Origin of the sequence: Mesorhizobium zhangyense, assembly GCF_011045115.1 — a bacterium.
Lineage (GTDB): Bacteria > Pseudomonadota > Alphaproteobacteria > Rhizobiales > Rhizobiaceae > Mesorhizobium_M > Mesorhizobium_M zhangyense.
Window position 1 is genome coordinate 1 of sequence record NZ_JAAKZG010000015.1, and the last position, 112,442, is coordinate 112,442.

Sequence of the window (112,442 nt, forward strand, 5' to 3'; positions counted from 1 at the left end):
CGGTAGCGTTGCGTTCGACATCATCAGAATTTGCTGCCTTCATGATCTGCCCGACCGACGGCACGATCTCGCGGGCCATCTCGGCGTCATAATCATATTCCTCCTCATCGGCGCCTTCCGGCTTTGAATTGTCATTGGCTGCGACCAGCGACCAATTTGAGTTCAACGACTCTTCTTCTGTTTGATCGCGCCACGCCCGCAGTGGCTCAAACTGCTTGGCCTTCTGATTGCGACGCGGCTTTGCGGGAGACGGCTTGCGCTGGAGGTATGCTGAAAGACCATCGAGGAAGGAGCGGTATTTTGTTTCGTGGTCAGGATGCATCGTTATCCTCCTCCAAGCTGTTGTCGTTCGCAGCCACATGCGGCCGCGGTGTCGATACGTGAACGCCAGAAGCGGCTGCGTTAAACCGGTCCAATCCGGTGACGCCATCTGACGGTAAGTGAAAGTCCTTGGTCATTGCTGGAGCCGGGCCGCGCCAGGCGGGCGCTCCCTGTTGGCGGTGTGTGCGGAGGGGTGGCATTCGTTTTCCTGTTTCCTAGGTGGCTGCCGCGCGCACGAGTGCGTGGATGGTTTCTGGGCTTCAAAAACACTTGTGGGGGTGCATCCCGTCTCTAAAAGCACCCACTCTTACCTATATATATGATTTTATTATATTTTTTACATGTAAGAGTGGGGTAAAGGCTGGGTGCAAGGGTGGGTGCAAGACCGCCGGAAGGGTGGGGGCAAAATTACTGTGCAGCGCGCCGGATTCGTTTTTTGTACCCAGCCTTCACCCAGTCTTGCGGCGGGCTTTACCCCGGTCTTGCACCCAGTCTATTTCCGCACCGGCTCAGATTCTTTCGGAAGATGTTCCGCCGCCCAATATCTAATCCGCGTCTGACCGCTGTCGGTCATAAGCCGTGCATGAATGACTTCGCCCGCCTGCATCAGCATCGAAATGATGTCCTCGAGCCGCCGCTTATCGAGCGCGCCACGAATGTTCTTAACGATCTCGCGCATGGTAATACCGCGCTCGGCTCGCCTCACTATCTGAGCACGCACCCGAAGATATTCAGCGGCTTTTTCGTTGTCAGCAATGTTGTCCGTTGCACCACTGATAATCACGCGTAGGGAATGCTCGGCGACGGCGTTAGCCCACTCCTGGATTTCCCGCGTTATTATCGGCTCCTTAGGATTGGTACCGACGGCAACGATAAGCGCAAGCCGTGCGGCATTCTCTCCGACACGGTTTAGAATTGGCCGATACTGCGGATCAACAGACGTCTTCATTGAACGAATACGGTCATCGAACGCCTCGAAGACGTCGTCGACGCCCTCAGCCCATGCCGCTGTCATAATCGGATAAGGTTTCTCGTCCGACTTGGCGTTCAGAGCGAAAAACGGCCCGGTGAATCTGCCAGATGACAGCCCCAACAATGCTGCAACCTTTTCGGAAAGTTCGGCCGGAATATCCTCGATAGAACCGGCCGGCCGGCGCACCTTAACGGGCTCTGAATCGCCAACGTCGATCAACACCAGGCGACCTAAAAGGCCCTCAGAGATGTTACCCGATGACAATGCCGCCCAGAATGTCGACGGCGTAGATATTCCGTGCAAGGAGAAGCACGGCGCCACGATTCTGGCGATGTTGCCGCCAGCCTTTTCTTGCCCGCCCCAAAAGCCCTGGGGGGCACCTGTAAGCTCCATCAACGCTGTGGCTATCTCTGCCCGATGCGTTGCGACATTGCGTCCGGCGTGATCGCCCAGCCAACGGCCGAATTCGTCCTGAATGCAGATGGAACTTGGCGACTTCCGCAGCTTGTTGGTCAGTCCTGGAAGGCTGCGGATCTGGTCCATGAATAGCCATTCGGACACCTTGTCACCCCAAGACGTACTGTCGGCCAGAGCCGCTGAAGCACGAATCGTGACGTCCTTTCCAAACCCAGACTCGGCCAAGCCCACTATGTACAGATTGCTCCGCAGTCCTGTCGGACCTTTGTATCGACGTCCGATGAGTCCCGCCGTGAAGGCAAGCGAAGCTACGAGCGCAAGGTGTGGAGACGGGAACCGAGCGCACGAGACGATGAAGCGAGCGAAATCGCCGACTGCGCCGGGTGGAAAGCACAGGTGCTCCGGCAATCCCTTTGAACGGGCAATTGTAGAAGCAGGCTCTGGCGCAGAGTTATCGGATTCGTCGTCATTGTCCGCAATCGGAGCGGCAGTGGACGCACCGAAGCGCACCGAGACCGGCGCAATATTCCACCCTAAGTCCACAGGGGCCACGCCAAGCTGCTCGCACAGCCAATGCGCAGCTTCCCTCGCGTTCGATGCCGATCCGTATTGCTGAACCAAACCTATAGGGGTTTCCGGTCGCTCGAGACCGAAATCCTGAACACCTGTCGAATGGATCGAGATATCTTCCTCGAGCCCTCTCCCGAGAGACGAGCTCGTGACACGCCAAGCGCCCGTGCCGGCCTCTTTGTGCGCAGAGGGAAACAGGTCACGGACCCACGCATCGGGAGTGTCGAGCGCTGCCGTGTTGACACGCTGCCAGAATGTCTGGTTGCCTGTGGTTCGCACGCTTTTCATTGCCGACGCGCGCAAAGGCGTCCCGGTCTTTGTAAGGATGGCTTCCGCGTCCTGTAGAAAGGAGTCGATTTGGTAGGGCGTAATTTCGGGAAGATCGGAGAACGGAACGGAAAGCAGGTCGCCGCCGCTCCATGTGTACGGCTGGCTAGTGTCGGGATGGATGCCGAAGGCGACAAATTGCTGTCCGATGCCGAGAACCTCGACCTGGCATTTCTTACCCGATACCGAATATTCGCCTGTCTTCAGCTTCTCGCGCGGTTCGACTGCACGGAACACGAACAGGCATTTCGGTGCCATACCAGTTCTGCAAGGGGCCAATCCAGCGTCAGGGATGTCGAGCAGTCTGTCGATGAGCTTCTCGCAGGTTGCCGGATCCATCGCGTCGATATCGATCGCGACGACATCCCCCGTCAAAACACCTGTGTTCTGATGATCGGCATGACCGCGCTCCCATGCGGTGACGGACGCAGGCGTAGCCTTGATTGAGGACCATCCCGCAATGCGAGGGCGCTTTCCGTCGACAGGAATCGGGAGGTAGCCGTTTTCGATCAGGGAGAGGCGAATTTCGGTTGGAGTTGGATCAAGCCGTTCGGCGGTATTCGGCATGCTGGCCCTCAAGTTCGCGCGACGCTGCGGAAGTAATTTCTGCGGCGATACAAGGTAGAAATGTCACGAAATGACGCCCATCGGATTGGGGGCCGACGATACGACGTGTGCCGTCCGGGAATTCACGCAATAGCAGGCCATAGAGCCGGATATTCCCGCCCAGTTCCACGTCGAAACGAGCGATCGTCCGGCCGGCACCCGAAGGCACCGGCCGGATTGAGAGGATTTTTGGGCTCATGCGGCAGTCCTACCCGCCGCCGCATCGTTCTCGATTTTCTCAATAACAGCCTGCCACACAAATTCGGCGACACGCGGATCGACGAAGAACACGTCACCGACGGAACGGACTAGCCCAATGGGTGGCGGAGTTCCTTCACCTGCGTATTCAACGAAGGCAAACCGTCGATGTCCATTATCTTCGAAGCCGCTACGCAGCACACGTTCTGGAAACAACGAGTGATCGAGTTGTCTGGCGTCGTGGGGCCAACCGTCCAGAAAATCGATGGCGACCCCAAAACCTTTGATACGCGGCACACGTTCCAAACGGTTACCGCGTCCGTCACTGTTGATGGTGCGATTAAACATGTGTTCTCCCTTCCCGCTCATGGCGGGTTGCTGGCAGTTTTCGAAATTTGGAAGAATTGATGTCACCGTCCTCGCGGGATGCGGTGGATCGGCTATTCGCCCGATCGGCGGCCGCGCGGGACGGCTCACAATGTTGCGCGAACAATATATGGATCGGCGTCTAAAATCCCAACCCCGCTGCGTGGTCAAGCCGCCTTTGCTGCGATGCGGTTATCGTTGTCTGACTGCCGGTTGGCGGCGAGCCAGGCGTCTAAGTCGTCAGTCGAGTAGATTACCGTCGCGCCAAGCTTGATATGGACCGGACCGCCACCATAGCAGCGCGTCTTGTCGAGAAAGGATTTCGACAAGCCTACGTACTCTGCGGCCTGCCTCACTCGTAGATTTGCCATCGATTTACCTCCGTTGCTGGCGTTGCATGGAAGTAAATAGGCGTTTTCGAGCGCAATAATTACGCGAACAAATCCAATTTATTCGCGGGACGCCTCGTCATGTGCCTCCTTCGCATCTTCATACTCGGCGATCGCTTTGCGGACATGCGTCTCGGAGTAACCGAACTTATCTGCCACCTTGCACAACGCATCCTCATATTTTGTGCCCTCGCGACGCAACCGGTGGAACTGCTCACCAATCTCAAGCCAGTACTGCGTTAGGGCCTTCTGTCGTCCGCGCTTTCTTTTCGGAGGCTTGAGCATCTCTGCAGCAAGCCGCTGCACGACACCGTCAGCTTCGCCGGTGAGTAGACTATCGACAATTAAAGTCCTAGCGTCATTAGTTCGGCCCTCACTCAACGCTGCTTCAATGGGAAGTGCCTTCGAGCTGAAATTTTTCGGGAGCGGTGCCATCTATTTGGCTTTCATCGCAGCAGCAATCTGGTTCGCAATGACGTCTGCAGCGCGCCTCGATGCATCATCCGCAATGTGCGCATAGCGCTGGGTCGTCGCTGAATCGGCGTGACCGAGCAACTTGCCAATCACCGGCAAGCCCATACCCGACCAAGCACCAACCGACGCAAACGAATGGCGTAGATCGTGGATGCGTAAACCGTCCAATCCGGCTCGCTTGCATATCGCAGCCCACGGACGTTTGAGGTCAGCGCGGGGTTTCTCATCAGGCATCCCGGCACTTTCGCCAGCGATAACGTACTGGCCGATCCGCGGTAGACTTGCGAGTACGTCACGCGCAGCGGTTGAAAGAACTACGGTCTTGCGACCAGTCTTCGAGTCCGGGAGAAATAGAAATCCCCTCTCGGTGTCGACCTCAGACCATCGGAGATGCAGGATTTCGCGTAGTCTGGATCCCGTTAACATGATCAGTCTGATCGCGCCTGTCACTGAAGGGTGCATCTTGGTCCGCTGGCCCTTCGGGGCGTGCTTTGCGTCCCCTGCCTTGACTTCCAAGCCGACGGTCTCAGCCTCCCGCATGGCGTCACCTAGCCGCGCCATTTCATCAGCACTCAGGAATCTTTCGCGGCCTTGTTCCTTGTTGCGTTCGACCCCAGACGCCGGATTAAAGCTTTCCGGGACATAGCCGTTTTTGGCGCCCCAGCCATATGCTGCAGAGAGTAGAGCAACCGCACGATTGGCCGAGTATTTACCGCGCTTTGTTATTGTGGCATGCGCTCGCTGCACGTCGACGCGAGTGAGGACAGTCGCTTTCGTTGTACCAATTTGTGGCTCGATGTGCTTGGCAAGCGTGATTTCATAGAACGATCTCGTCGTCGCCTTCATTTCCTTCTGAGCGATATAGTCAGCGACTAGCACTTTGACCGTGACGCTTGCCCGTTCGTCCGTTCGGTCTTTCGCAAGATCTTTGCCGAGAGCTGCGTTGGCGATTGCTTTGCGCGCTGCCTCACGAGCTTCGTTAGCCTTGAGCGTTCCGACTCGGCCAAGCTTGATCCGCTTCTTGCTGCCGCCCGCGATAGGACGGAATTCGGCGAAGAACGTACCCGTGCCGCCTGCCGTTCGATAGAAGCCAAAACCGGCCAGGTCCTCGTCGAAATAGAATTTGGTCTTATTTGGCTGGGCGGATTTCATAACCTCCACCACCGAATCCGCCGTGATCTTGATTTTAGCCACCCTTGCCTCTTTTGTAGCCACTATGTAGCCAGCATTTTCATTGACTTAAGGGATAAGTCAAGCGGGCATTGGTTTCTTTCTGTTGCATTTATGGGATTTACCGGAGCGTCAGGCAACGGCAGGAATGGCTATAAAACACGTCCATTAAGACTGGGGGTCAAGGGGTCGTCGGTTCGAATCCGGCCACTCCGACCAATCTTCCCTTGAAATTTCCCCAGTAAATCATCAGCAAAATCCTCGGCGACATATTCGCCGGGCGACAGAGACAAAGAATCCTGCTCCGGGGATGCCGAAGCAGGATCTGCATTCAATTTGCCGGTGAAAAGCTCTTCGGCCTATTTCCGCCAGGCCGAAGCGACCTGTTCCTGGCTTGGAACCTGCCCGCCAGGCGTCAGCTTGTCGACGAGGCCCGGCAGCGCCGTCGACAGTTGTTTGAGCAGCTCCTGTTCGCTGATGCCGGTTCTCTCGGCAATCATCTTGATCGTCTGCGCGCCGAGCGCCTTGCCGAGATCGTTTGCCGCAATCGGCTTGTTCTCGCCGGTTCCGACCCAGGAATCGGCAGCGGTGCCGTGGCCGGCCTCCTTCAGCTTGTCGAGCAGCCCGCCAAGGCCGCCGAGAAGACCGCCATCAGCTTCTGCAGTGGTGTCTGCAGGCTCCGGCTCCTGCGGAGCCTGCGGTGCTGCTGGCTGGCTGCTTTTGCCGCTCAGCATCTTGCCGACCAAGAGCGCGCCGAGCGCAATAACCAAGGGTTTAGCGATATTGCCGCCAGGTACGGCGTCGTCGAAAAGTCCCATATTGGCCTCCATGTGCCAGGATTGTCGCCCCCGCACCTACAATAGTGGCACTGTGCGACGACTTTTCAAGCCCACAACCGAACAGTTGTGTTTATTTCGTTCCTGTGGAACTCTCCGCCGTCTGACGTTGGAGGAGAATTCTGTATGTCGGTCATCGCTTGGATCATTCTCGGCCTGATTGCGGGCTTCCTGGGCAGCAAAATCGTCAACAAAAGCGGACAGGGCATGCTGATGGACATCGTCCTCGGCATTGTCGGTGCGGTTGTCGGCGGTGTTATCTTCAACTTCTTCGGTGCGGCCGGCGTAACCGGCCTCAATATCTACAGCCTTATCGTCTCGGTTATCGGCGCCGTCGTTGTGCTTTGGCTCTATCATACGCTGGCCGGGCGCAGCAGCGTCTAGCCGACGATCAAAAGCGCTCGCTTCACAGTGAAGCGGGCGTGCAGTGCCAATATCGGGGGTTTGCCGCGCGTCTCGGCGCGGATATGTTTTGTTTATCCGCAGCCCGCGTGTTCGGTCGGGAACAACGGACAGCCGCATTCGTTCATCCGCTCAGACAGGAGCATGACGATGACAAAAGTGACCTATCAGATCGTGGAACATGACGGCGGCTGGGCCTACAAGCTCGGCGACGTGTTTTCGGAAACCTTTCGATCCCACGATGAGGCTTTGAACGCGGCCAAGGCAGCGGCCTCCGAGCAGCAACTGGCCGGCAAGACCGAAGGCATTTCCTATCAGGATGCCGACGGCAGATGGCACGAGGAGATCGCGCAAGGCAGCGACCGCCCTGAAGCCGACGTCACCGACAGCGGCAGGAAAGAAGACCGCGGCTAGCGCCCTCCCCAACCGGAACGATCAGGCGAGCACAACCTCGTCGCCGACGCGCAGGGCGCCGGGTGTCGTCACGTTGACCTGTATGCCGAAGCCGCCATCGCCATGACGGGCGATGGTGTGGAGCACCGGCGGTGCGAAGGGCAAACCTCCCTGCGCCAGCGCGACGAAACTGCAACGTTCGCAAGGTTCGACAACCACCGTCCTCGCTGAACCGATGGCAAGGCTGCGTTTCAGCCACTCCTTCTCGATGAAGCCTTCGAGTTCGGGCTCGGTCTCGATCACCATATTGGCGCGAAACCGCCTCACATCCACCTGAACGTCGGCAGGCGCCAGCGACGCCAATCTTGCCAGCGAAGCGGTCGTCAGCACATGCAGGTGGGCGCGATCGTATCGCGGCGCAGATGCAGCAGTCTCGCCTTTCGGGAATGGGTCTTCGTAGCGCCGGAATTCCACCGGAAATCCGAGAACGTCCGTTGCCGCCGACGCCGCTTCCGGCGTGCCGACGGCCCGCCATACTCCATCACCGGCCAGCACCTCGACAGTGTCGTCCACCAGACGCGACTGCATTTCCGGTGCGACGCGCCAGCGTTTTTCCTTTTCCGGAGCAGCCACCTTGCCGGCCTCGACATCGAAGAGGCCCCAGCGCCGGTCTCCGACAATACCATGCGCATCGAGCGCCGCTTCCTCCAGCCGCTCACCACGCAGTGAACTGACCGGATATCGCCATAACTCGATGATCTTGCCGACTTTTGTCATGGCCGCAGCGTAGCGGTTTCATCGCCGAGCGAAAGCCGACGACGGAAAAAACGCCGTCACAGCAGGCAGATTTCCGTTGTGCCACCGCAGGCGAGCTATGGCGAATTCAACGCACCTGGTCGAGCAGCCGCTTGCATTCGAGGAGATCAAACAGCGCTTCCTGGAGCAGCGCGCGGTTGTCACGGGACAGTTTTCCGCTGTCGGGCTGCACCGGGCCTTCGTCGTCAGCCTTGCCTAGTCCGAAGAAACGACGGTTCGGCTTGGCCTTGGGCTCGCCGACCAGCATCTCGTCGTCGGTACGTGGTTGAGCGCCGGCGGTCATGGGTGCTGCCTCGGCCTGCTTGCGCTGGGAAATGGCCTCGACCGCAGCAACGTCGCCATTGCCGATGGCGACCAAAAACTGGTTGCCGTTCTCGCGCAGCAGCTTCTGCACGCCCTTGATGGTGTATCCCTGATCGTAGAGCATGTGGCGGATGCCCTTGATCAATTCGACATCCTGAGGCCGGTAGTAGCGGCGGCCGCCGCCACGCTTCATCGGCTTGATCTGGTTGAAGCGCGTTTCCCAGAAACGCAGGACATGCTGGGGGAGATCGAGGTCTTCAGCGACCTCGCTGATGGTACGGAAGGCGTCGGGGCTCTTGTCCATGGGGCGCAACTCTCGCTCGGAACGCCTGCCCGTCGCGAGGATTTCGCAACGCGGCTCTTTCCAACAGTTCGAGCGCAATCCTTTCCGACTTCGGTCCCGCCACTCAGGATCACGCCCGGAAACCGATTCGTACACTATTTCAGCGCTTTGCGCGCTAACATTCAAGCCCGGCCTGAATCAGACCGAGGTTTGTCAACCGTAATCAGGATGATTGATCGCAGAGACAAGGCAGAAGGCGCCGGCAAAACTACTTTGCGGCCTTGTCCTTGCTGTTCTGATGGGTGCGCAGGATGCGGCTCTTCAGGACGTTGGACGCCTTGAAGGTCATGACGCGGCGCGGCAGGATCGGCACTTCCTCACCTGTCTTGGGATTGCGGCCGATGCGCTCGTTCTTGTCGCGGACGTGGAATGTTGCGAAGGACGACAGCTTCACCGTCTCGCCGCGCACGATCGCTTCGCAGATTTCGTCAAGAACGGCTTCGACAAGTTCGGCGGATTCGGTTCGGGAAAGCCCTACCTTGCGATAGACGGCTTCGGCTAGATCGGCGCGCGTAAGCGTTTTTCCCCCCATGCGACCGTCAACCATCCTCAAACAACAGATTTCGTTACTAACGCCGAGACGTTAGAAAATTGACCCGTCTAGGTCAAGGCCCTGAATGCTTTGACTTTTCCGAAACAGACGAATCTGATTCATGCTGCGTCGCGGCAATGCGAGCCGGTCTAAGATTCCCCGGCAAATCGACCGCTGATTGCAGCCGTAAACCCCTGCTACCAGCGCAAAAGCACCGCGCCCCAGGTGAAACCGCCGCCCATGGCCTCAAGCAGCACGAGGTCGCCTTTTTTAATGCGTCCGTCGGCAACTGCCACCGAAAGCGCCAGTGGAACGGACGCAGCCGACGTATTGCCGTGCAGATTGACCGTCACGACGACCTTTTCCTCGGCAATGCCGAGTTTCTTGGCGGATGCGTCGATGATGCGCTTGTTGGCCTGATGCGGCACGAACCAGTCGAGATCGTCGGAGGTGATCCCGGTCTCGGAATAGGTGGCTTCGATCACGTCAGTTATCATGCCGACAGCATGTTTGAACACTTCGCGGCCTTCCATGCGCAGCATGCCGACCGTTCCGGTGGTCGATGGGCCGCCATCGACATAGAGCTTGTCCTTGTGGACGCCGTCCGAACGGAGGCTGGCCGCCAGGATGCCGCGATCGGCGATCGTGCCCTCGCCTTCCGCCGCCTCGATCACCAGCGCGCCGGCGCCGTCGCCGAAAAGCACGCAGGTCGAACGGTCGTTCCAGTCGAGAATGCGCGAAAACGTTTCGGCGCCGATGACGAGAACGCGCTTTGCGAGGCCGCCGCGAATGTAAAGATCAGCCGTCGTGATCGCGTAGACGAAGCCCGAGCACACCGCCTGCATGTCGAAGGCGAAGCCATGATGCATGCCGAGGCGGTTCTGGATTTCCACGGCGGTTGCCGGGAACGTATTGTTGGGCGTCGAGGTGGCGAGCACGATCAGGTCGATATCGGCCGGCGTCAGGCCGGCATTGTCGAGGGCTGCGCGCGCGGCTGCCTCGCCCAGCGATGCCGTCGTCTCGTCGTCCGCCGCAATGTGGCGCTGGCGAATGCCGGTGCGCTGGGCGATCCACTCGTCGGAGGTCTCGACCATGCCTTCGAAGTCGGCATTCTTCATGATGCGGCGCGGCAGCGCAGACCCGATGCCACGCACAATCGATCTGATCATAGAATATCCTGTTCCTAATTCTCGTCCGCGAGTTCCGACGATCTCGTGGCCTGCGGGTGGCGGGCATGGAAAAGATCGAGATCGGCCTCTATGCGGTCGAGAAGCCCGTTCCTGACCATGTCATAGCCGAGTTCGATTGCCGCTGCGAAACCTTCCGCGTCGGCGCCGCCGTGACTTTTTACCACAATGCCGTTGAGGCCGAGGAAGACGCCGCCATTGGCGCGGCGCACATCCATCTTCTCGCGCAGCGTGTCGAACGCGCCCTTGGCGAAGAGGTAGCCGATCTTGGCCATCAGCGTCCGGCTCATCGCGGCGCGCAGGTAGCCGCCGATCTGGCGCGCCGTGCCTTCGGCCGTCTTCAGCGCGATGTTGCCGGCAAAGCCTTCGGTGACGACCACATCGACGGTGCCCTTGCCGATATCGTCGCCCTCGACGAAGCCATGATAATCCATCGCCATCTTGCCGGCTTCACGCAGCAGGCGTCCGGCTTCCTTGACCTCTTCCTGGCCCTTGATCTCCTCGACGCCTACATTGAGCAGGCCGACGGTCGGGCGCTCCATGCCGAACAGCGCGCGCGCCATGCCGGTGCCGAGAATGGCGAAATCGACCAGCTGGTGGGCGTCCGCGCCGATCGTCGCGCCGACGTCCAGAACCACGCTTTCGCCGCGTGCCGTCGGCCAGATGGCGGCGATCGCCGGGCGGTCGATGGTTGCCATTGTGCGCAGGCAGAATTTCGACATGGCCATCAGCGCGCCGGTGTTGCCGGCGGAGATGCAGGCTTCCGCCTCGCCGTTCTTGACGGCCTCGATCGCTTTCCACATGGAGGATTTCCAGCGGCCATGGCGCAACGCCTGACTCGGCTTGTCATCCATTCTCACCGCAATGTCGCAGTGGAAGAATTCGGTGACTGCCGCCAGCTTCGGATATTTGTTGAGTTCGGGACGTACGGCGTCCTCGCGCCCATAGACCAGGAAGCGCACGTCGGTACGGCGCTGGGCGACCGTCAGAAGTGCGGGAATGAGGACTCCCGGCCCGTGGTCGCCGCCCATGGCGTCGATGGAAATTCTGATCACGCGGTATTCATCTCACGTTTATCGAACGGCGGGCCTTGATTAGGCTTCGCGAAAATAGCGGTTTTAAGCCGCCGCACAACCGACATTTCGTGCGAAACGCACGCCATTCAGCGTTTTTGCGTCAACGCGCGGAGCTTTCGTTGCAATTCGTTCTCGACCGGCTCTTCGGCTAAGTTATGGCTCGGTTGGCGTAATTCAGCGCCCTTCTTGCGCGGATATGGATCGATCGCAAGGCCAAAAAATTCCTCGGCGAGTGCGCCGACATCTATGGTCTCGCCGGAAAAGAGTTCCGGGCTGTCAGGACCGTCGGCATCGAGCATTATCTCACCGCCCTCGCCGAAACCGTGCCGTGCGAGTTTCGAGTCTTCCGGCAGGAAAAGCCCGGAAACCTCTTCACTGACATGCGTCTCGATCGGCTCCAGCGTGACCACGCAAGCCTGCACGATATCGGCCTCGACGGTTCCCGAAACCTTGATGCCGTTGCGCTTCCAGGCGGTGATCAGCAGTTCGGCGCGGTAGCGCTCGACCGATTCCAGCCCATGCTCTTCGGCAAGAGCCGCGCGCTGCTTCTCATCCGCCTCGATCACCACCGGCAGGCCCTTCTGGGGCAGCCGCGCGACATTGGCGTCGAAGGAAACCGGACTTACTGGCATTTCATGTTTCATGACGGTCTCCTTTCCGTGTTTCATCAGGCGGCACCCGCGACCGGAAAGCGGATCGCCCCCGAAAGGATCGTTTCCGATGCCTGCTCGCGCAGCATATTGTCCGCCTCTATCACATAGGCCGCAAGGGCGTCTGCCTGCGGCCAGGTCTCGCTGTCGGGCCTGATGTTTCGGGCCAGTGCTGCGGTAAGCGCTTCCCTGTCGCCGCGCTCGAGCGCGTCGGCATAAGCGGCGGTGCGCCCATAAAACATGCGTCCGAGCTTCTTCATCCGCTTCGGCACGCCCATATCGCCTATTCCGAGATCACGCAGGGAGTGTTCGACTTCGGCAAAGAAATCGTCGGTCAGGATCTGCGCGACCTCGCGTGCCGCCCCGGCCTCGCCATGCAGGCGCTGCTGAAACAGGAACATATGCAGTGAAAGCATCTCGAAACGGCCAAGCGGCGTGTCGGGTGCATCCCAATCAGAATAAAATACCGGTTGCCGCGCCGCCGCCACGATTTCGGCGTAGAGCGCGTCCGTTATCGTACGATTGCTGCGTTCGCGGCCGAAAAGGCGTTTGAACATGACGGGCGGGTCTCCTCGGGGAACCGTTTCGCGGGGTGGCGTTGTTGCATCGGCGCGCAAGCTGGTTTACCGGTTTTGCGGCTCCGTGCAAGGTGGGGGCGGCAAGACATATTGCCAAGATCGATTTGAAGGAGTTGTTGTTGGGCTCGCTGAATTTCAAGACCATTTATTCGCCTGCCGCCGTCGGAGCGGCTTGCATGCTTGCCGCGGTGGGGCTTTCCGGCTGCAACTCGTCAAAGGTTCTGGGCGGCCTGACACCGGGCGAGACACTGACGCAGGGCTATGTCATCGACCAGCAGCAGATCGATCTCGTGCCGGTTGGCTCCAGCCGCGAACAGGTTATTCTCGCGCTCGGCAGCCCGTCGACCACCGCGACCTTCGACAACGAGGTGTTCTACTACATTTCGCAGACGCGCCGGCGCTCGGTCGCCTTCCTGAACCCGACGCTGGTCGACCAGCGCGTTCTGGCCGTCTATTTCGGCCCTGACGGCCGCGTCACGCAAATCGCCAACTACGGCAAGCAGGACGGCAAGGTCTTCGACTTCATCGCGCGCACCACGCCGACAGGCGGCAAAGACCAGAACTTCATCGGCCAGCTCATCTCCGGTGCCGGCGGCAAGCCGACCCTGCCGATCGGAACGACGCAGTAAGCACTGCCACTTCCATTACCCGATCAAAAACCCGCGGGATCGCTCCCGCGGGTTTTTTCGATTCGAACTGGCCGTTAGGCCGGTTCAGTGCGCCAGCACTGCCAGCAGCAGCAGCGCAACGATGTTGGTGATCTTGATCGCCGGGTTGACGGCCGGACCCGCGGTATCCTTGTAGGGATCGCCGACCGTGTCGCCCGTAACCGAAGCCTTGTGCGCTTCGGAACCCTTGAGATGCTTGACGCCATCCTTGTCGGTGAAACCGTCTTCGAACGACTTCTTGGCATTGTCCCAGGCGCCACCGCCCGAGGTCATCGAGATGGCGACGAACAGACCGTTGACGATGACGCCGAGCAGCGAGGCGCCGAGCGCGGCGAACGCCGAAGCCTTGGAGCCGGAGATCAGCAGCACGCCGAAATAGACGACGAGCGGCGCCAGCACCGGCAGCAGCGACGGGATGATCATCTCCTTGATCGCCGCCTTGGTCAGAAGATCGGCGGCGCGGGCGTAATCGGGCTTGGACGTGCCCTTCATGATGCCCGGATCTTCGCGGAACTGACGGCGAACCTCTTCGACGATCGCTCCTGCCGCACGGCCGACGGCCGTCATGGCGATGCCGCCGAAGAGATAGGGAATCAGGCCGCCGAAGATGAGGCCGGCGACGACGTAAGGATTGGAGAGGTCGAACGAGACTTCACCCATGCCCTGGAAGTAGGGATACTTGTCGCCATTGGCGGCAAAGAATTTCAGGTCGTTAGCATAGGCGGCAAACAGCACCAGCGCGCCGAGACCGGCAGAACCGATGGCGTAGCCCTTGGTGACCGCCTTGGTGGTGTTGCCGACCGCGTCTAGCGCATCGGTGGAGTGACGAACCTCCTTGGGCAGGCCGGCCATCTCGGCAATACCACCGGCATTATCCGTGACCGGGCCGAAGGCGTCGAGTGCCACGATCATGCCGGCCAGGCCGAGCATGGTGGTCACCGCGATCGCCGTACCGAACAGGCCGCCGAGCTGGTAGGTCGAAATGATGCCGCCGACGATGACGATTGCCGGAAGTGCGGTCGATTCGAGCGAAACCGCCAGACCCTGGATGACGTTGGTGCCGTGGCCGGTCACAGACGCCTGGGCGATGGAATTGACCGGGCGCTTGTTAGTGCCGGTGTAGTATTCGGTGATGACGACGATCAGCCCCGTTACCAGAAGGCCGACGAGGCCGCAGACGAACAGGTTCTGCCCGGTGACGATAACGCCGCCGCCTGTTCCGATCTCGCCCCAGCCGACGGTGAGCGACGTTGCTGCGCCCAGGCCGATGATGGAGAGCAGGCCGGTGACGATCAGGCCCTTGTAAAGCGCGCCCATGATCGAACCATTGGAGCCGAGCTTTACGAAGAATGTGCCGATGATCGAGGTGATGATGCAGGCGCCACAGATTGCCAGCGGGTAGAGCATGACGCTGCCGAGAACGGCAGTCCCGCCGAAGAAGATCGCAGCCAGAACCATGGTGGCGACGACCGTCACCGCATAGGTCTCGAACAGGTCGGCTGCCATGCCGGCGCAGTCGCCGACATTGTCGCCGACGTTGTCTGCAATGGTCGCCGGGTTGCGTGGGTCGTCTTCCGGGATACCGGCTTCGACCTTGCCGACGAGATCGCCGCCGACATCTGCGCCCTTTGTGAAGATGCCGCCGCCGAGACGCGCGAAGATCGAGATCAGCGATGCGCCGAAACCGAGCGAGACGAGCGCGTCGATGACCGTGCGGTCATCCGGCGCCAGACCCATCGGGCCGATGAGTACCCAGTAATAAACCGACACGCCGAGCAGCGCGAGGCCCGCCACCAGCATGCCGGTGATGGCGCCCGACTTGAAGGCGATGTCGAGGCCGGCGGCAAGGCTGTTGGAGGCCGCCTGCGCCGTGCGCACATTGGCCCGCACCGACACGTGCATGCCGATGAAGCCGGCAAGGCCCGAAAGCACTGCGCCGATGAGGAAACCGATTGCTGCGGTCGCCGATAAAAGCCACCAGGCCAGAAGGAGGACCACCACGCCGACGATGGCGATGGTCGTATACTGACGCGCAAGATAAGCCTGTGCCCCCTCCCGGATGGCGGCTGATATTTCCTGCATGCGTGCATTGCCCTGGTCGGCTGCAAGAACCGACTGTGTCGCCCAGATGGCGTAAAGGACAGAAAGCAGGCCGCAGGCAATGACGACGTAAAGCATGGTCATTATGCCGATCTTCCCTGATTGTGAGCCCGGTAGAACCCCTCCCCGGGCGCTGCGATGAAGACCGGTTGGCCAATAGCCGGAATCCGGTCTGCGACTATTTGTCTGAAACGGATCGGCCAACGTCAAGTCAGTGTTGAGTTTTTGCCGGATTTTTGCCGTTTTTGATTAGGCCAAGCGACCACCGTCGCTAAAGCCTCGCGGCAGGCAGGGAGAATCCAGGCCCTTAGGGACGCCGCACCGCCGACGTGTCTGGCACGTGCCTGCGCGCTACGAACAGCCATACCAGCGCCACGAGGCAAATCGCCGTCACCGGGAACACCACCCAGTTCAGCATGTCCCAGCCATAGGCGTTGTAGACCTTGCCGGACATCAGCGAGGAGAAGGCAACGCTGCCGAACAGGACGAAATCGTGAAAACCCTGCGCCCTGCCCTTTTCGGACGGGTGATAGGTTTCCGACACAAGCGCGGTGGCGCCGATGAAGGCAAAATTCCAGCCGAGGCCGAGCAGGATCAATGCCGTCCAGAACTGCCACAGATGGATGCCGGACAGTGCCACCATCGCACAGCCGATCAGCAGGACGAAGCCCGTCGCCACGATCGTATTCGTGCCGAACCGATGGATCAGCCGGCCGGTGAAGAAGCTCGGCGCAAACATCGCCATGACATGCCAGGAAATGCCAAGCGTCGCCTCATCCGGCGAAAAACCGCAGCCGACCATGGCCAGCGGCGCACCGGTCATGACGAAGGTCATCAGCGTGTAAGAGCCCACACCGCAAAGCAGCGCCACGATGAAGCGCGGTTGCGAGACGATCTCACTGAGCGGGCGGGCAGTTCCATGATCGACCGCTTTCTTGTGCGTATCCGGGCTGGTGCGCAGGAATGACAGAACGATCGCGCCGACCGCCGAAAGCACGAGGATCGCAGCGAAGGAGCCGGCAAACATCACCGGCGCAAACAGTTCGCGCGTGAAGATGACGATCTGCGGCCCGAGGATTGCCGTGATTACCCCGCCCGCCAGCACGAAGGAAATGGCGCGCGCCTTGAATTCGCGCGGTGCGTTGTCGGCAGCCGCAAAACGGAATTGCTGGACGAAGGCTCCGCCGATGCCGACGATCATCATGCCGACGGCAAACAGCCAGAAATTGGATTGAAAGAGCGCCATTGTGGCAACCAGCCCGCCCAGCGCCGTCGCCAGCGTGCCGGCCATAAAGCCATTGCGCTGGCCGAGCCATCTCAAGATTGCCGCTGCCGGCAGCGAGCCGAGCGCCACGCCGAGATTGAAGCCTGTCACTGGGGCTGTCGCGAGCGACTTGTCGGCGCCGAGCAGATAATGACCGGCGAGCGCGCCGAGCGAAATACAGATGGGAGCGGCCGAGCCGACAATTGCCTGCGAAGCCGCCAGGATGATCGCCGTTCGCCGTGCGTTGCTTTGCGCGGCGTCGCTCATCAGGCGTCTTTGCCGCGTCCTTCGCCGCGCACGCGGCGCGATACCCGGTCCAGCACGGCGTTCACCAGCTTCGGCTCGTCTTCGACATAGAACGCCTTGGCGATGTCGACATATTCCGAAACGATGACGGCCACCGGCACGTCCGGACGCTGCATCAACTCGTAGACGCCGGAACGCAGGATGGCGCGCAGCGTCGAATCGAGACGCGACAGCGGCCAGTCCTCGGTCAAAGCCTGACGGATGACCGGGTCGACCGTCTTCTGATTCTCGACGACACCGGCAAGAATGGCACGGAACCACTGCGCGTCTGCCTCGCGGTAGAGCGCGCCGTCGACCTCCTTGCCGAGCCTGAACGCCTCGTATTCGGCAGTGATTTCGAGCAGGCCGGCACCCGCCACATCCATCTGATAAAGCGCCTGCACGGCGGCAAGGCGGGCAGCGCCACGCTTGTTGGCCTGGCGGATGGGGGGCTGACCGTTTTCGGCTGGCTCAGTCACTTTTTCAGGCTCCAAGGCGTTCGCGCAGGGCGATCATGGTGAGTGCGGCGCGCGCTGCGAATCCGCCCTTGTCGCCTTCATGACGCTTGGCGCGCGCCCAGGCCTGGTCGTCGTTCTCGATCGTCAGGATGCCGTTGCCGATCGCAAGCGATTCCTTGACCGCGAGGTCCATCAGCGCACGGCTCGATTCGTTGGCGACGATATCGAAATGATAGGTCTCGCCGCGAATGACGGTGCCAAGGGCAACGAAGCCGTCATATTCCGTACCGCCTTCTTCCGCGCCATCGAGCGCAAAGGAGATCACGGCAGGCACTTCCAGCGCGCCGGGAACCGTCACGACGTCATAAGTCGCACCCGCATCTTCGAGTGCAGCCTTGGCGCCTTCGAGAAGCGCGTCGGCGAGGTCGTCGTAAAAACGAGCTTCGATTATGAGCAAATGCGGTTTTGTGGAACTGGCCATGAACGTCTCCGGGATCGTCGGTGACTTAGGCCGAAGCCGGTAAGTTCGCAAGCGGAAGATTGCCGGACGACCGTTCGAGACACGCCATCCGCACTGCCTTTGACTGCGATGAAGGGCAGGCTCTGAAACCGCGAGATCCGAGCAGCTTATGAAATGAGAAACAAATTCCGTCATCATGGATGTCGGAAACAGCTTTTTCCATTCGTCCTATGTGGGCCAAACGACACCGTGGAGGACCAATCAAATGAGCAAGACCGTTGCAATTCTCATCGCAAGACTGATCTTCGGCGGCGTTTTCGTCATGGCCGCCAGCTTCAAGTTTCTCGGCATGGAAGCGACAGCCGGCTACATCGCCGCGGCAGGTTTTCCGTTTCCGCTGTTTCTCGCCTGGGTCGCCGCCTTCTTCGAGGTCGCGCTCGCTCTCGCCTTGCTGACGGGCGCGTTCTTCTCGGAAGCCGCACTTCTTGCGGCGGCTTACGTCCTGTTCCTCGCCTTCGCCTTTCACGGCCCGTCGCACTGGGAAGGCAATCAGGCGGAATTCGGATTCTTCATCGATCACTTCACCTTCATCGCCGGCCTGCTGTTCGCCGCGGTTCATGGACCGGGCGAGAAGCTGGCGATCAGGAAGAGCTTGATCTGAATCTCAAAGCCCTTCTTCCGCCGCCTGCGCGAGTCGGGCGGCATAGCGCGCCATGGTGTCGATCTCGAGATTGACGCGGTCGCCGACCTGTCGCTCGCCCCAGGTGGTGACGGTCAGCGAATGGTGGATCAGGAGCACGTCGAAGCGGGTACGCTCGACCTTGTTGACGGTGAGCGAGGTGCCGTCGAGCGCGACCGAGCCTTTGGGCGCGATGAATTTTGCCAATTCGCCCGGCGCTTCGAGCGTGAAGCGCACGGCGTCGCCCTCGTCCTGCCGCGCCACGATTTCGGCCATGCCATCGACATGGCCGGAAACGATGTGACCGCCGAGTTCATCGCCGATCTTCAAGGCGCGCTCGAGATTGATGCAACTCCCGGTACTCCAGCCGGCCGCAGTCGTCAGACGCAGCGCTTCTTCCCAGGCCTCGACCTCGAACCAGCGTCCATTCGCGCCGGCTTCCGGCAAGGTGACCACGGTCAGGCAGACGCCGCCGCAGGAGATCGATGCGCCGATCTCGATGGTTTGTGGATCATAGGCCGTGTCGATGCGCAGCCTGACGCCCTCACGCAGCGGCGAGACGGAGGCGACTGAACCAACATCGGTGACAATTCCGGTAAACATCAGAAATTCCTTGTCCATTCGGCATAGCTGTCGTCGCCGAAGCGCGCCTGGCGTGTAAGGCGAAACCCTGCCGGCATATGGTTCTCGTCGACGGGGGCTGCAATGCCGCCCGCGCCGAGTTCGACTGGGCCACGGAAAATCACGATGCGGTCGACCATGTCGTCGGCGAGAAAATTGCGCGCCGTCTCCGCCCCGCCCTCGACCATGACGTTCATCATGCCAAGTGCTGCGAGATCTTCCAGCAGTTCTGGCAGCGCGATGCGGCCGTCATAGGTGTCGGTTGCGAGCGATTTTACGCCAAACGCTTCGAGTTCGGCTTTGCGCGCAGCATCCGCTTCCGGTCCCACGGCCACGAATACGGGAACCTCTTCCGCCGTCCGCGCCAGCTTCGACGCCGGATCGAGCCGCGCCAATCGATCAAGCACGATGCGCACCGGCGAGCGGGCTTCCAGGCCCGGCAGACGAACCGTCAGTTCCGGGTCGTCGGCGAGCGCCGTGTTAATGCCGACCACAATCGCATCGGCCTCGGCGCGCATCAGATGCACCTGCCGGCGCGAGATCGCGCCGGTGATGGCGATCTGCCCCTCACCCGGTCGACCGATCATGCCGTCGGCGGAAAGCGCAAGTTTCAGAGTCACTTGCGGACGTTTTTTCAGAGATCTGACCAGATAGCCGGCGAGCTGATCTGCGGCTTCGTCGGCCATCACCCGCTCGACCACCTCGATGCCCGCTTCGCGCAGAATCGCATAGCCCTTGCCCGAAACGCGCGGGTCGGGGTCACTCGCGGCACCCACCACGCGGGCCACCCCGGCCGAAACCAGCGCATTGGCGCAAGGCGGCGTGCGGCCGTGATGGGCACAGGGTTCGAGCGTCACATAGGCGGTCGCGCCACGCGCCTTTTCACCGGCCTCGGCCAGCGCTTCGGCTTCGGCGTGCGGTCTGCCACCGATTGCGGTGACACCGCGCCCGACGATGACCGGGCCGTTGCCGTCGTCGCTAACGAGGAGCGTGCCGACAGCAGGGTTTGTCGCCGTCAGGCCGGCGTGTTTTCGCGACATGCGAAGGGCGGCCGCCATGAAGCGGCGGTCGGTCGCCTGCTGTTCTTCATACCGGGTGGACATGGCTCAACCCGGTTCCTCTTCGTCCTCGCCCTTGAGCTCGCCGAGAACGTCATGGAAGTCCTTGGCCTCGCGGAAATTGCGGTAGACCGAGGCGAAGCGGACATAGGCGACATCGTCGAGCGCTTTCAGCGCTTCCATGACCAGACGTCCGATCTCGCCGGTCGTCACTTCGGTCTCGCCTGAGCTTTCGAGCTGGCGCACGATGCCGGTTACCGCGCGGTCGATGCGTTCGGGATCGACATTGCGCTTGCGCACTGCGGTTTCCATCGAGCGCAGCAGCTTGTCCCGGCTGAACGGGACTTTCCGGCCCGACTTCTTGACCACGATGAGGTCGCGCAGTTGCACGCGTTCGAAGGTGGTGAAGCGCCCGCCGCAATCAGGACAGACGCGCCGCCGCCTGATCGCCGCGCCGTCTTCGGCGGGGCGGGAATCCTTTACCTGGGTGTCTTCCGACTGGCAGTAGGGGCAGCGCATGTCTCGGCTTCGTCCTTCGCGATTCCTCTCGCGAAAGGCTTAGAGCATGATTGCGAAAAGTGGAAACCGCTTTTCCGTACCGACTGCATCGCAAGCGAAGACAGAGCGTTTCGTTTTTCCGCCGCAAATGAAAAAGGGCGGGAAAACCCGCCCCTTTCAAGCATTCACCCCAGATAGGGATAAAGCGGGAAACGGTCGGTCAGTTCGACCACCTTCTTCTTCACTGCAGCCTCAACCGCCGCATTGCCTTCATCCGAATTCGCGACCTTCAGCCCATCGAGCGTTTCAGCAATGAGATTGCCGATCTCGCGGAACTCGGCCTCGCCGAAACCGCGCGTCGTGCCGGCCGGCGTGCCGAGGCGCACGCCCGAGGTGACGAAGGGCTTTTCCGGGTCGAAGGGAATGCCGTTCTTGTTGCAGGTGATGTTGGCGCGGCCAAGGGCTGCCTCGGCGCGCTTGCCGGTGGCATTCTTGGGGCGCAGGTCGACCAGCATCAGGTGATTGTCGGTGCCGCCCGAAACGATGTCGAGACCCGTTCCCTTCAGGCTGTCGGCCAGCGCCTTGGCGTTGGCGACGATGTTGGCGGCGTAGGTCTGGAATTCTGGCTTCAGCGCTTCGCCGAAGGCGACCGCCTTGGCGGCAATGACGTGCATCAGCGGGCCGCCCTGCAGGCCGGGGAACACCGCCGAATTCATCTTCTTGGCGATTTCCTCGTCATTGGTGAGGATCATGCCGCCTCGCGGGCCGCGCAGGGACTTGTGCGTGGTCGTGGTCACGACATGGGCATGCGGCAGCGGCGACGGGTGCTGGCCGCCGGCAACAAGACCGGCAATATGGGCCATGTCGACCATCAGATAAGCGCCGACTTCATCGGCGATCTCGCGAAAACGCTTCCAGTCCCAGATGCGCGAATAGGCGGTACCGCCAGCCAGGATCAGCTTCGGCTTGTTCTCGCGGGCAAGGCGCGCAACCTCGTCCATGTCGAGCAGGTGGTCGTCCTGGCGCACGCCGTAGGAGACGACCTTGAACCATTTTCCCGACATGTTGACCGGCGAGCCGTGGGTCAGGTGACCGCCCGAATTCAGGTCGAGGCCCATGAAGGTATCGCCCGGCTGTAGCAGCGCCAGGAACACCGCCTGGTTCATCTGGCTGCCGGAATTCGGCTGGACGTTGGCGAAATTGCATCCGAACAGCTTCTTGGCGCGTTCGATGGCGAGCGTCTCGGCGACATCGACGAACTGGCAGCCTCCATAGTAGCGCTTGCCCGGGTAACCTTCGGCATATTTGTTGGTCATGATCGAGCCTTGCGCTTCAAGCACGGCGCGGCTGACGATGTTTTCCGAAGCGATCAGCTCGATCTCATGGCGCTGACGGCCAAGCTCATTGCGGATAGAGCCAAAAATCTCCGGATCGGCATCGGCGAGCGTCGTGCCGAAGAAGGATTCGAAATGTTGCGAGGCGGCCGAGTCTCTTGCCATGTCAGGTAAATCCTTAGCTGGGGCGGTGCTCTGTTGCGTGGACATCATCCCTTGGGGAAGGAGATCATGTTCCATGCGGCGCGCCATTAGCACACTTGCATGGGCCTCGCCACGTTCGCGGCGCGAAATTTGGTGGTCGCTTTGCGGCAGAACGGCGCGGCGCACCTGAAAAGAGCGCCCTGCCCGCCTCCACGCTGGTTGCATATTGCCTTCGGCACGGTTATTTCTGGACCGTTGCTCGTCAAGATCAGGAAAGGAGGGCCGCGTGAATACGTTCTTTCGTCATCATCGTCAGCGTGGCCCAGTCAACGCCCTGCAAATGCGTTTGCAGGGCTGACCAGAACGATCGCCGACAAAGCATCTCTCCCGGTCTGCCCTTCGTGGTGACGCAGTTCTGAGCTTTCAGCTTAGCGCCTGCGTATCGTGAATTTCACCGAGTTTTGACTACCAGAATCCGCTTTTTCAGTGCTCACCTTCAGTGCTCACCGCGGATACGGCACGTCACTCGGCACAGACCAGAGAACGACAATGGCTTTGATCAATCTGCGCAATCTCGCCGTCACGCTTGGCGCTCCGCTCTTTTCCAATCTCAATCTTTCCATCGAGGCCGGCGACCGCCTTGGCATCGTCGCTGCCAATGGCAGAGGCAAATCCACGCTTCTGAGATGCATATCCGGCAGTTTCGAGCCGACAGCCGGTGACATCACGCGTTCGCGCGGCCTGCACATCGGCCATGTCGAGCAGGATGTCCCCGCCAGGCTGCTCGACGTTCCCTTTTACGCGGCCGTCCAGGAAGTTCTGTCCCCGGAACAGGCCCATTCGGAGAGCTGGCGCGTCGATGTCGTGCTGGATTCCCTCGATGTCCCGGAAGCGATGCGCGAAAAACCCCTCGCCCAGCTCAGCGGCGGCTGGCAGAGGCTTGCGATGCTCGCCCGCGTCTGGGTGACCGACCCCGATGCCCTGCTTCTCGACGAGCCGACCAACCATCTCGACCTCGCCCGTATCCGGCAACTGGAAGACTGGCTGAACGCGCTTCCGCGCGACGTTCCGGTGATCATCTCCAGCCACGACCGGGCATTTCTCGATGCGACGACCAATCGCACCCTGTTCCTGCGCGCCGAGCGCTCGCAGGTGTTTTCGCTGCCCTATTCGCGGGCGCGCGCCGCTTTGGACGAGGTCGATGCCTCCGAAGAGCGCCGCTACCAGAAGGACATGAAGGTCGCCCAGCAGTTGCGCCGTCAGGCCGCCAAGCTCAACAATATCGGCATCAATTCGGGCAGCGACCTGCTGACGGTAAAGACCAAGCAGCTCAAGCAACGGGCGGAGCGCATGGAGGACGCCGCTCGGCCCGGCTATCAGGAACGCTCGTCGGGCGCGATCAAGCTCGCCAATCGCGGCACGCATGTAAAGATCCTGATCACGCTAGACGATGCGTCCGTTGAGACGCCGGACAGCACGCTGCTGTTCAAGACCGGCAGGAAGTGGCTCTGCCAGGGCGACCGCGTCGTCCTGCTCGGGCGCAACGGCGCCGGCAAATCGCGCCTCGTCAACCTGATCAGGAAGGCGATAACGGAACCGACCGCGTCAGTGGAAACGGTCAAGGCCACGCCCTCCCTCGTGCTCGGCTATGGCGATCAGGGGCTGTCCGACCTTGCGGACGACGATACGCCGTTGGCAACGCTCAGCCGCCGGTTCGAAGTCGGCGACCAGCGCGCCCGTACTTTACTGGCGGGTGCAGGGCTGACGGTCGAAATGCAGGCCAGCGCGATTGGCCGGCTTTCGGGCGGGCAGAAGGCGCGGCTGGCGATGCTGGTGCTGCGGCTGACCAATCCAAACTTCTATCTCCTCGACGAGCCGACCAACCATCTCGATATCGACGGGCAGGAAGCGCTGGAAACCGAGCTGATGGCACATGAGGCAAGCTGTCTACTGGTTTCGCATGACCGCAGCTTCGTCAGGGCCGTCGGTAATCGCTTCTGGCTGATCGAGAAACGGCGGCTGGTCGAGGTCGAAAGCCCGGAAGAGTTTTTCGCAACGGTTGTCGAAACGGACGGCTGAATGGACGCCGGGCAGCACTCAATGCCCGGTGCTGCCCTTCTTCTTTGCGATCAGGGCTAATGTAAGCGTCACTTCACTCATGATCGCGCGCATCGTGGTGTCGTTGATCTTGTGCGACCGCAGGAGTCCGACAAGGGCCGCACGTTCGGCGTCCAGTGCTGCCTCCGTCATGGCGCCGATCACCGGCAAAAGGTCCTGCGCTGCCGGATCGTCCGCGTCGCCAAGGACGATCCGCTGCCGGTAGAAGGGGATCAGCTGCTGCGACGCAGCCATTCGCGTCTCGTAGACAGCGGGGTCGTCGCGACTTTCCTCCACCATCTCCTCGATGCGGGCGATCGCTGCCTCCGCCGCGGTCACCCGCGCCAGGCGCTCCTCGTTGGCGATTACATCCTCTTCCTCCAGCGGTATGCCGCGCGCGACCGCCGGCAGAGCGACGCTGGCCACCACCAGCGAGCATATGATCACGCCGGCTGCGATGAAAATGACCAGATCACGAGCGGGAAAAGGCGAACCGTCCGGCAAGACGAGCGGCAGCGACAGGATGCCGGCCAGCGTGATTGCACCGCGAACGCCCGCAAGCGTCATCACCACTTTCAGCCGGCCGGTCAGCCGTTGCGCTTCGCGGCCGCGCCAACGATTAATGGCGCCGCGCACTGCCGAACCGAAGACGATCCAGGCGAAGCGGATCGCCAGGAGGATTAGCGTCAGCGTCAACACCGCCAGCACCGGCTCCCAGACCGTGCCATAGAGCGACAGCTCCGACGGAACCGTGCGGATGATGCCGGGCAGTTGCAGCCCGAGCATGAGGAAGATTGCGCCGTTAAAGGTGAAGGACAGGACATCGACCAAAGCCGCGTTCTGCATGCGCGCCGGAATGCTCAGCGCGCCAAACAGACCCGTGCGGCTGGTGTAAAGTCCTGCGGTCACCGCCGCCAGAATGCCCGAAGCGTGTATCTCCTCGGCCAGAAGGTAAGCGGCAAAGGGCAGGAGGATCAGGATCATCACCTGCACCTCGGGCCTGATATCGCCAATCTTGGCGACGATGCGCAGCGCCTTCGACGTCGCCCATAGCGTCACCAGTCCCGCAGCGACGCCGCCGAGCGCAACCAGCCAGAACGTGATCGCCGTTTCGCCGAGCGAGAAATGCCCGGTGAGTGCGGCGGCTACTGCAAAACGCAGAACCACCAGGCCGGACGCATCGTTCAGCAGGGATTCGCCCTCGAGGATATGGCGGATGCGGGCCGGCACGATGTCGCGGCCGACGATAGAGGAAACCGCGAGCGCGTCCGTCGGCGACAGAACGGCGGCGAGCGCAAAGGCCACCGGCAGCGGCACCACCGGCAACAGCCAGTGCAGCGCATAGCCGAAGACGACGACCGTGAAGAAGACCAGCCCGAAGGCCAGGCCGAATATCTGCGGCGCAAGTTCCCTGAACTCCCGCTTCGGCAGCAGAAGGCCCTCTATGAACAGCAAGGGCGGCACGAAAACGAGCAGGAACAGCGCCGGCTCCATCTCCACATGCAGCCCGTCGATCGGCCACGCGAGAAGGATTCCGAGCACGATCTGGATGATCGGCAGAGGCAGCGGCAGAAAGCGCACCAGCACGCCGGAAACAGCCACCAGAACCAGAAGCAGCAGGATCAAAGTTGCGACGGCCAAGCTATGCTCCAATAAATCGGGCGGCCTTGCCGCGGAAACCGATCCAGCAGAAATGAAAAAAGCCGCCTTGTCAGGCGGCTTTTCTCATTTGTTCGTAAGCGCTTACAGCGCCGAGGAAATCTTCAGCTCATCGACGCCGTCGCGGCCATAGATATCGTCGCGGAAGTGCACCACGGCGTCACCGGTCGACCACGCGGAAATGTAGGTGAAGTAGACAGGAACCGGGTTGGTGACCTGCACCGGCGTCGTCGTGCCGGTCTTGATCGTCTGCTCGAAATGCTGGCGGCTCCAGCCGGGCGTGTCGCGCAGGATCCAGGTGACGAGGTCGCGCACGTTCTGCACGCGCACGCAGCCCGACGAATCGAAGCGCATCAGCTTGCCGAACAAGCTCTGCTGCGGCGTGTCATGCATGTAGACGCCATCCGGGCTCGGGAAGTTGATCTTCACCGAAGCCATGGCGTTGCCGGCGCCCGGGTCCTGACGGAAGCGGTATTTTGCTGCTTCCTCGGTCGACCAGTCGACATTGATCGGATCGACTTCGCTGCCGTCCGGCGCGAACAGGCGAATGTGGCTGTCGGCCAGATATTTGGGGTTCTTGCGCATCAGCGGAATGATGTCCTTGCGGACGATCGAAACCGGTGCGTTCCAATAAGGGTTGACGATGATCTCGTTGATCTTGGAGTTGAGGATCGGCGTCTGGCGGTCGATCTTGCCGACGATCGCGGCATGGCGCAGCACGACGCGACCATTTTCGACAGCCTCGATCTGCGCGGCGGGAACGTTGACCATCACATAGCGCTGGCCGAGATCGCCCGACATGGAGCGCAGGCGCACGAGGTTCGTCTCGAGCTGTCCGAGACGCACCGGCGCGGAAATGTTCATCGCGGCATAGGAATACTTTCCAAGGACGCCGTCCGCCGGCAGGCCGTGGCGGGCCTGGAAGCGCTTCACGGCGCTGTCGACATAGGTATCGAACACCGGCGAAATACCTGCCTGAGCCGAAAGATCGCCGGAAACCATCAGGCGCTGGCGCAGCGCCTTGACGTCCGCGTCTTCCACGCCGAGCTGCAGTTTCTTGGTCGACGGCACTTCCGGCCAGCCGCCCTGCGAAACGATACCCTGGTACTGGCCGATCGCCTGTTCGACATAGGACACGGTCTGCGGCGAGAAGATCGGCTGGTTGGAGGCGACCTTGCCGCCCTGGCTGGCGCGCGCATCGAACGTGTCGTCCCAGTTGCCGCGACGCGAGGAGCTGAGAATTTCACCGATCGCGTCCTGCGCGAAGGCTTTTCCGGCGAGAGCAGTTCCCGCAAGCGCTGCGGCTGTGGTCAGAAAGGAACGGCGGGTGGTGTTCATGGACATTCCAGACATCTATCCTGCGTTGCATCGATCGGATGAATTCATCCGTAGCTTATGGCGACTATGCTTAACAATTAGCCAACCATAACTCCGCGTCGGAAGCGCTTTTCAACGCACGTCGTCGTCCGGAGTTCCCCCTTCAGGCAATCCCTCGATGCCTGACGGTCCATTTCACCCTTCCGCATAGTCATCGGAATATGGCGTTTGCGTGGCCATAAGGGACGTGAAGCGTCGATGCCAGAAAAAAGATGAGCCGGCGCCCCTCGGCACCGGCCCTGACTGGAGAATTTATCCTTGCCGTGGTTCTTTCGCCACGGTCCATATTGTTCGCCGACAGAGCCGGTTCTTACATACGGTAAGCGATCGTATCGTTCCAGAAGCGATCCAGGCGCTGGAGAGCCCGGTTCATCTGCTTGAACTCTTCGGTGTTGATGCCGCCGACCTGCTCGATCGAGCCGACATGGCGTTCATAAAGGCCTGCAACCACCTCTGCCACTTCCGAACCCTTGTCGGTAAGGCTGACGCGGACCGAACGGCGGTCGATGCGCGAGCGCTGGTGGTTGATGAAACCAAGCTCGACCAGCTTCTTGAGATTGTAGGAAACGTTCGAGCCGAGATAGTAGCCGCGGGAGCGCAGTTCGCCCGCCGTCAGCTCCGAATTGCCGATGTTGAACAGCAGCAGCGCCTGGATCGCATTGATGTCGCTGCGTGCATTGCGGTCGAACTCATCCTTGATAACATCAAGAAGACGGCGGTGCAGTCTTTCAACAAGCTGCAGGGATTCCATGTAAAGCGAGCGGATTGCTTCGCGACGGTCATCGGATACGCTAGTGGTCTTCGCCACTGGACGGGAAGTGTTCATTGTCTTTGCCTCTCGTTTGTCGCCCGGTGATTGTTTTGTTTTTCTCACCTTGATCGCGACACTATCGAATACGTATAAAATTCGACTTAAACGTCAGGCTTAACAAGGGCTTACCCTTGGGTGGTTTCGCAAGAAGGTTAACAAACGGCCAGCCGAGGAGCGAAAATTAACCTAAACATTTAGGTAACGCCTGAGATCTCTGGGCAATGGCTGAAAACGGCTCAGATCTTGGCCTGCCGTTTCTGGAAGAAGATCACCACGCGAAAGGCGATGTAGAGCAAGGCCACGAAGGCGTGCGAAACCACGATGGCAAAGCGGTGACCAAACAGATCGGGAAAGCCGGCATACATTGTCACTTCGGTCGCCGCGCAGATGAACCAGATCACCGGCCCCCACGACGCCAGCATCCAAAGGCCAATGCCGGCGAAGGGATAGAAGACGGCGAGGATCACCGCCGTCACCTGCCAATAGACCGGCATGGTATCGAACCGCCACAGCGGCTCGTCGTAGAGCCCGATCAGCCTTATCCAGTAGAGCACGCCGAACAGCAGGCAATAGGTCGCGATGATGCGCAGGAACCAGGCGAACGTCGACTCCGCCACCGTGGGCCCTATCGCCGGCGACCTGACAGCGCGTTCGCTCACAGCGCGAGGTCTCCATTCGGCAATGGCGCGAAATAGGCATCGATGGCGGCGGGATCCACTTCTTCCAGCGTCGAGGGCGTCCAGACCGGCGTCGAGCCTTTGTCGACGATCGCCGCGCGTATGCCTTCGTAGAAATCCCGGCCGTCCAGCATCCGGTTGAGGATGCGGAACTCCATGCGCATGCAATCGTCCATCGACATAGTCGATCCCGCCGTGATCTGGCGGAAGGCAACGTTGAGGCTGGTCGGTGAGCGCAGGCGCATCGTCGCCAGCGTCTTGGCTGCGAACTCATCGTCGGCTGCCGCCTTTTCGAGGCTTTCCAGCACAGCATCCAGCGACGGCAATGAAAAATGATGCGCGATCTTCTCCAGCGTTTCCCGGTCAGTCTCGCGCCTGGCCGCCATGAAGGTCTCGCGCAGCGTCAGGTCGGTCTCGCCCGGCTCGAACAGTTCCTCGAGCAAGGCGCCGATATACTGCGCCTGTATCGTATGCGTCGCCAGGCCCGACCAGAGCGCGTCGCCATAGCGGATGCGGTTGCCGGTGAGGCCGAGATACATGCCGAAGCTGCCGCCGAGGTCCGGCAGCAGATGGCTGCCGCCGACGTCGGGGAAAAAGCCGATGCCGACTTCCGGCATGGCGAATTGCGCGTTCTCGGTCATGACACGGTGCGAGCCATGGAAGGATACGCCGACCCCGCCGCCCATGACGATGCCGTCGATCAAGGTGATGTATGGTTTTGGAAAGCGGGCGATCTGCGCGTTGAGCCGGTACTCGTCGGCGAAGAATTCAACCGCGGGCCTTCCGGCACGTCCGGCTTCATAAACATCCATAATGTCGCCGCCGGCCGAAAACGCCTTGCCCTCGGCCTTGACCACGACGCGCATCACCTGCGCGTCCGTCTTCCACGCGTCCAGAGCCCGCGACAGCGCCCTGACCATATTGTGCGTGATGGCGTTCAGCGCCTTGGGCCGCGTCAGCGTGACGACGCCGGCCATGCCGATGTGCTCGAACCGTATTTCGTCGCCGCCGCCAAAGTCCATGCACAGAATCCCTTCCCTATCGACCGGGACTGCAAGTGCTAAGGAATGCGGCAAGGTGCGTCAATCTTGCTGGCCTCATTCGCATGGCTTGGTGAACTGCAAAGCCGCATGTTAAAAAACGCGCAACTGGAGATCATGCGATGAACAGACAGACCCGCCTGAAGCCCGCCGGCGCGCGCACCGTTGACGAGATCACCGGCAGCAGACGGCTGAGGCGCATGCGCAAGGCCGACTGGTCGCGCCGCCTCGTGCAAGAAAACCACCTGACAGTGGACGACCTGATCTGGCCGATCTTCGTCATCGACGGCAAGAATGTGCGCGAGCCCATCCCCGCCATGCCCGGCGTGTTCCGGCTTTCGGTGGATCTCGCCGTCAAGGAGGCCGAACGCGCGGCCAAGCTCGGCATTCCGGCCATCGCCACCTTTCCCAATGTCGATATGAGCCTGCGCGACCAGACCGGCTCGCATATCCTCGACCCGCAAAACATCATCAACCGCACCACCAGCGCGATCAAGGCTGCCGTGCCGGAGATCGGCGTCATCACCGACGCCGCCCTCGATCCGTTCACCAGCCACGGCCATGACGGCATCCTGCGCGACGGCATCATCGTCAATGACGAGACGGTGGAGCAGGTCACGGCCGCTGCTGTCCTCCAGGCAGCCGCCGGCGCCGACATCATCGCGCCTTCCGACATGATGGACGGTCGCATCGGCGCCATTCGCGACGCGCTCGACGCCAACGGCTTTCAGGACGTGGCGATCATGTCCTATGCGACGAAGTTTGCGTCGGCCTTCTACGGTCCCTATCGCGAGGCGATCGGCACGCAGGGCCTGCTCAAGGGCGACAAGAAGACCTATTACCTTGACCACGCCAACAGCGACGAGGCGATCCGCGAGGCCGAGCAGGACCTGGCCGAGGGCGCAGACATGTTGATGGTCAAGCCCGGCCTGCCCTATCTCGACATCATCCGCCGCTTGAAGGACGAGTTCCAGGTACCGACCTTTGCCTACCAGGTGTCGGGCGAATATTCGATGATCAAGGCGGCAAGCGCCAATGGCTGGATCGACGGCGAGAAAGCCATGCTGGAAAGCCTGCTCGCCTTCAAGCGCGCCGGCTGCGATGGCATCCTGACCTATTTCGCGCCGGAAGTGGCGCAGATGTTGAAGGGGTAAAGCTCAAAAAGCGGCGTGCTACTTCCCCGTCTTCGCTTCGCTCAATAGGCCCGGCATGAACCGCATCGACTACATTTCCAGCCTTTTCACAGGCGCCAGCCAGCGCGACAATTTTCAGCGATTGGACAGCATCTTTCCCGTCGCAACGATGACGGCAGCACCAGCGCCGTTCCGGTTCGCCGAAGGTCGCCCGCTGCAACTTCCCGACCAATATTCTCATGACGGAACCCCGAGAAGCGTCGAGGATTTCCTGTCGCTCACGGAAACGATGGCGCTACTCATCATCGAGGATGGCGCGATCCGCTTCGAGCGTTACGCGCCCTGGGGCGGGCGCGTAACGAAATGGGTTTCGATGTCGGTCGCCAAGAGTTTCGTGTCGGCAGCGATCGGGATAGCGGTGCAAGACGGGTTCATCGACAATGTCGGCGAGCCGATAACCGCCTACCTGCCCGCCCTCTCCGGCTCCGCCTACGACGGCGTGCCGATCAGGGACATCCTGCAGATGTCCTCCGGTGCAAGGTGGAACGAAGATTACAGCGACCCCGAATCCGACATCAACCGCTTCGCCGCCATCTTCGCGCAGGGCGGGTCATTCGATGCCTTCCCGGCCACACTCTCGCGTGAACGCGCATCCGGCTCATTCAACCTCTACAACAGTACCGACACGCAGGTTCTCGGCATGTTGCTGGTGGCGGCTACCGGTCGAACAATTGCCGACTACATGCAGGAAAAGCTCTGGCACCCGCTCGGCATGGAGGCGGATGGGCAATGGCTGCTCGATTCGGCCGGGATGGAAATGGCATTTGCCGGATTGAATGCCGTTGCGCGCGACTACGCCAAGCTTGGCGAGTTGTTCCGCAATGACGGCCTCTGGCAAGGGCGGCAGGTCGTGCCGGCTGGCTGGGTAAAAGCGTCCTTGACGGCAGACGGTCCGCATCTCCAGCCCGGCGATACCGGACTATCCGACTCGCTGTTCGGTTACGGCTACCAATGGTGGCTGACGGACGGAGAGGAAGGCGAATTCGCCGCGATCGGCGTCTACAACCAGTTCATTTACGTCAACCCGGCGAAGAAACTGGTCATCGTCAAGCTCTCATCCAGCCCGGACTATGGCACGGTCAACGACGAGAGCACCTATCGCGAGTACGAGACGATTTCCCTGTTCCGCGCCATCGGCGAGGAATTGGAGGGCTGACGCTCTCATATGGTTAGCCCTGATGAAAACTGCCCAGCCAACCCGGAATCCGATCGATGAAAGACCGCTTTCTGATATGGACCGCTTTGGCTGCGGTCGTTCTTTACGTCGTAGCGGCGACTATCAATAATAATCGCTTCGTTCCACCACCTCCCATAGTTCCGGTCGAAAGCGATCCCGTCGTTGAGCGTGTTTTCCGCGATAAATCCGGGCATGAGATCAGGTTCAAGACGCCGCTGCTCGACGCGTTCCATTACGAGGGCGATGCCGGTTTCTGCGCCGAGCTGAAAAAATTGTCGCCGCCCGCTGACGCTTTTGCGGAGACCTCCGAAGCATCCTGCGCGGCGCTTTCCAGCGCCAAACCGGAAGATCGCCCCCGGCAGTTGGTCGAACTGGCCAAGACGACTGCGGCGGCGACTTCCGCCTCGGACAGCGACAACGCCAGCAAAGACAAACGCGTGACGCTGGCTTTGTCGGCTCTGCGGGCAGCACTCGATGAAGTCCCGGCGGACGCGCCGGATCAGGTTTCTGAAATTCTCGATAAGTTCTGGGTCGCGCAGTTCGCCAGCGACACCTTTCCCGGCTACCAGCCCTCATTTCTGTTCGGTGCGGCCTTGGAGGTCGAAAGCGGCGAGGCAGAGATCGCCTTGTGCCCCATCACCGGCAAAACGGATTGCAATCTCTACGTTCCCGACAAACTGATTCAGGCTTTGACCGACCTTGGACGGTGGAAATCCGACGAGGCGCTGCTGTTGCGCGCCGCCGAAATGCTGGAACGCACCTACCGCCGCATAGAAAATCCAAACAAGAATGATGAGCTCGACTTCGCCAAGGACTACATCCGCACACTGGGATACGCCGGTGAAATCAGCGCTGAAAGAGGCGCCGACCACGTCAGGAAAGGTGCCGCGCCGCTCGAGGCGTGGCTGAAGAAATACGAGAAGGACACGCTGGGCTACGAGCTCGAGCCGATCTACGGCCACCTCGGCGCCGCCTATGGCCGGATCGCCGACAAGACCAAGGCGCTGGACGACGCGAAAAAGGCCATGCAGTTCGACACCCAGGCCTATCAACTGAGCATGAAGTACCGCAGCGGCGAGGCCAGTTGGGAAGACATGGCCAATCTCGGCGATTCGACCCTGCTGGTTGGCGAACTCGAGCGCAACGGAGACCAGATAAAGCGGGCGCTCGAACTTCATCGCGAAGCCTTCAAGATCACCCACAAATCCAACGACGTCGAGGAAACCAGCTACATGGAAATGAAGCTGGCGCGTACACTTCAGCATTATGCGGCAGCCGATCTGTCTTCCGTTTCTGACGCCGAAAGAATCCCGTTGATCGAGGAGAGCGTGTCCCTGGCGAACGGCGTCATTCCATTCTTCGAAAGCGCAGGCTCCCGAATCTATCTCAACATCACGCGCCATGTTCTGGACCAGGCGCAGATCCAGCTTGCGAAACTCAAGGAAGCGCAGGCAGCATCACCGCAGTAGACAGCGCGCTTCTTGAATTCAGACCGGCAATTACCATGTTTTGGGAAACGGGTTTTCCCGAAACGGAGCTTTTTGGAAAAACATGAACACACGTGTTCTCGACGGCGAAATCATTGCGACGCGGCTTGACGACGTTCGCGCTTATGAAGGCGTGCTGTCGCGCCGGGTTTTTGCCTTCTGCATCGACTATCTGATCATCGGCCTGCTGATGATCCCGTTTGCTATCCTGGTAGCGATTCTCGGCGTCATCACGCTCGGCATCGGCTGGGCTCTGTTCGGCATCCTGTTTCCGATGGTCGCCATCATTTACGTGTGGAACACGCTCGGCGGCCGGAACCAGGCCACGGTCGGCATGCGCATGATGGGCATCCGGCTCGACCGCCTCGACGGCAAGCCCATCGATGGCATGCTCGCAGTCGTCCACACCGTGCTGTTCTGGGCCGGCAATGTCGTCTTGACGCCGCTCATCCTGCTCGCCTCGCTCTTCACCGAGCGCAAGCGCACCGTGCACGACCTGCTGCTTGGCACGGTCGTGACGCGCGACGACCGTTAAGTTTTCAGCTTTTGGGCGCATGCGATTACGCCCTTGCGCGGATTTGTGACTGTGCGGTGACTGGTGGTATCAATATCCAGTTGAATTTTTCGCGGCTGCCGCCAAGGTAGAGCGATTCGTGGGAATTGAATCGACGTGCCATGACGCACCATACTACCCAGTCGCCGCAATTCTTTCTGACCGCGCCGTCACCGTGCCCCTATATCGACGGCCAGTTCGAACGAAAGGTGTTCACACACCTTGTCGGCGACAAAGCTCCGGAGATGAACGACCTGCTTACCCAGGGCGGCTTTCGACGGTCGCAGAACATCGCCTATCGGCCGGCGTGCGAAACCTGCCGGGCCTGCGTGTCGGTGCGCATCCTGGTCAACGAGTTCAAACCGACGAAGAACATGAAGCGCGTCACGCAGCACAATTCCGACCTTGTCGGCGCCATGCACGACGCCGAGCCCTCGACCGAGCAGTATTCCCTCTTCCGCAAATATCTCGACGCCCGCCACCGCAAGGGCGGCATGTCGGACATGACAGTGCTCGATTACGCGATGATGGTCGAGGATACGCACGTCAACACCAAGATCATCGAATACCGCCGGCGCGGGCCGGACAGCTTCATCACGGGCCATGGTCACGGCGAACTGATCGCGGTTGCCCTGTCGGACCAGATGGCCGACGGCCTGTCGATGGTTTACTCCTATTTCGACCCGGAGATGGACGAGCGCTCGCTCGGCACCTTCATGATCCTCGATCATATTGCGCGGGCGCGCGCCGCGGGCCTGCCCCATGTCTATCTCGGCTACTGGGTCAACGGCTCGCGCAAGATGAATTATAAGGTCCGTTTCACGCCGCAGGAACATCTGGGGTCGAAAGGCTGGGAGCGCTACGCGCACGAAGCCGTCTAATCGGCTTCTTGGACGCAACCGCGCAACAGTTCCCGTCCTTTCCGGAGTAGTTCCCCGTGTCCGCAAAATTTTCCGACCATGCGAAGGGTCTTGCCCTGACCGCTTTCGGCGGCCTCACGCTCACCGTCGACATTCCCCTGATCCGGCTCGCCAACGGCGACCACTGGTCCATCCTGTTCATGCGCACCGGCACGACGCTGATCGCAGCCCTTGTCATCTGGGCAATATGGCGCTTCTTCAGCCCGAAAGCGCCGCAGCTCATTCCGGGCCGTGCCGGGCTTGCTGTGGCAGCCCTCTACGGCCTTGGGTCGATCGTCTTCATAACGGCCGTCTACAACACCTCGACCGCCAATCTCGTCTTCATCCTCGCCTTCAACACGATGTTTGCAGCACTCCTGTCGTGGGTTTTCCTGAAGGAGCGCCCGCGGCCGGCAACGCTCATCGCCATGCTGTTCATGGTATTCGGGGTGCTGATCATCGTCGGCGACTCGGTCGGCACCGGGCAGATGTTCGGCAACGTCATGGCGTTGCTGTCGACGCTCTGCATCGCCGGCGCCATCACGATCACCCGCGCCAGCGGCAAGGATATGGGCTTCACCTCGCTCGTTGGCGTGGTGTTTCCGTTCGCGGTCGCCGTGCTGATGGTATCGAAGACCGGTGTCAATGTCGCCGCACCCTGGTGGATCATCCTCAACGGCGCGGTGGTCATGCCGATCGCGTTCTTCTGCCTCGCCAACGGCCCGAAATACATCTCCGGCCCGGAGGTGGCGATGTTCTACCTGCTGGAGACCATCCTGGCGCCTGTCTGGATCTGGATGATCTTTGCCGAGGCCCCGAGCCGAAACAGCATGATCGGCGGCACGATCCTCATCGTCACGCTGGTGGTGCATTCGCTCTGGCAGCTTAGGGATGGGCGCAGGCGCCGAGCCGCTTTGGCGGTTCGGCACCCGGCGTAGTTTGATCGTCAGGCGGCAGGCGCCTCGCAATTGACCATCCACGGCGTGCCGAACTGGTCTATCAGCATGCCGAAACCCTCGGCCCAGAAGGTCTTTTCGAAGGGCTGCTTGACTTCGCCCTTCTCCGCGAGGGCGTCGAAAACCCGCTTGGCCTCCGCCTTGTCGGTGAATTGCAGCGAGATCGAAAACCCGTCCATCTTGGTCTTGTATTGGGGCGGCGCGTCCGAACCCATCAGCACCTGGTCGTCGCCGAAGGTCAGGCGCGCATGCATGATCTTGTCGCGCCATTCCGCCGGAACATAGCCTTCCGCCGGCGTTCCGGCATGAGGCATCATCATCACGATCTTGCCGCCCAGCACCTTCTCGTAGAATTTGAACGCGGCCTCGCAGGTTCCGTTGAAGGCGAGATACGTATTGGATTTCATGGTCTTCTCCCTGTGATTTCCACTGATTGATTGCCGGCGGTTCTAATGTCCCTCACCCTGCATATTCCGGGCATGATGGACCGGCCGGGTGACATTCCTATGGCCGGCCCACCGATTTCGCCTCAACGCCCCAGCGGTATCAATGCGCGCAGGCGTTCGTCGCGCAGATAAAGCCCGCCCCAGGCCATGACGCCGAGATAGACGCCGAACAGCGTGTGGGAAAACAGCGGATTGCCGATGCGCACATGGGTTGCGATCGCGCCGCCGAGATAGGCCGTGAGCAGGATCGCGCCGAGCACGGCGGTGCGCGGGACTGCGTAAAGTATGGTGCAGGCCAGCGTCAGCACGCCAAGCGTGCGGGCCATGGATGCGGTCGTGGGCCAGCCGAGTTCGCCCATGGTCTGGGTGACGATGTCGAGCGGCACCAGTTTGATCGCCCCGTCGAAAGCCAGAAACAGGATGAGCAGGCCGCTGATCGCCCACCCTGCCCGATAGGCACTTTTCGAGACCGATGTTTCTGCAGTGTGGATCGCGGATTGCATGTTCATTCCTCCAGATGTCGTCAGCCTCTCAGGGCCCGATCCAAGGACGAACGAGAATTGCGGCTCCCGACAGGGCCCCGGAAATTTTCTGACGTCTGGAGGCCCAGCCCGTGCGCGACCGGGAACTCGATTGCAATCATTTCCTCTTCAGTTGCTGCAGATAGGCGCTCAGTCGATCGAGGCTATCGTCCCAGAAACGCCGGCAGTCGCGCAGGTGTCCGGCGAGTTCGTCCATCTGCGTAGTCTTGAGCCGCTGAAGCCCGACGCTTGCCTTGCGCGCGGCCAGAAAGCGTTCCCAGGGCGAAGTCCTGTCCTTGCTCATCCTGGCCGGCCCTCCCGCGGCGACGGCCGCCTTCCGGGGCGCTGGGCAGCATATCGCTGTCCAGTCGAAACTACATTTAACCTATTAGTTAATAATAGAATGTCAAGCACTTGCCGCACCCCGTAACCGCAGCGCCACAGCGTCCTCCATCACGACACCGTGCCACCGGCAGCCATAAATTCAACAAAACGTCAGAAGAGACAGGCAGCTGCAATCAATCTCGGGCTTCCTTTTCTCTGGGCGAATACCCATCTTCCGCGCTTGCGCCAGCCGATAGAATGAAAAATCCGGACCTGATGAAAAATCAAAACAATGGAACGGCAGGCGAAAACGCCTGCGACGGCGACCTGCCTTACCTGCCCTTTCTCGAAGCCATGCGGCCTTTGACCGGCAAATGGAAAATCGAGATCATGTGGGCGCTGGCCCAAAAAACCCACCGTTTCGGCGAATTGCGCCGGGCGCTCCCCGGTATCACCCAGCATATGCTGGCCCAGCAGCTACGCGATCTGGAAGCGGACGGTCTGGTCAAGCGCACCGCCCACGCCGTAGTCCCTCCGCGCGTGGAATACGAGATCACCGAAGCGGCCTACGGCCTGAAACCGGTGTTCAAGGCGTTCATAGCGTGGTCGGAGCAATATGGCCCGATCGCGCGCCGGCAAAAGGCATGGGCAGAAAAGACGATGCCGGAAAGCTGGCAAGCCGCGCCGCCTGCTTAGATCGCCGTGCGCCTGTTTCGGCACTCCAGGGTATGTTGAGATTCGGGTCAGGGCGAGCCGAGAATGGCGGTTTTCGAGAACCGGAACGGAGCGTACATTTGAGTACGTGAGTACCGGAAGCGCAGAAAACTGCCGTTCGCAGGCCGCCATCACCCGAAGATCAATATACCCTATCCGAATTTTCCGGTCCGCGGGAACCCCTTCGGCACCATTCGGCCGGCGGCGGCGCGGTTGCCCAGCCATTCGGTCAGTTCCTCACGCGTCCGCACGAAGGTGCGGTCGGCCGAATCCTGCCAGGACAATCCGCTTTCCATCGCAAACAGCTTGATGTCGAGGACGCCACCATCCTTGTAGCGCTGCAGGCGAACGCCCTTGCCGCGCGTCATTTCGGGGATTTCGGAAAGCGGGAATACCAGCATCTTGCGGTTCTCGCCGACGACCGCGACGTGGTCGCCCGCCACCGGCACGCAACGCTTGGCCTCGTCGGGCGACTTGACGTTCATCACCTGCTTGCCCTTGCGGGTGTTGGCAACGACTTCTGCCTCCGGCACCACGAAACCATTGCCGTCGTGCGAGACGAGCAGAAGCCTGCGCTTGGGATCGTGGACGAAGGCGGTGACGATGTCCTGGTCATTGTCCATGTCGACGATGATGCGGATCGGTTCGCCATGGCCGCGCCCGCCCGGCAGCCTGTCGGCGCCGATGGTGTAGAACTTGCCGCCGGTGGTGAAGACCAGGATCTTGTCGGTGGTCTGGGCATGGAAGGCGAGCTTCAGCCCGTCGCCTTCCTTGAAAGTGAACAGCGAATGGTCGTTGAGATGACCCTTCATTGCCCTGAGCCAGCCCTTGTCCGAGACGACGACCGTCACCGGCTCCTTCTCGATCATGGCGTGGTGGATGTCGCTCAGATCGTGGTCCGGCGCTTCCGCAAAGGTCGTGCGGCGCTTGCCGAGCGCTTCGTTTTCTTCGGGGCCAAAATCGCGGCGAACCTTGTGCACCTGCCAGGCGATCGTCTTCCACTGCTTGGCGTCGGATGCCAGCAGCGACTCGATCTCCGATTTCTCGGCGCTGAGCCCGTCGAATTCCTTGCGGATCTCGATTTCTTCCAGCTTGCGCAAGGCGCGCAAGCGCATGTTGAGGATCGCTTCGGCCTGCACGTCGGTGAGCGCCCAGCGGGCCATCATCACCTGCTTGGGCTCGTCCTCCTCGCGGATGATGCGGATCACCTCGTCGAGGTTGAGATAGGCGATCAGATAGCCAGCGAGGATTTCCAGCCGGCGTTCGATCTCGGCCAGACGGTGCTTAGACCGACGAACCAGAACTTCCTTGCGGTGTTCCAGCCATTCGCGAAGAATGGTTTTCAGCGACAGCACGTTCGGCACCTTGCCGCGCGACAGCACGTTCATGTTGAGCGGGAAGCGGCTTTCAAGCTCGGTCAGCTTGAACAGCGATTCCATCAGCAGCGCCGGATCGACGGCACGGCTCTTCGGCACCAGCACGAGGCGGATGTCTTCCGCGCTTTCGTCGCGCACGTCTTCGAGCAGCGGCAGTTTGCGGGCGATCAGCAGTTCGGCGATCTTCTCGATCAGCCGCGCCTTCTGCACCTGATAGGGAATCTCGGTGACGACGATGTTCCAGGTGCCGCGGCCCTGATCCTCGACCGAATAGCGTGCGCGAACGCGGAAGCCGCCACGGCCCGTCTCATAGGCATCGAGGATCGATGCGCGGTCGTCGATGATGATGCCGCCGGTCGGGAAATCCGGCCCCTGCACCAGCCCGTCGCCGGGCTCCTTGCTCATCAGGTCCTCGACCGAGGCGTCGGGATTGTCGATCAGCAGCAGGGCCGCCGTGCAAAGCTCGGCCGCATTGTGCGGCGGAATCGAGGTCGCCATGCCGACGGCGATGCCCGACGAGCCATTGGCGAGCAGATTCGGGAAGGCGCCCGGCAGAACGACCGGCTCCTCGTCTTCCTCATTGTAGGTCGGGCGATAATCGACGGCATCTTCGGTGATGCCTTCCAGCAGCGCTGTCGACACCTCGGTCATGCGCGCTTCGGTGTAGCGCATGGCAGCGGCGTTATCGCCATCGATATTGCCGAAATTGCCCTGCCCGTCGACCAGCGGATAACGAACGGCAAAGTCCTGCGCGAGGCGCACCAGCGCGTCATAGATCGACTGGTCGCCATGCGGGTGGAACTTGCCCATCACCTCGCCGACGATGCGGGCGCATTTGGCAAAACCCTGGTCAGGATTGAGCCGCAGCAGCCGCATTGCATGCATGATGCGGCGATGAACGGGCTTCAGCCCGTCGCGCACATCCGGCAAGGCACGGTTCATGATGGTCGACAGCGCGTATGAAAGATATCGGTCTTCCAGCGCCTTCTTCAGATCAACCGGTTCTATGTTGTCGCCGCCGCCGGCACCTGGCGGTAAGAGCCCTTTTCCCATGGCTTTCGACTATCCGAAGGGGTGATTCGCGGCAAGAGCCTGATGGTCAAGCCCCGAACTTTCGAAATCGCACGCCTATTAGCTGATACTAACCTTCAATTGCGCAGCGATCTTCCAATTGCCTTTTGCACGCATTTTTGAGCATGGTGTGCCGAAGTCGCCATTTTCCGGTCGGGTTCTTCGCAGACAGGAATGGCGGCACGGAATCATTCCAGTTTTAGGAAACATACAATGACGATCCACCGTCCGCTTTTTTACAAACTCGCTTTTTCCACCATTCTGTTCACCCTGCCCCTGCACGGCGCCTACGCACAGGACGCCAATGCCGTTGCCGAGCGTTTCAAGGAATTGCTGGCCGCGCAGAGCGTTGACCTGAACTGGTCCTCGGTCAGCGGCGACGCCTCCAAAATGGTGTTCGATGGCGTAACCTTCAGCGCTCCGGGCGAAAAGGAGCCGTTCCCGATCGGCAAGCTGACTTTCGAAGGCGTGACCGAGGAAAACGGCGGCTACAAGGTCGATACGGTGAGCACCGAGCCCTACCACATCACCGAAGACAAGGCGGTCATCGACGTCAGCACCATGACGTTCTCGGGCGTGAAGCTTCCGGCTGCCAATGCGGCCGACCCGCTGGCATCGTTGCTGATGTATGATTCCGCCCAGATCGCCAGCGTCGGCGTCAAGGTTGCCGACAAGCAGGTCTTTTCGCTGTCCAACATGAACATCGAAGTGACCCCACCGGTCGACGACAAGCCGATGGAATTCACCGGCTCCGCTGAAAAGTTCACGGCCGACCTTACGGCCGTCGAGGATCCCCAGTCGAAAGTCATCATCGACGGCCTCGGTTACCAGAACATCAGCGGTAACCTGGAAATGGCCGGTTCCTGGCAACCCTCCGATGGCCGCATGGCGCTGTCCCAGTACGATATCACGGTCGATAATGCCGGCACGCTCGGCATGAAGTTCGACTTCGGCGGATACACGCTGGCCTTCGTAAAATCGCTTCAGGACATGCAGAAGAAGATGGCCGATCAGCCGGCCGGCGCCGACAATTCCACGCAGGGCCTCGCCATGCTCGGCCTGATGCAGCAGCTCACCTTCCACGGCGCCAACATCCGCTTCGACGACGATTCTCTGACCGGCAAGGTTCTCGCCTATGTCGCCAAGCAGCAGAGCATGCAGCCGAAGGACATCGCCAACCAGGCCAAGGCGATCGTGCCCTTCCTGACCGCCCAGCTCAACAACCCCGAGCTGTCCGGCCAGATCACGGCTGCGGTCAACAAGTTCCTCGACGATCCGAAGAGCCTGGCGATCACTGCTACACCCGCCTCGCCTGTGCCGTTCGCAATGATCGCCGCCGGCGCAATGTCGGCGCCGACGGAACTGCCCAAGACGCTCGGCGTCACCGTGACGGCCAACGAATAGTTCGCCGTTTCAAATCAATCGGAAACGAAAAAGCCCGGCAGCGATGCCGGGCTTTTTATTGAGTCGTACGAGTGTGTTAGGCCCGGCGCTTAAGCTTCCTTCTTAGGCGCAGCCGCACGCAGTTCAAGCTCGCGCAGCTGCTGCGGCGTTGCCGGAGACGGCGCACCCATCAACAGGTCGAAGGCCTGCTGATTCATCGGGAACATCGTCACCTCGCGCAGGTTCTTCGCACCGACCAGCAGCATGACCACGCGGTCGATGCCGGCCGCCATGCCGCCATGCGGCGGCGCGCCATACTGGAAGGCACGGTAGAGGCCGCCGAAGCGGTCTTCGACCGTCTGGCGATCGAGACCCACCATCTCGAAGGCTTTCACCATCGTTTCCGGCAGGTGGTTGCGGATGCCGCCCGAGGCGATCTCGAAGCCGTTGCAGACCATGTCATACTGGAACGCCTTGATGCCGAGCGGCTCCGCACCGTTCAGGGCGTCGATACCGCCCTGCGGCATGGAGAACGGGTTGTGCGCGAAGTCGACGCGCTTCTCGTCCTCGTTCCATTCGAAGAACGGGAAGTCGACGATCCAGCACAGCTCGAACCGGTCGCGGTCGACGAGGTTCAATTCCTCACCGGCGCGCGTGCGGGCAGCACCTGCGAAGGAAACGAACTTCTTCGGATCGCCGGCAACGAAGAACGCCGCATCGCCGTCCTCAAGGCCAAGCTGCTGGCGGATTGCTTCGGTGCGCTCCTCGCCGATGTTTTTTGCCAGCGGGCCAGCACCTTCGAGCTTGTCGCCTTCCTTGCGCCAGAAAATGTAGCCGAGGCCCGGCTGACCCTCTCCCTGCGCCCAGCTGTTCATGCGGTCGCAGAAAGCGCGGGAGCCGCCTGTTTTGGCCGGAATACCCCAGACTTCGGCCTTCGCGTCATTCGCCAGAATACCGGCGAACACCTTGAAGCCAGACCCCCGGAAATGCTCGGAAACATTGTCCATGACGATCGGGTTGCGCAGGTCCGGCTTATCCGAGCCGTATTTGCGCATCGCGACATCGTAAGGAATGCGCGGGAACTCCTGCGTCACCGGCTTGCCGTTCGCAAAAGTCTCGAACACGCCGCGCATCACCGGTTCCATCGTCGCCAGAACATCGTCCTGCTCGACAAAGCTCATTTCGAGGTCGAGCTGGTAGAATTCGCCCGGCAGGCGGTCGGCGCGCGGGTCTTCGTCGCGGAAGCAGGGCGCGATCTGGAAATAGCGGTCGAAGCCCGACACCATGATCAGCTGCTTGTACTGCTGCGGCGCCTGCGGCAGCGCGTAGAAATTGCCGGGATGGATGCGGCTCGGCACCAGGAAGTCGCGCGCGCCTTCCGGGCTCGAAGCCGTCAGGATCGGAGTCGAATATTCGGTGAAGCCCGATTCGTCCATGCGCTTGCGCATTTCGGCGATGATCTTGGTGCGCTGGACGATGTTTTTGTGCAGCGTATCACGGCGCAGGTCGATGAAGCGATACTTCAGGCGGATGTCTTCGGGATAATCCGGCTCGCCGAACACCGGCAGCGGCAGTTCCTTGGCCGCCGAAAGAACCTCGATCTCGCGGGCGAAAACCTCGATCTCGCCGGTCGGCAGGTTGGCGTTGACCGTCTCGGCCATGCGCGCCTTGACCTCGCCATCGACGCGGATCACCCATTCGCCGCGCACGGTCTCGGCGATCTTGAAGGCCGGCGAATCCGGGTCGGCGACGATCTGCGTCAGGCCGTAATGGTCGCGTATGTCGATGAACAGCAGGCCGCCATGGTCGCGGACGCGATGGACCCAGCCGGAAAGGCGGACGCTCGATCCGACGTCGGATTTCCTCAACTGAGCGCAGGTATGGCTGCGGTAACGGTGCATGGTCAAATTTCCGGTCCGGGATGTTGGCGTGATCAGGCCGGCGCATTTTTTGCCGCCGGCTCCAAAATTCGCGCGAAAAGCGCATGCGAGCCCGGTTTTGTCAAGGCAATGCCGCGTTTTGGTCCAATGGCTGTCGGGTTTGCCGCTGGCAATCGCCAGGGCGATGGTTCACTACTGACACTTCATTGCAGACTGAAAGCCTGATGTCTTCCATCCGCCCGCTGATACCCCTGCTCATTGCCGCCGGCATTCTCCTTGGCGGCAACGGCCTCCAGGGCACGCTTATTGCGCTGCGCGGCGCGCAGGAAGGCTTTTCAGCCTCGACCATCGGCTTCATGGGCACGTCCTATTTTGCCGGTTTTCTTCTTGGCTGCATCGCCATCACCCGCATCATGAAGGCAGTCGGCCATGTCCGTTCCTTTTCAGCGCTGGCGGCGATCGCCTCGGCCGGCACGCTTATGCTGGTCCTGGTCATCGATCCGATCATGTGGTCGGTGATCCGCTTCGCAACAGGCTTCTGTTTTGCCGGCCTCTTCACGATCATGGAAAGCTGGCTGAACTCCGGCGTTCAGAATCACGACCGCGCCCGCGTTCTGGCGCTCTATCGCATCATCGATATCGGCTCGGTCACCGGCGCCCAGTTCATGATTCCCGTCTTCGGTGCGGGCGGCTTCACCATCTTCGCCATCATGTCGATCATGATCACGCTGTCGCTGGTGCCGGTATCGCTGGGCGACCGCTCAAATCCAAAGCCGCCCGACGAGGTCAAGCTGGACCTTGCCAGGGTCTGGCGCATCTCGCCGCTCGGCTGCATCGGCTGCATTGCCGTCGGTGTCACCAACAGCGCCTTCCGAACGCTTTCACCCGTCTATGCCGAAGAGATCGGCATGTCGGTCGCCGACGTCGTCACCTTCATCAGTGTCGGCATCATCGGCGGCGCGCTGATCCAGTATCCGCTCGGCTACCTCTCCGATCGCTGGGACCGGCGCAAGGTGCTGCTTCTGACCACCTGCTGCGCGATGCTTTCAGCACTTGCCATCGTCTTTCTGGCCGGAAACGCCGTCATCGCCAATTTCGCCTTCGTCTTCGTGTTCGGCTCCTTCGCCATGCCGTTGTTTTCGCTTTCCGCGGCCCATGCCAACGACCGCGCCGGCAAAGGCGAGTTCGTTCTCGTCAATGCCGCGCTGATGCTCTTCTATTCCTTCGGAGCCATCGGCGGTCCGCTGGCTGCATCGACCGTGATGCAATATTTCGGGCCGCATTCGCTATTCAGCTTCACGGCGGCGATCTATGCGATTTTCATCCTGATCACGCTTTACCGGATGGGTGTCCGCTCGCCCGTTCCGGCCAACCACCGTGGCCGCTTCACAGCACTTTTGCGCACGTCGACGATTTTTGCTCGACTTGCCCGCCGCAACGGTGATTCAGCCAAATCGGGTAAGGACGAATAAGCCACGGACGCTTGACGAAAGCGTCTGGGACTGAAAGGAAATGTCGTTGCTTTTCAGGTCAAAGAAATTTCATGCATGTCATAACGACCCAGCAAGAACTTGAAACCGCCGTTGCGGCGTTGGAAAAGTCCGCTTTCGTCACCGTCGACACCGAGTTCATCCGTGAAACCACCTTTTGGCCGGAACTCTGCCTGATCCAGATGGCCGCTCCCGGCGTCACCGCGCTGGTCGATCCGCTGTCGCCGGGCATCGATCTCAAACCGTTTTTCGCACTGATGGCAAATGAGGCGGTGATCAAGGTTTTCCACGCCGCCCGGCAGGATATCGAAATCATCTTCCATCTCGGCGGGCTTATCCCCCACCCGGTGTTCGACACGCAGGTGGCGGCGATGGTCTGCGGCTTCGGCGACAGCGTCTCCTACGACCAGCTCGTGCAGAAGATCACCGGGACCCATCTCGACAAATCCTCGCGTTTCACCGACTGGCGCCACCGGCCGCTGTCGGAAAAGCAGCTCACCTATGCGCTGGCCGACGTCACCCATCTGATCGACGTCTACCAGCACCTCCAGGCCCAGCTCGAGCGCGACAACCGCGCCCACTGGCTGAACGAGGAAATGGAGGTGCTGACCTCCCGCGAGACCTACGATCCGCATCCAGACGATGCCTGGAAGCGCCTCAAGATGCGCCTGCGCAAGCCTGTCGAGCTCGCCGTGGTGCAGGCGGTTGCCGCATGGCGCGAGCGCGAGGCGCGCGAACGCAACGTGCCGCGCGGGCGCGTGCTGAAGGATGACGCCATCTACGAGATCGCGCAGCAGCAGCCGCGCGACGCAATGGCGCTGTCGCGCTTGCGCACCGTGCCTAAAGGCTGGGAACGGTCTTCCACCGCAACGACGCTTCTCGAAATCGTCAACGCAGCGCTCATCATCCCGAAGGAACAGATGCCGAGGCTGCCCAAGGTCATCCAGGCACCCGAAGGCACCAGTGCGGCGGCCGAACTGCTGAAAGTGCTGCTGCGGCAAGTGGCCGAAAAGGAAGGCGTGGCCGCCAAGGTGCTTGCGTCCAGCGACGACATTGACCGCCTCGCTGCGGACGGCGAAGAAGCCGACGTGCCAGCCATGCATGGCTGGCGGCGCGAAGTGTTCGGCGACATCGCCGTGCGCCTGGTTCGCGGCCAACTCGCGCTCAAATTCGAACACAAGAAGATTACGCTGTTCGAAACCTAATAGAATTGTGATTCTGGGCATGTCGAGATTCAGGTCAGGGCGAGCCGAGAATGCTGGATTTCGAGAACCGGAACGGAGCGTACGTTTGGGTACGTGAGTACCGGAAGCGCAGAAAGCCGGCATTCGCAGGCCGTCATCACCTGAATATCGATATGCCCTAGACGACCGCCAGCAGATGCAGCGCAAACCAGATCCAGAGCGCGGCCAACGCGAAAAAGCCGACCGAGAACGCTGGCTGACGATAGCGAATGCGATTGCCCGTCAGATGCACCCACGCATGCACGTAGCGTGAAATGGCAAAAAGCCATGCCAGCACCACGGGCACATAGGCGACGCCGCTCGTGACGAACAGCGCCAGGCAGACGACGTGGAACAGAATCGGAAGCTCGAACTGGTTCATCAAATTGTTCGAGGCGGTGGCGCTGCTTGACGGCTCGTCCGTGCGGCCACGGAATTGCGAGGTCTTCGCCTCGCCCGACTGCACCGCGTTGTAACGCCGCTTACCCACGACCGCATAGACGATGTAGACCAGCACCACATGGGCAATGACCGGCCAGAAGATTGCCGTCGGATTCATGGTCGCGCCTGCCTTTCCGGAACGAACAACCTCAGTTCTCTTTCTGGCCTGCCAGAAACAGCGCGGCAATGACAATGATCGGAATGGCACCGAGCGCGAATTTCGCAGCGATCAGGCCGGACGCCAGCGAAAGCGTATCCGGATTGGCCGCGATCGGGTCCGACAGCACCCGCGCGACGGCCAGGTTCTGGGCGTAATCTGCGACAGTGTAGGGCAGCACCATACCGAGCGCGAAACTCGAGCGTGCGTTTTCGGACAGGTCCGAAAACCGCCGGAGCCGGTTTCCGGCGGCCAGAATCAAGCTGACCAGCGTTGCGGAAAACAATGCCGGAAACAGAAGGTCGAACGTCAGATAATGCCAGACGAGAATGTTCTCGCTGCCGCGGCGCCCCAGCGCCGTCAGCCACTCCATGCCTTCATCGGGCGTGAAGCCGAAATAGCGCATGTCGAGCGACGGCAGCCCGCCGCTCAGGCCGCGGAAATAGAAGAATTCCAGCAAGGTCATTGCGGCAAAAACACATGCCGAGGCAACGCAGAGCGCCCCGGCATGCCGTGCCAGTCTGGCAATCATCAGCTTCAGAAGCCGCCGGGATAGTTCGGGCTTTCGCGCGTGATGGTCACGTCGTGGGTGTGGCTTTCACGCAGGCCCGCATTGGAGATGCGCACGAAGGTGGCGCGCTCGCGGAAGTCTGCAAGATCGCGGCCGCCGACATAACCCATCGCAGCCTTCAGGCCGCCGGCAAGCTGATGCAGCACGCCTGAGACCGGGCCCTTGTACGGCACCTGACCTTCGATGCCTTCGGGAACCAGCTTCAGCGTGTCGCGCACTTCCGCCTGGAAATAGCGATCGGCCGAGCCGCGCGCCATGGCGCCGACCGAGCCCATGCCGCGATAGGCTTTGAACGAGCGGCCCTGATAGAGATAGACCTCGCCGGGGCTTTCGTCCGTGCCGGCCAGCAGCGAGCCGACCATCGCCGCACTGGCGCCGGCAGCCAGTGCCTTGGCCAGATCGCCGGAATATTTGATGCCGCCATCGGCGATGACCGAGACGCCCGATTTATAGGCCGTCTCGACCGCCGACATGATGGCCGACAGCTGCGGCACGCCGACGCCCGCGACGATGCGCGTGGTGCAGATCGAGCCCGGGCCGATGCCTACCTTGACGGCGTCCGCACCCGCATCGATCAGCGCCTGCGTGCCCGCGGCGGTCGCCACATTGCCGGCCATGATGCGCACCGAATTCGACAGCTTCTTGGCGCGGGTGACGGCGTCCAGAACGCGCTGCGAATGGCCGTGCGCGGTGTCGATGACCAGCAGATCGACGCCGGCATCGATCAGGCGTTCGGCACGCTCGAAACCGTCCTCGCCGACGCTGGTTGCAGCGGCGGCGCGCAAGCGGCCCTGCGAATCCTTGGTGGCATTCGGGTTGAGCTGCGACTTCTCGATATCCTTGACGGTGATAAGGCCGACGCAATTGCCGCTCTTGTCGACCACAACCAGCTTCTCGATGCGGTGCTGGTGCAGCAGCCGCTTGGCCTCGGTCTGATCGACGTTCTCCTTGACCGTGATCAGGTTTTCCCTGGTCATCAGCTCATAGACCTTCTGCGCCGGATCGGTGGCGAAACGCACGTCGCGATTGGTCAGGATGCCGACCAGCCGGCCGACGATCTGCCCGCCCGAGCCGCCGTTTTCGACCACCGGAATGCCGGAGATGCCGTGATTGCGCATCAGCGCCTGCGCATCGGCCAGCGTCGCATCCGGCCCAATCGTGACCGGATTGACGACCATGCCCGATTCGAACTTCTTGACCTGGCGTACCTGCTCGGCCTGCTCGGCAGGCGTGAAATTGCGGTGGATGACGCCGATACCGCCGGCCTGGGCCATGGCGATGGCGAGGCGCGATTCGGTCACCGTATCCATGGCTGCGGAAAGGATCGGAATGTTGAGTTCGATGTCGCCAGCGATGATGGTGCGGACATCCGTCTCGCCGGGCATGACTTCCGAATGGCCGGGCTGCAGGAGCACGTCGTCAAAGGTAAGCGCCGTGGCGCCCGTTGCGGTTTCGATGATTTTTGCCATGGCCAGCCCTTGATGCGTTAAGCCAGCGCTGGCTCTGTCGAGCTGCGCAGACTCTATCTTTCCCTTTCAGGATTGGCACGGGCTGGTAACACGTCTCGTCGCCGATGAAAAGCGTGGGGCGTGCGGATTCGCTATCGTATCACCAGCTTCCCGCCACTGGACGAGGCGGGAAGAAGAACGCGCAGGCGATCAATCGACCAGCACGGCGACCACTGCCGCGCAATCACCCGGCTTGACCAGCCCCGGAAAATGCCGGGCAGTGAGGATGCCGGAAAGCTTGGCCTTGATCTCGGCCGGCGCCTGCCCGGTGCGGCCAATAGGATGGATGCGAGCGACCACCTGCCCTGCCTCGACCGCCTCGCCAAGATCGACCAGCGGCTCGATCATGCCTTCGTCCTCGGCGAAGGAAAAACAATCGCCAGACGGCATGTCGAGCCATTGCGTCGGCTGGCTTTCCACCGCACCACCGACGATGCCGGCATGGCGAAGCACGTTGAGCGTGCCGCGTTTGGCGATACGTACGGTTTCGGCTCGCGACGTGCCGCCACCACCCAGTTCGGTCGTGACAAAGATCTTGCCCATTTCCTCGGCGGCGGTGTCGTACATGCCGACCGCGTCGATCTCCAGCATGCGCATGGAGAATGGCGCGGAGAACGCTTTTACCGCCGCGAATGCCTGCTCTTCCTGCCTCTTGTCGGGAAGGATGTGGGCGGCGCAGAACGGAACGAAATCAAGCGTTTTGCCGCCGGAATGGAAGTCGAGAACGATATCGGCGCGCGGCAGCAATTCGCGCTGGAAATAGTCGGCGATCTTTTCCGTCACCGTGCCGTCGGGGCGACCCGGAAAGCTGCGGTTCATATTGCCCTTGTCGATCGGCGATGTGCGCGTGCCGGCGCGGAAGGCCGGATAGTTCATCGCCGGCACGATGATGACCGTGCCGGAAACATCCTTTGGGTCGAGCGTGCGGGCGAGGTCAAACAGCGCGATCGGCCCCTCATATTCGTCACCGTGGTTGCCCCCGGTCAGCAGCGCCGTCGGCCCGCTACCGTTCTTCACCACGGTCAGCGGGATCATCACGGAGCCCCAGGCGGAATCGTCGCGGCTGTAGGGCAGTCGCAGGAAACCGTGCTGGACGCCGGGTTTGTCAAAGTCGACGGTAGGCGTGATTGGTGAGGGGCGAAGCGTTTTCATGAGCATCGCCGATCAATTCTTCACGAAAAGCTGGCGCGGCACGTTGGACAGGCATTCGACGCCGGTCTCGGTGATCAGGATGCTTTCAGTGATCTCCAGCCCCATCGTTTCCAGCCACAGGCCGGTCATGAAATGGAAAGTCATGCCGGGCTTCAGCTCGGTCTTGTCGCCGGGGCGCAGGCTCATCGTGCGCTCGCCCCAATCCGGCGGATAGGAAAGCCCGATGGAGTAGCCGGTGCGGTTGTCCTTGACGATGCCGTATTTCTTCAAAACCGCGAAGAAGGCATTGGCGATGTCCTCGCAGGTGTTGCCGGGCTTTGCTGCAGCAAGGCCGGCCTCCATGCCCTCCAGCGTCGCCTTCTCGGCATCGAGGAATTCCTGCGTCGGCTTGCCGAGAAAAACGGTGCGCGACAGCGGCAGGTGATAGCGATTGTAGCAGCCGGCGATCTCGAAGAAGGTGCCCTCGCCGCTCTTCATCGGCTTGTCGTCCCAGGTCAGGTGCGGCGCGGACGCATCGGCGCCTGACGGCAGCAGCGGCACGATCGCCGGATAGTCGCCGCCGATGCCGTCGACGCCGCGCGTGCCGGCGTCATAGATCTCGGCGACCAGATCGCATTTGCGCATGCCGACCTCGATCTTGTCGACGATGCGCTGGTGCATGGCCTCGACGATGCGCCCGGCCTTGCGCATATAGTCGATCTCCTGCGTGCTCTTGATCGCGCGCTGCCAGTTCACCAGCGCTGTCGTGTCGACGAAACGGGCATTCGGCAGATGCTTCTGCAACGCGGCGTAAGCGGCGGCCGAAAACCAGTAATTGTCCATCTCGACGCCGATGGTGAGCTTGTCCCAGCCGCGCGACGTAAGCGTTTCGGACAGGAAGTCCATCGGATGGCGCTCGGTCGACTGCACGTAATGGTCGGCGTAACCGACGATGTTGTCATGCGCGAGATAGGCGGTACGCTTGGCGCCGTTGGCGTCCTGCCCGCGACCGTACCAGACCGGCTCGCCCTGCGGCGGAACGATGACCGCCTGATGCACATAGAACGACCAGCCATCATAACCGGTCAGCCACGCCATGTTCGAGGGATCGCTGACGATCAGCAGGTCGACGCCCTTGGCTTCCATGGCGCGCCGCGTCTTGGCGAGGCGATCCGCATATTCGCCGAGCGAAAATTTGAGGTTTGGTCCGGTCATTCTCTGTCGTTTCCTCGTGTTTTTGGGCCGATGGCCAAAATCAGCTTTCGAAGGTGGTGCCGGCACCTGCCGCCTTGGCGCGGTCGCTTGCCAGCGTGGCGATGGCCGTGTCCTGCACCCCGGTGCCGGTGAGGTCGGCGACTGTGATGTGCCGATCCGACGCGCGGCCCGGCTTCGCTTTCGCGATCACCTCGCCGAGTTCAGGGAAAGTCCTGCTCTCCTCGACCAACCCGGCTTTGATCGCATGGTGCAATTCGCCCAGCAGCCGCGTCTGGCTCAGCCTGTCGGCGATATAGAGGTCGGCCTTGGTGATGATCGCCGGATCGAGTTCGTTCTTGTGCTCCGAATCCGAACCCATGGCGGTGATATGCTGTCCCGGCTCCAGCCATTCGGCTTGCAGGATCGGGCGATCGGAAGGTGTCGTGGTGACGATGATGTCGGCGCCAGCAACCGCTCTTTCGGCGTCGGGTTCGGCGCGCACCACAATTCCAAGGCGTTCCGCAAATTGTTTGGCCGCGACCTCGGCCTTGCCCAGATCACGCGCCCAGATCCGCGCTTCCTTGATGGGGCGCACCAATGTCAGTGCCTCAAGCTGCAAGCCGGCCTGAACGCCTGCGCCAAAAATCGCGGCAACCTGCGAATCCTCACGCGACAGATGCTTGGCCGCAACCGCACCGGCGGCGGCCGTGCGCACGTCGGTGAGATAGCCATTGTCGAGCAACAACGCCTCGACCAGACCGGTCTGGGCAGAAAGCAGGACCATCATCCCGTTGAGGCTCGGCAGCCCAAGCTTGGGATTGTCGAAGAAGCCGGGGCTGATCTTGATGGCGAAACCCTCGATGCCCGGCACATAGGCCGTCTTCACATCGACCTCGCCGCGATGCTCGGGTATGTCGAGCCGCAGGATCGGCGGCATGGCGACCGCTTTTGTCGCCAGCGCATGAAAGGCGTTTTCGACGCAGGCGACCGCTTCCAGATCGAGCGTGACGATCTTGCGCAGATCGGCTTCGGTGAGGATGGTCATGCGGCTCATGCGGCGATCTCCGCAAACGGGTCGCGCTCGCCGCAGACGATCCTGCGATGCAATTCCATGTCGATGTTGCGCCCGGACAGGACGAGCACCACCGGCCCGCTCGACGTGATCTTGCCGGCCAGCAGCGCGCCGATGCCGACGGCCGCTGCCCCTTCGATGACCTCGCGCTCGACCGCATAGGCGTGCCGGATTCCGGCTGCTATCTCGTCTTCGGACAGCAGCACCAGATCGTCCAGTAGGTTGCGGCACATAGCAAATGTCAGGCGATTGTCGAGCCCGATGCCGCCGCCGAGCGAGTCGGCAAGGCTCTGCATTTCCTCGACCAGAACAGGCCGACCGGCGTCGAAACTGGCCTTCATGGCAGCGCCCCGTTCCATAGAGACGCCGATGATTTTTGCGGAAGGTTTGAGCCCCTTTACGGCAGCAGCGATGCCGGCTCCAAGCCCCCCGCCCGAAACCGGCACCACCACCGTCGCGGCATCCGGCACGTCGTCGAGCATTTCCAGCCCGATGGTTCCCTGACCCGCGATGACCGCCGAATGATCGAACGGCGGTACCATCACAAGTTGCCTTTCGGCCACCAGACGGTCAACCTCTTCTTGCGCGTCGTCCTGGGATTTTCCAACGATTAGTATCTCCGCGCCGAGCCTGCGGATTTCATCGACCTTGTTCTGCGGCACCATGCTGGACATGCAGATGATCGCGCGAATGCCTTCCAGCGAAGCCGCGTAAGCCAGCGCGCGGCCATGGTTTCCGGTCGATGCGGCCACCACGCCGCGATTCCTTTCATCCGCCCCAAGTGATGCAACGGCGTTGGAAGCACCGCGCAACTTGAATGCGCCGGTGGTCTGGCGGTGTTCGAGCTTCAGGAAAACCGGCACGCCGGCGATCTCCGACAACGCCACGGACTGCACGGTGGGCGTGTGGACAACCTTGCCGGCGATGCGTGAACGCGCGGACTGGACGTCGTGAAGGGTTACAAAGTCGGTCATGGCAAATCAGTCCGCCGCCAGCGGCATGGTCATCAGCCGGCCGAGTTCCGGACGAGCCTTCTCGTCTCCGCACAGGCGCAGGCAGTTCCAGGCACTGGCAAGATTGCTGGTAACGACGGGCCTGCCGATAGCGCGCTCGATGTCGGCAGCAACGCCCGCAGCCCGCAGCGCAGTGCAGGAAATGAACAATGCATCAGCATCCGGCGAGGCGACTTCGCGCGCCAGATCGACGAGCAGCGCCGGCGGAATCCGCGCCATCTCGCGATCATCGTCGAAACCAAGGCAGGTGAAGTTGACGAGTTCAAAACCGTGGCCGGCGAAATAAGCCGCCATCGACCGGCTCGTCTCGACCGTATAAGGCGTCAGCACGCTGATTTTGCTGACGCCGAGCGCCCGCAGGCCGCGCACGCTGGCCAAGGTCGGCGTGACGACCGGCACACCCGGCTTTGCCGCCTGAATGGCCGCTGTTATTTCGTCGTCGCCGATCACCGCCGAGGCAGAGGTGCAGGAATAGCAGATCGCGTCGAGTTCCTCGCCCGGCAGGATCAGCCTTGCACCCTCGGTCAGCGACGGCTGCATCTTGCGCAGGTTTTCCGGCGTCGTCGGATTGGCGTAATCTATGCGGGCGACGTAGACGCCGATGCGCGGGCCGGCGACCATGCGCTGGAAGTCGACCTCCGATGTGTGGTCGGTGGCAAGCGCGATCAGGCCGACGCGCTTCGCCATCGGGCGATCGTCGAGCATCGGGCGCGCCTGGCTCATCCTGATTTCGGGCAATGGTTTCATGATCTTCAACCTATCCGCCCATACCGCCGTTCCAGCCAGCGCAAAGCGAAGACCGAGATCAGGCTGATGACAAGGAAGAATACACCGACCATGGTGATCGGCTCGACATAGCGGTAGCTGGAATTGGCGACGCTCTTGGCCTGGTTCATCAGCTCCAGCACAGTGATGGCCGAGAGCAGCGGCGTTTCCTTGAACATGGCGATGAAATAATTCGCCAGCGCCGGGATCATCGGCGGCAGAGCCTGCGGCAGGATGATCTGCGTCCAGGTCTGGCGCGCGCTCAGATTGCAGGCCTTCGCCGCCTCCCACTGGCCGCGCGGCACATTGTCAATGCCGGCGCGGTAAACCTCGGCGGTGTAAGTGCCGTAATGCAGCCCAAGCCCGATCACGCCCGCCACCATCGGCGACAGCGTGATGCCGATATCGGGCAGCACATAGAAGATGAAATAGAGCTGCACCAGCAGCGGCGTGCCGCGAATGAACTCGGCGAGAAAGCCGACCGGCCGCGACAGCAGCTTGTTCGGCGAGCGGCGCGCGAGCGCAATGCCGAGCCCGACGACTGCTGCCAGCACCGAGCCGAGCAACGTTGCCAGAATCGTGATCTTCACGCCCTGGATAAGGGTCGGCATGATCTGCCAGACGAAATCCCAATCCCACTCCATGGTCAGCTCCTCACGCCGTCAAGGCCGCGTGCCATGCGCCGCTCGAGCGCGCGCATGCCGTAGGAAATCACGCAGGCGATGGCGAAGTAGAGGATCAATATGGTGGTGAAGGGCACCAGCGTGTTGCCGGTCTGGGCGCGCACCACCTGCGCCTGAAAGGTCATGTCGGTCAGCGAGATCAGCGAGACGACGGCGGTCGCCTTCAGAAGCTCGATCGCATTGTTGCCGAAGGTCGGCAGCATCAGGAGAAACGCCTGCGGCAGGATGACATGGCGCATCGCCTGCCAGCGGCCGAGATTGAGCGCAACGCAGGCTTCATACTGCTCGCGGCCGATCGATTGCACCGCGCCGCGCACCACTTCGGCACCATAGGCGCCGACATTCAGGCCCAGCGCCAGCACGCCCGCCTGCAGCGGCGTCAGCGTAATGCCCATGAACGGCAGCACGAAATAGGCCCAGAAAAGCTGGACGAAGATCGAGGTGCCGCGGAAAAATTCGATATAGGTCGTGGCCAGCGCCCGCACCGCCCAGAAGCGCGACAGGCGGCCGAGCCCCGCGGCAAAAGCCATGACCAGCGCAAGTGCGGAGCCCATCACCGTCAGTTCGACGGTGACGACTGCGCCTTGCAGGATGAGGCCTAGATATCCGGACCAGTCGATCATGAATTCAGCGGTTTCCCAGATCGGTGATTTCGCGCGAGCAGCTCCTTCTCCCCGTTTACGGGGAGAAGATGCCGGCAGGCAGATGAGGGGCAGAGCTAGCCTGGCAGAATTGATGCTGCCCCTCATCCGGCCCGTCGAGCCACCTTCTCCCGTGAACGGAGAGAAGGAAGAGGTGCCCTACTTCGCCGCGCAGAGCTTTTCGCGCGTCGTCGACATCGCGGCCTTGGCCGAGAAGCCGTAGGGCTCGATGATCTTGGCGAATTCGCCCGATTCCTTCAGCTTGGCGAGTTCGACATCGAAGGCATCGCGCAGGGCTTCGTCGCCCTTCTTGAAGGCCGCGCCATCGCAATAGACCGGCGCACCGACGACCGGGGCGACGACTTCGAGGCTCGGATCGTTGGCCTTCTTGACGAGATCGTTGATCGACAGCACCGGCAGCGAATAAGCGTCGATGCGGCCGTCCTGCAGCATCTTCAGGCCGCTCTGGCCGTCCGGAACAACGATGACGCGGTCACGCGGCACGCCAGCCTCGAGCGCCAGCTTTTCCTCGGTGCCCCCGCCGGGCGCGCCGATGGTGCCCGACGGGTCCTTGGCAATGTCGGCATAACTCTGGAAACCCTTCGGGTTGCCCTTCTTCAGCAGGAAGGCTTCGGCGTCGCACAGTACGGGCTCGGAGTAAGCGACCGCAGCGCAACGTTCCGGCTTCATGAAAAGTCCGGCGGTGACGGCGTCATGGCGGCCGGCCTGCAGACCGGGGATCATCGCGCCATATTCGGAGATCGAGGCCACGACATCGGCAACGCCGAGACGCTTGAACACTTCGCGCGCCACGTCGGGCGCCGCACCCGAAACCTTGCCGTCCGCGCCGACCGCGGTGAAAGGCGGCTCGTTGGCGATGGCAATGCGGGCAAACCCTTGAGCCTTCAGTTGCTCAAGCTTGCTGTCGTCGGCCGATACCGGCCCGGTTGCGACAAAGGCGGCGACGGCGGCCGCACACGCAGTTCCTGCCAATAAAACTTTGATCTTGTTCATAGTTCCCAGCTCCATTCGGTTTCTTGTGGTTTTATTTCGAGCGGCCCCGCCGCCCATGCATTGCGGTCAGACGCGGTGTCCGGCCGCTATGATCTTTCTGAGGAATGCCTGCGTGCGTTCCTGCTTGGGATGGCGGAAGATGTCGTCGGGCTTGCCCTCCTCGACAATCTTGCCGCGATCGAAAAACAGAACACGGTCGGCGAAATCATGGGCAAAGCCCATCTCATGCGTCACCAGCAGCATCGTCATGTCGGTCTCGGCCGCCAGCTTGCGCATGACGTTCAGCACTTCCTCGACCAGTTCGGGATCGAGCGCAGAGGTGACCTCGTCGAACAGCATGATCTTCGGCGACAGTGCCAGCGCACGGGCGATCGCCACGCGCTGCTTCTGGCCGCCGGAAAGCTGCGCCGGCATCGACTTCGCCTTGTCGGCCATGCCGACCATGTCGAGCAGCTCCATCGCCCGCTTTTCCGCGTCGGCTTTTTTCACGCCCTTGGTCAGCATCGGCGCCAGCGTGACGTTTTCGATGACGGATTTGTGCGGAAACAGGTTGAACAGCTGGAAGACCATGCCGATCTTCTGGCGCATTCTGGCCAAATGCCGCTCGTCGGCCGGCAGCAGCTGGCCGTTGCGCTCCATATGGTAGAGATGCTCGCCGTCGATCTGGATGTGACCGCCATCGATGCTTTCCAGCGTCATCAGGATGCGCAGGATCGTCGTCTTGCCGGAACCGGACGGGCCGATCAGCGCCAGCTTCTCAGCCGGCTTGACCTCCAGCGAGAGGCCGTCGAGCACCTTGAACGAGCCGAAGCTCTTGGTGATGCCGTCGATCTTGATGATAGGCTGGGACATGTGTCTCTCCTGTTGGGAGAAGCGAATGCCCCGAACGATGGGGAGTTTATGAAATCATGTCAATTCATAAAATAATATCATGACAATTTTTCGAAATATGCTGGATTTCGAGACGTTTTGCCTAAATGGCGAGCAAGAGCAGTTCAGGGTCGCCGAGCAATAACTTGGCTACCACGCCCAACCCTGCCCGCAATTCGCCCTCGGTCGTGGAGCCGAGCGAGATGCGCACTGCCGGTTGCCACTCGCCTTGCGAGATGCGGAAGGAAACGCCAGGCGCGATGGCAACGCCTTGCAGCCGCGCCTGCGAAACGAACCCTTCCTCCGTGCGCTGGTCGGGCAGCGGCAGCCAGATGTGCAGGCTGTCGCGATGCGCCAGATAGCCGACGCCACCGAGCATTTCTGTTGCGATCTCATGACGGCGGCGTAAGGCCTCGCGCTGCCAGCGGACCAGTTCCATGGCCGTTCCGTCCGCCACCCAGCGCGAGGCGATCTCGACCACCATAGGCGTCGCCATCCAGTTCGAGACGAGGTGACGGTTGGCCACGGCCGCGACATAGCGGTCCGGCGCGACCAGATAGCCGACGCGCAGGCCGGGCACGACGATCTTGGTGAAACTGGTGACGTAAAGCGTGCGTTCGGGTGCGAAATAGGCCATCGGCGGCGCGCGATCCTGCACCAGCGGGCCGAGCACGTCGTTCTCGATGATCGCGATATCGTGCCTCCGCGCGACCTCGGCGATTTGCGAGCGCCGCACCGAACCCATCAACGTCGCCGTCGGATTGATGACGGAAGGTTGCACGAAAACGGCCCGTATCGGCGATTTCCGGCAGGCTTCGTCGAGCGCTTCGGGGATCATGCCCTCGTCGTCAATCGCCAGCCCTTCCAGGTCGAAACCGAGATAGGTGGCAAGCGGTATCAGCGTATGGTGGCCGATCGCCTCGGTGGCGACGATCGAACCGGGCGGCGCGACACTCATCAGCGCAACCGTCATGCCGGCGGTTGCGCCATTGGTGATGCTGATATTCTGCGGCGAAACCTCCAGCCCGCAGCCCCGCAGCCAGTCCGCGGCAATGGCGCGATGACGCGGGAAGACCACGTTGGGGCGGAACGAAAGGGCTGCGCTCGACGTCAAATTCTCCGAAAGCCAGCCCAGCGCCTGCTTCATCTTTTCGAGATGCATCGGCTCGCATACGGGTTTCAGGATCGACAGGTCGATCACCTCTCCAAGCCGTTCCGGCAGATAGGGCGGGTCCGGTTCCTTGCGCTGCGTCTGGACAAAACTGCCGCGCCCGATCTCGCCCGAGATCAGCCCGCGCCGTATAAGCTCCTCATAGGCGCGGCTGACGGTCTGGACCGAGAGTTTCAGGTCGTCGGCCATGCGCCTGTGCGTCGGCAATCGTGCCCCGCTTTCCAGGCGTCCATCATGGATCGCCCGCGCAATCTGTTCGGCAAGCGAAAGATAGGCGGGGCGGCGAATGAGAGCAGGATCCGGGCGCCAGAATGTCATGATTTATATGAGACCATAATCAGTGCAATTGACAATCGAAAAAATGCGCGGTCATGGTCCATCGACGGAATTCACAGGCAAGCCATGTCCTCGATAAAACTCGATCCGATCGATCTGCGCATTCTCGATGCGATCCAGCGCGACGGGCGCATCACCAAGCTGGCGCTTGCCGAGCGGGTCGGGCTGTCGCCGACGCCATGCTGGATGCGGCTGCGAAAACTGGAAAAAGTCGGCATCGTCACCGGCTATCACGCCCGTCTCGCCATGCGGCTGGTGGCGCCCGTCGCCACGGTGCTGATGGAGGTGACGCTCGGCGCGCACCGGCAGGCGGATTTCGACCGTTTCGAACGCGCGATCCGCGACATTCCCGAAATCGTCGCCTGCTGGTCGGTCGGCGGCGGCGTCGACTATGTGCTGAAGGTCATGGCGCGCGACATCGACGCCTATCAGCGACTGGTCGATGGCCTGCTGGAGCGCGAGCTCGGCATCGACCGTTATTTCACCTACATCGTCATCAAGACAGTGAAGGAAGAGACCGCGCTGCCGCTCGAGGAATTGCTGCCGCCGGACGCCAAGCAATAGTCGATCTATCCGGCAACGAGCCACACGCTAGACAATCTCTCTCCTGGCGTCCCCCGGAAAAGTCTCTTTCTCCGGTTCGTCACGCCTACCCTCCGGGTGAACAACTTCGGAGGAACCCGATGCCCGCCCAATTCGCTCGCGCCCATCGACAGGATGCCCTCGACCGGCTCGCCGACCGCCGCCTGCTGCGCGAACTCGCCTATGTCGACGGACACTGGACGGCTGCCGAAACCGGCCAGACCTTCGAAGTGCGCAATCCCTCGAATGGTGAGACCTTCGCCTGGGTTGCATCGCTGGATGCCGTGCAGACCTCGCAGGCAATCGATGCCGCTGCGCGCGCCCTGCCCGCTTGGCGCTTGCTCCTGCCGCAGCAGCGTTCGGCGATCTTGCGAAAATGGTTCGAACTGATCATCGCGGCTAAGGAAGATCTCGCGCTGATCATGACGCTGGAACAGGGCAAGCCGCTCGCCGAATCCCTCGGCGAAATCGACTATGCGGCATCCTTCATCGAGTGGTACGCCGAGGAGGCAAAGCGCCTCAACGCCGAAAGCGTAACCAGCCACTTACCAAATGCCGAGATGATCGTTCGCCGCGAGGCGCTTGGCGTCGTCGGTGTCGTCACGCCTTGGAACTTCCCGTCGGCAATGCTGACCCGCAAGGCCGCCGCAGCACTCGCCGCCGGCTGCACCATCGTCGTGCACCCCTCCTCCGAGACACCGCTTTCGGCTCTCGCGCTGGCCGAGCTTGGCGAGCGCGCCGGCCTGCCAGCCGGCGTGTTCAACATCGTCACCGGCAATGCCGCGACCATCGTCGGCAGGCTGTGCGAGGATGCGCGGGTTCGCGCGCTCAGCTTCACCGGCTCGACCGAGATCGGCCGGTTGATCGCCGCCCAATGCGCCCCGACGATGAAGCGCCTCGTCATGGAACTCGGCGGCCACGCGCCGTTGATCGTCTTCGATGATGCCGATCTGGATCGCGCCGTGAAGATCGCCATCGACGGCAAATTCGCGACCTCCGGTCAGGATTGCCTCGCCGCCAACCGCATCTATGTGCAGCGCTCCATCTATGACGCCTTCTGCGCCAAATTCGCCGAGCGCATTGCCACGCTAAAGGTCGGAGACGGCCTGACCGACGGCGTCGACATCGGCCCGCTGATGCATGAGCGCGCCATCGCCAAGGTCGAGGAACAGGTCGCAGATGCCATAAAACGCGGCGCGCGCTGCCTGACCGGCGGCAAGCGCCTTGAGGCCGGCGCACTGTTCTACCAGCCGACACTGCTCGCCGACCTCACCGACAATGCGCTCATCATGCGCGAGGAAACTTTTGGACCGGTCGCTGCCGTCACGCCCTTCGACACGGAGGATGAAGTGATCGCCCGCGCCAATGATACCGAATACGGCCTTGTCGCCTATGTCGTCACCGAAAACAGCGCTCGCCAGCTGCGGCTAGGCCGCGCACTGGAATACGGCATGGTCGCCATCAACCGTGTAAAGATCACCGGCGCGCCGATCCCCTTCGGTGGCGTCAAACAGTCCGGCCTCGGCCGCGAAGGCTCCCGCCACGGGCTGGAGGCCTTTACCGAACTCAAATATCTCTGCCTCGACGCAGCCTGAAACAATCACGCAAGGAAAACTGCCATGCTCGAACAGTCGAACGAACTCGCCGCCTGGGATCGCGATCACTTCTTCCATCCCTCGACCCATATGGGCACCCATGCGCGCGGTGAATCGCCCCAGCGCGTGATTGCCGGCGGCGAAGGCGTCTACATCACCGACACCACGGGCAAGCGCAGCCTCGATGCCTTTGCCGGGCTCTATTGCGTCAATGTCGGTTATGGCCGCCAGAAGATCGCCGACGCGATCGCCGAGCAGGCCAAGAACCTCGCTTATTATCACGCCTATGTCGGCCACGGCACCGAGGCTTCGATCCGGCTTTCCAAGATGATCATCGACCGCGCCCCCGCCGGCATGAGCCGCGTCTATTTCGGCCTCTCCGGCTCGGATGCCAACGAAACCAACATCAAGCTGATCTGGTACTACAACAACGTGCTCGGCCGGCCGGAGAAGAAGAAGATCATCTCGCGCTGGCGCGGCTATCACGGCTCCGGCGTCATGACCGGCTCGCTCACGGGGCTGGATCTTTTCCACAATGCCTTCGACCTGCCGCGCGCGCCGATCCTGCACACCGAAGCGCCATACTATTTCCGCCGCGCCGACCGCGGACAAAGCGAGGAGCAGTTCTCGCAGCATTGCGCCGACAAGCTCGAGGAAATGATTTTGGCCGAAGGACCGGATACCGTTGCCGCCTTCATCGGCGAGCCGATCCTCGGCACCGGCGGCATCGTGCCGCCGCCCGCCGGCTACTGGCAGAAGATCCAGGCAGTGTTGAAGAAATACGACATCCTGCTGGTTGCCGATGAGGTCGTCACCGGTTTCGGCCGCCTCGGCACCATGTTCGGTTCCGACCATTACGGCATGAAGCCCGACCTCATTACCATCGCCAAAGGCCTGACCTCGGCCTATGCGCCGCTGTCGGGCGTCATCGTCGCGGACAAGATGTGGCAGGTGCTCGTCCAGGGTTCCGACAAGCTCGGCTCGCTCGGCCACGGCTGGACCTATTCGGCGCATCCGATCTGTGTTGCGGCCGGCGTTGCCAATCTCGAACTCATCGATGAACTCGATCTGGTGACGAATGCCGGCGAAACCGGCGCCTATTTCCGCAAGGGCCTCACGGAAACGCTGGCCGGGCACAAGCATGTCGGCGAGGTGCGCGGCGACGGCATGCTGGCGGCGGTGGAATTCGTCGCCGACAAGGACGACCGGGTGTTCTTCGACGCATCGCAGAAGATCGGCCCACAGGTCGCAACCGCCCTTGCCGAGCGCGGCGTCATCGGCCGCGCCATGCCGCAGGGCGACATCCTCGGCTTTGCGCCGCCGCTGTGCCTGACGCGGGAAGAGGCAGATACGGTTATCGCTGCCGCTGCGGATGCGGTGAAGAGCGTGTTTGCGAATAACTAGTTCTTGAAAGATTGGCGCTGCCCCTCACCTGCCTGCCGGCATCAACCGGGGTCGAGCCACGGGTCTCGACCCGTCCTTCGGACCCCCGGATAGTGACGGGAGAGGAAGGCTGGCCGCAACATCGACGCCTCCCCCTTCTCCCCGTCACTATACGGGGAGAAGGTCCCGGCAGGGGGATGAGGGGCAGCGCAACCGCCAATCAGGAAAGCATCAACATGCCCACCACCCCCTCCCTCCCCGCCACCATGCGCGCCGTGCTGCTCACCGGCCACGGCGGCCCTGAAAAGCTGGTCTATCGCGAAGATGTGCCCGTTCCCGCCCCCGCTCCCGGCGAAGTGCTGATCGAGGTCACCGCCTGCGGCATGAACAACACCGACGTCTGGGTCCGTCAGGGCGCATACGGCACCGAGGAGGATGCCGGCGCGGTTTCCACCTGGCGCCGGCAGGGCAACACGCTGACCTTCCCGCGCATCCAGGGAACCGACAGCGTCGGCAGGATCGTGGCGGTCGGTGAAGGCGTTTCGCCATCGCGCATCGGCGAACGCGTCATGGTCGATTTCTCGATCTACAATCGCGACGACGATAGCCTCGCCGACATCGATTATATGGGCCACGGCCGTGATGGCGGTTACGCTGAATATCAGGCGCTGCCGGCTGAAAACGCCCATGTGGTCAATACTGCCCTCACCGACATCGAACTCGCCACCTTCTGCTGCGCCTATCTCACCGGCGAACAGATGCTGGAGCGCGCCGGCCTGAAGGCTGGCGAGCGGGTGCTGGTCACCGGCGCGTCGGGCGGAGTCGGCTCCGGCATCGTCCAGCTTGCCCGCGCCCGCGGCGCCATCCCCTACGCGATCGTCGGCGGCGGCAAGGAACAGGCGGTCAAGGATATCGGCGCGGAAGCCGTCATCACGCGCGGCGCGCCCGACCTGATCGCGGCGGTGCACGAGGCGACCGGCGGTCAACCCATCGACGTGGTTGCCGATCTCGTCGGCGGCGCGATCTTCAATGATCTCCTGCGCATCCTGCGCCCGGAAGGCCGCTACACCACGGCCGGTGCGATTGCCGGCCCGGTCGTGCAACTCGACCTGCGCACCATGTATCTCAAGCAGCTTCAGCTTCACGGCTCATCGCAAGGCACGCGCGGCGATTTCCGGCGCATCGTGCGCTACATCGAACAGGGCGTGATCAAGCCGCTGGTCGGCGGCGTCTACAGGCTCTCCGACTTCCACCACGCGCAGGCCGATTTCGTCGCCAAGGATTTCGTCGGCAAGCTGGTCGTCGTTCCCGACGCGAAAGCCGACTTTTGACGCAAATTCCAGCCGGAATTGGCCGGTTTGCCTGCGTCTTTCGGCCATTCCCACCCGGTTGGGGCTTGAAGCCGGCGCAATCCGGTGTCACATCAGGGGCTTACGCGGCCGATGCTTCTTCGGCCATCCGCAAGCTCTAGGTTCTATCGATGGTCACCTATCTGGACGCCGCAACGGCCCCGACACGAAACACCGGACAGATCCGCCTTTACGGCGCGGAGGCGTTCGAGGGCATGCGCAAGGCCTGCAACCTCACGGCGCGCTGCCTGGACGAGTTGGCATCGATGGTCGAGCCCGGACTGACCACAAACGCCATCGACCGCTTCGTCTTCGAATTCGGCATGGACAATGGCGCCCTGCCCGCCACGCTGAACTATCGTGGCTACACGAAATCCACCTGCACCTCGATCAATCACGTCGTCTGCCACGGCATTCCCGACGACAAGCCGCTGCGTGACGGCGATATCGTCAACATCGACGTGACCTATATTCTCGACGGCTGGCACGGCGATTCCAGCCGCATGTACCCGGTCGGCACCATCAAGCGCGCCGCCGAGCGCCTGCTCGAAGTCACCCATGACTGCCTTATGCGCGGCATTGCCGCGGTTCGTCCGGGCGCACGCACCGGCGCGATCGGCGCCGCCATCCAGACTTTTGCCGAGGCAGAACGCTGCTCGGTCGTACGCGACTTCTGCGGCCACGGCGTCGGCCAACTCTTTCACGATGCGCCGAACATCCTGCATTACGGCAGCGTCAACGAAGGCGTAGAGATGCGCGAAGGCATGATCTTCACCATCGAGCCGATGATCAATCTCGGCCGGCCGCATGTGAAGGTGCTCTCCGACGGCTGGACCGCCGTCACCCGCGACCGCTCGCTGTCAGCGCAGTATGAGCATACCGTAGGCGTCACCGCCAATGGCTGCGAAATTTTCACGCTGTCGCCCGCAGGACTCGACCGGCCCGGTTTGTCTTCCTAATATTCCCCCGGGGCTTGCCGCATCTTGCGGCTTGCATGCGGGGAATGCTGGGCATGATCGACGACCGGGAGGACGAACGCGGTTTCTTTGCCGAGCAGCCGCCGAGACCTTTGAAACCCGCCAAGCCTGCCGACGAAAAGCCGCATTATCTCGGCCATCGCCAGCGCTTGCGTGAACGGTTTCGCGAAGCGGGTCCATCGGCCCTTTCCGACTATGAAATACTGGAGCTTCTGCTGTTCCGCTCCATTCCGCGCGCGGACACGAAGGAACGCGCCAAGTCGCTGCTGAAGCGGTTCGGTTCGCTGGCGGAAGTTCTCGGCGCACCAGAGAATCTGCTGCGCGAAGTCGAGGATATCGGCGAAGGTGCTGCGATGGACCTGAAGATCGTCGCCGCTGCCGCCCAACGCATGGCGCGCGGTGAAATCAAGGGCCGCGAAGTTCTATCTTCATGGAGCCAGGTGCTGGAATACTGCCGCGCCGCCATGGCATTCGAGGAGCGCGAGCAGTTCCGCATCCTGTTTCTCGACAAGAAGAACGCGCTGATCGCCGACGAGGTGCAGCAGACCGGCACGGTCGACCACACGCCGGTCTATCCGCGCGAGGTGGTGAAACGGGCGCTGGAACTATCCGCGACGGCTATTGTGCTGATCCACAACCATCCCTCCGGCGACCCGACCCCGTCGCGGGCCGATATCGACATGACCAAGCTGATCATCGAATCGGCCAAGCCGCTCGGCATTGCCGTGCACGATCACATCATCATCGGCAAGAAGGGTCATGCCAGCATGAAAGGCCTGCTGCTGATCTGACGATCCGCACGCTTACGGCAGCGGCACGCCGCAGGACGCGGCAATCTTCGTCAGGGCGTCCCTGATCCCGGTAAGGTTGAAGTCGGCCTCGCCGTTGCCCGACAGAAAGCTGATGCGCCAGACCGCCCGAAACCGGCTAGCGCCCAGAAGGCGGGCAACAGCCGCATCGCCGTCCGTGTAAAAACTGCGGTTCTGGAAGCCAAGCGTCCATTGCTCGGAAAACGCGCTACCGTCGATGCGCAGTTCGAGATCGATCGCCTGCCGCCTGGAAAGCGACTCCCTAAGCTGGATCGACTGCGTCCAACCGGGGTTCGCGCCTGCACGGCAACCGATCGTGAAGACCGGGTGATACTCGATGACGCGCGAGGAATCCGTGCTCATCGTGTTGGTAGAGAACACCGATGCCGTGAACTGGCCATTGCTGCCGTTGCCAAAACGCCATCCATCCGCCAGTTGCGCTCGCGCGGTGGTGGCCGCAAGCGCCCAAACAGTGATGAAAAGCATAAAAAGCAGGATTTTCGCAGTTGCGCGTGACGTCATACTTTCCCGTCCCGGAACCATTGGAATGCAATAGCGGCGAATGCAGCGGCAATTTAGTAGTGCGACGTTCGAGCGTGAACAAGCGCCTGGACGTCTGACGGCTGCGGAATGATTGCATAGCAATCACGCGGATTCCAGCCGCATCAAATTTGTAAAGGTGGGTCTCTATGCGGCTGCGAAGTCAGCGCGCGTGTCCATGTAGGCTGACGGACTTGGCTCGCTTTTCATCATCGCCTTTCGCCAAGCCTCTTGCTCAGCGTTTATCAGACCTAGTTCCCAAACACAGGCGATAACAGGCCTTTTGACCGTATCCATTGGCTCGGAGGCAGAATACAGCTTCCGATAGATGTGCTGACAAAGCACCGAACCCTGTATCCACCAGTGAGCCGAGATGGAAACGCCGAGTTCGCCAGGATGGATGATCACAAAGCCCATGCCATTGTCATCACCCTCCTCCGCCACACGCGGCAGAACGTCCTGTCGCACAAATGACTGCGCCAGGGTTACCGTGGCTTGGTCGATCTTCCTGTTATCTGCGACAAGGCCATAGATTTTAAGCTTGAGATCGCCAATGTCCCATCGGCCCAAATTCGAAACGCCGCGAGGACGATAGATCTCGATTGTTTCAGAACTCATTGGTTCCATTCCATTCAGCTCAAAAGCAAAAAGGCCGCTGTCTTACCAGCGGCCTTTTCAAAACGTCCCGGAGCGTCGCCTTATTCGGCGTCGGCTTCCTTGGCCTTCTTCTTGGGAGCAGTCTTCTTCTTCGGCTCTTCGGCAGCAGCCTCGTCGCCGGCCTTGTCATCAGCCTTCTTGGCGGACGCCTTCTTGGCTTTCTTTTCCGGCTTGGCGGCGCCTTCGGCGTCGTCCTCGTCGTCGGCCATCAGCTCTTCCTTGCTGACCTTCTGGTCGGTGACGGAGATCTGGGTCAGCAGATGGTCGATGACCTTCTCTTCGAACAGCGGCGCGCGCAGGGTCGTCAGCGCGTTGGCGTTGTTACGGTAGAAATCGAAGACTTCCTGCTGCTGGTTGGCCGGGTAGCGGCGAACGAACTCGAACAGAGCGCGCTGCAGTTCCTCGTCCGACACCTGCACGCCGGCCTTCTCGCCGATTTCGGCCAGAACCAGGCCGAGACGCACGCGGCGCTCTGCAAGACGCAGATACTCGGCGCGGGCTTCCTCTTCCGTCGTCTCTTCGTCGGCAAAGGTGCGGCCGGCGGCTTCGAGATCGCGGTGGACCTGGTTCCAGATGTTTTCGAACTCGGCGTCGACGAGCTTGGACGGCGCTTCGAAGCTGTAGCTCTCGTCGAGCTGGTCGAGAAGCTGGCGCTTGACCTTCTGGCGCGTCATCGTGCCGAACTGACTTTCGATCTGGCCGCGGACGATCTCGCGCAGGCGCTCGAGCGATTCGAGGCCAAGGCTCTTGGCGGTCTCGTCGTTGATCTCGAGGTCGCCGGGCTTGCCGACTTCCTTGACGGTGACGTCGAAGGTGGCTTCCTTGCCGGCCAGTTCAGGCGCGTTGTAGTTTTCCGGGAAGGTCACGGTGACGAGCTTCTCGTCGCCGGCCTTGGCGCCGACCAACTGATCTTCGAAGCCCGGGATGAATTCCTTGGAGCCGAGCACCAGCGGCTGGTCGTTGCCGGTGCCGCCGTTGAAGGGCGTGCCATCAATCTTGCCGACATAGTCGATCGTGACGCGGTCGCCTTCTGCAGCCTTGCCGGTCTTGGGCTCATAGGTGCGCGACGATTCGGCGATGCGCTTGACCTGATCATCGATCTCGCCTTCCGGCACGTCGAAGACCTGGCGGGTCACGGCGATCTTGGAGAAATCCTTGATCTCGATGGCCGGGATGATTTCGTAGGAAAGCTGGAACTCGAAATCCGCGCCGCCGGCGAGGATCTTTTCGGCTTCCTTCTCGTCCTCGGTCATGGTGACTTCGGGCTGCATGGCAGCCTTTTCGCCACGATCGGAGATGATGGTGCGCGTCGAGTTCGACAGGATCTCGTTGACGACCTCGGCCATGAACGACTTGCCATAGACCTTGCGCAGGTGCTGCATCGGCACTTTTCCGGGACGGAAGCCGTTGATACGGACCTTGTTCTTGGCGTCCGAAAGCCGCTCGACGAGCTTGGCTTCCATATCGCCGGCCGGCACGGTCACCTTGATTTCGCGCTTAAGACCGGAATTGAGTGTTTCGGTAACCTGCATCATAAAACCTTTGTTTTCACGAAAGCGGCTGAACAAACGGCGTCCTGCCGCTCAGCCTGCCGGAATTCTCGTGCCGGGGGTATTCTTTGGGCGGGTGAAGCAATTCAACCGAGGTGGCTTGCGCCACCGGCGGAAAGTGCTGTCAGTCCATTCCAAGAATGTGGGTAAGTCTTTGTATTTCCTGCTTCTTACCACATTCGTCCGAAGCGGACCTTTATAACCCGTCACATTTGACACGCCTTTTGTCATACACGGACTGATTTTTCAACTCTCTTCGCACGTAAGCCGGTTCATCGTTCAATCGCGACATTGACAGAATGATGGCCACGTGAGATTGCGGGCGTAATGCGGATGTGGCGGAACTGGTAGACGCCCTGGATTTAGGTTCCAGTGCCGAGAGGCGTGTAGGTTCGACTCCTATCATCCGCACCAGTTTTCCAGCGGCCTTGCTTCAATAAAGCGGCTCTGCATACAACTTTGTCTCCCCGTCCATCAGCGCCTTGATCTGCGGCGTGCCGTCCTTCGCGACCGCCGCGAGAATACCAAAATTGCGCACGCGCATGTCGCGCTCGATCGCCAGCCCCTCGCCTTCAGGCAGATAAAACCGCTCGATGCCGTAGTCGACGCGAAGGGTGGCGTTCTCGTCCATCGTCCAGCTGGACGAAACCTCGCCGCGCAGTTCCACTTCGCCATCCGTTGGCGGCGTAGCCGGTGCCTTGCCGAGCGACGCCGAAGTCGCGCGCCAGAAACCGTCGGCGTCCTTTTTGACGCGCACGAAGATTGGACCTGCCGCTGTCCACGACTGGCCGGCGGGGGCGTTGGCAACCATCTTCGCCGGAATGTTTGAGATATCATAGCCGAGCCGGACGTAATCGCCGCGCAGCAGGTCGCGCGGATCGACCGGTTCCACCTTGAGCAGCACTTCCTGCCCGTTGCGCAGGATCGCGGCGCGTGACGCGATGATCCACGACAGGAAGCCGACCTGGACGAGAGCCAGCACGAGCGCGGATATAAGAAGCCTGTTCTTCGGCATTACGCGGCTCCCTTCTGCTCGAGCAGCTTGTTCTTGACGCGCTTCTCGACCCTGATGATGAACAGCGCGATGATGCCGAGCACGATGCCCGAGGCGAGGAACAGGCCCGCCGTGTCGAGCATCGTGCCCAACATGACGACATAGACGAAACAAAGCTCCAGACCGAAGCCGGCATAGGCGACCCAGCGAAGCATGCGGCTTTCGCGCCCGGCCAGCAGCAGTGCGGCGGCGATGCCGGCAAAGGTCACGAGCGCCGCGACAGCCAGGCCCGGCGTCTTGTCGACCATTTCAGCCTGCACCAGCGCCAGTCCGGTCAGGAAGCCAATGAGGCAGTGCACCGGCAACCTTCCGCCGAGTTGCACGATCTTCTCGACGGGATCGCGCAGATAGACCGCTGCCGCAAACAATGCCGCCGAGACGATCGCCATGGCAGTGCCGATGGCTGCGACGTCGTCGTAATGCACCGCCAGCAAGCCGCCATATAATATGAGTGACAACAGCATCAGGTGACGCGCGGTGCGGCTGTCCGTCCAGTAGGAGACCAGCCAGAGCACGACAGCGATGGCCAGATAGAAGAACGGAAACCGGCCGCTGTCCCAATATTCGACCTGGCTCAGCACCATCCAGGCGATCGCAATTCCAGCGGCGGCTATTGTGAGCGGGCCGGAGCGCAATGCGGCAGCCGCCAGCGCCGTCCCAAGACACCAGGTCATCACGGCTGAGGCCTCGTCGCCTGAGAGATGATACATTTGCCCGATCAGCGCGATCGAGCCGCCGAAGCTTGCGGCCGCTATCAGCCACAGCGCTTCGGCAATGGCGTCGCTGCCGCGCAGCTTGAGCGCCGCGCCGCCGACATATCCGCCCAGGATGATCGCAAACAGGCAGGCGACGCGAACCAGGCGCGGTATCGCCTCCCAGTTCGAAGCGACCAGAAGCAGGATCGCTGCACCCAGCAGCAAGGCCGCCATGACTGCGAGGATAAAGCCGAAACTGAACAGGTTGCTTTCATTCGCCTCGACATCACGCGAAAGCGCCTCGGCAGTCGGGGCGTCGATCAGATCCCTCTCCAGCCAACGGCCGATGTCCCGCTTCACCCGTGACGAATAACCAGCCAATGCAATTCTCCCATTGCTGCCCGCGACGAAAAGACCGCCGAACAAACCCTTGTTGTCATGGCTTTTTTAAGATTTGGCCACATTTGCGCCGCAGCCACTAAAATCGATTAATGCTGCAATGCACAAAACGCATTGCTGCCATGCGCCGATAGCACTTTTAAAATGTAACAGCCGGACATATTTAGGCTTCGTAAACAGCGATAAAGAAAACGAACCAAAGACGAAACGAGCACTACGATGAACCTGATCCGCAACTACCGCAACTGGCGCCGCTACCGGGACACCGTCACCGAGCTGAGCCGCCTTTCGAACCGCGAACTGACTGACCTCGGCATCAGCCGCAGCGACATTCCTTTCGTTGCCCGCAAGGCCGCCTAACTGATTTCGAGGCCGATCGTGGCCTCGGCACTACCAAGACGTAAAGAAAGCAAGAAAAAAGAAATGAACATCCTTCGCAACTACCGCAACTGGCGCCGCTACCGGGAAACCGTTTCCGAGCTGAGCCGCCTTTCGAACCGTGAGCTCTCGGACCTCGGCATCAACCGCGCCGAAATCCAGTCGGTCGCTCGCCGCTCGATCTAACAGGAATTTCGTCGGCGCCTACCTCCTCCCAGGTTCCGATGAATACAGTCAGCCTTCACCTCCTCCCGATCGCTGACTGGCCAAAACGACACCCGCCGCACCTCCTCCCGCGGCGGGTGTTGTCTCCCGAAAGCCTCCGCAGGCTTTAAACAGCGAAAGAATTTCGTCGGCGCCTACCTCCTCCCAGGTTCCGATGAATACGGTCAGGCTTCACCTCCTCCCGATCGCTGACCGATCAAAACGACACCCGCCGGACCTCCTCCCCCGGCGGGTGTTGTTGTTTTAGCGGTATGCCGAGAGCCATGTTTCGGCAGAGATTGATTTCCCCCGGCCATCGGCCTATTCCCCCTCCATGACAACAAAACAGCTCCATATCATCGGCGGCGGTCTCGCCGGCTCCGAAGCCGCCTGGCAGGCGGCACAGGCCGGCGTGCCTGTCGTGCTTCACGAAATGCGCCCGGTGCGCGGCACCGATGCGCATAAAACCGACAGCCTCGCCGAGCTCGTCTGCTCCAACTCGTTCCGCTCAGACGACGCGCAGGCCAATGCGGTCGGGCTGCTGCATGCCGAAATGCGGCTTGCCGGCTCGCTGATCATGAATTCAGCAGACCTGAACCAGGTGCCGGCCGGTGGGGCGCTGGCCGTCGACCGCGACGGATTCGCGGCAGCCGTGACCGCAAAGCTCGAAGCCCATCCGCTGATCACCATCATGCGCGAAGAAGTGACCGGCCTGCCGCCCGAGGAATGGCAACAGGCGATCATCGCCACCGGCCCGTTGACCGCACCGTCACTGGCCGAAGCGATCGCAGAAAAGACCGGCGCCGATGCGCTCGCCTTCTTCGACGCCATCGCCCCCATCGTCCATTTCGACACCATCGACATGGACACATGCTGGTTCCAGTCGCGCTACGACAAGGTCGGGCCCGGCGGCACCGGCAAGGACTACATCAACTGCCCGATGGACAAGGAGCAGTACGAAGCCTTCATCCAGGCGCTGATCGACGGCGGCAAGACCGAGTTCAAGCAGTGGGAAGGCACGCCCTATTTCGACGGCTGCCTGCCGATCGAAGTGATGGCCGAACGCGGCCCCGAGACCGCGCGCCATGGCCCGATGAAGCCGATGGGCCTCACCAACGCTCACAATCCGGACGTCAAGGCCTATGCCGTCGTGCAGCTGCGGCAGGACAATGCGCTGGGCACGCTCTACAACATGGTCGGCTTCCAGACCAAGCTGAAGCATGCCGAGCAGGTGCGCATCTTCCGGATGATTCCGGGATTGGAAAATGCCGATTTCGCCCGGCTTGGCGGCCTGCACCGCAACACCTACATCAATTCGCCGACGCTGCTCGATGCAACGCTCCAGCTCAAAGGCCGCACCGGCCTGCGCTTTGCCGGCCAGATCACCGGCTGCGAGGGCTATGTCGAATCCGCCGCGATCGGCCTGCTTACCGGCCGCTTCGCCGCCGCCGAGCTTCTCGGCCAGCAGGTATCGCCACCGCCGGTCACCACCGCCTTCGGCGCTCTGCTCAACCACATCACCGGCGGCCACATCGTCTCCGACGACGAACCGGGAAAGCGCTCCTTCCAGCCGATGAACGTCAATTTCGGCCTGTTTCCGGCGGTCGAAGCGCCGAAGTCCGAAGGCAAACGCCTGCGCGGCAAGGACAAGATCGTCGCCAAGCGCCACGCCATAACCTCGCGCGCGCTGACCGATTGCCGCGATTGGCTCGGCATTGCGGCCGAAGCGCAAGCCGCCGAATAGAGCGATCATGCAGCCTCCCGCAACAGAACAGCTGACCTTGCGGGAGTTCCGGGCGGAGGATGCAAAAGACCTGCTGACCGTCTTCACCGACGATTATGCCCGGCGCTTCTATCCTGAAATGACCACCGAGGCCGCCGCGACCGAATGGATCGACCGCAACCTCAAGCGCTACGCCGAACACGGCTTCGGACTCTGGGCGGTCATTGAAAAAAGCACCGGACGGCTGATCGGCGATTGCGGCCCGACCTGGCAGGACATTGGCGGCCCAACCATTCTGGAGATCGGCTACCACATCGCTCCCGACCGGCGCGGCCGCGGCTTTGCCCTCGAGGCCGCCCGAGCATGCCTCGCCACTGCCTTTGCCTCGACCAGCGAGCCGGAAATCGGATCAATCGTCGCGCCCGAAAACGCCTCGTCGATGAGCGTCGCGCGCCGCCTGCATCGCGAGAGGCGAAGCTACGTCAATTCGCGCGGCCTCGACCGCTTTCTGTTTTTCACCCGGCGGTAGAGTCAGTTTCCTGGGGTGGAGAGCGGGTGTGGCGATAAGGTGCGTCCTTCGAGCCTCACTGCGCTCGCACCTCAGGATGAGGACGGTTGGCGATGAAACGCGCCGGCGTATTCTCCCCCCTTGAGGGGGAGATGGCGCGAAGCGCCAGAGGGGGTCGGTCAAGGCAGCGGCGCGGCGCCAAGGAACGTCGAGCACGGCCGCAGCGACCCCACCCGGCCCTACGGGCCACCCTCCCCTCAAGGGGGAGCGAGACGCCGCGCTACAATCCCGACCTCAAATCCGCAACATTCGGTGCCGGCAGTTTCAGGATCTGCTTGGCCGTGTTGAAAACCGCATCCGCGATATGCGCATGACCTTCGGCCGTTGGATGGAACGGACCGCCAAGGCAGGCTTCGATCAGATCGAGCAGGCCCCATTGTCCGGTTGGCGGCGGCGAGCCGTTGGCTTTGTACTGCACGAACAGGCAGATGTCGTTGAGGGTGCGGAACCAGCGCTCGCGCGGCGCGTAGGCGCGCGTGTCGCGCAGGCGGTTGAAGCCGGTTTCACGGTTTTCCGCAAAAGGCTCGAAATCCGACCAGCGATTTACCGGGCTGGCGAAGTGATAATAGGGCAGCATCAGGTTTTCGGCCGCCGAGACATTGCCGTTGGCATCGCGTTTCTGCGCACATATGCCGTGCTTCGCGAACGGCTCGCGGTGGGCGTCGATGAAGTACCAGTTTCCGGCCCGGGCGGCGTCGCGGGTGGCCGGATAAAGAACCTCGTTGGCGAAGCGGCTCACCAGCCGCAATTCCGGCACATCGATCGAAAGCACCCCGCCGACATTGAAACCTTCGAGCCGCTCGCGCGGATCGCTTTCGCCACAAAGGCGGCCGTTTTCATTGAACTCTACCTTGGGAAAGGCCGTAAGGACGATATTGGGCTTGCCAGCGTCACCCTTGACGATCGGGATCGGCGCCAGCGCCTTGCGCAAGGCGGCAAACCGCGCCGGCAGTTCCCGCGCCCTCTCCTGCGCACGGTCGATGCCATGCGCCTTGGTCAGCCGGGCGGCCAGACGGATAAGATCGTTGCCCTGCGCCCTGGCGCGAATTTCGGTGTTGAGGTTGGCGTAAGGCGGTCGCGTCTTGGTCAGCGTATCGACGATCAGCGGCGTGAAGCCGATATCGTTGCCGCCGATCGAGACGATCAGCAGGTCGACCGGCCGAAGGAATTTTCCGCTCGGGCAATCGAGCAGGCTGACGCTGCGCACCGGGCGGTCGTTGGGCGCGGTCACCGGCGGATCCAGCGAGATCGTGCGGCGGGCAAGCCTGCGCATCAGGTCGTCGCTGCAAAGCTCGACCATCAGGCGGTCGACCTGCGGCATGTCACGGCGCAGCCGACCGCCGGCCGTGAAATAGCTGGGCTCGACCGTCTCGACGCCGGCATAGGGAAACAGAAAACCCTCGGTCAGCTCCGCGCCCGAACAGGCAAAGCCGAGGAAAGTCACCGCCGAATGCTTGACGTCGCTGAGCGCGATTTCGAGAGCCGTTCGCAAATGATAGCTATAGGCAGAACGGTGGCATTTGCGGTCGAGCCAGCCGGCCGGACCGTTCTGGTAGCGGACCGGGAGCGAATAGGCGGCGTTCGAGCGGATCGCCTGCGCATCGGGGTCGTAGAGATAGGAAATATTGAGCCCGGCGCGACGCGAGAACCGGTCGATCTCGACCGGCGTGTCCGGGTTGCCCTCGCCCGAGGAATAGCTGTCGCCCATGCCGACGACGAGCCGGTCGCGCACCCAGATCGGCTCATGCGAAACCGTTGTGCCGTCGGGCAGTTGCACGGTGACGGCCACGCCGCGCTGAGCCTCGGGAACGTCCGGCTCGAAGGGAACGCGTGTCTCGACATCGGCAGCACAGGGCTTTTCCGTTGCCGTGACAAGCGCGTTGCCGTCAATGAAGATCGCCCTCGCCGCTTGCCATTTGCACTGGCCTGACGGCGGCTCGGTCAGCTTCAGGACAACCGTATGGCGCTGCGGCCTGACATAATCGGTGCGCAGTGATGTGCCGAAGGTGTCGCTGGCGCAGGACGAATGCCATTGCTGGCGGCTGTCCCAGCAGGTGGCGCGGCGGCGGTTGATGTGATGCGCCCAGCCCCGCTCCGGGCGGCCGGCACTGCGCGGATTGGCGTAAAGCGTGGAATCCTGCCTGTACCATTCGCGCAGCCAGCGTGGATCGTTCAGCGAACGTTCGAGATCGGACACCGCAGTCGCCGACAGCGCGCCGCCATTGGCAGCCATGACATCGGCCATGGCCTCGCGCTGCATGTCGAAGTCGCGGGTTTCGAGGAAGTAGCGGAATGGATGCTCGACGCGCCAGTCTATTGCCGGCGCGGCGTATACAACGGTCGAAATGGAGAAAAGCAAAGCAATAAATACAAGACGAAGCATGCCACTATACCTCGCATATCGAATATTATTTCTCCGATAAAAAGGAATAGAGGCGCTTTGTCCTTATTTCAATCAGGCCCGCATCATTTTTGCGAGGTAGCCGGAAGGCCAGGCTTTCCGGATTCACCGGGATGAAGGCGGACATAGTCCAGCTTCAAGTCCTGCGAAGTCTTGCGCGAACCATCGTGGCTCCAGCCCGGCGGCTGAAACAGGTACGAGAGGCGCTGGCGCAAGGTCAGGCCAGGTGCTGCGGCGTCGCGGAACATGCCGACCCATTCGTGGAACGCGACTTTCACCGGGTTGAACGTGCCGATGTTCTTGACGATGCCGTAGCGTGGTTGGTCCTCCGGCAGTTCCGCGACGAAGGTTCCGAACATCCGGTCCCAGATGATCAGCGTGCCGGCGTAATTGGCATCGAGATAGCGCGGATTGGTGGCGTGGTGGACACGGTGGTGCGACGGCGTGTTGAAGATCATCTCGAACCAGCCCCACATCCTGCCGATCGTCTCGGTGTGTATCCAGAACTGCCAGACGAGGTTGAAGCCGAAGACGAAGGCGATCACCGCGGGGTGGAAACCGAGCAGCACCAGTGGCACCTGCAAAATGAACATGCCGGTGAAGAGGCCGGTCCAGCTCTGCCGCAGCGCCGTGGACAGGTTGTAGTGCTGGCTGGAATGGTGATTGACGTGCTCGGCCCAGACCCAGCGCACGCGATGCGCGATGCGGTGATACCAGTAGTAGCGCAGATCATCGAGCAGGAACGCCGCCAGGAACACCCAGATGGAACGGCCGAGATCGAAGAAACGGAACTGCCAGACCCAGAGCAAGGCGGTGTAGGAAACGATCCCGAGCAATATGCCGGCAACGACGTTTCCGGTGCCCATCATTAGGCTGGTCAGCGTGTCGCGCGTCTCGAAAGCGCCCTTGGCCCGCCCCGTGCGCACGAGCCAGAGTTCAATCAGAATGGCAACGACGAAGAAGGGAATGGCAAGCTGCGTAACCTGCGGGAAATCGTAATTTTCCATCATGATGCTTCTCTTTTTGCGGGTAGCAGCACGTTGCGCACCGCGCTGGCATCGGCGGCGTTGGCGAAAGTGAAGTCTCCGCCGGCCCAGGTGAAATCCTTAAGCCGGATGGACAGGCATTCAGGGTCGGGACTCGTCAGCGACACCACGTCGGATTGCGTGATGATGCGCGTCAGGAACTTGTCGCCGAAAGTCTGGACGATGCCGGTTCGGTCGCCGTCGAGTTCCAGAAACGCCGTTTTGCCGTCGGCGGTCAGCCGAACAGTCCAGACCGCTTCTTCCGGGAAATCCTCGCCAAAGCGCCGTTTAGCATCGTCAGCGGCAGTGATCGACGAGCCCTTGCTTCCGCCGGTCAGGTGGACGGCGAGAACACACAAAGCAATCCCGACAACCACGATGGCGACGAGTACAGGCAAGCTCATGGGCCGAAATTCTCCTCCCGACCGAAGCGTCCGGCTGTCCGCAACGGCTTCGCGAGAGGAATATCATAATTGACGTTTACGTCAAAGGCGATTCAGCGCCAGCCGCGGGTGGCGTGGCGAAAGAGGACCCATTGCCGGCGCCAGGCCGAAATCTCCGACACCGAGGTCAGCGCTTTCGCGGGCGCATTTCCGAGCTTTTTCAAATAGGCGCCGGTCAATGCAACGGGCAGGAAGGCCGGTCGCAGCGCGTCAGGAAGCTCGCGCGCGCCACGCTCGAAGGTACCGAGATGGTCTTGGGCAAGCGCAATCATCGCCTCAACCACGCGGGAAGCCCCTGCCCCGCCATCGCTGGAGACAAACTCCTCAGGCGAAGAACCCGCAGCGGCGAGGATGTCTTTCGGCACGAAGCACTGCCCGCGCGCGCGATGAATCGGCATCAGGCGCAGAAGGCCGGTGATAGCCTGCGCGCAACCGGCATGGCCTGCGAGTTCGGCGAATTTCGGCGCGGTTTGCGGATCGAGGATCATCGACGCAAGCTGGATAAGTGCAGCGGCCGTCTCGCCGCAATAGCCTTCGAGGTCGTTTCTAGACGGCATCGGATCGTCGTAGAGATCGAAAATCCGCGCATCGAGATAGTTCTGGAAGGCATTTTGCGGGAGACCGTAAGTCGCGATCGTATCGACCAACGCTTCGGCGACGGGATGACCTGATGCTGCTTCGACAGTGCCTGCCGCGATCACGTCACGCCACCATTGCAGACGCACCTCGCCGGGCAGCGCCTCGCGGATACGGTCGCGAACGCCGGCAATCTCCGCATTGAAAGCATAGAGCGCGAAAAGGCCGGTGCGCTTGTCTTCCGGCGCATAAAGCGCCGAGAGATAACGATCCCGATCGGCGGCGCGCACCGCCTCCATCACGATCTGGGCGTGATCGGTCATGTCAATCGACGGCTATCAAAGCTGCTGCGACCGCGCGGTCTTCCGCGAGCAGCACATTGTAGGTTCGCACGGCAGCACCCGTGGACATAGGATCGGACGAGATGCGCGCATCTTTCAACGCCGCCTTGAGTGCGGCGGGCAGAGGCCGCAAATCCTTGCCTGTTCCGACCAGCAGGATTTCGACATCTTTCGACTCGGAAAGGAGCCGCGCAAAATCCTCTGCAGTCAGCTTATTCGGGTCAGCAGGCTCCCAGCCGTAAATGCCGGACGGAAGGCAAAGAATTGACCCGCGATGCGACATGTCGGCAAAGCGAAAACCGCCATTGCCATAGGCTTCGATCGGCGCTCGGCCGGGAAAATGCGCTTCTTTGATGAAAATGCCCGACATTGTTGCCCGCTATGAATTCGACGGCTGGGCCGTCCGCACGACATTGGTGTCGTTGTCGAACGTGTCCGGACGCGGCTTGAACAGGATCAACAGCGGGCCGGCGACAAAGATCGACGAGTAGGTGCCGAACACAACGCCGAAAATCAATGCCCGCGCGAAGGAGCTGACGATCTCGCCACCGAAAAGATAAAGCGCAATCAGCGCCAGCAGCGTCGTCGCACCCGTCAGGATCGTGCGCGACAAGGTCTGATTCAGCGACAGGTCCACGACATCCCTGATCGGCATCGTCCTGAACTTTGCCAGGTTTTCGCGAACGCGGTCATAGACCACGACGGTATCGTTGATCGAATAACCGATGATCGTGAGGATCGCGGCGATGCTGGCGAGGTTGAAATCGATGCCGGTGATGACATAGAGGCCGATCATGGCGATGACGTCGTGAAGGGTCGATATGACCGCGCCAAGGCCGAACTGCCATTTGAACCGTATCCAGATATAGATGAGCATCGCCGCAAGCGCAGCGAGAACAGCCAGCGCGCCGGCCTTCGCCAGTTCGTTCGAGACGTTCGGGCCGACAACCTCGACCCGGCGGAAGTCGTAATCGTCGCCCACGGCAAGCCGCGCCTTTTCGACCGCGGATTGTTCGGCATTATCGCCGCCGCCTTGCGCCGCGATCTTGACGAGGAGATCGCGCGGCGATCCGAAGCCCTGCACCTGCACCTCGCCGAGATTGACTTCATCCAGCCGCGCCCGCACATCGGTCGCATCGGCCGGGCCGGTTTTGGCCCGCATTTCGATGACCGACCCGCCGAGGAAATCCACGCCGTAGTTCAAATCCCTGGTCACGAACAGCACGGCGGTGCCAATCGACAGGATAGCCGAAAGAGCGAACGCGTATTTGCGCATCTTCATGAATGGAATTCTGGTGTCGTCCGGCACGAGTTTGACGATACCGCGCGGGATTTCGGTCGGCCGCGTCCGACGCAGCCAGAACGAAATCATCCAGCGCGTGAAGGTGAATGCGGTGAATACGGTGGTGATGATACCGACGGCCAGGGTGATGGCGAAGCCGCGCACGGCGCCCGAGCCGAGGTAAAAGAGGATTGCTGCTGCAATGAGCGTGGTGACGTTGGCGTCGACGACGGTGGCCATGGCTCGCGAGAAGCCGGCATCGAGCGACTGCACGAGCGATTTCCCCTGCCGCCGCTCGTCCTTGACGCGCTCATAGATGAGAACGTTGGAATCGACCGCCATGCCCATGGTGAGAATGATGCCGGCAATGCCGGGAATGGTCAGCGCCAGGCCGAACAGCGAAAGTATGGCGATTATCAGCACGACGTTGGCAATGAGAGCCAGATTGGCGATGACGCCCAGCCCGCCATAGGCAACGATCATGAAAACCAGAACGAGCAGGCCGCCGATCAGGGCGGCAGTTGCACCGGCCTTGATGGAATCCGTGCCGAGGTTGGGGGCGACCGTTCGCTCCTCGACGATCGTCAACGGAGCCGGAAATGCGCCGGCGCGGAGCAATGCTGCCAGATCGGCCGCGCTCTCGGCGTTGAAATTTCCGGCGATCTGGCCGACACCGCCGAGAATGGGCTCCCTGATCTGCGGGGCGGAAATAACCTGATTGTCGAGAACGACGGCAAACAGTCGTCCCACATTCTGCTGGGTCGCTTCGCCAAAGCGGGCGGTTCCCTCAGGATTCAATTGGAAGGAAACCACGGACTCGCCGTCCGAGCGGCTGATAGCCTGTGCGTCGATCAGGCTTTCGCCCGACACGATGACGCGGTCTTCGATCAGATAGGCGGCGGGCGGATCATCGGGCGAGTACATGACCGTCGAATTGGCCGGCGGCTGCCCCGAAATCGCATCCTGAACCGGCATGGTCTGGTCGACCATCTGGAAAGTCAGCTTGGCGGTCTGCCCGAGAATTTCCTTCAGGCGCTGCGGGTCCTGAAGGCCGGGAACCTGAACGAGCACACGGTTCGCACCCTGCTGCTCGACGATCGGCGCGTTGGTGCCCAGTTCATTGACGCGGCGGGTAGCCACATCGACCGACTGAGCCAACGCGGCTTCCGCGCGGTAATCGATACCGTCATCAGTCAGCGTATAGCGCAACACGCCGGGCTGGGGTTCGTCCTGGGTCAATTCCTGCGTCGAACCCGTTCCGAACATGCCGGAGGACACCGGCTGCAGCAGCGAATCGAGCGCTGCCTTGGCCTTGTCGACCTCATTTGCCTCGCGAATGCTGACCTGCACGCTCCTGTCGGCCCCGGTCAGGCCGGTGTAGCCGATCTTGGCTTCGCGCAATTTTGTGCGAATGTCGTCGCGGGTTACCGCAAGGCGCTCGTTGACAAGGTCCTTGCGGTCAAGCGCCAGGAGAATGTGCGAGCCGCCCTGAAGGTCGAGGCCCAGCGTCATGGCGCGCTTTGGCAGCCAGTCCGGCAACGCATCGAGCGTTGCCTTCGAAAACAGATTTGGGGCCGCAAAAAGCAGCCCCAAGATCACAATGGCCCAGATGGAAATCGTCTTCCAGCGCGAGAAATAGAGCATTTTGCCTCGTCAGTTCAGACGACTCTGTACGCCGAGTCTCTGTCAGAGACTACTTCTTGGCGTTCTGATTGGCGACAGGCTCACCCTTCACGCGCACATCGGCGATTGTCGAACGCAACGCGGTCACTTTCATGCCGCCAAGATCGATTTCCAGTTCGTTGTCGTCGATGACCTTGGTCACCTTGCCGATGAAGCCGCCACCGGTGACGACCGTATCGCCACGACGAACGGCAGCCAGCATCTCGCCGCGCTTCTTGAGCTGCGTGCGCTGCGGACGGATGATCAGGAAATACATGATCACGAAGATCAGGACGAACGGCAGAACGCTGATCAACATATCGGGGCTTGCGCCTGTACCTGGCATAAAAAACTCCTGAAAATTATGGGAGGGCCCACTACCCCAGCCCTTCGTGAAAGTTGGCGGGAATATAGTCGCTAAAGCCACCTTTGCAACCGCGTAAGCGCCTTCGGCAGCCGCTTTCCCGGCCTGTTTGAGCGTGTTAGAGCGTTCGCGACGTTGTTTGCCACGAATGCGGAATGCGAAATGACAGAAAATACCATCGAAACGCTCACCCAGAAACTCGATCTTCTCATCGACGCCGTCAACAAACTGGCCCCCCGCGCGGTGCCGCAGACGGATATCAATGACGCCAACTGTTTCGTATGGGCGGCCGATCCCGGGTTTCTCGAGCCGGTGCATCGCGTCAATCGCATCGACATCGGCCTCATCCGGGGCGTCGACCACGTTCGCGATATCCTGGTCGACAACACCGAACGGTTTGCTGCCGGCCTGCCGGCCAACAACGTGCTGCTCTGGGGCGCGCGTGGCATGGGCAAATCGTCGCTGGTCAAATCGGTGCATGCCTCGATCAACGCTTCGCGCAAGAACGAAGCGCCGCTCAAGCTGATCGAAATCCACCGCGAGGATATCGACACGCTGCCGAAGCTGATGACGATCCTGAAGGCTGCTCCCTTCCGCTTCATCCTGTTTTGCGACGATCTCTCCTTCGACCATGACGACACGTCGTACAAATCGCTGAAGGCCGCACTCGAGGGCGGCGTCGAAGGCCGCCCGGCCAATGTGATCTTCTACGCGACCTCCAATCGCCGACATCTCCTGCCGCGCGACATGATCGACAATGAGCGCTCGACGGCGATCAACCCGTCCGAGGCTGTCGAGGAGAAGGTTTCGCTGTCGGATCGCTTCGGCCTCTGGCTCGGCTTCCACAAATGCTCGCAGGACGACTATCTTGAGATGGTCGACGGCTATGTCCGCTACCACGGCCTCAAGATCGAGCCGGATCTCTTGCGTGCCGACGCGCTGGAATGGGCGACCACGCGCGGAAGCCGCTCGGGTCGCGTGGCGTGGCAGTTCATTCAGGATCTCGCAGGCCGGCTTGGCCAGCCGCTGAAAGACTGAGCGTCTTCATACGCTTATAGTCATTTCCAAATGCAAAAACCCGCCCCTTTTGGGGCGGGTGCAGATGGTGGGCCGAATGCAGCCAGTCGTGTCTATTCGAGGAAGGTCGACGGATCGACCGGAGACGAATTCTTGCGTACCTCGAAATGCAGCCTTGGCGAGTCCGTGCTGCCGCTCATGCCCGAGAGCGCGAGTTCCTGGCCGCGCTTGACCTTTTCGCCGCGCGAGACCTTCAGTTCGCTGGCGTGACCGTAGACGGTGACCAGACCGTTTTCGTGCCGCACCAGAACGGTGTTGCCGAATTCCTTGAGCCCGTCGCCGGCATAGATGACAACGCCGTTCTCGGCTGCCTTGACCGGCGTGCCTTCCGGCACCTGGATGTCGATGCCATCATTGGACTTGCCGCCGCCCTTGCCGAAAGCGGTGATGACGCGGCCACGAACCGGCCAGCGCATGCGGCCGATGCCCGTGGCATCCGGCGCGGCCGAGTCATCCTGCTCGACCTGCTCGATGAGCTTTTCCTTCTTCGGCGGCGTGTAGGCTACGACCGTCGGAGCGGCTGCGGCAGATGGCTTCGAGGGCACGGTCGCGCCGGTAACGACCGGATCGGCGGCCTTCGGTGCGGGTGCCGCGGCAGCCACGGTGGCAGCACCTGCAGCCGGAATCTGAAGCGTCTGGCCGATGCGGATGGTGCCGTCCTGAAGACCGTTAGCCGACTTCAAAGCGGCCGAGCTCACGCCTGTCTTGCGGGCGATCTTGCTCAGCGTGTCGCCTTCCTGAACCTTGTAGGTTCCGGGCGCGGTCGATGCCTTGGCGTCGTTGGCTGCCGTGGCAGTCGGCTGCGGCGTATTTTCACCTTCCTTCAGCTTCGGTGTCTGCGGCAGCACGCCGAGATTGCCCGCAGGCGCACCCGTCGGTACCGGCACCTTATGGGCCGGAACATCATACTTGGTGCCTGTCGAAGACCTGGCGTCGGCAACGTTCGGATTGCTGTCGGGTGCTGAAACCGGCGCCTTGCTGGAATAAACGTAGGTCGGGATGACGACCTTCTGGCCGACCTGCAACCCGCCATGCTCGGGTATGCCATTGACCTTCATCAGCACATTGGCCGGCACGCCGAAGCGGCGCGAGAGATTGTAGACGGTCTCGCCTTCCTTGGCGGTGATCTGCGTGCCACCGGCACGCGACCAGCCAGCGACTTCTTCCTCCGCGCTTGCCATGACAGCCGGCTTGGCCTGCGACACGGTTCCCGTCACGGTCTGGTCGAGCGACCTTGCGGCAGCGACCGGGGCCAGAGCCGGCGCAGGATTGGAAGCACGCGGCGTGTTCATCGCGGCCTGTGTGACCGGCGGCGGAGGCAATGGCTGCGAGGAAACCGGGGTCAGCGCGCTGCGGCTGACCGATTCTGTCTGGGCGGGAGCAACTGGCGCTGCCGCCATCTGGGCATCGCCCGGATAAGGCTGGTTCTGCTGCCCCATGATCTGGCGCTGATTTGGCGTCGAGGCAGTAAAGATGTCGTCGACACCACCGCCACCGAATCGCGAGACCTGGGCGCTGCAACCCGCCGCCATGCTCGCGACCAGGAATATGGCCGCACTGCGCGCCAGAGCGCGTTCGTTCTTGGCTAAAATACTGATTCGCATCGCAATAACCCGCGTATACTCGATACCCAACTGGTATGATTAAAGCGCGTTAATGTTACTGGTCGGTTAAGAGGCTGAAGAAGATAGTAAGAAATACGCGAATGTGAGAGCCACGACTCAGATCACGGCAGCAACGCTGCGTGCGATCGGCTGAAGACGCACGACGCCGATATCCTCACGCTCGAAGCGGCTGCCGAGTTTGGTCAGCTTGGCCATGACCTGCTCGCCTTCGTCCGGGCCGATCGGGGCGATCATGATGCCGCCGCTGGACAGTTGATCGACGAAGGTGCGCGGCAGGCCGTCGAACGAGGCCCAGACGACGATGCGATCGAACGGCCCCTCACCCGCCAGCCCGTTCGAGCCGTCGGCCTGACGCACGAACGCATTGGTTATGCCGAGCGCTTCGAAACGCTGACGCGCCTGTTCGATCAGCGTCTTGAAGCGATCGACCGTCACCACGCGCGCGGCAAGCCGCGACATGACGGCCGCGGTGTAGCCGGAGCCGGTGCCGATCTCGAGAACGCGGCTGCCGGGCTCGATGGCAAGGGCTGCGATGACCGCGGCCTGCAGGTCGGCGCCCTCGATCGTCTCGCCGCATTCGATCGGCAGCGTCCGCTCCGACCAGGCGATGCTGTGCCACTGCGCGGAAATGAAGGCGTGGCGCGGCGTCGCCTCGAAGGCGGTGATCATGTCCTTGGGAACGATGCCGCGTCCGCGCAACCTCAGGAGAAATGCTGCAAAGCCTTCGCGGTCGCCGATGGAGTTCATGCAAGCGCCTTCGTCAACTGGTCGCGGATTTCATGCGCGGTAAGGTCGAGCTTCAGCGGCGTCACCGAAACGAACTTGCTGCGCACGGCATGAACGTCGGTGCCTTCCTTCAATTCGGGCGGTTCGCGGCCGAAGCGCAGCCAGAAATAGGGAAAGCCGCGGCCGTCGGCGCGCTCGTCAATCCACAGGCTGTGAACCAGCTTGCCCTGGGTGGTGACGCGGGTTGCCTCGACTTCCTCGGGCGGGCAGTTGGGGAAATTCACGTTCAGGAAGATGCCGGCAGGCAGGTCGATCTTGAGCAGCCGTTGCAGCAGCGCCGGCGCCAGCGCCTCGACCGTTTCCCACGGCACCAGCCGCGCGCCGTCCTGCACATTATAGGCCTGGCTGAGCGCGATCGAGCGAATGCCGAGCAGCGTGCCTTCCATCGCGCCGGCAACGGTTCCCGAATAGGTCACGTCGTCGGCAAGGTTCGCACCAGAATTGACGCCGGACAGGATGAGGTCCGGCGCTTCCGGCATGATCTTGCGCACGCCCATGATGACGCAGTCGGTCGGCGTGCCGCGCACGGCGAAATGCTTGTCACTGATCTGGCGCAGGCGAAGCGGCTCGGAGATCGACAGCGAGTGGGCAAAGCCCGACTGGTCGGTTTCCGGCGCGACCACCCAGACATCGTCGGACAGCGTGCGCGCTATGCGCTCGAGGCAGGCCAGACCTTCGGCGTGGATGCCATCATCATTGGTCAGGAGAATGCGCATAAGGTCAGTTCGCCTCGATCTTGGCTGCGCCGCCCATGTAAGGACGCAGAACTTCAGGAATGGTTACGCTGCCATCCTCGTTCTGGTAATTTTCAAGCACCGCGATCAGGGCGCGGCCGACAGCCGTGCCCGAACCGTTGAGCGTGTGGACGAAGCGCGTCGACTTCTCGTCCTTGACGCGGTAGCGGGCGTCCATGCGCCGTGCCTGGAAATCGCCGCAGACCGAGCAGGACGAGATTTCGCGATAGGCGTTCTGGCCCGGCAGCCACACCTCGATGTCATAGGTCTTGCGCGCGCCGAAGCCCATGTCGCCGGTGCACAGAGTGACCGTGCGGAAAGGCAGTTCGAGGCGCTTCAGCACCTCCTCGGCGCATTGCGTCATGCGCTCATGCTCGGCAATCGAGCTGTCCGCATCGGTGATCGAAACCAGCTCGACCTTGTAGAACTGATGCTGCCGCAGCATGCCGCGTGTGTCGCGACCGGCAGAGCCGGCTTCCGAGCGGAAGCAAGGCGTCAGCGCCGTCATGCGCAGCGGCAGTTTTTCCTGGGCGAGGATTTCCTCGCGGACGAGATTGGTCAACGGGACTTCGGCGGTGGGGATGAGGCCTAGCCGTCCGTCGCCGTGAGGCACGAAGAACAGATCCTCTTCGAACTTCGGCAGCTGATTGGTGCCGAACAGCACCTCATCGCGAACCAGCAGCGGCGGGATCACTTCCTGGTAGCCATGCTCGGTCGTGTGGAGGTCGAGCATGAACTGGCCGATCGCGCGCTCGAGCCGCGCAAGCTTGCCCTTCAGCACCGTAAAGCGGCTGCCTGAAAGCTTTGCGGCGCGCTCGAAATCCATCAGGCCGAGCGCTTCGCCGATCTCGAAATGCTCCTTCACCCAGTTCGGGCGGGGCTTGATCGCGCCTACCTTGCGGACTTCGACATTGTCATTTTCGTCAGCGCCGACTGGAACGTCATCAAACGGCACGTTGGGAATGACGGCAAGTGCATCTTCCAGTGCCTTGTCGAGTTCGCGCTCGCGCGCCTCGCCATTCTGGATGAAGCTCTTGATGTCGGCGACTTCGAGCTTGAGCTGTTCGGCAAGCACCGAATCGCCACCACGCATGGCGTTGCCGATTTCCTTCGAGGCGGCGTTGCGGCGCTCCTGCCTGACCTGAAGCTCGCCGAGATGGGCGCGGCGCTGCTCGTCCTTCAACAGCAGATCATCGACGGTCGCCTGCGCCTCGTCCGAGGACCATGAACGCTTCACCAGGGCGTCAACGAGGGCTTTCGGGTTCTCGCGAATCCATTTGATGTCAAGCATGTCAGAAGTCCGGTCGCAGTATGAGTTCTAGAGGCGACCGCGACGGCGAATCGAAAGGCTGTCAGCTTGCGGCGGTCCCGTCTCCAGTCCCACTCAATGGCGCTTTTTCGGCTACCGCTTCTGCGGCTTCCTTTTTCTCGCGCGCCACGCGTTCCTGTTCGCGATTCCGTTCGATCATCCGGGCGGTCCAGATTGAAATCTCGTAAAGAAGGATGGTGGGAAGGGCAAGACCGATCTGGCTGACCGGATCAGGCGGGGTCAGCACTGCCGCAACGATGAAGGCCAGCACGATCGCCCATTTGCGCTTATCGACAAGCGCCTGCGACGACAACAGCCCGACCCGCACCATGAGCGTCGTGACCACCGGAAGCTGAAACACCAGGCCGAACGAAAAGATCAGCGTCATGATAAGGCTGAGATATTCAGAAACCTTCGGCAGCAGCGAAATCTGCACATGGTCGTCCGTGCCTGCCTGCTGCATGGCCAGGAAGAACCACATCACCATCGGGGTGAAGAAGAAATAAACCAGCGATGCGCCCATCAGGAACAGGACGGGCGACGCGATCAGGAATGGCAAAAACGCGCCACGTTCATTCTTGTAGAGGCCGGGAGCGACGAATTTGTAGATCTGCGAGGCAATCAGCGGAAAGGCGATGACGAGGCCGCCGAACATTGCAAGCTTGATCTGCGTGAAGAAGAATTCCTGTGGTGCCGTATAGATCAGCTCGACCTTGTGGGGGTCGAGGCCGGCCCATGCGGTCGCCCATTTGAACGGGATGACCAGCAGGTTGAACAACTGCTTGGCGAAGAAGAAACAGCCGAGGAAGGCTACGAAAAACCCACCGATCGCCCAGATAAGGCGCGTGCGCAGTTCGATCAGATGTTCGATCAACGGCGCCGATGACTTTTCGATTTCGTCTTCCGGTTCACTCACTTGGCAGTTCCCGCTTATTTCTTCTTGGTTGCAGCCGGCTTGGCCGGGCTTTTGGCCGTCGCCTTGGCGGGCTTGGCTGCGGCTGGTTTGGCCGTCGGCTTTTCAGCGGCAGCCTTGCTTGTGGCTTTTGGCGCGGCAGCAATGGCTGTAGGCTTGGCCGCCGCCGGTGCTTTCACAGCCGCTTTCGGCGCCACGGAAGCCTTGGCCGGCTTGGCGGCGCTCGCCGCCTTTACAGGCTTGGAGGCAGGCGTCGATTTGGCAGGCTTGGCGACAGGCGCGGGCTCCTGCGCTGTCGCCGGAAATACCGGCGCAGCAGTTGGCATCGCTTCAGGACCGGCAACGCCGGGCATGGTGGTCGCGCCGTTCTTCAACGGCTCGGCCGCGTGCACCGCATCGGAAGCAGGTTCCGCCGCCGTGGAGGGCGTCGGCTTCATGGCCGCATCGAGACCGGCGCGCACATCTGATGCCGCCTTCTCGAACGGATTGAGCTGCTTCTTGATCTCGGCAGCCGGGTTCAGGCTGCGCAACTCATCGACGGACTTCTTGACGTCGTCGAGCTCGGCTTCTTTCAAAGCCTCGTTGAACTGCTTTTGGAAATCGCCCGCCATGGTGCGCAGTTTCGCCGTCGTTTTGCCGAAGGTGCGCAGCATGCGCGGCAAATCCTTCGGCCCGACGACCACGATCATGACGACCGCGATCACCAGCATTTCGGTCCAGCCGATATCAAACATGACTATCCAACCTGACTAGCTGGGAAACGGTTCAGCTCTTGCTGGCCTTTTCCTTGGCTGCCTGGATGGTCTCGTCGGAGCGATGCTCCACGGTCCTGCCATCGACGGTCTTGACGCTTTCGTCAGCGTCCTCGTCAGACATGCCCTTCTTGAAGCTCTTGATGCCCTTGGCCATGTCGCCCATCAGTTCCGGGATCTTGCCGCGGCCGAACAGCAGCAGAACCACTACCAGCACGATGAGCCAGTGCCATATCGAAAAGGAACCCATTGTAACTCTCTCTCGAACGATTTCCTGAGATTGATCTATGCGCTTTCGCGCTGCGTTTCAAACAGAAGTACGTCAGACTTTCGCAAGGAAAGCCAGATGTCACGTGCTTTGGCAGACAAAGCGCCGCAGCGTATGCGGGCGCGCACCGGCTTTTCGGCACCTGAAACGGCGAATTCCAGCAATTCTACCACGCCGAGGAACCGGCGCGACAGGATTCTTGCCTCGATTTCGCCCTCCGTTTCGCTGACTTCGAAGCCTGTCAGCCGCACCGCCACCGTCGCCTTTGCGCCGTCCGCGATATCCGGCGACGGGATCTTGCCGACCGGCGTATCCACCACACCATTCGCAACCCGGCCATCGAAGACGTTCAGCTCGGAAAAAAACCCGGCTGCAAACAGATTCGCAGGGCTGAGATAAAGCTCCTCGGCGCGGCCGGATTGGACGAGGCGGCCATCCCTCAGAAGCGCAATCCGGTCGGCCATGCGCATCGCTTCCTCAGCGTCATGCGTGACCACGATGGCGGTCGCGCGGCTTTCGCGCAGGATCGCCAGCGTCTCGGCGCGCACATTGTCCTTGAGGCGCGAATCGAGCCCGGAAAACGGCTCGTCCATCAAAAGCACCGCGGGCCGCGGCGCCAAAGCGCGCGCCAGCGCCACACGCTGCTGTTCGCCACCGGAGAGCACATGCGGATAGGAACCTGCGTAATGCTCCAGCCCGACGCGAGAGAGTGCGATCAGCGCCTCGCGCCTTGCCTCCTCGCCCGAAAGCGCGGTCAGGCCGAAGCGAACATTGTCGAGGATGGTCAGATGCGGAAACAGCGCGAAATCCTGGAAAACGAGGCCGATCGAGCGTTTTTCCGGCGGCAGGAAGACCGATGGCCCCGCGATCTCGCGGTCGTTGAGCAGGACGCGCCCGGTCGACTGGCTTTCGATGCCGGCCGCAATGCGAAGCAGCGTCGTCTTGCCCGAGCCGGACGGCCCGAGCAGGCACAGAACTTCGCCCGGCTCGGCGGCGAGCGAAACATCGCGCAGCGTCTCGGCTTCAGGCCCGAATGAATGGCAGATGTTTTCGAAAGCAAGGCGCGCGGCAAAAGTGACACCAGCGGTCACCCGGCTTGCGGTCTGCGCTTCCCCATTCTTCACTTAATCCACTACCCTTGAACCACCCGGCCCCGGTCAATCATCTGTGACGCGAGGTGTCAACAGCCCGAGCTCTTCAAGGTCGATATCGGTCAGCGGATCTTCGTCCTCGGTCAGCAGATCAAGATCGGACGGCGGGAGCGGAACAGAGAAATTCGACGGCATGCGGGCCGACAACAGCCCTGCCCCCTTCAATTCTTCCATGCCCGGCAGATCGCGGATTTCCTCAAGCGCGAAATGGTCGAGGAATTTTTCGGTCGTGCCGTAAGTCACCGGACGGCCGGGCGTACGGCGGCGGCCGCGCATCCGCACCCATTCGGTTTCCATCAGCGTGTCGAGCGTGCCTTTCGACGTTTCAACGCCGCGAATGTCCTCGATCTCAGCCCGCGTTACCGGCTGATGGTAGGCAATGATGGCCAGCACCTCGAGGGCGGCGCGTGACAGCTTCTTCTGCTGTATGGCGTCGCGGTTCATCAGGAAGGCGAGGTCGCCGGCGGTCCGGAAAGCCCAGCCGTCACCGACGCGAACGAGGTTCACGCCACGTCGCGCGTAGATTTTCTGCAGTTCAGCCATGGCGGCACGAACATCGACACCTTCAGGCAGGCGCGATGCAAGCTGCTTTTCAGTCACCGGCTCAGTGCTGGCAAAGACGATGGCCTCGGCCATGCGCGCAGCCTCCGCCAGAATCAGGCGCTCCGCCGGATTGCGTTCGGCTTCGGCCTCTTCATCGACCGTGAACGGGATCACCGTGGCATTTGCGCTGTCACTCATGGCGCACCTTCGATTGCTTTTTCAGCCGGCGCACGGCTGCGCAGATAGAGCGGCGCGAAGGCATCCTGCTGCCGCATCTCTATATGGCCCTCGCGCACCAGTTCCAGTGTGGCGGCAAAAGAGCTGGCGATTGCCGTCGCCCGCTCCTCAGGAGTGGTCATGTATGCGAGCAGGAACTGATCGAGCGCCGTCCAGTCCTTGAACGAGCCAACCAGGCGGGTGAGGATATCGCGCGCTTCCTTGAGCGACCAGACACCGCGCTTGGCGATCCGCACATTGGTGATCGCCTGCCGTTGCCGCTGAATGGCATAGGCGGTCAAAAGATCGTAGAGCGAGGCGGAATATTCGTTCTTCTTGTCGATGATGACCATTTCCGGCATGCCGCGCGCGAAAACGTCACGGCCAAGCCGGTTGCGATTGACGAGCCGCGAAGCAGCATCCCGCATCGCTTCAAGGCGCTTGAGGCGAAATTGCAGGACAGCGGCAAGTTCCTCGCCGCTCTCGCCTTCATCGCCCGGCTGCTTGGGAATGAGCAGCTTGGATTTCAGGAAAGCGAGCCAAGCCGCCATGACGAGATAGTCGGCGGCGAGTTCCAGCCGGATTGCGCGGGCGCTGTCGATGAATTTCAGATATTGCTCAGCCAGCGCCAGGATCGAGATGCGGGAGAGATCGACCTTCTGGTTGCGAGCCAGATGCAAAAGGAGATCAAGCGGGCCTTCGAAGCCGGCAACGTCGACCTGCATCGTCGGTTCGCTGACGCCGCGTGAATCGTCGTTTTCCGCCCAGAGACGGTCCATCGGTGTGGCCTTCCCGGCCCGGCTCTCCAATGTCTCCGCCAATTCGGTGCCTTCTCTCCTTAAACTCCGCGGCGGCTATGCCACCGCTTCGAAATAGTTCGCAAACTCGGCCCGTATCTGCGCCTCGTCGGCTGCGTCGCGCTCACGAATATAGCTTAGCGCACGATCGGCGCGTTCCAGCGACTTTCCTTCGAGCGCCGTGGTGCGTGAAGCTATGCCTGTCATTTCTTCCATCACCCCGTTGCAGTGAAGGACCAGATCGCATCCAGCCGCAAGGATCGAAGCGGCTTTGGACGGGAAATCCCCAGAAAGTGCCTTCATCGACGTATCGTCACTGACCAGCAGGCCGTCAAAACCGATCTCACCGCGCACGATCTCCCGGATCACCTTCTCGGAAGTGGTCGCTGGTGCCGCCGGATCGATCGCAGAATATACAACATGCGCGGTCATTGCGATCGGCAGATGACTTAGCGCCTTGAACGGGGCGAAATCATGGGCCCGCAATTCCTCGATCGGCGTATCGACCGTCGGCAGTTCGAAATGCGTATCCGAGAACGCCCGTCCGTGACCCGGAATGTGCTTCATCACCGGCAGAACGCCACCGGAAAGCAGCCCCTCGGCCGCAGCCTTGCCCAGCGCCGTCACGCTTTGCGGCTCCTTGCCATAGGCGCGTGTGCCGATGACATCGCTTGCACCCTCGATCGGCACATCAAGCACCGGCAGGCAGTCCGCCGTTATGCCGAGACGCAGGAGATCGAAGGCGTGCAGCCGCGCCAGAAGCCAAGCGGCACGCAGCCCCGCCTCGCGATCGCTCCTGTAGAGTGCGCCAAGGGCCGCACCTGCCGGATAATTCGGCGCGATCGGCGGGCGAAGACGCTGGACGCGGCCGCCCTCCTGGTCGATGAAAATCGGCGCTTCCGGGCGGCCGATGCTGTCGCGCATCGAGGCGACCAGATCGCGGATCTGTTCCGGCTCGCCGATGTTGCGGGCAAAAAGGATAAAGCCCCAAGGGCGTTCATCGCCGTAAAAGCGAATTTCGTCAGGAGTGAGCGTTTTCCCGGCACAGCCGAGGATCATGGATTTTGATTCGGTCATGGCCCCCAGATTAGAGCAACATGGGCTTCGAGGGAATCCATTCGAAATCGCTATCGGGCCTGCCGCAAAGCAAAACCGGCGCGAACATGTCGCGCCGGTTTCATTATCTTCGAATGTTGCCAGTTGCCTATTTCGAGACGAAGCAGTTGCCGCCGGCAGCCTTGTAGCTTTCGCAAAGCGAGATCGCTTCGTTGCGGCTCGGTGCAGGCACGCGAACACGCCAGAACGTACCCTTGCCGGCAATCTCTGCCTTGACGATATTTGCCTGGTGGCCGTTGAGCACGCTGCCGTAGCGGCGCTGCAGGTCCTGATAGGACGACTGGGCGGCCGCTTGGCTTGGCTGCGAAGCGATCTGCATGGACCATGCACCAGCCGCAGCAGCGCTTGCCGGAGCAAGGGCTGCAACCTGATCGGCCTTCACTTCACCCACGACATCGACCGGCTGATCGGAAGGACGCGTCGGCGCGATCGCCACCGATTTCGGCGTGGTCGAGTTCTGCGGCTTGGCTGCTGCCTTCGGAGCAGCATTGGCTTCTGCCGGGACAGGCTCATTGGCGTTCAGCGATGCGGCAGGCTTGGCGTCGGGCACCGATGCCGTGGTGGTTGCGCCGACCGGATCGGTGACGCTCTCCGACGCCGTCGTTGCCGGGTCGATCGCCGGAGCAGCCGGGTCCTCACGGGGAACCAGTGTGCCATCCGACTTCACGACCATCGTACGCACCTTGCGGGGCGTGACTGCGGCCACTTCGGGGTTCTGGTCGCCGCCGTTTTCCTGCATGATCTGCTGGATGCGATCCTCGGACTTGGCCATCGGAGCGGCGGCGTCGCCGTCGGTCTCGGATGCCATGTCCGTCTCGTCCAGCGCCGGTTCCGGATCCTGGGCAGCCATGTCCATCGGCTCTTCAGCCGTCGTCACCAGCTTTTCCTGCGTCGGCGTGGCGCTGGAAGGCGTGCGCGAAACGGTGTCGTAGACCTTGTTGTCCTGATTGGGGACAACGGTGCCGCCCGGATTTTCCGGCCGGATCTTTATCGGGCCGTCATCGGCCTTGACGAGCGCCGGCGCGCCGGACCCGACATTGCCGCCCGAGAGCGCATAGGCGCCGATCGCGCCGATAACCGCGATTCCGCCGACAACGGCAGCGATGAGCATGCCGCGCCGCTGCGGACGCTCTCTCTCACCAGCCGCGCCATAAGCGGCTGCCGTCATCTCTTCATCAGCGTCCGGGTCGTAATCGAAATCATCGAGATTGGGCTGCTGATACTGCCCCCGTCCCTGCGAGCCGGAAAGAGCGCCCGTGTCGAAGGCTGGCTGGCTGACGGCAGGCGCATAGGCCGTATGAGCGGCAGTTGCGCCAAGCGCGCCGGCTACGGCGGCACCGGCAACGGCTGCAGTCTGATACGGATGCCCCTGCGTCAGCGCACCCTCGTCGATCTGGAACTCACGCTCGAAATCGGCGGCGAAGTCGTCGGCATCGCCGGCAGCCTGCTGCGGCTGTGCGGCAGGCGCTGGTTCCGGCGAGTTCATGTCGTTGAGAAGGCTTGCGAACTCCGCGTCGATGTCGTCGTAAGCGGGTGCTGCCGGAACGTCTTCTTCGAAAGCCAGTTCCGGAATATCGAGGTCTTCCGCGAGCGCAACCGCCTGCTCCGGCACATCGATCGTTTCGATGTCCGGGACGTCGTTATAGCTGGCGGCGGGTGCTGCGAAGTCCTCGTCGGCCGCTTCGTCATAGTGCGCGACAACCGGCTGCGGTTCAGGCTCATGCCTGTTCCAGGAGCTTACAGGTCCTGTCGGCGTGAACTGAGCCGTCAAGGCAGCCAGATCGGCGTAAGGATCGTTAGCCTGGCTGGAAGCCACGACTGCCGGCTCCTCGAGCGGTGCATGCTGATCCTCATCCAAAGCGAGGTCATCCAGAGCGAGGTCGACATCTTCAATCGAATTGGCGAATGCAGCGTCGAAGGCTTCATCGTCGAATTCGAGATCGATATCCGCCTCAACCTCTGCGACAGGCTCGGCCTCATAGCCGGCTTCATCAGCGGGAGCCGCATAGGCCGGCTGGCCGGTACGGTAATTGCTGAGCGAGTAAGGCGTGGAAACGACCGGCTGTGCAGCCTTGGCGGAAGGCGCCTCGGCAAGCATGTCCTCGTCTGCGAGTTCCAGTTCGATCTCTTCGTCCGTGCCTTGCGCGGCAACATAGGCCGGCTCGTCTGCAACGGCATAAACCTGCTCGTCGGCGATAGCGTAGGCCGGCTCTTCGGCAACGGCCTCCACGACCGGAGCCTCTTCGGCGTGATGCGCAGGCACATTGCCCAGAAGCGCATTCAGCTCGTCCTCAAGGCTCGGCCCGCTCTCATCCACGGCGGAAACCGGTTCTTCCGGCTGCAGGGCGATCTCGAGTTCCTTATCCAGTTCCGGATCGATCGAACCGTGACCGGACGATTTCAGCGGCACGGCGGTGAAGTCCATGTCCACTTCAGCCAGGGCTTCATCGAAATCATCGGCAAAAGCTTCTTCCGACACGGCTGCGGCCACAGGCTGAGTGTATTCGTTCGTTGCCTCGGCTTCGTAGGCCGGTGCGGCTTCGTAGGCCGCCGCAGTTTCGTAGACTGGCTCAGCCTCGCCTTCATAGGCGACGTGAGCACCGGCTTCATCAGCTGGCGACCATTCGCCATGCAGCGGCTGGTCGTCTTCGAAAGAGGCGGCCACCGCCTGATCGAAAGGATCAGCGGCGACCGGCTCCTCGGCAGCAACTTCTACCGGAGTGAATTCGGCTGCTGGAGCATATTCGGCTGCGGGTTCGTATTCACCAGCAGAGTCATAGTCGGCCACGGGCTGCTGATCAGCTGCCGGCTCATATTCGGCAGCCGTGACGGCCTGATATTCAGGTGACGTGGCCTCTTCAACCGCGACTTCTGCGTGAGACCACTCGCCATCCAGCGACAACTCGTCTTCCAGCTCGGCGGCGACGGCATCGTCGAAGCTGCCCATCTCAGGGGCAAGAGCTTCCAGAGGCGCAGCCTCGAAAGCAACCGTCGGCTCATATTCCGGCTGAGCAGCATATTCCGGCTGAGCGGCAAAAGCAGGCTCGCCCTCCAAAGCCTGAGGCTCCAGAGCTTCGAACTCAGCTACCTCCAGCTCACTGGACAAAACCTCGGGCTCGTAGGCCGCCGGGGCTTCCGGCTGATAGGCCGTTTCCGTGCGATAGGCCGGCTGGAAAGCATGCACATTATCATGCAAGGAATCTTCCTGGGCGAACTCGCCCATCAGTTCCTTTTCCAGATCGATGCCGAAATCGTCCGCCTCGACACCTGCGACCGAAGAAGGCGCTGCCGCCGGTTCCTGCTGGACCGGTTGGCGCGGGTCAAATCCCATGATCCGGGTCAGTTCGGCGAACGGATCATCGTTCGACAACTGGTCCCGATCGGCGATTTTAAGCTGGGTTCTGTCTACCATACTCTTTCCCGATACTCGCACTATTCGGACGCAATTGGCGTCACGTAAGGTTGGGCCTTACCAGCGCAATGTGGGCAAATGGTGACAGGTTTTCTCGTGAAACCTAGCGCATTTCCGCGGGCGCATCGGCCCCGATCAACGCCAGGCCGGACGTCAAAACGTCCGAGACAGCCTGCACCAGCCCGAGTCTGGCATACGTCAATTGTCGGTCGTTAACCTTAACAAAACGTAAGTCCTGATTTTCCGTGCCTCGGTTCCAGTGTCCATGGAAGCTGGAAGCCAGATCATACAAGTAAAATGCCAGTCTATGCGGCTCATGCGCAAGTGCTGCCGATTCGACAAGCCGGGGATATTCGGCGAGCTTCCGGATCAATCCGATCTCGCTCTCGTCGGTCAGCCTTGCAGCCGATTCGGCAAGCGAAGCCCGGTCGAAAGCGCCCTCGCCCAATTGCTCCTTTGCCTGCCGGAACACCGAATGACAGCGCGCCGAAGCATACTGCACGTAGAAGACCGGATTGTCCTTGGACTGCTCCGTCACCTTGGCGAAGTCGAAATCGAGCGGCGCATCGCTCTTGCGATAAAGCATCATGAAACGGATCGGGTCGCGCCCGACCTCCTCCACCACCTCGCGCAGGGTGATGAAATCGCCCGAGCGCTTGGACATACGCACCGGCTCGCCGTTGCGATAGAGCTTCACCAACTGGCACAGAAGTGCCGTCAGCTTGAGCGAGCCGCCGGACAAGGCTTTGGCCAGCGCCTCCAGCCGCTTGACGTAGCCGCCGTGGTCAGCGCCGAGAATGAAGATCGTCTCGTTGAAGCCGCGATCCAGCTTGTCCTTCAGGTAGGCAACATCGGCGGCAAAATAGGTGAACGCGCCGTCCGACTTCACCAGCGGCCGGTCGATATCGTCACCAACGTCCGTGGAGCGGAACAAGGTCTGCTCGCGGTCTTCCCAGTCCTCAGGCTTCTGCCCCTTGGGCGGCGGCAGCTTGCCCTTGTAGACGTGGCCCTTGAGCTTCAGGTCGGTGATGGCGGAGCGTATGGCGGCAGCGTTGTTGGCGTGCAGCGTGCGCTCGGAGAAAAACACCTCGTGGTGCACGTTCAGCAGCGCCAGATCCTCGCGGATCATCACCATCATCGCATCGATCGTGCGGTCCTTGATGAGTGCGAGCGCCTCGTCCTCAGGCTTCTGCAACAGGTCGCGGCCGAATTCCTTGGCCAGCGCCTGCCCCACCGGCACCAGATAATCGCCGGGATAAAGCCCGGCCGGGATTTCCCCGACCTCGTCGCCCAGCGCTTCGCGGTAGCGCAGCATGGCCGAGCGCGCGAGCACGTCGATCTGCGCGCCTGCGTCGTTGATGTAGTATTCCTTGGTCACGTCATAGCCGGCAAAGCCAAGCAGATTGGCAAGCGCATCGCCCACCACCGCGCCGCGGCAATGGCCGACATGCATCGGGCCGGTCGGGTTGGCCGAAACATACTCTACATTGACCTTGATGCCCTTGCCGACGGTCGAGCGGCCATAATCGGCGCCGACGCCCAGCAGGCTGGTCAGATGCGCCTGCCAGAAGCCGTCCGTCAGCCGCAGATTGACGAAGCCGGGACCGGCGACATCGACAGCTGCAATGTCCTTGTCCTGACGCAGAGCCTCTGCGAGCTTTTCAGCCAGCGCGCGCGGGTTCTGCCCGGTCGGCTTGGCCAGCACCATCGCCGCATTGGTCGCCAGATCGCCATGCGTGGCATCGCGCGGCGGCTCTACGGCAATGCGCGAAAGATCAGCCGGCTGGCCGTCTTTGTCTTTAAGATCAAGCGCTTCAACGATCTTGATGATCCGCTCGTTGAAATCGGCGAAGATATTCATGGATGGCTACTCTGGAAAATCGGCACTTTATGCCGGCTCAATGCCGGAAAACCGGTTCCGCCTAGCCCAAATCGGGCGTGCGGTCAAACAGGCGGCGGTGTTCCTTGATCGCATAAGTGTCCGTCATGCCGGCCAGGAAATCGGCGACATGACGCGCTTTTACGCGATCCACGGCTCGGTCGAGCCCCTCGCGCCAGCCGTCCGGCATCTCGCGTGGATCGACAAAATAGGCATCGAACAGCTCGCGCACGATCTGGTCGGCGCCCTCGCGCACCAGCATCACGTCCTTGTGGCGGTAGATATTCTTGTAGAGAAACGCCTTCAGTTCCTTTTCCGCCGGGACCATTTCGTCAGAGAAAGTAGCAATGGCTGACTTGGCGGCATGAACGTCTTTGACACTTTGCGGCTTCAGCTCAGCCAGCCGCGCCGAGGCGGTCTTGATCACGTCCTCGACCATGATGGTTATCTGCCGCCGCATCAGTTCGTGCCCGGTGCGCGCGGGGTCGAGCGTCGGGTAGCGTTCGCGCACCCCTTTCAGGATCGAGGCCGGCAGCGGCACCTCCTCCAGCATGTCGAGCGTCAGCAGCCCTGCCCGCAGGCCATCGTCGATATCATGTGTGTTGTAGGCGATGTCGTCGGCGATCGCGGCGCATTGCGCTTCCAGGCTGGCGAACTGGTCGAGTTCGAGATCGTGAAGCTCTGAATAGTCAAGAATCGCCTGTGGCACCGCCCCTTTCAGACCCTTGCCCTTGGCGTCAACCAGCGGCCCATTGTGCTTGACCAGTCCTTCCAGCGTTTCCCAGGTCAGGTTCAGCCCGTCGAACTCGGCGTAGCGCCTTTCCAGCCGGGTCACCACGCGCAGCGACTGGGCGTTGTGGTCGAAGCCGCCCCAGGCTGCCATCTTCTCGTTCAGCGCGTCCTCGCCGGTGTGGCCGAAGGGCGTGTGGCCGAAATCATGGACCAGCGCCACCGCCTCGGCCAGATCCTCGTCGCAGCGCAATGCCCGGGCCAGGGCACGAGCGATCTGCGCCACCTCGATCGTGTGGGTCAGCCGCGTACGGTAGTGATCGCCTTCATGCGCGATGAACACCTGTGTCTTGTGCTTGAGACGCCGGAATGCCGTCGAATGGATGATGCGGTCGCGGTCGCGCTGGAACGGCGTGCGCGTCGGGCTTTCGACCTCATCGAAAAATCGACCGCGCGAAAGCGCCGGATCGCAGGCATAGGCAGCGCGCGGCCGATAGCCGAAACCGATGTCGCCTAGCTCGTTCGCCATTTTTGACTTGCCGCCGCTGGTTGACTTGCCCCTTCGCGCTTCATACCTATGGTAACAACGCGAATGCAAGGTGACGCCAATGGGCGCAGATGCCAAGACTGCCATGAAGGGTGTAGACGTTTCCGAGGCCGCTGCGAAGCGGATCTCGAAGATTGTCGCCGGTGAACCGGGCAAGATCGCACTGCGCGTTTCGGTCGAGGGTGGCGGCTGCTCGGGCTTTTCCTACAAGTTCGATCTGGTCGACTCCAGGAACGACGACGACATCGCCATCGAGCGAGACGGCGCGACCGTGCTGATCGACGATCTCTCGCTCGTCTATATGGGCGGATCGGTGATCGATTTCGTCGACGACCTGATGGGTCAGTCGTTCCAGATCAGGAACCCGAACGCCGTGGCTTCCTGCGGCTGCGGCACTAGTTTCTCCATCTGAGCCGTTGGTGGACAGCAACGCCGATCCCCGAACGGTCCTGTTGGCGATAACCATCCGGGCCATTTCCGAATCGGATATTGTTAAATGGGCGAACAGGCACCGCCCATCTGAAACGTACTCCGAAGATCAGGAGTATCTGGCGCTGGTGCGCTCGAACCTTAACAACGCCGTGGACGTTGGGCTTGCAAGGGATCGTCTGCAAGCAATGGTCAAACGTATATTTCCGACATTCGACATCGCTTCCGACGAGGGAGATGCACGACTGCGTGCGATCTTCGTCAATCGATTGCGTCAGTATCTTGCGGAGCCCATCGCGCCTTTTGTCCTATGCCGAATGCTGGGGCCGATCGAGCACCTCTACATCTCGTCAGACAGGGAGTACCCTGCCTGGCTCGGGGATTTTTACGGTGGATGTGATTGGATAGACCCCAAGACGACCCGCGCCGAGGCGTCTCATCTGGAGTTCGTCGTCAAACAGCTGCTTCGGGAAAACGAAGCTCCCTGAAATATGTCAGCTTCCGTCAATAAGCCTGTGCGGCTGCAGCATTTTCGAATGGCTTGCAGGGGATTATCGCCTATCATTTCATTTTTCCGATAAACGCAGGCAAAGCCGTCATGAAAATCGTCACCTGGAACATCAACGGCATCAAGGCGCGCATCGGCAATCTGCTGGTCTGGCTGAAGGACAGCAATCCCGACATCGTCTGCCTGCAGGAAATAAAATCGGTCGACGAGCAGTTTCCCCGTTCCGAGATCGAGGCGCTTGGCTATCACGTCGAAACGCATGGCCAGAAGGGCTTCAACGGCGTAGCCATCCTCTCGAAACTGCGTTTCGATGAGGTCAATCGCGGTCTGCCTGGCGACGACAGCGACGAGCAGGCCCGCTTTATCGAAGGCGTGTTCTCGACCGACAAGGGCGTGCTGCGCGTCGTCTCGCTCTATTTGCCCAACGGCAATCCGGTCGATACCGAAAAATTCCCCTACAAGCTGTCGTGGATGGCGCGGCTCGAGAAATGGGCGGGGGAACGCCTGCTGCTCGAGGAGCCGTTGCTTCTGTGCGGCGACTACAATGTCATTCCCGAGCCGATCGACGCCCGCAATCCCGAGGCATGGCTTGGCGACGCGCTGTTCCAGCCCGAAACCCGGCAGGCCTTCAGGCGGCTCCTGAACCTCGGCTTCACCGAGGCCACCCGCGCCGTGACCGACGCGCCCGACACCTACACGTTCTGGGACTATCAGGCCGGCGCCTGGCAGAAGAACAACGGCATCCGCATCGATTTCCTGCTGATGTCGCCGGAGGCGGCCAATCGCTTCTCTTCCGCCTCGATCGAAAAGCATGTGCGGGCGTGGGAAAAACCGTCCGACCATGTGCCGGTGGCAGCCGAACTGGCGCTCCAGCCGGCCTGACATTCGCCGTATGGCGCCGGGTTTCGGCGGGTGCTAATATGTGGCTATGCAGTTGCCACGCGCATGCCTGCTTTCAGTCGCGATGCTCGTTTCGTCGTTGACTGCAGCTTTGGCTGACTGCCAGTGCCTAGCCAACGGCAAGGTCTACCATCACGGCGAACTGGCCTGCCTGAAATTGCCAAACGGCAACCAGTTGGCGCGCTGCGACATGGTTCTCAACAACTCGGCCTGGAAGAAAGTCTCGGACGGCTGCCCGCAAGCGGAGCTTTTCTCGAGGCCGGAGGGACCGTCTTCACAGCCGCCGGAGAGTTTCGGCGAGCATGGCGCGCCGCATCTCGTGCTGCCGACAGCATTTACCGACGCGAACGGTTAGCGCCCGTCACTGCTGGCCGGTATCGCCCTTGGTGAGAATATCTTCGGCCAGCGCAATCGCGGTGCGGCGATCCGCTTCACCTGAAAGCGCGAATGCCTCTTCCTGCATGCCGCGAATCCACGGCTGATCTGCGGGAGCTGCGCGCTGGAGCGCTGCCGTCATCATGGCAAGCCCGCGCACCACCTTGCCCGACTGGAACAGAAGATTGCCCAGCGTCGCTTCCGCACCGGCATGGCCCTTTTCGGCGGCAAGCTGGAACCAGCGACCGGCCTGACGCACGCTGGCCTTCACGCCGCCCTCGCCCTTCAGGAACATCTTGCCCATTTCGAACTGGGCATTGGGATTGCGATAGTTGGCGGCGGCGCGCATGAAATATTCCTGCGCGGCGACCTTGTTGGCCTTTATCGGGCTGCCCGGAATGCCTTTCTGCAGATAGTTGCCGAGTGCTACCAGCGCGTCCGAAACATAGCTTTCCTCGGGGCTGCCGGGCTCGACATCCTGCTCGACGATCTCGCTGAAGAACTTGAACGCCTCGAAATCATTGCGATCGACGCCGTCGCCCTCGGCATACATGCGCGCAAGCTTCCAGCTGGCGCCGATCTGGCCGTTTTCAGCGGCATAGCGATAGGCCTCGACGGCCTGGTCCTTGTGGCCGCTCTTGTAGGCCGAGAAGCCGAACTGGAACACCGCCCACGGGCTGGACTGAGCCTTCACCGCGCCATTGTCATCGAAAACCTTGTCGTCGAACGCCATCGCGCCCCCGGCGGTGCCGAAGGTCGTTGCGGCTACGATGGCCGACAGGATGGTTGTTCTCACGACGTCAGATGTCAGCATAGCAGTGTGTTTCTTTCGCGCCGCCCGGATGGGTCACGGCGCCATAGCGAGCCGAGCCAACCGTTTGCGCATATTTCCAGATCGCGCCGGACTGATAGTCGGTCTGGCGCGGTTTCCATTTCATTGCCCGGGCCGCAAGTTTCTCTTCCGATAGCGCCACATCGAGACTGCCGTTCACGGCGTCGATGGTGATGATGTCGCCATCTTCGAGAAGGCCGATCGGGCCTCCGATTGCAGCCTCCGGGCCGACATGGCCGATGCAGAAGCCGCGCGTCGCGCCCGAAAAGCGCCCGTCGGTAATCAGGGCAACCTTGCCGCCCATGCCTTGTCCATAAAGCGCTGCTGTCGTCGACAGCATCTCGCGCATGCCAGGCCCGCCTTTCGGGCCTTCATAGCGGATGACGAGAACCTCGCCTTCCTTGTAGCTGCGATGGGTCACCGCCTCGAAGCATTCTTCTTCCGAGTCGAAGCACCGCGCCGGACCGGAGAATTTCAGCTCCGACATGCCCGCCACCTTCACGATCGCGCCTTCGGGAGCCAGATTGCCCTTCAGGCCGACAACACCGCCAGTCACCGTGATCGGCCTGTTGGCCGGATGCACCACGTCCTGACTGTCGTTCCAGGCAACATGTTCCATGTTTTCGGCCAAAGTGCGGCCAGTCACGGTCATGCAATCGCCATGCAGATAACCGTGATCGAGAAGCGTTTTCATCAGCAGCGGAATGCCGCCGGCCTCGAACATGTCCTTGGCGACATATTTTCCGCCGGGCTTCAGATCAGCGATGTAGGGCGTCTTCTTGAAAATCTCGGCGACGTCGAACAGGTCGAACTCGATGCCGGCCTCATGGGCGATCGCCGGCAGATGCAGCGCGCCATTGGTCGAGCCGCCGGTAGCCGAAACCACTGCCGCCGCATTTTCCAGCGCCTTGCGCGTGACGATGTCGCGCGGGCGGATGTTCTTGGCGATCAGTTCCATGACCTTTTCGCCCGAAGCGAAGTTGAAACGGTCGCGCATTTCGTAAGGCGCCGGCGCGCCGCAGGAATATGGCAGCGCAAGGCCGATCGCCTCGGCCACCGTCGCCATTGTGTTGGCAGTGAACTGGGCGCCGCAGGAACCGGCCGACGGACACGCCGCCTGCTCTACTTCCAGAAGATCGTCATCCGAGATAGCGCCGACTGAATGCTGGCCGACTGCCTCGAAAACGTCCTGAACTGTGATCTGGCGGCCGCGATAGCTGCCGGGAAGGATGGAGCCGCCATAGATGAAGACCGATGGCACGTTGAGCCGCACCATCGCCATCATCATGCCCGGCAGCGACTTGTCGCAGCCGGCAAGGCCGACGAGCGCATCATAGCAATGGCCGCGCATGGTGAGCTCGACGCTGTCGGCAATGACATCGCGCGAAACCAGCGAGGCCTTCATGCCCTGATGGCCCATGGCGATGCCGTCGGTAACGGTGATGGTGCAGAATTCGCGCGGCGTGCCATTGGCAGCCGCGACGCCCTTCTTGACCACCTGCGCCTGACGCATCAGCGAAATGTTGCAAGGGGCTGCCTCGTTCCAGCAACTTGCGACGCCGACCAGAGGCTGGGCAATCTCCTTCTGCGAAAGGCCCATCGCATAGAGATATGACCGATGCGGCGCGCGCGCCGGCCCTTCGGTCACATAGCGACTTGGCAGTTTCGCTTTCGAGATTACCTTTGCGTCCATTCCTGTCCTTGCCGCCCCATCGCGGTTTCTCCGCACAGCTTCTAATATGCTGCCCGAAGACACCTCTGAGGTGCTCCGGGTTTATGGCGGGAACTAGGCGAATTGTGCCCGGCCCGTTGTAGCCCAGTGCTTCACCAGAGAGTGTTGCAGAAACATCACAAACGGCATGAGGATGTTAACCATGCCGCAGGCCCCATCAGCACTAAAAAGCCGGCAGAGCTTGCGCTTGCCGGCTTAAGAATTTTCCTCATTTGAAACAAAAAAGCCGGGCATGCGCCCGGCTTTTTCGATCATTGTTTCCAATGAGTTACCATTTGACCTTCAACGAGGCCGAGATGGCACTGACGAGGTCATTGTCGAAGTCGTAGGTAACCTCTTCGCCATAGTTGATGCCGTTTGAGGTCACGGGGCCGGCAGAACCGCTGGTTAGAATGCCCAGGGCACCAGCAAGACGGAGCTCGACGTTCTGAGTTGGCGTATAGGCGACGCCGCCGCCGAAGGTCCAGGTGTCGGTCTGGGCGCTGAGGCCGGTCGTGGTTCCACGATCCCAGGTGATGCTACCCGCTGCACTCCACTGATCGTTGAACTTGTGCCCGATGCCGCCGGAAACCGTCCAGCCATCGCGATAGAGCAGATCAAGCGAGGTCGCGACAAATGGGCTACCTGGGAAGCAAAGCGAAGCATCGACCCCGACAGGGCAGAGATCAACTGTTTGCAAGCGGCTCCAGTTGACCCATTTCACGGAGCCGAAAGCCAGCCAATCCGGTGCAATGCCCGACTGAACCTTGAATTCAATTGATTCCGGCATCGTTGCTGAGCCGTATATATCCGTCACGCGACCAAGAAGCGGGTTGGTCGGGCTGATGAAGCCGGGAATCTGCGTCAAATCCAGCGTTCCTGAAAGACCGTCCAGCTTCACTGCCGAATTGTAGACCAGGCTTGCGCGGAAGGCGATTTCCTGAATTTCGTAAGCCGCGCCGATGCGCCAGCCAACGCCGCTATCCTCAAGATCGAGACGGCCGACGCCATTCCCGAAAGCCGGGGTGCCGGTGAGCGTCGGAACGGGTGCAACCAAACGTTCCTTGAAACCGCTGACTTCCTGATAGAACACACCGCCAAGCACGCGAAACTGGCCCTTCCCGGCATCCATCTTGTAGGAGCAGGTCGCGGCATAGTTGTCGCTTTCGATCTTGGTCTCGATATTGTCGTTGGCGCCCATCCAGTTAGCGCCTGGGTTGCTGTGCGCTCCCCAGGGCTGCGAATAGTCGGCCATACAGTCTATGGCCTCGCCGATGCCAGCTTTGAAGCCGATGCGCGGAACCCAGTAGTCCTCGGTTTCGTTGACGTCGTTCGTCGCGCCACCGCCGATACCATTGGATCCGATGCCGTTGGCGGGATTGATATCGCGCACATTGTTGAGCTTACGATCGGGCATGACATAAGTGCCGGAAACTTCGCCGGTGAATCGCGAAGTATCGAAAAGCAGATCGATGTTGTAGCCCCCGCGCTCGAGGCCACCAGCGCTGGCCGACCCTACAATCGCGAGCATCAAAGAGCCGGCTCCGAGGACCGATTTCATTAGCGCTTTTTTCATCAGGTATTCCTCCCCAAGAAGTACGTGAAGCAAGCTAGAACTATTTCCCTCAGCGGGTGCAACCACGTTTTTACACGTGAACCTTTCGAGGGAGGTTAAGGCTTACGTAAAAGGAAGGTGACCATCCACAAAAAGGCTTAAAACGGCCTCGTTTTGTGGGAATTTTTTCATAAAAGGTGGCCGAAAGCAGCCAAAAACAGTGAAAATCGATGCTTTTCGACCCCATATCGCCAAATTGTTACATTATGGCAACAAGGGGGCAAAAAGTGGCAAAGATGTGAAAACATGACGCTGCGTTATGACCCATTTCGGGGCAGATGCCGCCTCAGGCGGCATCCAGGAATCAGCCTCCGAAGTGCCCTTACCCAGCGTCACGAACCCGCGCCAAAGCGACGTTCAGCTTCTCCTGCGCCTCCTGAAATTCGACCAGCTTTTCGCGCTCGGCAGCCACCACTTCGGCGGCCGCGTTGGCGACGAATTTCTCGTTGGCGAGCTTCTTGTGGATGCGCGCGACTTCCTCGGTCACCTTGGCCAGTTCCTTCTGCAGGCGCGCGGCCTCGGCTTCGAGATTGATCAGGCTGCCGAGCGGCAGGCAGGCGGTGGCCTCGCCGATGACGATCTGGGCCGAACCCTTGGGCGCAGCCGCCTCATGGCTGACCGCACCAACGCGCGCCAGCCGCTTGATCGCCGAATCGTGACGCTCCAGCCGTGCCTTCGTCATATCGTTGGCGCCGACGATCACCAGCGGTGCGATCGCTGCTGGCGGCACGTTCATTTCGGAGCGCACAGAGCGGATGCCCGACACCAAATCGACCAACCAGTTGGTCTCGGCTGCGGCCTCCGCGTCTTCGAACTCCGGCGACGGCCATGCAGCCAGGCAAAGAAGCGTCGGCCGCTCCTGCCCTTCGCCCGCCGTATGGGCCCAGAGCTCTTCCGTCATGAACGGCATGAACGGGTGGAGCAGCTTGTAAATCTCGTCGAGCACGAAAGCGGCGACAGCACGGCTTTCGACCTTGGCGGCCTCGTCTTCGCCCATAAAGACAGGTTTCAGCAGTTCCAGGTACCAGTCGCAGAACAGGTTCCAGACGAACTTATAGGCCGCTCCTGCCGCCTCGTTGAAGCGATAGGAGGCGATGCCGTCTGTGACCTCGCGCGTGGCGCGGGAAAGCTCGGTGAGTATCCAGCGGTTGACGGTGAGCTTGGCGTCCTGCAGCCAGAACTCGTCGTTGCGGGCGACACCGTTCATTTCGGCAAAGCGCGTGGCGTTCCACAGCTTGGTGCCGAAGTTGCGGTAACCGGCGATGCGGGCCGGGTCGAGCTTCACGTCCCTGCCCTGCGCGGCCATGATCGACAGCGTGAAGCGCAGCGCATCGGCGCCGTATTCGTCGATCAGTTCGAGCGGGTCGATGACGTTGCCCTTCGACTTCGACATCTTGGCGCCGTTCTTGTCACGCACGAGAGCGTGGACATAGACGGTGTGGAACGGCTCTTCCTCCATGAAATGAAGGCCCATCATCATCATGCGGGCGACCCAGAAGAAGATGATGTCGAAGCCGGTGACCAGAACATCGGTCTGGTAATAGGTCTTCAGCTCCGGCGTCTCATCCGGCCAGCCGAGCGTCGAGAACGGCCACAGCGCCGACGAGAACCATGTGTCGAGCACGTCCTCGTCGCGGGTGAGGATTTCACCCGGCTTGAAGTTTTCGAGCTTGTCCTCGACCCAGCCCTTCCAGGGGCCTTCCAGCGCCAGATAATATTCGATGGCTGCGCCCAGCGCTTCCTCTTCGGTCTTCTCGACGAAGACGCGGCCGTCAGGGCCGTACCAGGCCGGAATCTGGTGACCCCACCAGAGCTGGCGCGAAATGCACCAGGGCTGGATGTTCTCCATCCAGTCGAAATAGGTCTTTTCCCAGTTCTTCGGGACGAAATTGGTGCGGCCTTCGCGAACCGAGGCGATCGCCGGCTTGGCCATTTCGGCCGCGTTGACGTACCACTGGTCGGTCAGGAACGGCTCGATCGGCACACCGCCGCGGTCGCCATGAGGCACGGCGTGGCGGTGCGGCTCGATCTTGTCGAGGAAGCCGCCCGCCTCCATCATCTCCACGACCTTCTTGCGGGCGGTGAAGCGATCCTGCCCATGCAGTGCCTCGATGGTGGCGGCAAGCTCGGACGTTGAATCAAGACCTTCGAGGAAGTCCTCGTTATCCCTGAGGTTTACGGCGGCCTCTATGGTCAGAATGTTGATCGCGCGCAGCTTGTGGCGCTTGCCGACTTCGAAGTCGTTGAAGTCATGCGCGGGCGTGATCTTGACTGCACCGGTGCCCTTCTCCGGGTCGGAATATTCGTCGGCGACAATCGGGATCTTGCGCCCGACCAGCGGCAGGATGACGTTCTTGCCGACGAGTTTGGCAAACCGCTCGTCTTCAGGATGAACGGCAACGGCCGTGTCGCCGAGCATGGTTTCGGGCCGCGTCGTTGCCACCGTGACATAGGTCGCGGGGTTTTCCGGGTCATAGGTGACGCCTTCGACCGGGTAGCGGAAGTGCCAGAGATTGCCGTTGACCTCGTGCTGCTCGACCTCAAGGTCGGAGATCGCGGTCAGCAGTTTCGGATCCCAGTTCACAAGGCGCTTGTCCTTGTAGATCAGGCCTTGCTTGTAGAGCGTGACGAAGACTTCGAGCACGGCTTTGGACAGGCCCTCGTCCATGGTGAAACGCTCGCGTGACCAGTCGGCCGAGGCGCCGAGGCGCTTCAACTGGTTGAAGATCGCACCGCCGGATTCGGCCTTCCACTCCCAGACCTTTTCGATGAACTCTTCGCGGCCGATGTCGCGGCGATGGATCTGCTTTTCCATCAACTGGCGTTCGACCACCATCTGCGTGGCGATGCCGGCATGGTCCATGCCCGGCTGCCACAACACGTTCTTGCCGCGCATGCGCTCGAACCGCACCAGAATGTCCTGGAGCGTGTTGTTGAGCGCGTGGCCCATATGCAGCGAGCCGGTCACATTCGGCGGCGGAATGACGATAGTGAAGGCTTCCGCGCCCGGCTTCGAGCCGGCGCCGGCACGAAACGCATCGGCCTCCTCCCAGCGTTTGGCGATTTTCGGCTCGACGGTTTTTGCGTCGTAGGTCTTCTCAAGCATGGGAAAGTGATCCGATTTGTCCGGAAATAGGTTGCCCCGGTGTAAATCGGAAGGGGCATTGCGAGTCAACAGTGGCGCAACACTCCTTCTCCCCTTGTGGGAGAAGGTGCCTGAACGCAGTAAAGGCGGATGGGGGGTGTTGGACGGAGCGCCAAGCTGGAACACCCCTCATCCGACCTCCCCTTCGGGTCGGCCACCTTCTCCCACAAGGGGAGAAGGAGAGGCACGCTTCATCATCGCCACGCCCGGTTTTCACCGTCTGGCCATTGTCAAAGATCGGGAAGCGGGGCGCTTGGCCGTGCCTTCCTAATATGTAGTACGTGGCGCAGCTTCCGCGCCCCGCTCGGTGCTTGTCCCGAAGTCGGCCGGTCACAACGCCCGCTCCATGTACATTCCATGGACAAGACGCCGCGGGTTCTCCGCATGGTTTTGGGCAGTGGCATTTGCGCCGTGCTCGTTCCACGCCGGCCTGTGTCGGGCCCTCTGGCTACCACACCAGGGCGGGAGGTCACCGCCACTCCCCCTTGATCCCGGTTCCAGACCCGGTCCCGCAGGAGCGATGGGGGGATTATGGATGAAGGCTGATGGGGTGAGGAAAGATTGGGCGTGAAAAAATGTTCGCAGTAAAGGAAAACAATAGGTTAGCAGGAAATCTGGTGTAAATCTTTCCTACAGGCTCGGAGGATCGCCCAGACATATTGTGGTTCCCGCTCATGGACTCGAACCACGATTCACGCCGTCAAAGGGCGGTGTCCTACCATTAGACGAAGCGGGATCAGATCGGCTTCAGTCAGTCAAAGGCGATGGCGTATTGGGCGATTAGATGCTTGATCTTGCCGGCAAATGCAATGGCGCGGTCACGCCCCGCGCGCGACGCGCTCGATTTCCTCGCGCACCAGGCGCTCGACCAGCGTCGGCAGGTTGTTGTCGAGCCAATCCTGCAGCATGGGTCGCATCATTTCCTCGGCCATTTCGTCGAAAGTCTTGCGGCTTCTGGCGGCAAAGGCTTCCGACAACTCGCCGAAAGCGGCTGCGACCTGACGGCCGGCATGCTCGGAAATGATCGCCGGACGGGCGATATCGGCCGCGGCTGAGACAGAATCGGGCTTCGCCGTCGAAACCGGCGCATAGGCATTGTACGACGGCGAAGGCGATTCGACGGCCAGCGCGGGCGCAACAGGTTGCTCCAGCGAAAGCTCGTCCAGAGCCGCGTCCAGTTCGTCTTCGTAATTCGGCTGCGGTGCAGCGGCTTGAGCCGCCTCGGCAGCTTGCGGCACATTCCACTCCGGCTCCGCCAGAACCGGCGTCTCAGCCGGTGCTTCGCTCACTTCAGGCTCAGCATAGGCAACCGCCACGGACTCGGCGGGCTGTTGTTCAATTTCTTTGTCCTGCGGCGCTTCTTCGGCAATCTGCGCCTGCACTTCGGCCATGGACAGCGGTTTTGGGTGTTCGGGAGCGGCGCGGGCCGCGCGCAGTTCGGCGCGGAAGGCGTCGACCTCGATCACCGCATTGTCGACGGGTGCGACATCGACGTCGTCTCCAAGCGCCGCCAGTTCGTCGGCACTCTTTCGGACGGTGTCGCTGTCTTCGATTATCCTGCGGATGGAAGCCAGAATCTCTTCCATCGAAGGTTCGCGCTGTACGCTGCTTGCCTGTGCCATCGTCACATCCGCCGCCCTTGTGACCAAAATTAACGATTCCATTGGCTTAGGCCGCAGGAATTCGAATCAACGGTTAGGGTAGCGGACGGATCGACCTTGGAGAATCCCCAAAGTCAGCCCTTAGGCGATTTCAACAGAATAGAGCCCTGGAATCAAAAGAGGCGCCACAAGGGCGCCTCTCGAAAACCGGCGGGAACCGGAATGGAACGATATCAGCGGCCGTCCGGCGTGCGCAGTCCGATCCACTTGTCCTTGACGGCCTTGTAGTGCTCTTCCGGCTTGTATTCGGTGACCTGCAGGCCGAGCCGCTTGGCGTAAAGCTGGCCGGTGGCCTGCAGAATGCCGTAGCTCGCCACGACGACCTGATTTTCGGAGTTGGCCTGATTGATCTGTGCGTTGATGACGTCCTGCTGGGCATCGAGCACGTCCAGCGTCGTGCGCTGGCCGACATTGCGCTCCTCGATGACGCCGTTCAGCGCCAGCTGGGCAGCGGCGATGGCCGAGCGGTTTGCGGCGACGCTTTCCTGCGCAGCAATGTAAGAGGTCCAGGAGGATGCCACGGCCTGACGGACCTGATCGCGAAACACGTCGACCTGGATGCGCTGCTGGCCAAGCTGTTCCTTGGACTGGCGGACCAGTGCGGAGGTGCGGCCCCCCGAATAGATCGGAACCGTGATCGACGCGCCGATCTGGGCGGTATCGCTGTTGGTCGTGCTCTGCCCGCTCAGACCCGTCCCGGAGAGGATGCCGTTGGTTTGATTGTAGGCATGCGAAACGCCTGCCGACGCAGAAATCTGTGGCAGCAGCGCGCCTTCCGCCGATTTCACCGAAAAGCCGGCGGCATCGACGAGATGGTGCCCGGCCAGGATTGCCGGATGCTGGGCGGAAGCCAGGCCGTACGCCTGATCCAGGCTCTTGGGCAGCAATTTCGCCAGGGGCGACGCCGCCTTGAGCTTGCCCGGCTCCTCGCCAACGATCTGGCGATAGGTCGCGGCACTCGCCGCCGCTTGCGCGCGTGCCGCGGCCAATTGCGCCTCGGCCAGCGAACGGGCGGCATCGGCCTGCGCAACGTCCGTGCGCGTGCCCTCGCCGACATCGAAGCGGGATTTGGCCGCGCGAACCTGCTCGGCCAGGAATTTAAGGTTCTGCTCGCGCAGCACGGCGATCTGACGGTCGCGGATGACGTCCATATAGGCCTGGGCCGCGCTGGACAGCGTGTTCATTTCAGTGTTGCGCAGGTTTTCCTGGGACGCGAACACCTGCGCTTCGGCGGCTGCGACGTTGTTCCTGGTTTGAAAGCCATCGAACAGCATCTGGTTGATCTGGATGCCGAAGCTGGCGGTCGACTGCCTGTTGACATCCCTCGTCGACGAATAAGCGACGCTCGACGAGCCGTTGATCGTCGGGCGGTATCCCGATTTCGCAATCGCGACACCCTCGTCCGTCACCCTTACGCCGGCGCGGCTCGAATTCATCG

107 protein-coding genes, 2 tRNA genes and 1 pseudogene (1 of these 110 running past the window's edge) are annotated in these 112,442 nt (G+C 61.4%); 31 read left to right on the forward strand and 79 right to left on the reverse strand.

The window, feature by feature from the left end; all coding sequences use genetic code 11:
* From G6N74_RS25020 to G6N74_RS25055, 8 genes and pseudogenes are all read right to left on the reverse strand, one after another.
* A pseudogene (locus G6N74_RS25020) lies at positions 1-322 on the reverse strand (hypothetical protein); the annotation flags it as partial.
* Between the two features lie 492 nt (positions 323-814).
* A complete protein-coding gene (locus tag G6N74_RS25025) occupies positions 815-3,175 on the reverse strand; it encodes a bifunctional DNA primase/polymerase (protein ID WP_165120733.1) in 2,361 nt (786 codons plus the stop codon).
* A complete protein-coding gene (locus G6N74_RS25030; protein ID WP_165120734.1) occupies positions 3,150-3,413 on the reverse strand; it encodes a hypothetical protein in 264 nt (87 codons plus the stop codon). The genes G6N74_RS25025 and G6N74_RS25030 overlap by 26 nt, the downstream gene beginning before the upstream one ends.
* Positions 3,410-3,760 (reverse strand): hypothetical protein, encoded by a 351-nt coding sequence (locus G6N74_RS25035; RefSeq protein WP_165120735.1) that lies wholly within the window; start codon positions 3,758-3,760, stop codon positions 3,410-3,412. The genes G6N74_RS25030 and G6N74_RS25035 overlap by 4 nt, the downstream gene beginning before the upstream one ends.
* 185 nt (positions 3,761-3,945) lie before the next feature.
* Positions 3,946-4,149: a helix-turn-helix transcriptional regulator gene (locus G6N74_RS25040; protein WP_165120736.1), complete on the reverse strand. Its 204-nt coding sequence runs from the start codon at positions 4,147-4,149 to the stop codon at positions 3,946-3,948.
* A 78-nt stretch (positions 4,150-4,227) separates the two neighbouring features.
* Positions 4,228-4,602, reverse strand: a complete 375-nt coding sequence (locus tag G6N74_RS25045) for a hypothetical protein (RefSeq protein ID WP_165120737.1) — start codon at positions 4,600-4,602, stop codon at positions 4,228-4,230.
* Positions 4,603-5,835: a tyrosine-type recombinase/integrase gene (locus G6N74_RS25050; protein WP_165120738.1), complete on the reverse strand. Its 1,233-nt coding sequence runs from the start codon at positions 5,833-5,835 to the stop codon at positions 4,603-4,605.
* 335 nt (positions 5,836-6,170) lie between these two features.
* Positions 6,171-6,629: a YidB family protein gene (locus G6N74_RS25055; protein WP_165120739.1), complete on the reverse strand. Its 459-nt coding sequence runs from the start codon at positions 6,627-6,629 to the stop codon at positions 6,171-6,173.
* 144 nt (positions 6,630-6,773) lie between these two features.
* Here G6N74_RS25055 and G6N74_RS25060 point away from each other — a divergent pair, with 144 nt between their 5' ends.
* Together G6N74_RS25060 and G6N74_RS25065 are read left to right on the forward strand one after the other, a co-directional pair.
* Complete coding sequence (locus tag G6N74_RS25060; RefSeq protein ID WP_165120740.1) at positions 6,774-7,031, forward strand: GlsB/YeaQ/YmgE family stress response membrane protein; 258 nt, start codon at positions 6,774-6,776, stop codon at positions 7,029-7,031.
* Between the two features lie 168 nt (positions 7,032-7,199).
* Positions 7,200-7,463: a DUF2188 domain-containing protein gene (locus G6N74_RS25065; protein WP_165120741.1), complete on the forward strand. Its 264-nt coding sequence runs from the start codon at positions 7,200-7,202 to the stop codon at positions 7,461-7,463.
* Positions 7,464-7,484: 21 nt separating this feature from the next.
* On the opposite strand, the gene G6N74_RS25070 is transcribed toward G6N74_RS25065, so the two are convergent.
* The 7 genes from G6N74_RS25070 to G6N74_RS25100 form a co-directional block, all read right to left on the reverse strand.
* A complete protein-coding gene (locus tag G6N74_RS25070) occupies positions 7,485-8,219 on the reverse strand; it encodes an MOSC domain-containing protein (protein WP_165120742.1) in 735 nt (244 codons plus the stop codon).
* Positions 8,220-8,325: 106 nt separating this feature from the next.
* Positions 8,326-8,865: a MerR family transcriptional regulator gene (locus tag G6N74_RS25075; protein WP_165120743.1), complete on the reverse strand. Its 540-nt coding sequence runs from the start codon at positions 8,863-8,865 to the stop codon at positions 8,326-8,328.
* 247 nt (positions 8,866-9,112) lie between these two features.
* A complete protein-coding gene (locus G6N74_RS25080; protein WP_091917796.1) occupies positions 9,113-9,436 on the reverse strand; it encodes an integration host factor subunit alpha in 324 nt (107 codons plus the stop codon).
* Between the two features lie 197 nt (positions 9,437-9,633).
* Positions 9,634-10,605, reverse strand: a complete 972-nt coding sequence (locus G6N74_RS25085; RefSeq protein ID WP_165120744.1) for a beta-ketoacyl-ACP synthase III — start codon at positions 10,603-10,605, stop codon at positions 9,634-9,636.
* A 14-nt stretch (positions 10,606-10,619) separates the two neighbouring features.
* Positions 10,620-11,678 (reverse strand): phosphate acyltransferase PlsX, encoded by a 1,059-nt coding sequence (plsX, locus tag G6N74_RS25090; RefSeq protein ID WP_165120745.1) that lies wholly within the window; start codon positions 11,676-11,678, stop codon positions 10,620-10,622.
* A 107-nt stretch (positions 11,679-11,785) separates the two neighbouring features.
* The gene (locus G6N74_RS25095) at positions 11,786-12,343 is read right to left on the reverse strand and encodes a YceD family protein (protein WP_165120746.1); all 558 of its coding nucleotides are present in this window, start codon (positions 12,341-12,343) and stop codon (positions 11,786-11,788) included.
* Between the two features lie 23 nt (positions 12,344-12,366).
* Positions 12,367-12,906: a ubiquinol-cytochrome C chaperone family protein gene (locus G6N74_RS25100; RefSeq protein ID WP_165120747.1), complete on the reverse strand. Its 540-nt coding sequence runs from the start codon at positions 12,904-12,906 to the stop codon at positions 12,367-12,369.
* Between the two features lie 140 nt (positions 12,907-13,046).
* Between G6N74_RS25100 and G6N74_RS25105 the strand changes: the two genes are divergently transcribed.
* Complete coding sequence (locus G6N74_RS25105; protein ID WP_165120748.1) at positions 13,047-13,556, forward strand: outer membrane protein assembly factor BamE; 510 nt, start codon at positions 13,047-13,049, stop codon at positions 13,554-13,556.
* Between the two features lie 84 nt (positions 13,557-13,640).
* Here the strand turns inward: G6N74_RS25105 and G6N74_RS25110 are convergent, their stop codons facing one another.
* The 4 genes from G6N74_RS25110 to ribH form a co-directional block, all read right to left on the reverse strand.
* Complete coding sequence (locus G6N74_RS25110; RefSeq protein ID WP_165120749.1) at positions 13,641-15,779, reverse strand: sodium-translocating pyrophosphatase; 2,139 nt, start codon at positions 15,777-15,779, stop codon at positions 13,641-13,643.
* Between the two features lie 223 nt (positions 15,780-16,002).
* Positions 16,003-17,226, reverse strand: a complete 1,224-nt coding sequence (locus G6N74_RS25115) for an MFS transporter (RefSeq protein ID WP_165120750.1) — start codon at positions 17,224-17,226, stop codon at positions 16,003-16,005.
* On the reverse strand, positions 17,226-17,723 hold the full coding sequence (gene nusB / locus G6N74_RS25120) for a transcription antitermination factor NusB (protein WP_091917804.1): 498 nt from the start codon (positions 17,721-17,723) through the stop codon (positions 17,226-17,228). Before nusB ends, G6N74_RS25115 begins: the two co-directional genes overlap by 1 nt.
* A gap of 4 nt (positions 17,724-17,727) precedes the next feature.
* Positions 17,728-18,183, reverse strand: coding sequence for a 6,7-dimethyl-8-ribityllumazine synthase (gene ribH, locus G6N74_RS25125; RefSeq protein ID WP_165120751.1), 456 nt, complete (start codon positions 18,181-18,183; stop codon positions 17,728-17,730).
* A gap of 244 nt (positions 18,184-18,427) precedes the next feature.
* Between ribH and G6N74_RS25130 the strand changes: the two genes are divergently transcribed.
* Positions 18,428-18,823, forward strand: a complete 396-nt coding sequence (locus G6N74_RS25130) for a DoxX family protein (RefSeq protein ID WP_165120752.1) — start codon at positions 18,428-18,430, stop codon at positions 18,821-18,823.
* Between the two features lie 3 nt (positions 18,824-18,826).
* Here the strand turns inward: G6N74_RS25130 and G6N74_RS25135 are convergent, their stop codons facing one another.
* The 4 genes from G6N74_RS25135 to glyA all read right to left on the reverse strand — a co-directional run bounded on the left by G6N74_RS25135 (position 18,827) and on the right by glyA (position 22,517).
* A complete protein-coding gene (locus G6N74_RS25135; protein WP_165120753.1) occupies positions 18,827-19,444 on the reverse strand; it encodes a riboflavin synthase in 618 nt (205 codons plus the stop codon).
* Positions 19,444-20,565, reverse strand: a complete 1,122-nt coding sequence (gene ribD / locus G6N74_RS25140) for a bifunctional diaminohydroxyphosphoribosylaminopyrimidine deaminase/5-amino-6-(5-phosphoribosylamino)uracil reductase RibD (RefSeq protein ID WP_165120754.1) — start codon at positions 20,563-20,565, stop codon at positions 19,444-19,446. The genes G6N74_RS25135 and ribD overlap by 1 nt, the downstream gene beginning before the upstream one ends.
* A 3-nt stretch (positions 20,566-20,568) precedes the next feature.
* The gene (nrdR, locus tag G6N74_RS25145) at positions 20,569-21,039 is read right to left on the reverse strand and encodes a transcriptional regulator NrdR (RefSeq protein WP_165120755.1); all 471 of its coding nucleotides are present in this window, start codon (positions 21,037-21,039) and stop codon (positions 20,569-20,571) included.
* Between the two features lie 164 nt (positions 21,040-21,203).
* Entirely contained in the window at positions 21,204-22,517 is a 1,314-nt protein-coding gene (gene glyA, locus G6N74_RS25150) for a serine hydroxymethyltransferase (RefSeq protein ID WP_165120756.1), read from the reverse strand.
* 528 nt (positions 22,518-23,045) lie between these two features.
* Here glyA and G6N74_RS25155 point away from each other — a divergent pair.
* The gene (locus tag G6N74_RS25155) at positions 23,046-24,575 is read left to right on the forward strand and encodes an ABC-F family ATP-binding cassette domain-containing protein (RefSeq protein WP_165120757.1); all 1,530 of its coding nucleotides are present in this window, start codon (positions 23,046-23,048) and stop codon (positions 24,573-24,575) included.
* A gap of 18 nt (positions 24,576-24,593) precedes the next feature.
* On the opposite strand, the gene G6N74_RS25160 is transcribed toward G6N74_RS25155, so the two are convergent.
* The 5 genes from G6N74_RS25160 to G6N74_RS25180 form a co-directional block, all read right to left on the reverse strand.
* Positions 24,594-26,234, reverse strand: coding sequence for a Na+/H+ antiporter (locus G6N74_RS25160; protein ID WP_165120758.1), 1,641 nt, complete (start codon positions 26,232-26,234; stop codon positions 24,594-24,596).
* Positions 26,235-26,336: 102 nt separating this feature from the next.
* Positions 26,337-27,590 carry a L,D-transpeptidase family protein gene (locus G6N74_RS25165; protein WP_165120759.1) on the reverse strand — a complete coding sequence of 418 codons (1,254 nt, stop codon included), beginning with the start codon at positions 27,588-27,590 and terminating at the stop codon, positions 26,337-26,339.
* 349 nt (positions 27,591-27,939) lie between these two features.
* Positions 27,940-28,455 carry a transcriptional regulator LdtR gene (gene ldtR / locus G6N74_RS25170; protein ID WP_091917813.1) on the reverse strand — a complete coding sequence of 172 codons (516 nt, stop codon included), beginning with the start codon at positions 28,453-28,455 and terminating at the stop codon, positions 27,940-27,942.
* Between the two features lie 221 nt (positions 28,456-28,676).
* Positions 28,677-29,099, reverse strand: coding sequence for a DUF6163 family protein (locus G6N74_RS25175; RefSeq protein ID WP_165120760.1), 423 nt, complete (start codon positions 29,097-29,099; stop codon positions 28,677-28,679).
* The gene (locus G6N74_RS25180; protein ID WP_165120761.1) at positions 29,096-30,139 is read right to left on the reverse strand and encodes an enoyl-CoA hydratase/isomerase family protein; all 1,044 of its coding nucleotides are present in this window, start codon (positions 30,137-30,139) and stop codon (positions 29,096-29,098) included. The genes G6N74_RS25175 and G6N74_RS25180 overlap by 4 nt, the downstream gene beginning before the upstream one ends.
* A gap of 140 nt (positions 30,140-30,279) precedes the next feature.
* Between G6N74_RS25180 and hemB the strand changes: the two genes are divergently transcribed.
* The 6 genes from hemB to G6N74_RS25210 all read left to right on the forward strand — a co-directional run bounded on the left by hemB (position 30,280) and on the right by G6N74_RS25210 (position 36,404).
* Entirely contained in the window at positions 30,280-31,311 is a 1,032-nt protein-coding gene (gene hemB, locus G6N74_RS25185) for a porphobilinogen synthase (protein WP_165120762.1), read from the forward strand.
* Positions 31,312-31,366: 55 nt separating this feature from the next.
* Positions 31,367-32,506 (forward strand): serine hydrolase domain-containing protein, encoded by a 1,140-nt coding sequence (locus tag G6N74_RS25190; protein ID WP_165120763.1) that lies wholly within the window; start codon positions 31,367-31,369, stop codon positions 32,504-32,506.
* A 56-nt stretch (positions 32,507-32,562) separates the two neighbouring features.
* The gene (locus G6N74_RS25195; RefSeq protein WP_165120764.1) at positions 32,563-33,996 is read left to right on the forward strand and encodes a hypothetical protein; all 1,434 of its coding nucleotides are present in this window, start codon (positions 32,563-32,565) and stop codon (positions 33,994-33,996) included.
* An 82-nt stretch (positions 33,997-34,078) separates the two neighbouring features.
* Positions 34,079-34,549 carry an RDD family protein gene (locus G6N74_RS25200; protein WP_165120765.1) on the forward strand — a complete coding sequence of 157 codons (471 nt, stop codon included), beginning with the start codon at positions 34,079-34,081 and terminating at the stop codon, positions 34,547-34,549.
* 140 nt (positions 34,550-34,689) lie between these two features.
* Positions 34,690-35,448: an arginyltransferase gene (locus tag G6N74_RS25205; RefSeq protein WP_165120766.1), complete on the forward strand. Its 759-nt coding sequence runs from the start codon at positions 34,690-34,692 to the stop codon at positions 35,446-35,448.
* A gap of 56 nt (positions 35,449-35,504) precedes the next feature.
* The gene (locus G6N74_RS25210; RefSeq protein ID WP_165120767.1) at positions 35,505-36,404 is read left to right on the forward strand and encodes a DMT family transporter; all 900 of its coding nucleotides are present in this window, start codon (positions 35,505-35,507) and stop codon (positions 36,402-36,404) included.
* Positions 36,405-36,412: 8 nt separating this feature from the next.
* Here the strand turns inward: G6N74_RS25210 and G6N74_RS25215 are convergent, their stop codons facing one another.
* The 3 genes from G6N74_RS25215 to G6N74_RS25225 form a co-directional block, all read right to left on the reverse strand.
* Positions 36,413-36,829 carry a VOC family protein gene (locus G6N74_RS25215; RefSeq protein ID WP_165120768.1) on the reverse strand — a complete coding sequence of 139 codons (417 nt, stop codon included), beginning with the start codon at positions 36,827-36,829 and terminating at the stop codon, positions 36,413-36,415.
* A gap of 122 nt (positions 36,830-36,951) precedes the next feature.
* The gene (locus G6N74_RS25220; RefSeq protein WP_205826856.1) at positions 36,952-37,371 is read right to left on the reverse strand and encodes a DoxX family protein; all 420 of its coding nucleotides are present in this window, start codon (positions 37,369-37,371) and stop codon (positions 36,952-36,954) included.
* A 136-nt stretch (positions 37,372-37,507) separates the two neighbouring features.
* The gene (locus G6N74_RS25225; RefSeq protein ID WP_165120769.1) at positions 37,508-37,693 is read right to left on the reverse strand and encodes a hypothetical protein; all 186 of its coding nucleotides are present in this window, start codon (positions 37,691-37,693) and stop codon (positions 37,508-37,510) included.
* Between the two features lie 374 nt (positions 37,694-38,067).
* Between G6N74_RS25225 and G6N74_RS25230 the strand changes: the two genes are divergently transcribed.
* Positions 38,068-38,409 carry a winged helix-turn-helix transcriptional regulator gene (locus tag G6N74_RS25230; protein WP_165120837.1) on the forward strand — a complete coding sequence of 114 codons (342 nt, stop codon included), beginning with the start codon at positions 38,068-38,070 and terminating at the stop codon, positions 38,407-38,409.
* A 170-nt stretch (positions 38,410-38,579) separates the two neighbouring features.
* Here G6N74_RS25230 and parC read toward each other — a convergent pair whose 3' ends face one another.
* Complete coding sequence (parC, locus tag G6N74_RS25235; protein ID WP_165120770.1) at positions 38,580-40,856, reverse strand: DNA topoisomerase IV subunit A; 2,277 nt, start codon at positions 40,854-40,856, stop codon at positions 38,580-38,582.
* Positions 40,857-41,087: 231 nt separating this feature from the next.
* Between parC and G6N74_RS25240 the strand changes: the two genes are divergently transcribed.
* A complete protein-coding gene (locus tag G6N74_RS25240; RefSeq protein ID WP_165120771.1) occupies positions 41,088-42,278 on the forward strand; it encodes an aq_1923 C-terminal domain in 1,191 nt (396 codons plus the stop codon).
* A gap of 89 nt (positions 42,279-42,367) precedes the next feature.
* Here the strand turns inward: G6N74_RS25240 and aspS are convergent, their stop codons facing one another.
* Positions 42,368-44,158: an aspartate--tRNA ligase gene (aspS, locus tag G6N74_RS25245; RefSeq protein WP_165120772.1), complete on the reverse strand. Its 1,791-nt coding sequence runs from the start codon at positions 44,156-44,158 to the stop codon at positions 42,368-42,370.
* 203 nt (positions 44,159-44,361) lie between these two features.
* Here aspS and G6N74_RS25250 point away from each other — a divergent pair, with 203 nt between their 5' ends.
* Entirely contained in the window at positions 44,362-45,609 is a 1,248-nt protein-coding gene (locus G6N74_RS25250) for an MFS transporter (protein ID WP_165120773.1), read from the forward strand.
* 71 nt (positions 45,610-45,680) lie between these two features.
* Positions 45,681-46,832 carry a ribonuclease D gene (gene rnd, locus G6N74_RS25255; protein WP_165120774.1) on the forward strand — a complete coding sequence of 384 codons (1,152 nt, stop codon included), beginning with the start codon at positions 45,681-45,683 and terminating at the stop codon, positions 46,830-46,832.
* A 157-nt stretch (positions 46,833-46,989) separates the two neighbouring features.
* Here the strand turns inward: rnd and G6N74_RS25260 are convergent, their stop codons facing one another.
* The 13 genes from G6N74_RS25260 to ehuR all read right to left on the reverse strand — a co-directional run bounded on the left by G6N74_RS25260 (position 46,990) and on the right by ehuR (position 59,399).
* Positions 46,990-47,409 carry an MAPEG family protein gene (locus tag G6N74_RS25260; protein ID WP_165120775.1) on the reverse strand — a complete coding sequence of 140 codons (420 nt, stop codon included), beginning with the start codon at positions 47,407-47,409 and terminating at the stop codon, positions 46,990-46,992.
* Positions 47,410-47,440: 31 nt separating this feature from the next.
* The gene (locus G6N74_RS25265; RefSeq protein WP_165120776.1) at positions 47,441-47,980 is read right to left on the reverse strand and encodes a hypothetical protein; all 540 of its coding nucleotides are present in this window, start codon (positions 47,978-47,980) and stop codon (positions 47,441-47,443) included.
* 5 nt (positions 47,981-47,985) lie between these two features.
* Positions 47,986-49,488 (reverse strand): IMP dehydrogenase, encoded by a 1,503-nt coding sequence (gene guaB, locus G6N74_RS25270; RefSeq protein WP_165120777.1) that lies wholly within the window; start codon positions 49,486-49,488, stop codon positions 47,986-47,988.
* 189 nt (positions 49,489-49,677) lie between these two features.
* A complete protein-coding gene (doeB, locus tag G6N74_RS25275) occupies positions 49,678-50,685 on the reverse strand; it encodes a N(2)-acetyl-L-2,4-diaminobutanoate deacetylase DoeB (protein ID WP_376767751.1) in 1,008 nt (335 codons plus the stop codon).
* 6 nt (positions 50,686-50,691) lie between these two features.
* Complete coding sequence (doeA, locus tag G6N74_RS25280; RefSeq protein ID WP_165120779.1) at positions 50,692-51,873, reverse strand: ectoine hydrolase DoeA; 1,182 nt, start codon at positions 51,871-51,873, stop codon at positions 50,692-50,694.
* A gap of 40 nt (positions 51,874-51,913) precedes the next feature.
* A complete protein-coding gene (gene eutC, locus G6N74_RS25285; protein ID WP_165120780.1) occupies positions 51,914-52,906 on the reverse strand; it encodes an ectoine utilization protein EutC in 993 nt (330 codons plus the stop codon).
* Complete coding sequence (gene eutB / locus G6N74_RS25290; protein ID WP_165120781.1) at positions 52,903-53,898, reverse strand: hydroxyectoine utilization dehydratase EutB; 996 nt, start codon at positions 53,896-53,898, stop codon at positions 52,903-52,905. The genes eutC and eutB overlap by 4 nt, the downstream gene beginning before the upstream one ends.
* A 6-nt stretch (positions 53,899-53,904) precedes the next feature.
* Complete coding sequence (gene eutA / locus G6N74_RS25295; protein ID WP_165120782.1) at positions 53,905-54,684, reverse strand: ectoine utilization protein EutA; 780 nt, start codon at positions 54,682-54,684, stop codon at positions 53,905-53,907.
* Positions 54,685-54,689: 5 nt separating this feature from the next.
* Positions 54,690-55,346: an ectoine/hydroxyectoine ABC transporter permease subunit EhuD gene (gene ehuD / locus G6N74_RS25300; RefSeq protein ID WP_165120783.1), complete on the reverse strand. Its 657-nt coding sequence runs from the start codon at positions 55,344-55,346 to the stop codon at positions 54,690-54,692.
* A gap of 2 nt (positions 55,347-55,348) precedes the next feature.
* The gene (gene ehuC, locus G6N74_RS25305; protein WP_165120784.1) at positions 55,349-56,008 is read right to left on the reverse strand and encodes an ectoine/hydroxyectoine ABC transporter permease subunit EhuC; all 660 of its coding nucleotides are present in this window, start codon (positions 56,006-56,008) and stop codon (positions 55,349-55,351) included.
* Positions 56,009-56,185: 177 nt separating this feature from the next.
* On the reverse strand, positions 56,186-57,040 hold the full coding sequence (ehuB, locus tag G6N74_RS25310; RefSeq protein WP_165120785.1) for an ectoine/hydroxyectoine ABC transporter substrate-binding protein EhuB: 855 nt from the start codon (positions 57,038-57,040) through the stop codon (positions 56,186-56,188).
* A gap of 66 nt (positions 57,041-57,106) precedes the next feature.
* Positions 57,107-57,892 carry an ectoine/hydroxyectoine ABC transporter ATP-binding protein EhuA gene (ehuA, locus tag G6N74_RS25315; RefSeq protein ID WP_119818398.1) on the reverse strand — a complete coding sequence of 262 codons (786 nt, stop codon included), beginning with the start codon at positions 57,890-57,892 and terminating at the stop codon, positions 57,107-57,109.
* 121 nt (positions 57,893-58,013) lie between these two features.
* Positions 58,014-59,399: a MocR-like ectoine utilization transcription factor EhuR gene (gene ehuR / locus G6N74_RS25320; RefSeq protein ID WP_165120786.1), complete on the reverse strand. Its 1,386-nt coding sequence runs from the start codon at positions 59,397-59,399 to the stop codon at positions 58,014-58,016.
* 93 nt (positions 59,400-59,492) lie between these two features.
* Here ehuR and G6N74_RS25325 point away from each other — a divergent pair, with 93 nt between their 5' ends.
* The 6 genes from G6N74_RS25325 to radC all read left to right on the forward strand — a co-directional run bounded on the left by G6N74_RS25325 (position 59,493) and on the right by radC (position 66,094).
* Positions 59,493-59,981, forward strand: a complete 489-nt coding sequence (locus G6N74_RS25325) for an Lrp/AsnC family transcriptional regulator (RefSeq protein ID WP_165120838.1) — start codon at positions 59,493-59,495, stop codon at positions 59,979-59,981.
* A 119-nt stretch (positions 59,982-60,100) separates the two neighbouring features.
* Positions 60,101-61,594, forward strand: coding sequence for an NAD-dependent succinate-semialdehyde dehydrogenase (locus G6N74_RS25330; RefSeq protein ID WP_165120787.1), 1,494 nt, complete (start codon positions 60,101-60,103; stop codon positions 61,592-61,594).
* A 24-nt stretch (positions 61,595-61,618) separates the two neighbouring features.
* Positions 61,619-62,998 (forward strand): aspartate aminotransferase family protein, encoded by a 1,380-nt coding sequence (locus tag G6N74_RS25335; RefSeq protein ID WP_165120788.1) that lies wholly within the window; start codon positions 61,619-61,621, stop codon positions 62,996-62,998.
* Positions 62,999-63,213: 215 nt separating this feature from the next.
* Positions 63,214-64,308, forward strand: a complete 1,095-nt coding sequence (locus G6N74_RS25340) for an alcohol dehydrogenase family protein (RefSeq protein WP_246245935.1) — start codon at positions 63,214-63,216, stop codon at positions 64,306-64,308.
* Between the two features lie 149 nt (positions 64,309-64,457).
* On the forward strand, positions 64,458-65,285 hold the full coding sequence (map, locus tag G6N74_RS25345; RefSeq protein ID WP_165120789.1) for a type I methionyl aminopeptidase: 828 nt from the start codon (positions 64,458-64,460) through the stop codon (positions 65,283-65,285).
* Between the two features lie 53 nt (positions 65,286-65,338).
* Complete coding sequence (gene radC, locus G6N74_RS25350) at positions 65,339-66,094, forward strand: RadC family protein (RefSeq protein WP_165120790.1); 756 nt, start codon at positions 65,339-65,341, stop codon at positions 66,092-66,094.
* A gap of 12 nt (positions 66,095-66,106) precedes the next feature.
* Here radC and G6N74_RS25355 read toward each other — a convergent pair whose 3' ends face one another.
* The 3 genes from G6N74_RS25355 to tig all read right to left on the reverse strand — a co-directional run bounded on the left by G6N74_RS25355 (position 66,107) and on the right by tig (position 68,841).
* Entirely contained in the window at positions 66,107-66,634 is a 528-nt protein-coding gene (locus tag G6N74_RS25355) for a hypothetical protein (RefSeq protein WP_165120791.1), read from the reverse strand.
* 165 nt (positions 66,635-66,799) lie between these two features.
* Positions 66,800-67,270, reverse strand: coding sequence for a hypothetical protein (locus tag G6N74_RS25360; RefSeq protein ID WP_165120792.1), 471 nt, complete (start codon positions 67,268-67,270; stop codon positions 66,800-66,802).
* Between the two features lie 80 nt (positions 67,271-67,350).
* Positions 67,351-68,841, reverse strand: coding sequence for a trigger factor (gene tig, locus G6N74_RS25365; protein WP_165120840.1), 1,491 nt, complete (start codon positions 68,839-68,841; stop codon positions 67,351-67,353).
* Positions 68,842-69,188: 347 nt separating this feature from the next.
* On the opposite strand from tig, the gene G6N74_RS25370 reads away from it, so the two are divergent.
* Positions 69,189-69,273 (forward strand) — tRNA-Leu (locus tag G6N74_RS25370).
* 19 nt (positions 69,274-69,292) lie between these two features.
* Here G6N74_RS25370 and G6N74_RS25375 read toward each other — a convergent pair.
* A complete protein-coding gene (locus G6N74_RS25375; protein WP_165120793.1) occupies positions 69,293-69,874 on the reverse strand; it encodes a GDYXXLXY domain-containing protein in 582 nt (193 codons plus the stop codon).
* Complete coding sequence (locus G6N74_RS25380) at positions 69,874-70,989, reverse strand: DUF2157 domain-containing protein (protein WP_165120794.1); 1,116 nt, start codon at positions 70,987-70,989, stop codon at positions 69,874-69,876. Before G6N74_RS25380 ends, G6N74_RS25375 begins: the two co-directional genes overlap by 1 nt.
* Before the next feature lie 237 nt (positions 70,990-71,226).
* On the opposite strand from G6N74_RS25380, the gene G6N74_RS25385 reads away from it, so the two are divergent.
* The 4 genes from G6N74_RS25385 (at position 71,227) to G6N74_RS25400 (ending at position 73,841) form a co-directional block, all read left to right on the forward strand.
* Positions 71,227-71,367 carry a DUF1127 domain-containing protein gene (locus tag G6N74_RS25385; RefSeq protein WP_165120795.1) on the forward strand — a complete coding sequence of 47 codons (141 nt, stop codon included), beginning with the start codon at positions 71,227-71,229 and terminating at the stop codon, positions 71,365-71,367.
* Positions 71,368-71,430: 63 nt separating this feature from the next.
* Positions 71,431-71,571 carry a DUF1127 domain-containing protein gene (locus G6N74_RS25390; RefSeq protein WP_091918858.1) on the forward strand — a complete coding sequence of 47 codons (141 nt, stop codon included), beginning with the start codon at positions 71,431-71,433 and terminating at the stop codon, positions 71,569-71,571.
* A gap of 352 nt (positions 71,572-71,923) precedes the next feature.
* On the forward strand, positions 71,924-73,333 hold the full coding sequence (gene trmFO / locus G6N74_RS25395) for a methylenetetrahydrofolate--tRNA-(uracil(54)-C(5))-methyltransferase (FADH(2)-oxidizing) TrmFO (protein ID WP_165120796.1): 1,410 nt from the start codon (positions 71,924-71,926) through the stop codon (positions 73,331-73,333).
* 7 nt (positions 73,334-73,340) lie between these two features.
* Positions 73,341-73,841 (forward strand): GNAT family N-acetyltransferase, encoded by a 501-nt coding sequence (locus G6N74_RS25400; RefSeq protein WP_165120797.1) that lies wholly within the window; start codon positions 73,341-73,343, stop codon positions 73,839-73,841.
* A 259-nt stretch (positions 73,842-74,100) separates the two neighbouring features.
* On the opposite strand, the gene G6N74_RS25405 is transcribed toward G6N74_RS25400, so the two are convergent.
* From G6N74_RS25405 to yajC, 7 genes are all read right to left on the reverse strand, one after another.
* Positions 74,101-76,263 (reverse strand): SGNH/GDSL hydrolase family protein, encoded by a 2,163-nt coding sequence (locus G6N74_RS25405; RefSeq protein ID WP_165120798.1) that lies wholly within the window; start codon positions 76,261-76,263, stop codon positions 74,101-74,103.
* An 83-nt stretch (positions 76,264-76,346) separates the two neighbouring features.
* Positions 76,347-77,291: a sterol desaturase family protein gene (locus tag G6N74_RS25410; RefSeq protein ID WP_165120799.1), complete on the reverse strand. Its 945-nt coding sequence runs from the start codon at positions 77,289-77,291 to the stop codon at positions 76,347-76,349.
* Positions 77,288-77,710 (reverse strand): hypothetical protein, encoded by a 423-nt coding sequence (locus G6N74_RS25415; protein WP_165120800.1) that lies wholly within the window; start codon positions 77,708-77,710, stop codon positions 77,288-77,290. The genes G6N74_RS25410 and G6N74_RS25415 overlap by 4 nt, the downstream gene beginning before the upstream one ends.
* 92 nt (positions 77,711-77,802) lie before the next feature.
* On the reverse strand, positions 77,803-78,648 hold the full coding sequence (locus G6N74_RS25420; RefSeq protein WP_165120801.1) for a phytoene/squalene synthase family protein: 846 nt from the start codon (positions 78,646-78,648) through the stop codon (positions 77,803-77,805).
* A 1-nt stretch (position 78,649) separates the two neighbouring features.
* Positions 78,650-79,036 carry an Mth938-like domain-containing protein gene (locus tag G6N74_RS25425; RefSeq protein ID WP_165120802.1) on the reverse strand — a complete coding sequence of 129 codons (387 nt, stop codon included), beginning with the start codon at positions 79,034-79,036 and terminating at the stop codon, positions 78,650-78,652.
* A 9-nt stretch (positions 79,037-79,045) separates the two neighbouring features.
* Positions 79,046-81,592, reverse strand: coding sequence for a protein translocase subunit SecDF (secDF, locus tag G6N74_RS25430; protein ID WP_165120803.1), 2,547 nt, complete (start codon positions 81,590-81,592; stop codon positions 79,046-79,048).
* A 49-nt stretch (positions 81,593-81,641) separates the two neighbouring features.
* The gene (gene yajC / locus G6N74_RS25435) at positions 81,642-81,956 is read right to left on the reverse strand and encodes a preprotein translocase subunit YajC (protein ID WP_165120804.1); all 315 of its coding nucleotides are present in this window, start codon (positions 81,954-81,956) and stop codon (positions 81,642-81,644) included.
* 180 nt (positions 81,957-82,136) lie between these two features.
* Here yajC and G6N74_RS25440 point away from each other — a divergent pair, with 180 nt between their 5' ends.
* Positions 82,137-83,012, forward strand: coding sequence for an ATP-binding protein (locus G6N74_RS25440; protein ID WP_165120805.1), 876 nt, complete (start codon positions 82,137-82,139; stop codon positions 83,010-83,012).
* Between the two features lie 92 nt (positions 83,013-83,104).
* On the opposite strand, the gene G6N74_RS25445 is transcribed toward G6N74_RS25440, so the two are convergent.
* The 14 genes from G6N74_RS25445 to G6N74_RS25510 form a co-directional block, all read right to left on the reverse strand.
* Positions 83,105-84,655 carry a peptidoglycan DD-metalloendopeptidase family protein gene (locus tag G6N74_RS25445; RefSeq protein WP_165120806.1) on the reverse strand — a complete coding sequence of 517 codons (1,551 nt, stop codon included), beginning with the start codon at positions 84,653-84,655 and terminating at the stop codon, positions 83,105-83,107.
* Between the two features lie 117 nt (positions 84,656-84,772).
* Positions 84,773-85,423 (reverse strand): protein-L-isoaspartate(D-aspartate) O-methyltransferase, encoded by a 651-nt coding sequence (locus G6N74_RS25450; protein ID WP_165120807.1) that lies wholly within the window; start codon positions 85,421-85,423, stop codon positions 84,773-84,775.
* Complete coding sequence (gene surE / locus G6N74_RS25455) at positions 85,420-86,178, reverse strand: 5'/3'-nucleotidase SurE (RefSeq protein ID WP_165120808.1); 759 nt, start codon at positions 86,176-86,178, stop codon at positions 85,420-85,422. The genes G6N74_RS25450 and surE overlap by 4 nt, the downstream gene beginning before the upstream one ends.
* A gap of 4 nt (positions 86,179-86,182) precedes the next feature.
* Positions 86,183-87,487: a serine--tRNA ligase gene (gene serS, locus G6N74_RS25460; protein WP_165120809.1), complete on the reverse strand. Its 1,305-nt coding sequence runs from the start codon at positions 87,485-87,487 to the stop codon at positions 86,183-86,185.
* 61 nt (positions 87,488-87,548) lie between these two features.
* Positions 87,549-88,421: a twin-arginine translocase subunit TatC gene (tatC, locus tag G6N74_RS25465; RefSeq protein ID WP_165120810.1), complete on the reverse strand. Its 873-nt coding sequence runs from the start codon at positions 88,419-88,421 to the stop codon at positions 87,549-87,551.
* A gap of 14 nt (positions 88,422-88,435) precedes the next feature.
* Positions 88,436-89,152: a Sec-independent protein translocase protein TatB gene (tatB, locus tag G6N74_RS25470; protein ID WP_165120811.1), complete on the reverse strand. Its 717-nt coding sequence runs from the start codon at positions 89,150-89,152 to the stop codon at positions 88,436-88,438.
* 31 nt (positions 89,153-89,183) lie between these two features.
* On the reverse strand, positions 89,184-89,420 hold the full coding sequence (locus tag G6N74_RS25475) for a twin-arginine translocase TatA/TatE family subunit (RefSeq protein ID WP_165120812.1): 237 nt from the start codon (positions 89,418-89,420) through the stop codon (positions 89,184-89,186).
* 35 nt (positions 89,421-89,455) lie between these two features.
* Complete coding sequence (locus tag G6N74_RS25480; RefSeq protein ID WP_165120813.1) at positions 89,456-90,562, reverse strand: ABC transporter ATP-binding protein; 1,107 nt, start codon at positions 90,560-90,562, stop codon at positions 89,456-89,458.
* Between the two features lie 33 nt (positions 90,563-90,595).
* Positions 90,596-91,330: an SMC-Scp complex subunit ScpB gene (gene scpB / locus G6N74_RS25485; RefSeq protein WP_165120814.1), complete on the reverse strand. Its 735-nt coding sequence runs from the start codon at positions 91,328-91,330 to the stop codon at positions 90,596-90,598.
* Positions 91,327-92,127 (reverse strand): segregation and condensation protein A, encoded by an 801-nt coding sequence (locus tag G6N74_RS25490; RefSeq protein WP_165120815.1) that lies wholly within the window; start codon positions 92,125-92,127, stop codon positions 91,327-91,329. Before G6N74_RS25490 ends, scpB begins: the two co-directional genes overlap by 4 nt.
* A 75-nt stretch (positions 92,128-92,202) precedes the next feature.
* Positions 92,203-93,222, reverse strand: coding sequence for a beta-N-acetylhexosaminidase (nagZ, locus tag G6N74_RS25495; protein WP_165120816.1), 1,020 nt, complete (start codon positions 93,220-93,222; stop codon positions 92,203-92,205).
* Between the two features lie 127 nt (positions 93,223-93,349).
* Positions 93,350-96,673 (reverse strand): SPOR domain-containing protein, encoded by a 3,324-nt coding sequence (locus G6N74_RS25500; protein ID WP_165120817.1) that lies wholly within the window; start codon positions 96,671-96,673, stop codon positions 93,350-93,352.
* A 103-nt stretch (positions 96,674-96,776) separates the two neighbouring features.
* Positions 96,777-98,534, reverse strand: coding sequence for an arginine--tRNA ligase (gene argS, locus G6N74_RS25505; protein WP_165120818.1), 1,758 nt, complete (start codon positions 98,532-98,534; stop codon positions 96,777-96,779).
* A gap of 61 nt (positions 98,535-98,595) precedes the next feature.
* Positions 98,596-99,810, reverse strand: coding sequence for a deoxyguanosinetriphosphate triphosphohydrolase (locus G6N74_RS25510; RefSeq protein WP_165120819.1), 1,215 nt, complete (start codon positions 99,808-99,810; stop codon positions 98,596-98,598).
* A 79-nt stretch (positions 99,811-99,889) separates the two neighbouring features.
* Between G6N74_RS25510 and erpA the strand changes: the two genes are divergently transcribed.
* The 4 genes from erpA to G6N74_RS25530 all read left to right on the forward strand — a co-directional run bounded on the left by erpA (position 99,890) and on the right by G6N74_RS25530 (position 102,020).
* Complete coding sequence (gene erpA / locus G6N74_RS25515; RefSeq protein ID WP_165120820.1) at positions 99,890-100,240, forward strand: iron-sulfur cluster insertion protein ErpA; 351 nt, start codon at positions 99,890-99,892, stop codon at positions 100,238-100,240.
* A 7-nt stretch (positions 100,241-100,247) separates the two neighbouring features.
* A complete protein-coding gene (locus G6N74_RS25520) occupies positions 100,248-100,745 on the forward strand; it encodes a hypothetical protein (RefSeq protein WP_165120821.1) in 498 nt (165 codons plus the stop codon).
* Positions 100,746-100,855: 110 nt separating this feature from the next.
* The gene (gene xth, locus G6N74_RS25525) at positions 100,856-101,647 is read left to right on the forward strand and encodes an exodeoxyribonuclease III (RefSeq protein ID WP_165120822.1); all 792 of its coding nucleotides are present in this window, start codon (positions 100,856-100,858) and stop codon (positions 101,645-101,647) included.
* A 40-nt stretch (positions 101,648-101,687) separates the two neighbouring features.
* Positions 101,688-102,020, forward strand: coding sequence for a hypothetical protein (locus tag G6N74_RS25530; protein WP_165120823.1), 333 nt, complete (start codon positions 101,688-101,690; stop codon positions 102,018-102,020).
* A gap of 6 nt (positions 102,021-102,026) precedes the next feature.
* Here G6N74_RS25530 and G6N74_RS25535 read toward each other — a convergent pair whose 3' ends face one another.
* From G6N74_RS25535 to G6N74_RS25565, 7 genes are all read right to left on the reverse strand, one after another.
* Positions 102,027-102,854, reverse strand: coding sequence for a tetratricopeptide repeat protein (locus tag G6N74_RS25535; protein ID WP_165120824.1), 828 nt, complete (start codon positions 102,852-102,854; stop codon positions 102,027-102,029).
* The gene (ilvD, locus tag G6N74_RS25540) at positions 102,841-104,565 is read right to left on the reverse strand and encodes a dihydroxy-acid dehydratase (protein WP_165120825.1); all 1,725 of its coding nucleotides are present in this window, start codon (positions 104,563-104,565) and stop codon (positions 102,841-102,843) included. Before ilvD ends, G6N74_RS25535 begins: the two co-directional genes overlap by 14 nt.
* Before the next feature lie 307 nt (positions 104,566-104,872).
* Complete coding sequence (locus tag G6N74_RS25545) at positions 104,873-106,159, reverse strand: OmpP1/FadL family transporter (RefSeq protein ID WP_165120826.1); 1,287 nt, start codon at positions 106,157-106,159, stop codon at positions 104,873-104,875.
* Between the two features lie 361 nt (positions 106,160-106,520).
* The gene (locus tag G6N74_RS25550) at positions 106,521-109,304 is read right to left on the reverse strand and encodes a valine--tRNA ligase (protein ID WP_165120827.1); all 2,784 of its coding nucleotides are present in this window, start codon (positions 109,302-109,304) and stop codon (positions 106,521-106,523) included.
* Positions 109,305-110,005: 701 nt separating this feature from the next.
* Positions 110,006-110,079: transfer RNA gene (locus G6N74_RS25555), tRNA-Gln, on the reverse strand.
* A gap of 82 nt (positions 110,080-110,161) precedes the next feature.
* On the reverse strand, positions 110,162-110,965 hold the full coding sequence (locus G6N74_RS25560; RefSeq protein ID WP_165120828.1) for a PopZ family protein: 804 nt from the start codon (positions 110,963-110,965) through the stop codon (positions 110,162-110,164).
* 212 nt (positions 110,966-111,177) lie between these two features.
* A protein-coding gene (locus G6N74_RS25565) for a TolC family outer membrane protein (protein ID WP_165120829.1) crosses the window boundary here: on the reverse strand, positions 111,178-112,442 show its 3' portion. Its footprint extends 124 nt past the window's final position; only the last 1,265 of its 1,389 coding nucleotides appear in the window; its start codon lies off the right edge, out of view; its stop codon occupies positions 111,178-111,180.

What these genes read in the sequence shown, in the direction of transcription:
- G6N74_RS25405 (WP_165120798.1), bottom strand. Translation starts at nt 76,263, where the DNA reads ATGCTTCGTCTTGTATTTATTGCTTTGCTTTTCTCCATTTCGACCGTT.
- eutA (WP_165120782.1), bottom strand. Translation starts at nt 54,684, where the DNA reads ATGAAACCATTGCCCGAAATCAGGATGAGCCAGGCGCGCCCGATGCTC.
- rnd (WP_165120774.1), top strand. Translation starts at nt 45,681, where the DNA reads ATGCATGTCATAACGACCCAGCAAGAACTTGAAACCGCCGTTGCGGCG.
- G6N74_RS25100 (WP_165120747.1), bottom strand. Translation starts at nt 12,906, where the DNA reads ATGTTCAAACGCCTTTTCGGCCGCGAACGCAGCAATCGTACGATAACG.
- G6N74_RS25220 (WP_205826856.1), bottom strand. Translation starts at nt 37,371, where the DNA reads ATGCAATCCGCGATCCACACTGCAGAAACATCGGTCTCGAAAAGTGCC.
- G6N74_RS25335 (WP_165120788.1), top strand. Translation starts at nt 61,619, where the DNA reads ATGCTCGAACAGTCGAACGAACTCGCCGCCTGGGATCGCGATCACTTC.
- G6N74_RS25065 (WP_165120741.1), top strand. Translation starts at nt 7,200, where the DNA reads ATGACAAAAGTGACCTATCAGATCGTGGAACATGACGGCGGCTGGGCC.
- parC (WP_165120770.1), bottom strand. Translation starts at nt 40,856, where the DNA reads ATGGGAAAAGGGCTCTTACCGCCAGGTGCCGGCGGCGGCGACAACATA.
- ehuD (WP_165120783.1), bottom strand. Translation starts at nt 55,346, where the DNA reads ATGGAGTGGGATTGGGATTTCGTCTGGCAGATCATGCCGACCCTTATC.
- G6N74_RS25225 (WP_165120769.1), bottom strand. Translation starts at nt 37,693, where the DNA reads ATGAGCAAGGACAGGACTTCGCCCTGGGAACGCTTTCTGGCCGCGCGC.
- G6N74_RS25375 (WP_165120793.1), bottom strand. Translation starts at nt 69,874, where the DNA reads ATGCCGAAGAACAGGCTTCTTATATCCGCGCTCGTGCTGGCTCTCGTC.
- G6N74_RS25560 (WP_165120828.1), bottom strand. Translation starts at nt 110,965, where the DNA reads ATGGCACAGGCAAGCAGCGTACAGCGCGAACCTTCGATGGAAGAGATT.
- G6N74_RS25205 (WP_165120766.1), top strand. Translation starts at nt 34,690, where the DNA reads ATGACGCACCATACTACCCAGTCGCCGCAATTCTTTCTGACCGCGCCG.
- tatB (WP_165120811.1), bottom strand. Translation starts at nt 89,152, where the DNA reads ATGTTTGATATCGGCTGGACCGAAATGCTGGTGATCGCGGTCGTCATG.
- G6N74_RS25545 (WP_165120826.1), bottom strand. Translation starts at nt 106,159, where the DNA reads ATGAAAAAAGCGCTAATGAAATCGGTCCTCGGAGCCGGCTCTTTGATG.
- G6N74_RS25355 (WP_165120791.1), bottom strand. Translation starts at nt 66,634, where the DNA reads ATGACGTCACGCGCAACTGCGAAAATCCTGCTTTTTATGCTTTTCATC.
- G6N74_RS25115 (WP_165120750.1), bottom strand. Translation starts at nt 17,226, where the DNA reads ATGAGCGACGCCGCGCAAAGCAACGCACGGCGAACGGCGATCATCCTG.
- G6N74_RS25085 (WP_165120744.1), bottom strand. Translation starts at nt 10,605, where the DNA reads ATGATCAGATCGATTGTGCGTGGCATCGGGTCTGCGCTGCCGCGCCGC.
- G6N74_RS25360 (WP_165120792.1), bottom strand. Translation starts at nt 67,270, where the DNA reads ATGAGTTCTGAAACAATCGAGATCTATCGTCCTCGCGGCGTTTCGAAT.
- G6N74_RS25535 (WP_165120824.1), bottom strand. Translation starts at nt 102,854, where the DNA reads ATGCTGACATCTGACGTCGTGAGAACAACCATCCTGTCGGCCATCGTA.
- argS (WP_165120818.1), bottom strand. Translation starts at nt 98,534, where the DNA reads ATGAATATCTTCGCCGATTTCAACGAGCGGATCATCAAGATCGTTGAA.
- ldtR (WP_091917813.1), bottom strand. Translation starts at nt 28,455, where the DNA reads ATGAACACTTCCCGTCCAGTGGCGAAGACCACTAGCGTATCCGATGAC.
- G6N74_RS25230 (WP_165120837.1), top strand. Translation starts at nt 38,068, where the DNA reads ATGCGGCCTTTGACCGGCAAATGGAAAATCGAGATCATGTGGGCGCTG.
- G6N74_RS25410 (WP_165120799.1), bottom strand. Translation starts at nt 77,291, where the DNA reads ATGATGGAAAATTACGATTTCCCGCAGGTTACGCAGCTTGCCATTCCC.
- G6N74_RS25155 (WP_165120757.1), top strand. Translation starts at nt 23,046, where the DNA reads ATGGCTTTGATCAATCTGCGCAATCTCGCCGTCACGCTTGGCGCTCCG.
- nrdR (WP_165120755.1), bottom strand. Translation starts at nt 21,039, where the DNA reads ATGCGCTGCCCCTACTGCCAGTCGGAAGACACCCAGGTAAAGGATTCC.
- trmFO (WP_165120796.1), top strand. Translation starts at nt 71,924, where the DNA reads ATGACAACAAAACAGCTCCATATCATCGGCGGCGGTCTCGCCGGCTCC.
- erpA (WP_165120820.1), top strand. Translation starts at nt 99,890, where the DNA reads ATGGGCGCAGATGCCAAGACTGCCATGAAGGGTGTAGACGTTTCCGAG.
- ehuR (WP_165120786.1), bottom strand. Translation starts at nt 59,399, where the DNA reads ATGACATTCTGGCGCCCGGATCCTGCTCTCATTCGCCGCCCCGCCTAT.
- guaB (WP_165120777.1), bottom strand. Translation starts at nt 49,488, where the DNA reads ATGGCAAAAATCATCGAAACCGCAACGGGCGCCACGGCGCTTACCTTT.
- G6N74_RS25340 (WP_246245935.1), top strand. Translation starts at nt 63,214, where the DNA reads ATGCCCACCACCCCCTCCCTCCCCGCCACCATGCGCGCCGTGCTGCTC.
- G6N74_RS25420 (WP_165120801.1), bottom strand. Translation starts at nt 78,648, where the DNA reads ATGACCGATCACGCCCAGATCGTGATGGAGGCGGTGCGCGCCGCCGAT.
- ehuB (WP_165120785.1), bottom strand. Translation starts at nt 57,040, where the DNA reads ATGAACAAGATCAAAGTTTTATTGGCAGGAACTGCGTGTGCGGCCGCC.
- ilvD (WP_165120825.1), bottom strand. Translation starts at nt 104,565, where the DNA reads ATGGACGCAAAGGTAATCTCGAAAGCGAAACTGCCAAGTCGCTATGTG.
- radC (WP_165120790.1), top strand. Translation starts at nt 65,339, where the DNA reads ATGATCGACGACCGGGAGGACGAACGCGGTTTCTTTGCCGAGCAGCCG.
- map (WP_165120789.1), top strand. Translation starts at nt 64,458, where the DNA reads ATGGTCACCTATCTGGACGCCGCAACGGCCCCGACACGAAACACCGGA.
- G6N74_RS25260 (WP_165120775.1), bottom strand. Translation starts at nt 47,409, where the DNA reads ATGAATCCGACGGCAATCTTCTGGCCGGTCATTGCCCATGTGGTGCTG.
- ehuA (WP_119818398.1), bottom strand. Translation starts at nt 57,892, where the DNA reads ATGTCCCAGCCTATCATCAAGATCGACGGCATCACCAAGAGCTTCGGC.
- G6N74_RS25045 (WP_165120737.1), bottom strand. Translation starts at nt 4,602, where the DNA reads ATGGCACCGCTCCCGAAAAATTTCAGCTCGAAGGCACTTCCCATTGAA.
- secDF (WP_165120803.1), bottom strand. Translation starts at nt 81,592, where the DNA reads ATGCTCTATTTCTCGCGCTGGAAGACGATTTCCATCTGGGCCATTGTG.
- G6N74_RS25025 (WP_165120733.1), bottom strand. Translation starts at nt 3,175, where the DNA reads ATGCCGAATACCGCCGAACGGCTTGATCCAACTCCAACCGAAATTCGC.
- G6N74_RS25075 (WP_165120743.1), bottom strand. Translation starts at nt 8,865, where the DNA reads ATGGACAAGAGCCCCGACGCCTTCCGTACCATCAGCGAGGTCGCTGAA.
- G6N74_RS25195 (WP_165120764.1), top strand. Translation starts at nt 32,563, where the DNA reads ATGAAAGACCGCTTTCTGATATGGACCGCTTTGGCTGCGGTCGTTCTT.
- ribH (WP_165120751.1), bottom strand. Translation starts at nt 18,183, where the DNA reads ATGGCCAGTTCCACAAAACCGCATTTGCTCATAATCGAAGCTCGTTTT.
- G6N74_RS25060 (WP_165120740.1), top strand. Translation starts at nt 6,774, where the DNA reads ATGTCGGTCATCGCTTGGATCATTCTCGGCCTGATTGCGGGCTTCCTG.
- eutB (WP_165120781.1), bottom strand. Translation starts at nt 53,898, where the DNA reads ATGACCGACTTTGTAACCCTTCACGACGTCCAGTCCGCGCGTTCACGC.
- G6N74_RS25475 (WP_165120812.1), bottom strand. Translation starts at nt 89,420, where the DNA reads ATGGGTTCCTTTTCGATATGGCACTGGCTCATCGTGCTGGTAGTGGTT.
- G6N74_RS25390 (WP_091918858.1), top strand. Translation starts at nt 71,431, where the DNA reads ATGAACATCCTTCGCAACTACCGCAACTGGCGCCGCTACCGGGAAACC.
- nagZ (WP_165120816.1), bottom strand. Translation starts at nt 93,222, where the DNA reads ATGACCGAATCAAAATCCATGATCCTCGGCTGTGCCGGGAAAACGCTC.
- surE (WP_165120808.1), bottom strand. Translation starts at nt 86,178, where the DNA reads ATGCGCATTCTCCTGACCAATGATGATGGCATCCACGCCGAAGGTCTG.
- G6N74_RS25500 (WP_165120817.1), bottom strand. Translation starts at nt 96,673, where the DNA reads ATGGTAGACAGAACCCAGCTTAAAATCGCCGATCGGGACCAGTTGTCG.
- doeB (WP_376767751.1), bottom strand. Translation starts at nt 50,685, where the DNA reads ATGCTCATGAAAACGCTTCGCCCCTCACCAATCACGCCTACCGTCGAC.
- doeA (WP_165120779.1), bottom strand. Translation starts at nt 51,873, where the DNA reads ATGACCGGACCAAACCTCAAATTTTCGCTCGGCGAATATGCGGATCGC.
- G6N74_RS25385 (WP_165120795.1), top strand. Translation starts at nt 71,227, where the DNA reads ATGAACCTGATCCGCAACTACCGCAACTGGCGCCGCTACCGGGACACC.
- G6N74_RS25030 (WP_165120734.1), bottom strand. Translation starts at nt 3,413, where the DNA reads ATGAGCCCAAAAATCCTCTCAATCCGGCCGGTGCCTTCGGGTGCCGGC.
- tig (WP_165120840.1), bottom strand. Translation starts at nt 68,841, where the DNA reads ATGCAGGTTACCGAAACACTCAATTCCGGTCTTAAGCGCGAAATCAAG.
- G6N74_RS25490 (WP_165120815.1), bottom strand. Translation starts at nt 92,127, where the DNA reads ATGGACCGTCTCTGGGCGGAAAACGACGATTCACGCGGCGTCAGCGAA.
- scpB (WP_165120814.1), bottom strand. Translation starts at nt 91,330, where the DNA reads ATGAGTGACAGCGCAAATGCCACGGTGATCCCGTTCACGGTCGATGAA.
- G6N74_RS25250 (WP_165120773.1), top strand. Translation starts at nt 44,362, where the DNA reads ATGTCTTCCATCCGCCCGCTGATACCCCTGCTCATTGCCGCCGGCATT.
- G6N74_RS25330 (WP_165120787.1), top strand. Translation starts at nt 60,101, where the DNA reads ATGCCCGCCCAATTCGCTCGCGCCCATCGACAGGATGCCCTCGACCGG.
- G6N74_RS25180 (WP_165120761.1), bottom strand. Translation starts at nt 30,139, where the DNA reads ATGGACTTTGGCGGCGGCGACGAAATACGGTTCGAGCACATCGGCATG.
- G6N74_RS25400 (WP_165120797.1), top strand. Translation starts at nt 73,341, where the DNA reads ATGCAGCCTCCCGCAACAGAACAGCTGACCTTGCGGGAGTTCCGGGCG.
- yajC (WP_165120804.1), bottom strand. Translation starts at nt 81,956, where the DNA reads ATGCCAGGTACAGGCGCAAGCCCCGATATGTTGATCAGCGTTCTGCCG.
- G6N74_RS25080 (WP_091917796.1), bottom strand. Translation starts at nt 9,436, where the DNA reads ATGGGGGGAAAAACGCTTACGCGCGCCGATCTAGCCGAAGCCGTCTAT.
- G6N74_RS25070 (WP_165120742.1), bottom strand. Translation starts at nt 8,219, where the DNA reads ATGACAAAAGTCGGCAAGATCATCGAGTTATGGCGATATCCGGTCAGT.
- aspS (WP_165120772.1), bottom strand. Translation starts at nt 44,158, where the DNA reads ATGCACCGTTACCGCAGCCATACCTGCGCTCAGTTGAGGAAATCCGAC.
- G6N74_RS25215 (WP_165120768.1), bottom strand. Translation starts at nt 36,829, where the DNA reads ATGAAATCCAATACGTATCTCGCCTTCAACGGAACCTGCGAGGCCGCG.
- G6N74_RS25425 (WP_165120802.1), bottom strand. Translation starts at nt 79,036, where the DNA reads ATGTCGGGCATTTTCATCAAAGAAGCGCATTTTCCCGGCCGAGCGCCG.
- hemB (WP_165120762.1), top strand. Translation starts at nt 30,280, where the DNA reads ATGAACAGACAGACCCGCCTGAAGCCCGCCGGCGCGCGCACCGTTGAC.
- G6N74_RS25510 (WP_165120819.1), bottom strand. Translation starts at nt 99,810, where the DNA reads ATGGCGAACGAGCTAGGCGACATCGGTTTCGGCTATCGGCCGCGCGCT.
- G6N74_RS25200 (WP_165120765.1), top strand. Translation starts at nt 34,079, where the DNA reads ATGAACACACGTGTTCTCGACGGCGAAATCATTGCGACGCGGCTTGAC.
- serS (WP_165120809.1), bottom strand. Translation starts at nt 87,487, where the DNA reads ATGCTTGACATCAAATGGATTCGCGAGAACCCGAAAGCCCTCGTTGAC.
- G6N74_RS25095 (WP_165120746.1), bottom strand. Translation starts at nt 12,343, where the DNA reads ATGAAACATGAAATGCCAGTAAGTCCGGTTTCCTTCGACGCCAATGTC.
- G6N74_RS25040 (WP_165120736.1), bottom strand. Translation starts at nt 4,149, where the DNA reads ATGGCAAATCTACGAGTGAGGCAGGCCGCAGAGTACGTAGGCTTGTCG.
- G6N74_RS25110 (WP_165120749.1), bottom strand. Translation starts at nt 15,779, where the DNA reads ATGACCATGCTTTACGTCGTCATTGCCTGCGGCCTGCTTTCTGTCCTT.
- G6N74_RS25055 (WP_165120739.1), bottom strand. Translation starts at nt 6,629, where the DNA reads ATGGGACTTTTCGACGACGCCGTACCTGGCGGCAATATCGCTAAACCC.
- G6N74_RS25135 (WP_165120753.1), bottom strand. Translation starts at nt 19,444, where the DNA reads ATGTTTACCGGAATTGTCACCGATGTTGGTTCAGTCGCCTCCGTCTCG.
- G6N74_RS25265 (WP_165120776.1), bottom strand. Translation starts at nt 47,980, where the DNA reads ATGATTGCCAGACTGGCACGGCATGCCGGGGCGCTCTGCGTTGCCTCG.
- glyA (WP_165120756.1), bottom strand. Translation starts at nt 22,517, where the DNA reads ATGGCAAGAGACTCGGCCGCCTCGCAACATTTCGAATCCTTCTTCGGC.
- G6N74_RS25450 (WP_165120807.1), bottom strand. Translation starts at nt 85,423, where the DNA reads ATGAACTCCATCGGCGACCGCGAAGGCTTTGCAGCATTTCTCCTGAGG.
- G6N74_RS25440 (WP_165120805.1), top strand. Translation starts at nt 82,137, where the DNA reads ATGACAGAAAATACCATCGAAACGCTCACCCAGAAACTCGATCTTCTC.
- ehuC (WP_165120784.1), bottom strand. Translation starts at nt 56,008, where the DNA reads ATGATCGACTGGTCCGGATATCTAGGCCTCATCCTGCAAGGCGCAGTC.
- G6N74_RS25035 (WP_165120735.1), bottom strand. Translation starts at nt 3,760, where the DNA reads ATGTTTAATCGCACCATCAACAGTGACGGACGCGGTAACCGTTTGGAA.
- G6N74_RS25130 (WP_165120752.1), top strand. Translation starts at nt 18,428, where the DNA reads ATGAGCAAGACCGTTGCAATTCTCATCGCAAGACTGATCTTCGGCGGC.
- G6N74_RS25240 (WP_165120771.1), top strand. Translation starts at nt 41,088, where the DNA reads ATGACGATCCACCGTCCGCTTTTTTACAAACTCGCTTTTTCCACCATT.
- G6N74_RS25190 (WP_165120763.1), top strand. Translation starts at nt 31,367, where the DNA reads ATGAACCGCATCGACTACATTTCCAGCCTTTTCACAGGCGCCAGCCAG.
- G6N74_RS25445 (WP_165120806.1), bottom strand. Translation starts at nt 84,655, where the DNA reads ATGCGAATCAGTATTTTAGCCAAGAACGAACGCGCTCTGGCGCGCAGT.
- ribD (WP_165120754.1), bottom strand. Translation starts at nt 20,565, where the DNA reads ATGTCCACCCGGTATGAAGAACAGCAGGCGACCGACCGCCGCTTCATG.
- eutC (WP_165120780.1), bottom strand. Translation starts at nt 52,906, where the DNA reads ATGAGCCGCATGACCATCCTCACCGAAGCCGATCTGCGCAAGATCGTC.
- G6N74_RS25165 (WP_165120759.1), bottom strand. Translation starts at nt 27,590, where the DNA reads ATGAACACCACCCGCCGTTCCTTTCTGACCACAGCCGCAGCGCTTGCG.
- xth (WP_165120822.1), top strand. Translation starts at nt 100,856, where the DNA reads ATGAAAATCGTCACCTGGAACATCAACGGCATCAAGGCGCGCATCGGC.
- G6N74_RS25550 (WP_165120827.1), bottom strand. Translation starts at nt 109,304, where the DNA reads ATGCTTGAGAAGACCTACGACGCAAAAACCGTCGAGCCGAAAATCGCC.
- G6N74_RS25415 (WP_165120800.1), bottom strand. Translation starts at nt 77,710, where the DNA reads ATGAGCTTGCCTGTACTCGTCGCCATCGTGGTTGTCGGGATTGCTTTG.